Origin of the sequence: Sulfitobacter litoralis, from assembly GCF_900103185.1 — a bacterium.
Classification (GTDB): Bacteria; Pseudomonadota; Alphaproteobacteria; order Rhodobacterales; family Rhodobacteraceae; genus Sulfitobacter; species Sulfitobacter litoralis.
In genome coordinates this window covers 1-112,520 of record NZ_FNJD01000009.1, presented here as the reverse complement: position 1 = coordinate 112,520, position 112,520 = coordinate 1, and the positions used below count along the sequence as shown (strand labels likewise).

The window sequence follows — 112,520 nt, the reverse complement described above, 5'->3', positions numbered from 1 at the left end:
AGCAACCCTTGCGAGATTTTATAGGCACCTTGGTACTCGGCGACTTCTTCACCCATGAGGAACACGTCGTCGTCGCGGCGCATTTCTTCGGCCATGGCGTCGCGCAGGGCCTCGCGTACGGTCTGCTGCTTGAGCTTGGTGCCTTCGGGCCAATCGGGTGTGTTGTCCGTTTCCGGGGCCTTGGGCGCAGCGGCGTCGGACTTGGCAGCCGCAAGGGCTTTGTCGGATTTGGCGTCGTCGCTTTCGTCGGCTTTCGCTTCTTTGCCGGGGGCAGCGCTGGATGCACTGTCGATGTCAGAAGCGTCTTCGCCTTCTTCGAGCAGGACGGCGATGGCGGTATTGACCTTGACGCCTTCGGTGCCGGCTTCGATCAGGATCTTGCCGATGGTGCCTTCGTCAACGGCTTCGAATTCCATCGTCGCTTTGTCTGTTTCGATTTCGGCCATGATGTCACCGGAGGACACGGTATCGCCCTCTTTGACCAGCCATTTGGCCAGTGTGCCTTCTTCCATCGTGGGGCTCAGTGCGGGCATGAGAATTTCGATTGCCATGGTTCAAGCCTCCTGTGGGACTTCGGTTGCGTAGATATCTGTCCAAAGCTCTTCGGCCGCCGGTTCGGGGCTTTCTTTGGCAAACTCGGCGCTTGCGTTAACGATTTCCTTGATCTCTTTGTCGATCGCTTTCAGATCGTCCTCGCTGGCGTGTTTGTGTTCCAGCAGAATGTTGCGGACCTGTTCGATGGGATCGCGTTCGTCGCGCATTTTCTGCACTTCTTCGCGGGTGCGGTATTTCGCAGGGTCCGACATCGAGTGTCCCCGATAGCGATATGTCTTGATTTCCAGAATATAGGGGCCGTCGCCCGAACGGCAGTGTTTCACCGCGCGTTCGCCTGCTTCCTTGACTGCAAGTACGTCCATGCCGTCCACCGCTTCGCCGGGAATGCCGAACGCTTTGCCGCGTTCCCAGATTTCAGCGCTGGAGGTGGAGCGTTGCTGCGAGGTGCCCATGGCGTATTGGTTGTTTTCGATGATGAAGATCACCGGAAGTTTCCAAAGCGCCGCCATATTGAATGTCTCGTAGACCTGACCTTGGTTCGCGGCACCATCGCCGAAATAGGTAAAGGTAACGTTGTCATTGCCCTTGTACTTGTCGGCAAAGGCGATACCGGCCCCGAGGGGGACGTTCGCGCCCACAATGCCGTGGCCACCGTAGAATTTTTTCTCTTTCGAGAACATATGCATGGAGCCACCCTTGCCACGGGAATACCCGCCTTCGCGGCCCGTCAGCTCGGCCATCACGCCGTCCGGATTCATTCCGCAGGCCAGCATATGCCCGTGGTCGCGATAGGTGGTGATGCGGCTGTCGCCGTCCTTGGCCGAGGCCTCAAGCCCGACAACCACGGCTTCTTGCCCGATATAAAGGTGACAGAAGCCCCCGATCAGGCCCATGCCGTAGAGCTGGCCGGCTTTTTCCTCGAAGCGCCGGATCAACAGCATATCGCGATAATAGGCCTTAAGCTCTTCGGCGCTGGCATTTGTCTTCTTGGTCGGTTTCTGGGCAGCCATGGGGCAATTCCTCCGTACAGTTGTCCCGCGCACGCGCAAAGTAGTTTAGTGTTAAACTATCTCTTATCGGATTCGACGATTGTTGGCGAGAGACATTTGCCGCGTATGGTAAAGCCCTGCCGAAAAGGCGGCAAATCTAACGTATCGCGTAGGGGGCTGTTGAAGGTCGCGTCGCTATTAACGGATGACAATCTCGTCCGCGCGGATCATCCCCAGCACCTTGCGGGTTTGTTCATCCAGCAAATCTAGATCAAGATAATCGTCAGACAAGCGATGGGTCAGGTTTTCCATCCGCGCTACGTCAATCTGGACCTGAGCCAGCTGCACGCGCAGGTCCTGCGTCTCGGCTACGATTTCAGCACGACGGAACAGGCCAAAGTTGCCCTGAATCGCAGCGAAGGCGAAATAGAGGCTTAGCGCGAAGGCGATCGCGAAAAACAAAAGTGTGCCGAATGCGGGCTTGCTGCTGCGGTTCATATCTCTGCCTTTAATCGTCTCTTAATGGACGTTCCCCCAGTATGACACAGGTGATTCGCAAAGGGAATCCCTTGTCTTCTGATTGGTCGAAAACGGCTTAAATTTTTATGGGGGGCTTGTGCGTTACATATGAACCCCGGCAGCGGGCAGTATCACTGTCACTGCCGGGGAAAGAACATCAGGCGTCCAGCGCCGCGACGCCGGGCAGGACCTTGCCCTCCATCCATTCTAGGAAAGCCCCGCCGGCGGTAGAGATATAGGTGAAGTCATCAGCAGCACCCGCCTGGTTTAAGGCCGCGACAGTATCGCCCCCCCCCGCGACGGAGATCAACGCGCCGTCCTGCGTCAGCGTTGCTGCGGCTTTAGCTGCGGCGACCGTTGCGGTGTCAAAGGGCGAAATTTCGAAAGCACCCATCGGGCCATTCCAGATGAGCGTCTTCAACCCGCTAAAGGCGTCCTTGATCAGGGCGACCGTCTTTGGGCCTGCATCCAGAACCATCTGGTCAGGTTCCAGTACAGTTTCCGCCCCAAGGGCAATCGTATCATGCGCGGCACCGGCGGCGAATTCACGCGCGACAAGCCCATCGACGGGCAGTAGCACGCGGCAACCGGCCTTTTCGGCCTGGGCCATAATGTCCTTGGCAGTGGCGTAAAAATCGGGCTCTGACAGGGACTTGCCCAAATCTGCCCCCTGCGCGCCCAAAAACGTATTGGCCATGCCGCCGCCGATCACCAAAAGATCCAGCCGGTTGACGAGGTTTTCCAGCAGCTCGATCTTGGTTGATACTTTCGCACCGCCAACCACCGCGCCTACGGGGCGTTTGGGCGTCGCCAAAGCGGCCTCGAGCGCGGAAAGCTCGGCTTGCATCAAGCGGCCTGCGCAGGATGGCAACAGCCGTGCCACGCCTTCGGTGGACGCATGGGCACGGTGCGCGGCGGAAAACGCGTCGTTGCAATAGATGTCACCCAAAGCGGCGAGCCGTTTGGCGAATTCAGGATCGTTCTCTGTCTCGCCAGGGTAAAAGCGAATGTTTTCAAGCAACAAAACATCGGCAGCGTTGATTTCTTCGGTGCCGGTTTCGGCTGCTTCCAGTGTTTCGGCCAGCACAACCTTGCGTCCCAAAGCGGCCTCGAGCGCGGGGAGCACGACACGTAGGCTTAGGTCTTGCACACGCTTGCCTTTGGGGCGACCAAAATGGGCGAGCAAAACGGGCGTGCCGCCTTGGGTCAGAATATCGCGCAGGGTGGGCACGATCCGCTGGATGCGGGTGTCGTCCGTGACCTTGCCGTCTTCAACCGGCACGTTGATATCCACGCGCACCAGAACCCGCTTGCCGCGCAGGTCCATGTCGTCCAATGCTTTCCAGCCCATCTTGTCCCTCGTGTAGATCCACAATCCCGTCGTGTTTTGCCGTTATTGCCGTCAGGGTCAATGGACCCGCTTGGCAATTGCGCTTGCACGCCCTAGGTAATTGCCAACGAAATTCTAAAAGGAGACCGGCATGGCCGAGATCAAAGACCCCGAAAACACGATCCTCATGGAGCTTAAGGGCGGGACTGTCACCATTCAGCTTTTACCCGACATCGCCCCCAAACATGTCGAGCGTATGAAAGAACTGGCCCGGGCCGGTAAATACGACAACGTGGCCTTTCACCGTGTGATCGAAGGGTTCATGGCGCAGACCGGCGACGTGGCAAACGGCAACATGGAAGAAAACTTTAACCTGCGCGCAGCAGGGACAGGCGGGTCCGACTTGCCGAACCTGCCGGCAGAGTTTTCGAAAGTGCCGCACGCCCGTGGCAGCATTGGGGCCGCGCGTTCCGCAAATCCGGACAGCGCCAACAGCCAGTTTTTCATCAACTTCAAGGACAACGACTTCCTGAACGGTCAATACACCGTTTACGGTCAGGTCATTTCCGGGATGGAACATGTCGATGCGATCACCCGTGGTGAACCGGCCGCGAACCCTGACCGCATGATCAGCGTCAAGGTTGCTGCAGATGCGTAATTTGTTTGCAGCAGGCATTGCCTCGGCCCTGATGGCAGGGGCGGCTTTCGCGGATGGTCTTGCGATCACCGTGGATGGCGAAGCCCAAGGCACGATTAAAATCGATCTGGCCGAAGACGTGGCCCCCGCGCATGTCGCCCGCTTGAAAGAGCTGGCGACATCCGGTGCCTATGATGGTGTGGTGTTCCACCGCGTGATCGACGGGTTCATGGCGCAGACCGGTGATGTCGAGTTCGGCAAGGCCGGCGGCGACACAGGCCGTGCGGGTATGGGCGGATCAGATCTGCCAGACCTGCCCGCTGAATTCTCGGACATCGCTTTTGACCGTGGCGTTGTTGGCATGGCACGCAGCCAAAGCCCTGACTCTGCGAACTCGCAGTTCTTCATCATGTTTGACCAAGGGCACTTCCTGAACGGGCAATATACCGTTGTGGGCAAGGTGACCGAAGGGTTGGACGTGCTGGACGCGATCAAGCGTGGAACCGGCGGCAACGGGGCCGTCAGCGGAACGCCTGATCGTATGGTCGAGGTCAAAGTCACCGAATAATCATAGCGTCGGGCAGGGGCGTTCGCGCCTTTGCCCCGCTTTGACCGCTTTGCGCTTAGGCCGCCAAAGGTGTTGAGTTGAAAACGAAAAAGGGCGTCGCACCAATGCGACGCCCTTTTTAATTCATCACCCTTTGTCCGATCAGGACGCGGGGTTTGGCTTTTGGGCCGGTGCGGATTTCGCGCCGGGGTTCAGCGGATCGTCTTGACGCTGAACGGAGCCTTCGAAATGCGCACCGGATTCGATGGCGATGGTTTTATGGATGATGTCACCTTCGACGCGGGCGGTGGATGTCAGACGCACTTTCAGGCCACGCACGCGGCCCACGATACGGCCGTTGATGACAACGTCATCGGCAATCACTTCGCCTTTGATGGTCGCTGTTTCGCCGATGGTCAGCAGGTGGGCGCGAATATCGCCTTCCACGGTGCCTTCGACTTGGATGTCGCCGGTCGTTTTCAGGTTGCCGGTGATGTGCAGATCAGAGGAAAGCACGGAGGCAGGTGGTTTTGCCTTGGGCGCGCTGGCCTTGAATTCGCTTTGCTTTGGGGCAGCCGGTGCAGAGTGTGACGGTGCAGCAGTGCTGGACGTGTCTGCGTCGGACTTATGAGCGGGATCATTGATTTTGCTTTTAGAAAACATCGTTTGCAGCCTTGATAAAGATCATTGGATTTACAGCCTTACCACCGACACGGACTTCGTAATGCAGGTGGACGCCAGTAGACCGTCCTGATGTTCCCATATCACCTATCCGCTGTCCGCGCGATACCCTTTGGCCGACTTTTACGCGCAATTTGGATTGGTGCGCGTAACGTGTCTCGACCCCGAATTCATGTTGAATTTTAACCAACCGCCCATATCCCGAGCTCCAGCCGGCGTGGGTGACGACGCCCTCGGCTGTCGCGTAAATAGGCGTGCCCATACCCGCAGCAAAGTCGGTTCCGCTGTGCATTCTGCGCCCGCCCGTCTTTGGATCCCGGCGATAGCCATACGGGCTGCTGAACCGGAAAGACGACTTGAGCGGGCCCGCAAAGGGCGCCTTTTGCGCGGCAATGCGGTACATATTCAGCTTGTCCATCTGGCTTAGCAGCCGGTTGGCACGCAGCGTATCCGGAGAAGGAACCTCCCCCCGTGTGGAGAAGCTGAGGGGCATGAGCGGGCCGCCTTGACCGGAATAACCGCGCCGCACCGTCGCCAGCATGCGGTCGGTGGGCATGCCGGCGCTGCGGAACATCTTGTCCAGCGGGGCAACAGACACGGTCATGGCTTCTTCGAGTTGGCGGAAAATCGCGTCGTTCTGATCGCGCATCAAAGCCAGTTTCTGGGTCAGCTCGTCTGCCTGGATCAAGGCGTCCTGCGCGTCGATCACCACTTGATCCCGCTCTGCGGCCGTACGCTCGAGCGCCTCGGCAAGCAGTGAAATCGGAGCAGAAGATACATTCGCCTTTGTTGTCGTCTTGCCGTCGCCCGCAGCGGCCCCTTCGAGTTCGGCCACCTGAGTGCGCGCGGCCTCACGGTCTTTCATGGTATCCCGCAGGGTGCTCTGGATCACTTCGATGCCGGTTTCCAGCTCGCGGCGGCGGGTCTCGGATTGCAGCAGTTCTGATTGCATGACCGAAATCTGTTTGAGCGCGGCATTGAACCGTTCTTGCGCTGCCACGGCCTCTTCGGCGCGGCCGTTGCGCTGCGCCGAAAGATCACTGAGCCGCGCCTGATAGGTACGCTGATCACGCTTTGCTTGCTCGCGGAAGTTGCCCGACCCGATGCTGTCCATCAGAATCACCGCGGTTGCCACGATGGACCAGGCCACAAAGAGCGAGGCTGCGGAAAACACGAAAAGCTGGGTAACGGGGCGCAACCGGATAAAACGTGTGTCGGAGTCGGATTTCAGAAAGACGCGGCGTTCCGGAAAGAAACGTTCGAGCGCCGCATTAAATTTGATCGCCAACCTTGTTCGCACGCGTGGTATCCTTGTTTCGTCCCAGTCACAGCACACCGGGCCCCCGCCGCGCGCTGATAGTCACCGGTAGTGCTTAGCCATCGGGTGCCCCTCGGGCAACCCTTCAGGCTTTTTGACCGGCGGTTAATGAAGCTTTAACGTTAAATTTGGCGATAAATTGCCGGTTCAAAGGTTTAGTGCGCGACGTTCATCAAAGATTTTCGGTCAGCGGCCAATAGAAATCTGGCGGAATTCCCGCCTCGGCACGCTTTTCTTCGTTGAAGGGCGACTTGAGCGCGCCATGAAAATATTTGCGAACCAACCCGTGAAACGCTTCCTTTGGGTCCAATTCATGACGACCACAAAGGAAATGGAACCACTTTGATCCATAAGCCACATGTGCAACCTCTTCAGCATAGATCGTCTCAAGCGCTTCAACGGCCTGCTTGGCCTTCGCACTTTTGAACACCTGAATCATATTGGGGGTCACATCCAGCCCGCGCGCCTCTAAAACCATGGGTACAACAGCAAGGCGACCCATGAAGTCGTCCACCGTATCCTCTGCTGCGCGCCACATTCCTGCATGGGCGGGCAAGGCCCCATAGTGGCTATCCAATGCTTCAAGACAATCGCACATCAGGTTGAAATGTTTGGATTCATCGTCCGCGGCGTTGACCCAATCATCGTAAAACCCCATCGGCATTCTGATAGCGGTAAATCGCGCAATGATGTCCCAATGCAAATCAACCGCGTTCAGCTCGATGTGGGCGACAGCATGAAGCAAAGCGATCCGGCCCTCGGGTGAGCCGGGCTTGCGATGGGGCACATCGCGGGGCGATAGAAGTTCGGGCCTGTCGGGGCGGGCGGGACGCAGAGGCGGGTTTGATGTGCCAATCACCGGCGTTTCACCGGCAGCGCGCGCGGCACGCCATTCGGCGGCATATTGATGCGATAGCGCGGTTTTTTCGCGGCCATCGGCGGTGCGCAGCACATTCTCTGCCATTTGAGCCAGCGCAATCATAGCGCGCGTACCGCGTCCAGAACCTCTTCTACGTGGCCGGCGACTTTTACCTTGCGCCAGATGCGAGCAATATTTCCATTTGCATCAATCAGATAGGTCGCGCGTTCGATCCCCATGGATTTTTTGCCATACATGTTTTTCTCGACCCAGACGCCATAGGCTTCGGTCACGGCACCGTCGATATCCGCCAGCAACGGAACGGTCAGCGCATGTTTAGCTGCAAAGCGGTCGTGCTTTGCCATCGTATCGCGGGAAACGCCAAAAACAATGGCACCCGCATTCTCAAACGCTGGCAACTGCTCCGAAAAACCGATGGCTTCCTTTGTGCAGCCCGGTGTATTGTCGCGCGGATAAAAGTATAAAACCACAGCCTTGCCCCGCAGATCGGAGAGCGAAATTTCGCCACCGCCCGTAACAGGAAGCTTAAAGTCTGGTGCAGGTTGGGAAATCTCTGGCATGGGTTACTTTCTTATGTATTGGAAGCTTTTGTCTGCGCTGTCATACTAGTCGGGCTTGGCGAAACTTAAAACCCAAGACGCCCCAATAGCCGGACGCTCATGCCAAACGCCAACCCAGCCTCCCGTACCCCCAAGCGGAAACGACTTTGGCAGGCGACCAAATGGTCGTTGCTGGTTATTACGCTGATCGTCGCGGCCATCTCTGGCACTGCTATCTATCTGATCCGTAGCCCGATCGTGGTGCCAGAGTGGCTGGAGACCCGTATCGAGGAGCGCTTTGCCCAAGATATGCCCCGGGCGCGGATCGGATTCGGTGAGATGGTATTGATTGTCGACAAAGGCTGGCGTCCGCGCATCAGGCTTAGGGATGTGAATATCGCCAATCCGGACGGCGTCAGCTTTGCTGCGTTTCGTGAAGTGCAGGCCAGTTTTTCCGTGCAGGGGCTTTTGGCCGGCGAGGTGCAGCCCCAGAATATTTCAATGTCCGGCGTGGTCGCAAACCTACGACGTGATCTTGACGGCCGGGTCGCGCTAAGCGCGAGCACGGGGGATGCGCCAGCGGAGCGGCGCGCAGCGACCATGCCTCAACTGATTGGACAGCTCGATGCGGTGTTCGAGGCCAAGGCCATGCGCAGGTTGCGGTCGATCGAGCTACGCGCCCTGACGCTGCGCTACACCGATCTGCAGTCTGATAGGATGTGGACAGTGGATGGCGGACGCATGTTGCTGGATCGGGACGGGACGCGTCTGGACATCACGGCGGAGCTTGCCGTTTTGGGCGGGGGTGCCGATGTGGCGACGCTTTCGGCAAGCTATACCAGCAAGCTTGGCGATACTGCGTCGCAGTTTGGTGTGAATTTCGACGGGGTGAGTGCGGCCGACATCGCGATCCAAAGTCCCGCTTTCGCTTGGCTGAACATATTGCGCGCACCCATCTCGGGTTCTGTGCGCAGCAGCCTTGATGACGACGGCACCTTTGAGCCGCTGAACGCCACGTTGCAAATTGGCGCGGGGGTCGTGCAGCCGAGCGAAAGCGCGACGCCCATTCCCTTTGATGGTGCACGTAGCTATTTCAGCTATGATCCTGACCAACGCTTGCTGCGGTTTGATGAATTATCTGTCGAAAGCAAGTGGGTGTCGGGGCGGATCGAAGGCGACGCGACGTTGGGCATCGACGCAAGCGGCAAGCTGGGGCAGTTGGTGGCGCAAGTCCGCTTGCGGGACCTGGTCGCTGATCCTGCGGATCTCTACGTTACGCCTGTGTCGATCGAGGGTGCCGACGTCGATGCGAAAATAACTTTCAATCCGTTCCACATGTCTGTCGGACGCATGGATATACTCGACGGGGATACGACCCTGAACCTGTCGGGCGATCTGCGCGCCGGCACGCAGGGGTGGCAGGTGGCGTTGGATGCGGGATTGAACGCGTTGAAGCCCGAACGCCTGCTGAAGCTTTGGCCGGAGAACGTCAAACCAAAGACGCGCAAATGGGTGGCCGACAACGTCTATGCTGGCGCGCTGAGCGACGTCGATCTTGCTTTTCGGCTGAAGCCGGGTGAGGCACCCCAAACCTATCTCGATTTTGATTTTCAGGGGGCGGAGGTACGTTTTTTGCGTACGATGCCAAATGTTACGTCGGGCAGCGGTCATGCGAGCCTGTCGGCAAACCGCTTTGTGGTGAGTGTGGACAGCGGCACCATCACGCCGCCTGACGCGACGCCGGTATCGGTGAACGGAACGTCCTTTATAATGCCCGATGTCACGGTCAAGGATGGCCCCCCCGGCATTGTCAGGCTTCAGGCCGAGGCTGAAATCACCTCTATCCTGTCGCTGTTGAACCGGCCACCGCTTCACGCAATGGATAAGGCTAATCTGCCCGTCGATATCGTTGATGCCGTGGCTGACGTGTCCGGGACCTTGTCGTTTCCGATGAAGAAAGGGTCCGACCCGAAACTTACGATTTTTGACGTCAACGGAACGCTGGCCGACTTTAAAAGCGATCGCTTGGTCAAAGGTCGGTCGCTGCGCGCCGATGTGCTGACCCTGAATGCGTCCAACACCGGCCTTAAAATCAAGGGGCAAGGGCAGCTTGATGGGGTGCGTTTTAACGGTGAATGGGCCCAACCCTTTGGCAAACCGGGGGCTGCCAGCAGTGTAAGGGCGGATATCGCGCTGAACGCACAGACGCTGGAACGCTTCAATATTGCACTGCCCCCCGATACCGTGAGTGGCGAGGGTCGGGCTTGGTTCGCGATGGACTTGGTCAAAGGCAAAACGCCCAAGTTTTCTGTCTCCTCCGACCTGAGCGGGCTGCGCCTTTCGGTGCCGCAGATCGGCTGGACGAAGTCCCAATCGCAAACTGGCAAGCTTGAAATAGCGGGACTGTTCGGGCCAGTTCCCGACATTGATACGTTGAAAATTAACGCGCCGGGTCTGACAGCGCATGGTGACGTGACGCTCAAACCAAGCGGCGGATTGGATCGGTTGCGCCTTCACCGATTGTCTGTCGGGAATTGGTTGGACGTGCCCGTCGATCTCATAGGGCAGGGAGCCGGGCGACCCGTTCAGGTTATGATAAAAGGTGGGAGCCTGGATCTGCGGAAAGCGCGCTTTGGCAAGACCGAACCCAGCCGTGTCGCCAGCCCGCCCATGCGGGTGGCGTTGGACCGTTTGCAGGTGACGGACACGATTGCGTTGACCGACATGACAGGTGAATTTGACGTCGCTCGTGGCTTGGATGGGCAATTTAGTGCAGCGTTGAATGATGGCACTGGGGTCTCGGGGCGCGTTGTGCCCAGGAATGGTCGTAGTGCAGTTCAGTTGACTGCAACCGATGCGGGCGGGGTTTTGCGTTCCGCCAATATCGCGAAACAGGTGCATGGTGGCGCATTGTCGCTGACCTTGGTGCCGGTCGGTTCGGATGGTGCCTTTGATGGGCATGCAGAGATAAAAGACGTGCGGATTAAAGATGCACCAACCATTGCCGCCCTTGTAAACGCTGTATCTGTCGTGGGATTGATCAACGAATTGAACGGCGACGGTATATATTTTGATACGGTCGAAGCTGATTTTCGCCTCTCCTCCAATCGGGTCAATCTGACACAAGCCAGCGCAACGGGCGCGTCGCTTGGCATTTCGATGGACGGGGTTTTTGCCACTGACACAGGGCAAATGGCCTTGCAGGGGGTGATCTCTCCCGTCTATTTGCTGAATGGCATTGCAAGCTTTTTGACCCGCAAGGGGGAGGGGTTGTTGGGCTTTAACTATACAATCGGGGGGACGGTACAATCGCCGTCTGTATCGGTTAATCCCTTGTCGGGTTTGCTGCCGGGCGCGCTTCGCGATATTTTTAGGTCGGCGCCGAGGACGACGCCAAGTCAGCCAGGGACCTTGCAACCCGCACCTGTCGCACCCGCACCGCAAAAACCTGTTGCTGAACGCTTTGAGGGGCGCTAACCGGCGAGGATGAAACTCAGTGACTTTGACTTCGACCTGCCTGAACGCCTGATCGCCACGCGGCCCGCGGTGCCGCGGACAGCAGCCAAAATGTTGGTTGCGCACAACGATGCCATCATCGACAGCACCGTATCCCGGATCACGGACTGGTTGCGCCCCGGTGATAGGCTCGTGCTGAACGACACCCGTGTGATCCCCGCGCGGTTGACCGGGTATCGTAGCCGCGACAGCGCCCAAGGGCACGTGCAGGCGCGTATTGAAGTGACCTTGTTGGAGCCGCGCGGCGATTCCGATTGGACTGCATTGATTAAGCCCCTGAAAAAGCTGAAGCTTTTTGAAGCGGTTGTCTTCAGCAGTGACCTTTCTGCGCGACTGGAAGGGATAGAGAACGGACAAGGCGTGTTGCGCTTTAACTGTACCGGACCAGATTTCGATTCTGCGCTCAATAGCGCGGGCGCGATGCCATTGCCGCCTTATATCGCGGGCAAAAGACCTGCCGACGCGCAGGATTTGACGGATTATCAAACCGTGTTTGCCAGAAAAGCCGGGGCCGTCGCGGCACCGACGGCCTCGCTTCACTTTGATCAAATGCTGCTTGATCAATTGGCTGCTATGGGAGTCGATTTCAGCCATGTCACACTGCACGTTGGCGCGGGTACCTTTCTTCCGGTTAAAGTCGACGATATTGCCGACCATAAGATGCACAGCGAATGGGGGCAGGTGAGCGCGCAAGCGGCCGCCGAGATTATCGAGACCAAAGCCGCTGGAGGGCGGGTCATACCCGTCGGCACAACCGCGTTGCGGCTGGTCGAGACAGCGGCGCGATCGGGCATTATCCAGCCGTGGGAAGGAGATACAGATATTTTCATCACCCCGGGGTTTGAATTTAACGTCGCAGACGCTTTGATGACGAATTTCCATCTTCCCAAATCAACTCTCATGATGCTCGTCTCGGCATTGATGGGGCAAAAAACTGTACAAAACATTTACAAGCATGCGATTGAATCGAATTATAGGTTTTTCTCCTATGGTGATGCGTCCTTGCTTTTCCCTAAGACGTAAATAAGCGCCTGAACGTCGTTGAGGGGGGTGACACCTACCGTGATCGTCGTCAGGGAGGGATCACGTGGTGTTAAAGGATTCGTAAGATGCTTCAGGTACTGACCAGCGCATGGGCGCTTTTGTTGGGCATGTGTTTGCTGATGGTGGGCAACGGCATGCAGGGTACGCTTTTGGGTATCAGAGGCGGGATCGAAGCATTTTCGACGTTTGAAATGTCGATTGTCATGTCGGCATATTTCGTGGGCTTTCTGGGCGGGTCGAGGATGGCACCTGGTATGATCCGTCGGGTTGGACACGTCCGCGTCTTTGCCGCGCTGGCGTCGATGATTTCTGCCGTCATGATCTTGTATCCGACGTTCCCCAATGTCTTGGTTTGGTCCGCCGGACGCGTACTGATTGGTTTTTGTTTTTCTGCCGTCTACGTCACGGCGGAAAGTTGGCTAAATAACGCTGCGACAAACGAAAATCGCGGTCAGGCGTTGTCTTTGTATATGATCGTGCAGACGTTTGGCATCGTGATTGCCCAGGCATTGCTGCTCACAGCGGATCCGTCGGGCTTTGTGCTTTTTGTAATTCCGTCTGTTCTGGTAAGCGTCGCTGTTACCCCGATTTTGCTGTCGATCAGTCCCACGCCTGCGTTCGATACGACTAAACCGATGAGCCTGCGTGAATTGGCCGGGTTTTCCCCGCTTGGCTGCGTTGGGATGTTCCTATTGGGCGGTGTTTTCTCGGCGCAGTTCGGCATGGCATCGGTTTACGGCGCTGAGGCGGGGCTGACGGTCGCGCAAATTTCGATATTTGTCGCGACGTTTTTTGTTGGGTCGGTCATCCTGCAATATCCAATCGGATGGATGTCAGACCGCATGGATCGTCGCCTTCTGATTGTAATTACATCGGTGATTGGTGGTATCGGATCCATCGTCGGGATGCTGCTGGGGCATAACTTTACGATCCTTTTACTGACAGCCTTTGTTGTCGGTGGCATGTCTAACCCGCTGTATTCCCTTCTTATTGCGCACACGAATGATTTTCTTGAACCAGAGGATATGGCCGCCGCGTCTGGTGGAATGATCTTTATTAATGGACTGGGGGCGATCTTGGGGCCTGTCATTACCGGTTGGATGATGGGTACGGCGCTTGGGCCGGGGGGGTTCTACCTTTTTACGGCGGTCTTGTTTTTCGCCTTGTCCATGTATGCATCCTATCGCGCGACCGTGCGACCGGCCGTCCCTACCGATGAAACGGGCAATTACATTCCCATCTACCCAGCTGCGACAACCGTCGCGGTGGAGCTTGCGCAAGAATATGCCATTGAAAGCGAACAGGCTGCTGACGCCGACGCGCCCTAGACGTTCTGCGCGGTCGCTATAGTTTGTACATAGAGCAGACCAGAATGATAATCGCAGACAAGAACGAAAGGGCGCGGAATATGAAAACGGCAGAAGAGGTCCGAGAGTTTTGGATTGATCAAGTCGGACCGGAAGGCTGGTATGCCGTCCGGGAAGAATTGGACGACGCAATTCGCACGCAGTTCTTAGAGACATGGGAACTCATCGGGACTGGCCGCTTGGATAGCTGGTTGACCCGTGCAGAAGGGGCGCTGGCCTATCTCATTTTGGCCGACCAATTTCCCCGCAACATGTTTAGGGAGAGCGGACGCGCGTTTTCGACCGATGTGCGCGCCCTTAAAGCAGCGCAAACAGTTGTTCGCAAGGAATGGGACCAGTTGATTGACGCGCCCGCGCGGCAGTTCTTTTACCTTCCATTCATGCATTCGGAAAGTTTGACCGATCAAGATCACTGTGTTCGTTTGATTTGTGAGCGGATGCCGGGTGCCGGCGACACATTGATGCATGCTCAAGCCCATCGACATGTGATCCGAAAGTACGGCAGGTTTCCCTATCGCAATGATGTCCTAGGGCGGCGATCGACCCCGGCCGAGTCCGCTTACCTGAACGCAGGCGGGTATGCGCACACTTTGCGCTCAATGGCATGAGCCCTGCGTCTGCAGCGTCCACTGAATTCTCCGAGTTGCCGCCAATCGTAAGATAGTTTACCACTAAACTAAATTTCAATACGTGCTGCGAGGTTGCATAATGGCTGCTAAATCCTTTGATTTGATTGTGATCGGTGCGGGCCCTGGGGGCTATGTTGCTGCCATCCGTGGTGCCCAACTGGGACTATCTGTTGCGATCGTCGAACGAGAGCATCTAGGTGGCATTTGTCTTAATTGGGGCTGTATTCCGACCAAAGCGCTTTTACGATCATCCGAGGTGTTCCATCTGATGCAACGTGCCAGCGAGTTTGGACTTAAGGCGGATAATATCGGCTATGATCTGGATGCGGTGGTCAAGCGGTCGCGCAAGGTCGCGGGGCAGCTGTCGGGCGGTATCGGCCACTTGATGAAAAAGAACAAAGTCGCGGTGTTTATGGGCAGTGCGAGTCTGGCTGGCAAAGGCAAAGTCACTGTTAAGGCGAAAGAGGGCGAGGAGACGCTGACCGCCAAGAACATAGTTCTTGCGACGGGGGCACGAGCGCGGAACCTCCCCGGTCTGGAGGCAGACGGTAAACGTGTATGGATGTATAAAGACGCACTTCAGCCACCCCACATGCCGAAAAAGCTGCTTGTGATCGGCTCTGGCGCGATTGGTATCGAATTTGCGAGTTTCTACAACACTTTGGGCGCAGACACGACCGTGGTCGAAGTGATGGACCGCATTCTGCCGGTAGAGGACGAAGAGATCAGCAAATTCGCGAAAAAGCAGTTTGAAAAACAGGGCATGAAAATCATGCAGAAATCTGTCGTCAAACAGCTGGACCGTGCTGACGACAAGGTGACGGCGCATATTGAAACAGGCGGAAAAGTAACCAAGCACGAATTCGATACAGTGATTTCCGCTGTAGGTATTGTTGGAAACGTTGAAAATCTGGGGCTCGAAGATCTGGGTGTAAAGATCGACCGCACACATGTTGTGACGGATGAATATTGCCGCACCGGTGTCGACGGGCTGTACGCCATTGGAGATATAGCAGGCGCCCCTTGGCTGGCGCATAAAGCGTCTCATGAGGGTGTGATGGTCGCAGAGCTCATCGCCGGTCAGCATCCGCATCCGGTCAAGCCGGAATCCATCGCCGGATGTACCTACTGTCATCCGCAAGTTGCGTCGGTCGGCTATACAGAAGCGAAAGCCAAGGAGCTTGGCTTTGATGTTAAGGTCGGACGTTTCCCCTTTATTGGCAACGGCAAGGCGATTGCCCTAGGCGAACCGGAAGGCATGATCAAAACCGTCTTTGATGCCAAAACCGGAGAATTGCTAGGGGCGCATATGGTGGGTGCGGAGGTGACCGAACTGATCCAAGGTTATGTGGTGGGGCGTCAGCTGGAAACCACCGAAGAAGACTTGATGAACACGGTCTTCCCCCATCCGACTCTTTCAGAGATGATGCATGAATCCGTGCTCGACGCGTATGGGCGTGTCATTCACATGTAGGTTGCGCTAGCGCATATGTGGTAGTCTTATTTTGCAACGCCCGGTGACATCTCCAATGTTATCGGGCGTTTGGCGTTTTTGGGGCGCATGAAATTGGACTGCGATACAGGTGTTCCTCTTGTGTTCTTAATTTTCCATTGGAGAATCCGTATCACGCACCTATGTACTAAGCGTTAACGGGGGTCCGATATGGCTGAGCTAAAGAACATCGAAGTGCGCGGCGCGCGCGAGCACAATCTTAAAAACATCGATGTGGATATTCCGCGCGATAAGTTGGTCGTGATCACTGGCCTTTCAGGGTCAGGTAAATCGAGCTTGGCCTTCGATACGATTTATGCGGAAGGCCAGCGGCGCTATGTCGAGTCGCTGAGCGCCTATGCCCGCCAGTTCCTTGATATGATGCAGAAACCTGATGTGGATCATATCAGCGGCCTGTCTCCCGCGATTTCGATCGAACAAAAGACGACGTCAAAGAACCCGCGGTCGACCGTGGGGACGGTGACTGAAATCTACGACTATATGCGTTTGCTTTTCGCGCGCGTTGGCACGCCTTATTCTCCCACGACTGGCAAGCCGATCGAGGCGCAGCAGGTGCAGGACATGGTCGACCGGATCATGACCATGCCAGAGGGGACGCGGGCCTTCCTGCTGGCACCGATTATTCGTGACCGTAAAGGCGAATACCGCAAGGAGTTCCTTGAACTGCGCAAACAGGGTTTCCAGCGCGTTAAGGTGAACGGAGAATTTTACGAGTTAGACGAGCCGCCCACGCTGGATAAAAAATTCCGTCATGACATCGACGTTGTTGTCGACCGTATTGTCGTGCGCGAGGGGCTAGAGACGCGGTTGGCAGACTCCCTGCGTACCGCGCTTGATCTGGCGGATGGTATTGCTGTGCTAGAAACCGCCCCCGCCGAGGGCGAGCCCGAGCGCCATACTTTCAGCGAAAAATTCGCCTGTCCCGTGAGCGGCTTTACGATCCCCGAGATCGAGCCGCGGCTGTTTTCATTCAACGCTCCTTTCGGTGCCTGTCCGTCTTGTGATGGTCTGGGCAAAGAGTTGTTTTTTGATGAACGCCTTGTCGTTCCAGATCAAAACCTCAAGGTGTATGACGGCGCACTGGCCCCGTGGCGCAAGGGTAAGTCCCCGTATTTCCTGCAAACTATCGAAGCTATCGCGAAACACTATAAATTTAGTGAAAATACGCGGTGGAAAGACCTGCCGGAAAACGTCCAGCAGGTTTTCTTGCGCGGTTCCGGCAAGGAAGAGATCAAGTTCCGCTATGACGAAGGCGGCCGCGTCTACGAGGTCAGCCGCGTTTTCGAAGGGGTGATCCCCAATATGGAGCGCCGCTACCGCGAAACGGACAGCAACTGGATCCGTGAAGAATTCGAACGCTACCAGAACAACCGTCCCTGTGGCACCTGCAACGGCTACCGCCTGCGTCCCGAAGCCTTGGCGGTCAAGATCGGTCCGTCCGACGGAAAGCCCGAGACGCTGCTCCATGCGGGCCAGGTCGTGCAAATGTCGATCCGCGAGGCTTTCGATTGGTGCACCAACGTGCCCGATTATCTGACCGTGCAAAAGAACGAAATTGCGCGTGCGATCCTCAAGGAAATCCGCGAGCGGCTGGGGTTCCTAAACAATGTCGGGCTGGAGTATCTGACGCTGGCGCGCTCTAGCGGGACTCTGAGCGGCGGGGAAAGCCAACGTATCCGTCTTGCCTCGCAGATCGGGTCGGGGCTCACGGGGGTGCTATATGTGCTCGACGAACCTTCCATCGGCCTGCATCAGCGTGACAATGATCGTCTGTTGCAAACGCTCAAGAACTTGCGCGATCAAGGCAACACAGTGATTGTTGTCGAACATGACGAAGAAGCGATCCGCGAGGCGGATTATGTCTTTGATATCGGTCCGGGTGCCGGGGTTCATGGCGGGCGCGTCGTCAGCCATGGGACAGCCGAAGAGGTTGCGAATGACCCGAATTCATTGACGGGCCAGTATCTAACCGGCAAGCGTGAAATTGCGGTGCCTGCCAAACGGCGCAAAGGCAACAAAAAGAAAATCCGCGTGGTCAAGGCCACGGGGAATAACCTGCAAAACGTGACGGTGGATTATCCACTGGGGAAGTTCGTCTGTGTGACGGGCGTGTCGGGCGGCGGTAAATCGACGCTGACCATCGAGACGCTGTTCAAGACCGCGTCCATGAACCTGAACGGTGCCCGCCAGACGCCCGCGCCCTGCGAAACCATCAAAGGCCTCGAGCATCTGGATAAGGTGATCGACATCGACCAGCGGGCAATCGGACGCACACCGCGGTCGAACCCCGCAACTTACACCGGTGCGTTCACCCCGATCCGCGACTGGTTTGCCGGTCTGCCCGAAGCCAAGGCGCGCGGGTACAAGCCCGGACGCTTCAGCTTTAACGTCAAGGGCGGGCGCTGCGAGGCGTGTCAGGGCGACGGTGTCATCAAGATCGAGATGCACTTCTTGCCGGATGTCTATGTCGAATGCGAAACCTGTAAAGGCCAGCGCTATAACCGCGAAACGCTTGAGGTGAAGTTTAAGGGCAAATCCATTGCTGACGTGCTGGATATGACCGTCGAAGATGCGCAGGGTTTCTTTCAGGCGGTGCCAAGCATCCGCGAGAAGATGGATGCCCTGATGCGCGTGGGCCTTGGCTACATCAAGGTGGGCCAGCAGGCGACCACGCTGTCAGGCGGCGAAGCGCAGCGCGTCAAGCTATCGAAAGAGCTCAGCAAACGGTCGACGGGGCGAACGTTGTATATTCTGGATGAACCCACCACAGGGCTGCATTTCGAAGACGTACGTAAGCTGCTGGAGGTGCTGCACGAGCTGGTGGATCAGGGGAATTCGGTGGTCGTCATTGAACACAACCTCGATGTGATCAAGACCGCCGATTACATCATCGACATTGGTCCCGAAGGCGGGGACGGTGGCGGACAGGTGGTGGCAACCGGCACGCCTGAACAGGTCGCCGAGGTAGAGGGAAGCTATACCGGGTATTACCTCAAGCAGATGCTCGCCCCGCGTAAGGTTGCCGCTGAATAGTCGGCTTGTCGCACCAAACATAGGTACGAGAAAAAATGCCCCGTCCTTCACAGGCGGGGCATTTTTTATGAGTTATTATAGTTTTAGGTTTAATTCAAAAGCCGAGAGGCAAGGCCGATCAACGCGAGGACGTCGTTGGTCCGTGGGTCGACGGCGTAGATATAACCATTGTTCTGGACATAGCGATCATACCGGGTGAGGCCGTGGGTGTGGGGGCGTTCAACCAGAACATAGTGGGTCAGCCTGTCGCCTTTGGCGTGCTTGTGCTTGCTATGGCCTTTCGCCAGATGACGTCCGTTGTCACTGTGGCTCTTTTCGTGCTTTTTGACGGCTTTCTTATATTCTTTGACAGCCTTCTTATGCTGCTTGTCGTGCTTGTCATGACTGATCAGCGTCGCCTGTGGGGTAGCACCGATAAAATGCCCCTGCGCGCCATAGGTGGCAGCGCCGGCCTGTACAGCAGGGCTAAATGCCAGCACGGCAAAGGCGCTTGCAGCTAGGGTAAGGGTTTTCATACTCGTTCTCCGTTCACTGTGTCGATACAGTAACGAACGAACTGGCATCGGGTTTCCGTCGCTTAATCTTGCGGCGGAAACCCGTTTGTCATGACGCGTGGTCAGCCGTTGCGGCCGCGTGTTTCAAAGCGGGGCAGCATGGCCGAGAAATCTTTGCCACTGCCGTCTTCATTCTCGACAAACTGAGCGTAGAGCGCACGCGCCAGCTCGCCCATTGGGGTATCCGCGTTTGCCATCTCTGCGGCCTGCTGGGACAGACCAAGGTCTTTGAGCATCAGTTCGGCGGCAAATCCGGGCGTATAGCCGTTATCGGCAGGCGAGGTGGGGCCAACACCGGGCGCAGGGCAATAGGCGTTCATTGACCAGCTATACCCCGACGACGTGCTGACGACGTCGAACATTTTTTGTCGATCCAGCCCCAGTTTGTCGGCCAGCGCAAAGGCCTCGCAGGTGGCGATCATCGTAACACCAAGGATCATGTTATTGCAGATTTTCGCGGCCTGACCTGCACCGGCATCGCCGCAATGCACGGCCTTTTGTCCCATGATGTCGAACAGGGGCTTGGCGTTGGCGAACGCCTCTTCTGAGCCGCCGGCCATGAAGGTCAACGTGCCGCCAGAGGCCCCGCCAATACCGCCGGAGACAGGTGCGTCAACGGCCATAATGCCCTTGTCTTCAGCGGCTTGCGCGGTGTTCTTCGCGCTTTCAACATCCACGGTGGAACAGTCGATAAATAGGGTGCCTTGCGCCATATGCGGAATTGCCTGTGCTGCCACCTGCCGCAAGATCGACCCGTTGGGAAGCATGGTGATGACCGCGTTCATGCCAGCGACAGCGGCTTCTAGGCTGTCTGCAACGCGCACGCCTTCCGCAGTGGTGCCCGCGACATCAAAGCCCGCCACATCATGCCCCGCTTTGGCGAGATTGGTCGCCATCGGTGCGCCCATATTGCCCAGCCCGATAAATCCGATCTTCATGCTCATGTCGTTTTCTCCAGTGTCAGGGCGTCTTCGGCCAGCGGGCGCAGCATCTTGGCTGTCGCGGCAAGCGGGACGTTCATATCGGCGAATTGCCAGCTTGGGTTACGGTCCTTGTCGATGATCGCGGCGCGGATGCCTTCCAGAAAATCGCCATGCTCCATCGCGCGGAAGGTAAAGCGATATTCCATATCCAGCGCCTTTTCGATGCTTAGCGACGGGCCGCGCAGACGGTGAATGATCTCTATAGTGCAGGCCATCGCTAGGGGGCTGCTGCGTTGCATTTTCTTGAGCGTGTCGGCGGCAAAGGCGCTGTCTGATGCGCGCAGGGCATTAAGGATATCGGCCAGTGTCTCGCCCGCGAAGAAGCTGTCAATCTCTTCGGCCTGCGCCGCCAGAGCGGAGGCGGGGGGCGTCGTGCTCGCGGTTGCCAGTATAGCGACATCGCCAGAGTTCTCTAGCGCGGCGATCACATCAGGCCAATTTAGCTCTGCAATGTAAGTATCTGAAAAGCCTGCATAAATCGCATCTTCACCCTTCATTCGTGACGCCGTCGTACCCAGATATTCACCCACCCGTCCAGGGGCCAGCGCCAGCATCAGGCTGCCACCTACATCGGGCACCAGACCAATGCCGCATTCCGGCATCGCGATCTGGCTGCTTTCTCCCACGATCCGGTGCGACCCATGGCATCCGATACCGACACCGCCGCCCATCGTGAACCCCTGCAGAAAGGATACAACCGGCTTAGGGTAGGCGAAAATCTTGGCGTTCAGACGATATTCATCGGCCCAGAACGTGCGCCCGTAGGCATAGTCGCCCTTGGTACCCGTGGCATAGAGTTCGGCAATATCACCGCCCGAGCAAAAGGCACGATCCCCTTCGGCATCTAGGATAATCAGATCAACATTCGGGTCATGTTGCCATGCGTCGAAAGCGTCTTCGATGGCGAGACACATGTCATAGGTCATGGCGTTCAGCGCCTTAGGGCGGGTCAGGGTAATCCGACCCGCGCGGCCTGAAATACGGATTGAGATATTGGTCATCGGTTTTTCAACATGTCGCGCGCGACAATGACCCGCATGATTTCGTTGGTGCCCTCAAGGATCTGGTGCACCCGTAGATCGCGCACCAGCTTTTCGATGCCGTAATCTGCCAGATAGCCATAGCCGCCATGCAGTTGCAGGCATTGATCCACGACTTTGCTGCCGGCTTCGGTCACGAACTTCTTGGCCATGGCGCAGAACTTCGTGGCATCAGGTGCGCCAGTGTCCAGCTTCCACGCAGCTTGCCGCAAGAACACACGGGCCGCCTGAAGTTCGATCTCCATCTCGGCAAGGCGAAACTGCAGTCCCTGAAACTGGTCGATGGGTTTGCCAAAGGCCTTGCGGTCGCCCATATAGTTCAGCGTTGCGGTCAGCGCGGTCTGCGCAGCTCCCAAGGAACAGGCGGCGATGTTCAAACGGCCCCCATCCAGCCCCATCATCGCATATTTGAAACCTTTGCCTTCTTCACCCACCAGATTTCCGGCAGGAATATTGCAATTGTCAAACTGCACCTGAGACGTCGGTTGGCTGCGCCAGCCCATTTTATCCTCTAGCCCGCCGAAGGAAAGCCCTTCGGTGCCGTCTTCGACATAGACAGTGGACACACCCGCCGCACCGTCATCCGACGTGCGCACCATCGCGACGTAAGCGTCGGAATATCCACCGCCCGAGATGAACGCTTTGGTCCCGTTCAGGCTGTAGCCTTCGTTCGTGCGTTCGCATTTCGTCTTGAGCGCCGCCGCATCAGAGCCGGATCCGGGCTCCGTCAGGCAATAGCTTAGCACCGTGTTCATGCTCAGGATGTCGGGCATGATCCGCGACTTGAGTGCGTCACTGGCAAAGCTGTCCAGCATTTTGGCGCACATGTTGTGGATTGACAAGAACGCCGCGACCGAAGGGCAGGCCATGCTGAGCGCCTCGAACACCAGCGTCGCGTCAAGCCGTGTCAAGCCAGATCCGCCCGCGTCCTCGGACACGTACAGCCCGCCAAATCCAAGCTCTGCAATTTTGGGCCAAAGGTCTTTGGGAATCGTTTCGTCTTTCTCCCACTGGCGGGCGAAAGGGGCGATGTGGTCCTGGCCAAAACCATAGGCCATATCGAAAATCGCGGTTTGCTCTTCTGAAAGTGCGAAATCCATAAACGGTGATCCCTCCCAAGACCGGTCGAATTGAACGTATGTTAAATTGTAAGCACGACCAAGGCGATCACGCAAGCACCCTCCGGCGGGGAAACCGCCGAAGGGTAGGGATAGGGCTTATTCCATCGGTTTGAAGTTGAACTCGCCACCTTCTTTGATGCCCGAGGGCCAGCGCGAGGTCACGGTTTTGGTGCGTGTGTAGAATTTGAACGCATCCGGACCGTGCTGGTTAAGATCGCCAAAGACCGATTTTTTCCAGCCACCGAAGGTGTGGTAGGCCAGCGGCACGGGGATTGGCACGTTGATGCCGATCATGCCGACGTTCACGCGGGCGGCAAAATCACGGGCCGCGTCGCCGTCACGGGTAAAGATCGCGGTGCCGTTGCCCATTTCGTGATCCATCGCGAGGCCAAGCGCCTCTTCGTAGGTCTTTGCACGTACGGTGGATAGAACCGGCCCGAAGATTTCGTGCTTGTAGATGTCCATGTCGGGGGTGACGTTGTCAAAGAGGTGCGGGCCGACAAAGAAGCCTTCCTCGTAGCCTTGCAGCTTAAAGTCGCGCCCGTCGACAACCAGCGTGGCACCCTGATCAACACCGGTCTGCACCAGGCGTTCGATGTTGGCCTTTGCGGCTGCGGTGACCACAGGGCCGTAATCGACATCATTGCCCGAGGTATAGGGCCCGACTTTCAGCTTTTCGATGCGCGGCACCAGCTTTTCGATCAGACGATCAGCGGTTTCGTCGCCCACAGGCACCGCGACCGAGATCGCCATGCAGCGTTCGCCCGCAGCACCATAGCCCGCGCCGATCAGCGCGTCGGCGGCTTGGTCCAGATCGGCGTCCGGCATGATGATCATATGGTTCTTGGCACCGCCAAAGCATTGAACCCGCTTACCATTCGCGCAGCCCGTGCCGTAGATATATTCGGCGATGGGGGTGGAGCCGACAAAGCCGACAGATTGAATGACAGGGTGATGCAGGATGGCGTCAACCGCTTCCTTGTCGCCGTTGACGACCTGAATGATGCCTTTGGGTAGGCCCGCTTCTTCCAGCAGTTCGGCCAGCATCAGGGGCACGGATGGATCACGCTCGGACGGTTTGAGGATGAAGGCGTTGCCGCAGACGATGGCGGGGGCAAACATCCACATCGGGATCATGGCCGGGAAGTTGAACGGGGTGATGCCCGCCGACACGCCCAAAGGCTGGCGCATGGAGTACATGTCGATGCCGGGGCCGGCGCTGTCGGTATAATCGCCCTTCAGCAGCTCTGGCGCGCCGATGCAGTATTCGACAACTTCCAGACCGCGCTGCACGTCACCGGCAGCATCCGGTAGCGTTTTGCCGTGTTCGCGGCTCAGTGCTTCGGCCAGCTTGTCCATATCGCGGTTCAGCAGGTCCACGAATTTCATCATGACCCGCGCGCGACGCTGGGGGTTCACCGCGGCCCATGCAGGCTGTGCTGCCATAGCGTATTGTACGGCCTGATCCAATTCAGATTCGTTGGCCAGCGGGCATTGGGCCTGCACTTCACCCGTGGCGGGGTTGTACACGTCTGCAAAGCGGCCTGAGGTGCCTTTGACGTGGGCGCCGTTCATGTAGTGGGTCAATTCTTGCATGGAATGCTCCTTTACTGCGTTTGGCGGCAGGTTAGGCTTGCAAAAAACAAAGTAAAAGGGGCATCGGTTCAAAATCGTTTTGCATTATTGCAAAGCCTTACGCGGGCTGAGAGGGTAGGGTGGGGCGCTGCCCCCGTCCTTCGGACGTCCCCGGAGTTTAAGGGCAAAATGAAGAGCGTGAGGGAGCGTGACAAATGATGGGAAACTGGGACGATCTGCGGCTGTTTCTGGCCGTCGCCCGCGAACAGAGCCTGTCAGGGGCAGGCAAACTGTTGCGGTTGGACCCAGCGACATTGGGGCGGCGTATGGCGCGGTTTGAAAAAGCCATGCAGGCGGTGCTCTTTGTGAAATCTCCGTCGGGCTATGCCTTGACCGAGGCGGGGACGCAGTTACTGGCCCGGGCCGAGGCCGCAGAGCAGGCGATGCGACAGGCCACGGCAGATGTTGCCGTGCCGTCAGATCAGTTGGCAGGGCAGATCAGGATCGGGGCCCCAGACGGGTGCGCCAACTATCTGTTGCCGCAGGTCTGTGCCCGTCTGGTGGCCGAGAATCCGGGGCTCGATATCCAGATCGTCGCCCTGCCGCGTGTGTTCAACCTGTCGCGGCGCGAGGCAGATATGGCGATCGGAGTCAGCGCGCCGACGGCGGGCAGGCTCGTGGTTCAGAAAATTGCCGACTACCAACTGCATCTTGCCGCTGCTGATAGCTATCTTGCGGAGCGCCCCGTGATACAAACGGTCGCCGATCTGCAGGGGCACCGGTTGGTGGGCTATATCCCTGATATGATTTTTGACCGCGAGCTTGATTATCTGGCGGCACTTGGCATGACGCGGGTGCCCTTGGCATCAAATTCAGTGTCAGTGCAGGTCAATATGATCCGTCAGGGTGGCGGGGTCGGGATCGTGCATGATTTCTCGCTTGCGGCGACGCCGGGGGTGACGCGCATTTTGACCAAGGATGTCAGCCTAAGGCGCGCATTTTATTTAATCCGCCACGAGGACGACCGCCGCAATCTGCGTCTGAGCCGTTTCGCAGAAGCATTGGCGCAGGGCGTCCGCGCCGAAGTCGCAAAACTGGAGGCAATTGCTTGACACGCAACAGTATTAAAGGGAACCTGACTTAAAGGTAATATTCTTGCGAAGGGGCCGATCATGCTAGTTTCCCAAATCCTCAAAACCAAGGCAGACGATAGTGTTACGACGGTCAAACCGGGGACACGGATCGCCCAAGCAGCGGCCATGTTGTCGGAAAAGCGGATCGGGACCTTGGTCGTGTCGGCGGATGGCAAAACCCCTGACGGTATCTTGTCAGAGCGTGACATCGTACGCACCCTTGGCCGCGAGGGCAGCGGCTGTCTGGACGACACCGTAGAGGCGCTGATGACGCGCGACCTGGTGACCTGTGCTATGAATGAAACCGCTGATGATATCCTTGCCAAGATGACCCAAGGCCGGTTCCGCCACATGCCCGTGGTGAAAGACGGCGAACTGATCGGGCTGATATCGCTTGGCGATGTGGTCAAGGCGCGTCTGATGGAGCTTTCGATGGAGAAAGACGCGCTTGAAGGAATGATCCGGGGGCACTAGCCCGGGCGAATTTAGCGTTGCATCTTTGTGGTGTAAATGCTTGCTTACACTCAGAATAACGACTTGAAATGACTGGACTCTCCCATGCGCGTTGGCCTTTACCCCGGCACCTTTGACCCGATTACTTTGGGCCATATCGATATCATCCGGCGGGCGGCGACGCTTGTTGACAAACTGGTGATTGGGGTCGCGATCAACCGTGACAAAGGACCGTTGTTCGAGCTGGAAGAACGCGTCGCCCAGATCGAAGAGGAATGTCGCAAGCTGAATGCGGAAACGGGTACAGAGATCGTTGTCCACCCGTTTGAAAACTTGTTGATCAATTGCGCCCATGATGTGGGGGCGCAAATTATTATTCGCGGGCTGCGTGCTGTGGCTGATTTTGAATATGAATATCAAATGGTCGGAATGAACCGGAAGCTCGATGATAGCGTCGAGACGGTATTCCTCATGGCCGAGGCCGAACATCAGGCGATTGCCAGCCGGTTGGTCAAGGAAATTGCCCGGCTTGGCGGGGACGTCAGCAAATTTGTGACGCCCGCCGTCAATGCCGAGCTGTTAAAGCGTTTTAAGCAGTAACGATCAGAGGGTTTTCGCAACCTCGCGCGAGGTGTCGAGCATGCGGTTCGAGAACCCCCATTCATTGTCGTACCAAGCCAGAACCCGCAGCTGCGTCCCACTTTGGACCGACGTCTGATCAAGGGCCACAACACATGAATGTGTATCGTGGTTCAGGTCGATCGACACCAGCGGACGGTCAACCAGACCCAGAATTCCCTTCAGTGGGCCTTCTTGAGCGGCGGTGCGCAGGGTGTCATTGACCTGATCCACAGTGACCTCTTTGGACAGTTCGACCACCAGATCGACGCAGGATACGTTGGGCGTGGGCACACGAATGGCAGTGCCGCCGATCAGCCCGTCTAGTTCCTGTAGAACCTTACCCAGCGTTTTCGCCGCACCGGTGGTGGTGGGGATCATCGACAGGGCCGCAGCGCGCGCGCGGTACAGGTCGCTGTGGGCCGTGTCATGCACCGGTTGGTCGCCCGTGTAGCTGTGGATCGTCGTCATATGCCCGTGCTTGATGCCAAATGCGTCATGCAGGGTTTTGGCCAGTGGGGCCATGCAGTTGGTGGTGCAGGACGCGTTGCTTAGAACAGTGTCTTCAGCGGTGATAAGGTCGTGGTTCACACCGTAGACGATTGTTTTCATGGCGTCTTTACCCGGTGCAGAGATCACAACCCGCTTTGACCCATTCGCCAGATGCTTGGCGGCGGCGTCGCGGGTGGTGAAGATGCCAGTACATTCCAACACGATGTCGACGTCGCCCCAAGGCAGGGCAGTAGGGTCGCGTTCGGCGGTCACGCGGATCGGGCCTTGGCCCACATCCATTGTGTTTTCACCAAGGGTTACGGGGCGGCCAAAGCGACCGTGCACAGAGTCGAATTCGAACAGATGCGCATTGGTTTCCAGCGGGGCAAGATCGTTGATTGCCACCACCTGCAAGTCATCGTCGCCACGCTCGATCAAAGCGCGCAAGACGTTACGACCGATGCGGCCAAAGCCGTTGATTGCCAATTTCGTTGCCATGGGGCGTCCTCCTGAATGTGATAGCGCTAACATCGGCATTTATGACAAAGTGTCAAGCTGTGCGGGGTAATATTGCGTCAGGGGGGACGTTCAGAAGGGCCGGGCACGCGGGCGGATCAGCGCCAGAATGCCAGCCAATCAATCAGGTCGACGAATTTTTTGGTGAGAAAAATCAGGTGTTCGCTGCCATAGACCAGCGCATCAATTCCCAGTGCGGTTAGCAGTACAACAGCGAGGGAGATGGCGATGGGGGTGTCCATGGGGCGGTGGTCCTTGCCTGCGGGTGGCCCAGATATGACAGGGCAACCCGCGCGTCGCAAGTCTTAGCCAAGTTTGCCCATGGCGACGGCCACATCGGCCATACGGACAGAAAAGGCCCATTCATTATCGTACCACGCCAGAACGCGCACCAGACGCTTGCCGACAACCTTGGTCTGGTCTGGCGCGAAGATCGACGAATGTTCAGTGTGGTTGAAATCAACCGATACCTTTTGTTCGGCGTCATAGGCCAAGACACCCGACATGGGGCCGTTTGCCGCGGCGCGCATCGCCTCATTGACCTCTTCGACCGTTACATCGCGACCCGCGGTAAAGGTCAGATCGACGGCACTGACGTTGGGCGTCGGGACGCGCATCGCAGTCCCGTCAAGCTTGCCCTTCAGCGCAGGCAGTACTTCACCCAACGCCTTGGCCGCACCTGTAGAGGTCGGGATGATCGCCATAGCAGCGGCGCGGGCGCGGTACAGATCGTCATGTCGGCGGTCGAGCGTGGGCTGGTCACCGGTATAGCTGTGCACTGTGGTCATGATGCCGCTTTCGATGCCGAATGCGTCATGCAGTGCCTTGGCCAGCGGGGCAAGACAGTTGGTCGTGCAGGACCCGTTGGATATCATCGTGTCAGAGGCTTGCATCTCGTGGTCATTCACACCGTAAACGACCGTGCGGTCGACGTTCTTGCCCGGTGCCGACAGCAACACGCGCTTGGCCCCCTGATCCAGATGCACCTTTGCCAGCAGCCCGTCGTTGAACTTTCCGGTACATTCCAGCACGACGTCGCAACCTTCCCAGTTCAGGTCGTTCATCTGATAGGTCGACATGACCTCCATCTCGCCGCGGCCCAGATCGAGCGTGCCGTTGCCGACCTTAACCTCATTGGGAAAGCGCCCGTGCACGGAATCGTATTTGATCAGATGTGCCGCAGTCTCCAGAGGACCGGTCGCGTTGATCCGGACCACCTCGATGTCATCCCGGCCCGATGCCGCAATATGAGACAGGGTGCAGCGGCCGATGCGGCCAAATCCGTTGATACCGACTTTGATGGTCATGGGGGCGTCCTTTGGCAAAGATCTGGAACTTTCCGGTTCTATATCTGGTGGCCGTGAAGGGGGGAAAGGGCTAAAACCCTCTCATTTCCGTATGTTAGCGATAAATATTAGTGTTAGCGATAACCCTTCGACTGGCTTTGCCTTCCGCCTGCGCTGCGCTACCCTTAGCGGAACAAAGATGGAGAGACGAAATGAGCGGCCTATTAGCCCTGTTGGATGATGTTGCAGCGATTGCAAAAGTGGCCGCGGCCAGTGTGGATGATGTGTTCGGCCAAGCCGCCAAGGCCAGTGCCAAGGCCGCGGGTGCCGTGATCGACGATGCTGCCGTGACCCCCAAATACGTGAGCGGTTTCGAGGCAGACCGCGAGCTGCCCATCATCTGGGGCATCACCAAAGGGTCACTGAAAAACAAGCTGGTGTTCTTGTTGCCCGCCGGTCTGCTGCTGTCAAATTTCGCGCCGTGGCTCATCGCGCCTTTGTTGATGTTGGGCGGGGCTTACCTGTGTTTTGAGGGGGCTGAAAAGATCGCCCATGCGCTTGGGGTGGGGGGCAAGGGCCACGAAGACCATCCCCCTGGTGCCGATGAAAAGGTGATCAAAGACCCCGCCAAGCTCGAAGAGCAAAAGGCAAAAGGCGCGATCAAGACCGACTTTATCCTATCTGCCGAAATTATGACAATCGTTCTGTCCAACCTAGAGGTGACGAACTTCTGGATGGAGGCCGGTGCCCTAGCCGCCGCGGCTGTGATCATCACGGTCGCCGTCTATGGCTCAGTCGCGCTGATCGTAAAAATGGACGACGTTGGCCTCTATATGGCCAAGAACGGCAATCTGGGTCTGACCCGGGGTCTCGGGCGCGGGATCGTGCGTGGTATGCCGTGGTTCCTCAAGGCGCTGACCATTATCGGCACAGCCGCCATGCTCTGGGTCGGCGGATCGATCATTGTACACGGTATGGAAGAGCTCGGCTTTGCTGGCCTCGGACATCTGATCCACGACTACGCTGTCGCCTTTGGCCATCTGGTCCCCGCTGCTTATGTTGGGGCCGCTGAATGGATCGCCAAGGCTGCAATGGACGGTGTGTTTGGTCTGGCCCTTGGGCTGGTGCTTATCCCTGTGGGTGAAAAGATCATCACCCCGCTGTGGCGCGCGGTCTTCAACCGCAAGGATGCCAAAGCCCACGCCTGAGTGAAGCAGCTGAGATAAAGGGAAGGGGGCGCAGTTTGCGTCCCCTTTTTTTATGGCTGGCCAGGGTTGGTCGTTGGGCGCACCTATGAAGATAATCGCTAGGTTCGAATCCGGACAGCGGATGGAATAGCCCTTGAGGCTATCATGCGGTGGAACCTTTGCCGCGCCTTGTCGGTTAAGCGGTAAGGCATGGGACGCCAAAACGTTCACCCCGACATGTCCATTTTTTGAAACTCAGGGCAGGATGCTTGATCCGCCACTTTGATATGGAGGTCTTTTCGTGAAATTCACCCCCCTTGCATGTGCAACCATTCTGGCTTGCGCCGTAGCGCCCGTTCTTAACGCAGGGGTCGCGTTGTCCAGTGCGACAATGTCTTCGCTGACCGTTCCTATGGGGCAGGACGCCCAGATCGTGAAGATCAAAAACGACAAGGAAAAAGGCCCCAAGAAGGCGAAGAAGGAAAAGCATAAGAAGGATAAGCACGCGAAGAAAGAGAAAAAACACGAGAAAAAACACGAGAAGAAACAGGAGAAGAAACAAGAGAAGCAGGCCAAGAAGCTAGAGAAGAAGCTTGAAAAGCACGATAAGGTAAAAGTGAAAGTCAAACGGTCGAAGGAGGATCGTTCGCGTATTTCAAACGAGATTCTGGAAGTGCGCGCACCTGAAGGTCGTGACATGAGCGTGCTACTTGGTGCCGTGCCGCTCGCGCTCTTGGGCTCTCAGATCGCCTTTGCTGATGTCACCGAAGAAAAACGGCTGACCTATCGCAACTGCCCACCGGGCCTTGCAAAAATGGACCCACCTTGCGTACCCCCTGGACTTGCCAAAAAAGGCGTGACCTATGAGGAATGGGTGGCATACGACGACAAGCAGCTTGACGCCATCTACCTTGATCAGCGTACGGAATTTTTGGATCGTGACATTGTCATTGGTGACGAAAGAGCGCCGGATCGGAACGTCATTGTTGAAGAAGATGCAAATCAAGACGTCGTCCTTGACGACGATACTCTGTTGCTCAGCTCGGAACAGATTGCATCGCTTTACGATCTTCGCCCCGCACCGGCAGGCAAGCGCTATGCGTTGATCGATGGCCAGCCTGTATTGCTCACCCAAGAAGATTACACATCGCTACTGCGGATCAATGAACTGGCGCGGGTTGAAAACCTACCAGAGGGCGTGCGCATAGCCCCTACAGCAGCGTTGACGCAGAACGAATTGCGCCAAACCTACAAGTTGCCACAGCTTGAGACCGGCAATAACTATGCTGTTGTGAATGGTGAGCTGGTGACGTTGCAGGACAGTGCATTCGAAACTTTGCAACTTATCCGGATCGCGCGCGCCATTTTTTGAGGCCACGCTGAAGCGAGACCGAGGGGCATGTGCCACGCCTCTCGCAGCTTTTGCCAGCGTCAGACGGCCCGCAACACTGTGGAACAAAAATAGAAAGGGGGAGCAAAATGCTCCCCCTTTTTCGTTGTGATTGTTTCCGTTCAGATCAAAGCAGCGCTTTGGCTTTGTCGGCGACATTTTGGGGCGTGATACCGAACTTTTCGAAAAGCTCTTCGGCAGGGGCGGAGGCACCGAAGCGATCCATGCCGACAAAATCGGCTTTGTTCCACTTGCCACGCTCGCCGGTGAGCCAGCGATCCCAGCCTTGGCTCACAGCTGCTTCCACGCCGACACGCACGGGGCCAGCGGGGAGGACACGGCGACGGTAGGCTTCGTCTTGGGCGGCGAACAGCTCCATGCAGGGCATGGACACGACGCGCGTGCCGATCCCTTCGGCCTGCAGCAGGTCACGGGCTTTCAGCGCGATCTCGACCTCGGAGCCCGTGGCGATCAGGATAACCTGACGTTTGCCTTCGGCATCCGCCAGAACATAGGCACCCTGTTCGGTGAGGTTCTTGTTCTTATGCTCGAGGCGTACGGTTGGTAGGCCCTGACGGGTCAGGGAAAGCACGGACGGAGTCTTTTTGCTGCTCAGCGCGATTTCCCACGCCTCGGCTGTTTCGACCGTATCGGCGGGGCGGAACACATAGGTGTTGGGCGTCGCGCGGCTGATTGCCAAGTGTTCGACCGGCTGGTGCGTCGGGCCGTCTTCGCCCAAGCCGATGCTGTCGTGGGTCATCACGAAAACGGTCGGCACCTGCATCAAAGCAGCAAGGCGCATCGCAGGGCGGGCGTAGTCGGTAAAGCACATGAACGTACCGCCGTAGGGGCGGACGCCGCCGTGCAGCGCCATGCCGTTCATCGCAGCAGCCATACCGTGTTCGCGGATGCCCCAATAGACATAGCGCCCGCCACGGTTGTCCACATCGAACACGCCCAGATCAGCGGTCTTGGTGTTGTTCGAACCGGTCAAGTCAGCAGAGCCACCAACGGTTTCTGTATACAGCGGGTTCAACACCTCGAGCGTTTTTTCGCTGCTGGCGCGGGTGGCCAGTTCCGGTGCATTTTCCGAAGTCTGCTTTTTGAACGCTTTGATGGTCGCGCTCAGTTTCTTGGGGGCGTCACCGGCCAATGCGCGGTTGAACTCTTCGCGTTTGCTGCGCGACATGGCGTCGAAACGCTCTTCCCAGTTGCGGCGGTCGTCTGCGCCGTGTTTGCCGATCTCTTCCCATGCAGATTTCACATCCGCGGGGACTTCGAACGGGCCGGTTGTCCAGCCATAGGCGGCTTTGGCGGCGGCCATTTGGTCGGCGTCGGTCAGCGCGCCGTGGCCTTTGGACGTATCCTGTGCGGCGTGGCCTAGGGCGATATGCGTCTTGCAGGCGATCATCGTGGGCAGATCGGATTTGCGCGCCTCGGTCAGCGCGGCGTCGATCTCGTCGGGGTTATGGCCGTCGATTTCGATGACGTGCCAGTCAGCCGCCTTGAAACGCGCAACCTGATCCACTTTGTCGGACAGCGAGACGGGGCCGTCGATAGTGATGTCGTTGTTGTCCCACATTACGATCAGCTTGCTCAGCTTGTGACGGCCTGCAAGGGCAATCGCTTCGTGGCTGATGCCTTCCATCAGGCAGCCGTCGCCCGCGATCACATAGGTAAAGTGGTCGACGATTTTCTTGCCGTATTGCGCGCGCTGGAGTTCTTCGGCCATGGCGAAACCGACAGAGTTCGCGATCCCCTGACCCAGCGGGCCAGTGGTAGTTTCAATCGCATCGGCCAGGAAGTTTTCAGGGTGGCCCGCCGTGCGTGCGCCCATCTGGCGGAAGTTCTTGATCTCTTCGAGCGGAAATTGTTCGTAACCGGTGAGGTGCAGCAGCGAATAGATCAGCATGGACCCGTGGCCCGCCGACAGAATGAAACGGTCGCGGTCAGGCCACAGCGGGTTGGACGCGTCGAACTTCAGGTGCTTTTCGAAAAGAACCGTGGCGACATCCGCCATGCCCATCGGCATGCCCGAGTGGCCGGAATTGGCGGCGGCGACGGCGTCCAGTGTTAGGGCGCGAATGGCGGTCGCTTTGGACCAATGGGCGGGATGGGCTTTGGCGAGGGCGTTCAGATCCACGGTGCAAGCTTCCTTATAAGGGGGAAAGGGTTTGCGCGGATCAATACCAGCCACCCCACAAAGATCAAGGGCCACAGGACTCCGTCAGTGGTATCGCTTTTCCGCCCCGCCAAGGCATTGTTCTTAAAGGGGCAGTATTCCGCCTTTGGTTTGGGTAGGATTGGCTGAAACCACATTGACCAGCGATTCGATGGTTGGCAAACTGTGATATACGACTGACATACGACGTTTTACGAGGAACCCTGCGATGAGCGACATAGAACACTTGCAAGGCCGTATTCTGGCGGCGCTTGAAAGGGCGTCGCGCGGAGCGGACAAACTGGCGGTCGCCAAAGACGAGATCCCCGATCTATCTCAAGATCTGGCGCAAGAGCGCGCTGTCAACGTCGAACTGGCGGAACAGGTCGAGGCTTTGAAAAAGCGCCTTGCGGATGAAACGTCTCATCTGCGTGCGGAACTGGCGACAGCGCAGGCGCAAAACAACAACGCTGATGCGGCACGGACCCAGACTGAAAAGCTTGATATGGAGTTGCAACGGGTGCGCCGCGCCAATGCGCAACTGGCCGAAGCCTGTGCCGCGCTGCGCGAGGCCAATGCCGAAGGGGTCGGTGACGCCGGCCTAATCAATGCCGCCCTGCAAGCCGAGCTTGATGCCGTGCATGCCGCCCGCCGCGCTGATGTAGCAGAGGCTGACGCGATCCTGTCTGTTCTAACGCCGCTTGTCCCCACTGCCGAGGAGTCTGCCTGATGCCCGAAGTTTCCATTTCTATCGGCGGTCGCCAGTTCGAAGTATCCTGCCAAGAGGGCGAGGAGGATTACCTGCACTCTGCCGCCAAGATGCTGGATGACGAGGCACAGGTGCTGTCGGATCAGGTTGGCCGGATGCCCGAAGCGCGGATGCTGTTGATGGCGGGCCTGTTGCTTGCCGATAAGACCGCCTCCGTCGAGGATAAGATAAAAGAAGCCCGCGCCCAATTAGCGGAGCGGGACGCCGAACTTGCCAGTCTGCGCAACGTTGTGGTCGAGCCAGAGCGGATCGAAGTCGCCGTTATTCCTCAAGGCGTGACCGATAGTCTTGCCGAAATGGCTGCCCGCGCAGAAGCCTTGGCAGACGAAATAGAAGACAAGGCCCGGTGACTTTGCGGCGCGTCATAGCGTTTGGGGCAACGTCGGCAATGTGTCTCGGGGCAGGGGGCAGCGCTTTGGCCCAGGCCATGCCAGTTACCGCCACTTATATTTGCGAACGCGGGGTCGAGGTGCCGGTGTCCTATACGACCCCCGAACAGGGCGATGCGACTGCGGTGCTTTATGTCGAAAACCGCATGATCACACTGGTACAATCGCGTGCAGCTTCGGGCGCGCGGTATGAATGGCCCTCGGACGGTTCTGGCTATGTTTGGTGGAACAAGGGGAACGCTGCAACGCTGATCTGGCATGACTCAGTGGCGGATCAAGACACGACAATCTATGCGGAGTGTCGCACGCGATGACATGGGCGTCCGGCGATAGGGCAGCAGTTTCAAAGCAAATGTCGGGTGCACCTTGTTAAAAGGCGCACCCGTTTTTCGTTAGGCCGGTGACCTGGCGCGATTGCTTAGCCGTTGGCTTCGCGGATCTTGTCGGCAGCATCCTTGTCGAAGCCAACGCCGTTTTCTTCCAGCAGTGTGTCCAGCTCGCCCGACAGCATCATTTCGGTGATGATGTCACAGCCGCCGACGAATTCGCCTTTGACATAGAGCTGCGGAATGGTGGGCCAGTCAGAGAATTCCTTGATCCCTTGGCGCAGGCCTTCGTCTGCCAGCACGTTCACGTCGGTATAATCGACGTTCATGTAGTTCAGAACGCCTGCCACACGGGAAGAGAAACCGCATTGTGGCATCGTCTTGTTGCCCTTCATGAACAGCACAACGTTATGGGCTGTGATGGTTTCCTGAATTTGGGTCTTTGCATCGGTCATTTCGATTTGTCCTTTGGTATAAAGCGTTTCGCGTATTCTTGGGGGTCGCGGGGGATGCGGTAGTTGGTCTGGTGCCCGCCGCCGCCGCCGCCCGAATGATAGGTCGCGTCGATTTCGTGATAACCCTTGCCCGGCTTTGATCCGCGTTCGGTGTCGCGTGTGTGTTTCAGCGACTGAAGGCCGCGCAAAACGGCCACGATCAACACCAGAACGCTGAGGATCACGACCAGGATCGGGTCCACCGGATCAGTCCGGCGCTTTGGTGGTCAGTGCCAGTGCGTGCAGTTCACCATTCGACCCGTCCATCCGGCCCTTAAGCGCGGCATAGACGGCACGTTGTTGTTGCACGCGGTTCTGGCCGCGAAAACTTTCGTCGATGATCATCGCGGCCATGTGAACGCCGTCATTGCCTTCGACGGTGATCTTGGCATTGGGAAAGGTTTCACGCAGCAGGTCTTCGATTTCGCGGGCTTGCATGGGCATGTGTGGGGTGCTCCGTCTGGCATGTCATTGGCCAAGATGTAGTAGTGTGAAGGGCGGCGTGCAAGTTATCTCCCCGTTATCTGATTGAGCGGGGGGCTGGGAGGCCCTACATAAGAACAGTCGCCGCCGCGACAAGGTTAAGGAGGCCACCCGCCATGGAGATTTTCGAGAACGCACCAGAACGCGCCTATGCATGGGCGCAAGCGGGCCGTGGGGCCGCGCTGGCGACGGTCGTAGAGACATGGGGGTCAGCCCCGCGGCGTGTCGGGGCCCAGCTGGCAATCGCGGCTGATGGCGAGATGCAGGGATCTGTCTCGGGCGGTTGCGTCGAGGGGGCCGTGGTGGTCGAAGCGCTTGAGGCAATCGAGGATGGCACCCCGCGTTTATTGGAATATGGCGTTAGCGATGGCGACGCCTTTGCGGTCGGGTTGGCCTGTGGCGGGCGCATCCGCGTGTTGGTCGAACCAATTGGCGCAGGCGCTATGCCGTTTGACGTCTTGTCTGATCTGGTGCGCGCCCGCGCCGCACGTCAGCCCGTGGCCTATCAGGTGCCGCTGTCTGGCGGGGCCGGCCGGCTGGTAGACGACGGCTATGCGGATCGCTTCCGGATGGACCGGTCCGGTGTAGAGGAAGACGGCGATACATTTGTGACGATCCATAATCCGCCGCTGCGGCTGGTCATCGTCGGGGCCGTGCATATCGCCCAAGCGCTGGTGCCCATGGCGCAGGTCGCGGGGTTCGACGCCGTGGTGATTGACCCGCGCGAGGCGTTTGGCTCGCAAGCGCGTTTCCCCGATGCACAGGTGTTCAACGATTGGCCGGACGCGGCGATGAATACCGTCGGCGTCGATACCCGCAGCGCCGTCGTGCTGTTGACCCATGACCCCAAACTGGACGACCCCGCGCTGCACATCGCCTTGCGCTCGGACGCGTTCTATATCGGCGCGCTCGGGTCAAAGCGGACCCATGCCGCCCGCGTGTCGCGTCTGGAAGAAGCAGGCTTTACCGCCGCCGAGATCGCGCGGATCAACGGGCCCATCGGGCTGGATATCGGCGCCGCCGGTCCGCCCGAGATCGCGGTGTCGATCCTGTCGCAGATGATCCAAACCTTGAGAAAACCGTGAGGTTCGGACCCGTCGAGACTGCGCAGGCCGAGGGCGCAGTGCTGGCCCACTCCATCGCGTTGCCGTCAGGCCGATTGCGCAAAGGCTTGCGGCTGGCGCCCTCGCATCTGGACGCGCTTCGGGCAGAGGGGATCGAGACGGTCGTCGTTGCGCAGCTTTCGGCGGGCGATGTGGATGAAAACACTGCCGCGGCACAGGTCGCGCAAGCCGTGCTTGCAGATCATCCGCATCTGACGATGACACGCGCCTTTACCGGCCGCGTGAACCTGCTGGCCGATGGACCGGGCATCGTGCATCTGGATGTGGCCGCGCTTGAGGCGTTGAATGCAGTGCATCCGATGATCACACTGGCCACCGTGCCGCCGTTCCAACAGATGGCAGCGGGGGGGATGGTCGCCACGATCAAGATTATCTCATACGCTGTGGCAGACCATGACCTGGACGCCGCCTGCGAGGCAGGTCGCGGCGCGATCCGGATGCTGCCGCCACAGATCAAAGACGCCACGTTGATCATCACCGAAATCGACGGCGGCGCAGGGGATAAGGGCAAAAAGGCGATAGCGGATCGGCTTTCAGCACTGGATGTCACCCTCAAAGACATCGTGATTGTGCCGCATGAAATTTCCGCTTTGCGCGATGCCATTGCCGCGGCGGATACGGCGCTGACGTTGATCCTGACAGGCTCTGCTACCTCCGATATTGATGATGTGGCCCCACAAGCCTTGCGTGCCGCAGGGGGTGAGGTCTCGCGCTTTGGCATGCCTGTTGATCCGGGCAATCTGCTGTTTCTGGGGCACAGGGGCGATACCCCGGTGATAGGCCTGCCGGGCTGTGCGCGGTCCCCTGCGTTGAATGGGGCAGATTGGGTGCTGTCGCGCGTGATCTGTGGTGTGGATGTGACCCCTCGCGACATCGCGGGCATGGGCGTCGGCGGTCTGCTGAAAGAGATCGTAACACGCCCGCAACCAAGACGCGGTTGACCCCCGACGCACGGGTGATGAGCGCCGCGATATGCCGGCGAAGTTCAACCACGCCGAAAATTTCTGTTCTCAACGCCTCTTTGGCGTGCTTAACTCTGCTTAACACATGACATAAAACGGGAGGAACATCATGACCGAGGTCAAAATGACCGTGAACGGCAAACCTGCATCGGGTGCCGTCGAAGGACGCACGTTGCTGGCGTCATTCCTGCGCGACAACCTGAGCCTCACCGGCACACACATCGGCTGCGATACCAGCCAGTGCGGGGCCTGCGTGGTCCATGTGAATGGCGAAGCGGTCAAGGCCTGCACCATGCTCGCGGTCGAGGCCGAGGGCGCAGACGTCAAGACCATCGAATCCATGGCCAATCCCGACGGGTCGCTGACCGTGATCCAGCAGGCGTTTCAGGATCACCATGGGCTGCAATGCGGCTTTTGCACGCCGGGCATGATCATGTCTGCGTCGTCGCTGCTGAAAGACAACCCCAAGCCGACCGAGGCCGAGGTTCGCCACTATCTTGACGGCAATATCTGCCGCTGCACCGGCTATCACAACATCGTCAAAGCGATCATGGCCGCATCTGGTCAAGACGTTAGCGCGCTGGCTGCCGAATAACCAACGGTGTGCCGTGTGGCCCTGTTTGCGCAGGGTCGGGAGGACACGGCGCACCCCTTTCGAAAACCGCGCTTCCCCACGTGGACGGGGGATCCGCATCACCTAAAGATTGAAGACATAAGAATACAGCTAATCGCATAAGCCACATACGACGGTGCGGACCTGATCCGTACCCCATAGGGAGGAATTTACCATGCCAAAGGACGGCGGAATTGGTGCCAGCAGCAAGCGGCGCGAGGATATCCGGTTTTTGACCGGTGAGGGGAATTATACCGACGATATCAACCTGCATGGACAGGCGCATGTGTTCTTTCTGCGCTCGGATATCGCCCATGGGGTGTTGAATTCGGTCGATACTTCGGCAGCCGATGGGATGCCGGGGGTCGTGAAGATCTTTACCGGTGCCGATTTCACCGAAGTGGGCTCTATCCCCTGTGGCTGGCAAATCACCGACAAGCATGGCGAGCCGATGCAGGAACCGCGCCACCCCGTGCTGGCCGACGGTAAGGTGCGCCATGTGGGCGAACCGATTGCCGCCGTCGTTGCTGAAACCCTGTCCCAAGCCCGCGATGCGGCAGAGGCGATTGTTGTCGATATCACCGATCTGCCCGCTGTGGTGGACATGAAGCAAGCGGTACAGGACGGCGCACCCAAGGTGCATGACGATCTGACCTCTAACCTGTGTTACGACTGGGGTTTTGTTGAGGAAAACAAAGGTGCCGTGGATAAGGCGTTTGAAGACGCCGCACATGTCACCACGCTTGAACTCGTGAACAACCGCTTGGTCGCCAACCCGATGGAACCGCGTGTGGCTGTCGGCGATTATGCCCGCGGCACAGGGGATCACACACTTTATACCACGTCGCAGAATCCTCACGTCATCCGTCTGTTGATGGGGGCCTTTGTTCTGGGCATCCCTGAACACAAGCTGCGGGTTGTGGCCCCCGATGTGGGCGGCGGCTTTGGCACCAAGATTTTTCACTATCAGGAAGAGGCATTTTGCACCTTTGCCGCCAAAGCCTGTAACCGTCCGGTGAAATGGACGTCCAGCCGGTCAGAGGCCTTCATGTCCGACGCCCACGGGCGTGACCATGTGACCAAGATCCAGATGGCGCTGGACGCAGACAATAACTTTACCGCGCTGCGCACGGATACCTACGCGAATATGGGGGCTTATCTGTCGACCTTCGCGCCGTCGGTGCCCACATGGCTGCACGGCACGTTGATGGCGGGCAACTATAAGACGCCGCTGATTTATGTGAACGTAAAGGCGGTGTTTACCAATACCGTGCCCGTCGATGCATACCGTGGCGCGGGCCGGCCAGAGGCCACATACCAGCTGGAACGGCTGGTTGATAAATGTGCCCATGAACTGGGGGTCGATCCAATTGCTCTGCGGCGGCAGAACTTTATCACCGAATTCCCCTACGCCACGCCGGTCGCGGTCGAATACGACACGGGCGACTATGTCGCAACGATGGACAAGCTGGAAGAGATCGCAGATTTCGCCGGTTTTGACGCGCGCCGCAGGGACAGCGAGGCCAAGGGCAAGCTGCGTGGGTTCGGCGTGAATTGCTATATCGAGGCTTGCGGCATCGCGCCCTCGAACCTTGTGGGCCAATTGGGCGCGCGGGCGGGTCTATACGAATCTGCCACCGTGCGGGTCAATGCGACGGGCGGTCTGGTGGTGATGACCGGCAGCCACAGTCACGGCCAGGGCCACGAGACGGCGTTCCCTCAGGTCATCGCCGAAATGATCGGTATCCCTGAGGAAATGATCGAGATTGTGCATGGTGACACTGCGAATACCCCAATGGGGATGGGGACGTACGGGTCACGGTCGCTTGCGGTTGGCGGTTCGGCGATGGTGCGCGCCACAGAAAAGATTATCGCCAAGGCCAAAAAGATCGCCTCGCATTTGCTGGAAGCCTCGGAAGGGGATATCGAGCTGAAGGATGGGGCGTTCAGTGTGGCTGGCACAGATAAGTCTGTCGCTTGGGGTGATGTGACTTTGGCGGCATATGTCCCGCATAACTACCCGTTGGAGGATATCGAACCCGGCCTGGAGGAAACCGCGTTCTATGATCCGTCGAACTTTACCTACCCCTCGGGGGCCTATGCCTGCGAGGTCGAATTGGACCCCGAGACCGGTCACGTCACCATCGACCGTTTCGCGGCGGCGGATGATTTTGGCAACATTGTGAACCCGATGATCGTCAGCGGTCAGGTCCATGGCGGGATTGCACAAGGCATCGGGCAGGCGCTGATGGAGAACTGTGCCTACGACAGTGACGGCCAGCTGCTGAGCGCATCCTACATGGATTACGCAATGCCACGGGCCAGTGATCTGCCGTTCTATACGGTGGACCATTCGTGCCAGACGCCCTGCACACATAACCCCTTGGGCGTGAAAGGCTGCGGCGAGGCGGGGGCCATCGGGTCGCCTCCGGCTGTGGTGAATGCGGTCTTGGACGCCATGCGCTCGGGCGGTAAGGATGTCGGACATATCGACATGCCCGTCACACCGGCGCGGGTTTGGGCGGCGATGAACGGATAAGACGGTTGGGGCAGGTGCAGGGTTCAGCCCTCTATGTGCCTCTGGCGCAGAAAATAAGGGAAAGCGGGGGCCAACCCCCGCGCCCCCGGAGTTTATTGGCAAAATGAAGAGCGGCGCAGAGGCCAAGGCCCGCTCTGAGATTGGAAGGACGCAAGATGTATGATTTCGACGTAGTGAAGCCCGCGACGGTCGCAGAGGCGATCACGGCATTGGGGCAGGACGAAGCACAACCTCTGAGCGGCGGGCAAACGCTGATCCCCACGCTCAAGGCACGGTTGGCGATGCCGTCAGTTCTGGTGTCGTTGAGCGGGATCGAAGAAATGCGCGGTGTGCGTATGGGCGACGATGGCCAATTGTGCGTTGGTGGCGGGACTGTGCATGCGGTTGTCGCCAAGGAAGCACAGGCGCATTACCCTGGGCTGGCGGGTCTTGCCGCGCGGATCGGTGATCCGGCTGTGCGTAATCGCGGCACGATTGGCGGGTCCGTTGCCAACAATGACCCCTCTGCCTGTTATCCGGCCGCCGTTCTAGGGAGCGGCGCGACGGTGGTCACAAATGCGCGCGAGATTGCGGCCGACGATTTCTTTGAGGGGATGTTCGCGACGGCGCTGGATGAGGGCGAGATTGTTACAGAAGTGCGCTTTCCAATCCCTGAAAAGGCGCATTACGAAAAGTTTATCCAGCCTGCTTCGCGCTTCCCGCTGGTTGCCGTTTTTGTGGCCAAGTTTGCGGACGGGGTGCGTGTCGCCGTGACCGGTGCCTCGGAAGAAGGAGTGTTCCGTTGGTCAGAGGCAGAAAACGCGCTCAGCGGCACTTTCAACGTCGAGGCATTGTCAGGGTTGAGCCTGCCCGGTGACAGCATGATCAGCGACCTGCACGGCAGCGGCGATTTCCGCGCGCATCTGGTAGCCGTCATGACCAAGCGCGCAGTCGGCGCATTGGTCTAACCATAGTATACATTGCGATGGAAACCGTCCCTTGGGAAACCTCGGGGCGGTTTTTTGCTGACTGTATCATTGTTGCTTGCGCGAAGCGTGGAACGAATTCGCAGCATCGGCGTTATGCCGTAACGCTGCCCGAACGGCGTCCATAATACCGTGAGGAATAGAATGTATAAACTTTTGAAATCCACGACATCACTGACCATGTGTCTGGCGCTTGCTTTGCCCGCAGGTGGTTTTGCCCAAACAACTGAAAGCTGCGTGAGCGAGGGGGAACAGACTGTTTTTCCATGCGTCTTGCCTGACGGCAGCGTTGTCGCTGATCAAGATCAGATGATGACTTTACGTGCCGATGGTGGTCTGGCCGAGGCGCTCGGTCTGGAAGCAGAAGCCCAGTCTGAGGCTGAGGCCCAGCCCACTGCAGAAGCCGCTGCTGAAACTGTAGACGCCGCAGAGGACCAAGCCGCCGCAGCAGCCGAAGCTGAAGCTGACGCGACTGCTGAAGCTCAACAGGCTGCTGAAGAGCAAGCCGCCGCCGACGCAGAGGCCGCTGCCGCGCAAGCCGAAGCAGAAGCCGCTGAAGCCCAGGCCGCTGCTGACGCCGAAGCCGCAGCTGCTGCACAAGCCGCTGAACAAGAGGCCGCTGAAGCTCAGGCTGCTGCTGACGCCCAAGCTGCGCAAGCAGAAGAAGCCGCCGCAGCCGAAGCCCAAGCTGAGGCCGAGCGTGAAGACGCGGTAGCCGCACAAATTGCGGCGGATGCCGAGGCAAATGCTGCTGCCGAAGCAGAGGCCGAGCAAGCTGCAGCAGATGCGGTTGAGCCCACATCGACTGCTGATACGGACACTGCCCAGCAAAACGATGCAAGCGCAGAAACCCAAGCTGAAACCGAGGTTCCAGCCGGCACATCTTCGGCAACCGAGACACAAGCCGACACGGCTACTGAACAGCGGACAGAAGAACAGATCGCCGCTGATCTAGCAGCTGAGCAAGCTGCCGAAGACGCACGCGAAGAACAGCGCGCTGCCGATGCAGCCGCCGCTGCCGAAGCTGCAGCTGCTGCTGATTCCGGTGAGACCGAGGCAGAGGTTGTCGTAGAGGAAATCACCGAGGAAGACACACGTGCGTCGGACGAAGAGTTCTCGACCAATGTGTCCGGCGATACTGCAGCGCAAGAGAACGCCGAAGTTAAGAAAGATGATGACGACGGCATGAGCAAGTTCGAGAAGGCGTTGCTTCTTGGCCTTGGTGCAGTTGCGGTCGGGGCCGTCTTGAAGAACGGCTCTAAAGTGGTCAGTAACTCTGGCGATCGTCTGGTTGTTCAGGACCCGAGCGGTGACCTGCGCGTGTTGAAAGATGACGATGCGCTGGTGCGTCAAGCTGGCGACGAAGTGCGCCGCGAGACCTTTAACGATGGCTCTTCGCGTACCACGGTGATCAAGCCGAACGGCAGCCAGATCGTGACCATTCTGGGCCGCGACGGTACGGTTCTGCGTCGGATCAACGTCGACCCACAGGGCAATGAATATGTGCTGTTCGACGATACACGTGCAGAAGAACGCATCATCGTGAACGAGCTGCCTCAGATCGAGACACAGACCAACACCTTTGCCAGCCAGCAAGACGAAGAAGCCTTGCGTGCTGCCCTGCAAACCCAGCTTCGTGGCGAGCAGGCTCAGCGGTATTCGCTGCGTCAGGTCCGTGATGTGCGTCAGGTGCGTGCCCTAGCACCTGAAATCGAACTGGACGCCGTGCGCTTTGCAACAGGTTCCGCCGCGATCCAGCCCGAACAAGCGCGTGCGCTGTCCAAAATCGGGACCGTCATCAGTAATGCGATCAAGGAAGACCCACGTACTGTAATCTTGATCGAAGGGCATACGGATGCTGTTGGCGATGCGGGCTACAACCTTGCTCTGTCCGACCGCCGCGCCGAAACTGTGGCCTTGGCCTTGACGGAATACTTTGACGTTCCGCCAGCCAACCTGATTACGCAAGGGTATGGCGAAAGTGCGCTGAAGGTGTCGACGCCGACAGCCGAGCCAGCCAACCGTCGTGCGGTTGTGCGTAACATCACCGGTTTGCTGCGCCAGTAACCCCATCGGTATAAACAAAGAAAAGCCCCCGCAGGAAACTGCGGGGGCTTTTTAAGTTTCAGACGATTGATCGTCTGGAATTATTTAGGCAGCGGTCCGATCAGCATAACCATCTGACGGCCTTCCATTTTCGGAAAGTTTTCGACGCGGCCCATCTCTTTGGTGTCTTCGGCGACACGTTCCAGCAGCTCGCGGCCCAGATTCTGGTGCGCCATCTCACGGCCACGGAAGCGCAATGTGATCTTTACCTTGTCGCCGTTCTCGAGGAACTTGAACACGTTACGCATTTTGACGTCATAGTCATTGGTATCAGTGTTGGGCCGGAACTTGACCTCTTTGATCTCAATGATCTTTTGCTTCTTACGCGCTTCGGCTTCACGCTTTTGCGTCTCATACTTGAATTTGCCAAAGTCCATGATCTTGCACACGGGCGGGTTGGCATTGGGCGAAATCTCGACCAGATCAAGTCCGGCATCAACAGCCATTTCCATGGCGCGATCCGGTGTCACGACGCCAACGTTTTCGCCATCCGCGCCGATCAGCCGGATTTCGTTGGAGCGGATATTTTCGTTGATGCGCGGGCCGGTGTCTCTTTGCGGCGGCGCGTTATGCGGTCTGCGAGCGATGATGATCGTCCTTTGATTGTTGTAGTGATGTCGAGAACGGAAGGTAAACCTGCTCATGGTCTTCTTCAAGTCGCAAAATGGCGCATATACAGGGTAAAATGGCTGTTTTGGTGGTGATTTCCCCGAGGTGAAGCGACGTATCGCGCATTTGACGCTGCGCACGAGCATATTGTATGTGCTGCAGGGGATTAACAAAGTTCAAAGGAACAACAGCATCATGAAAAACCTCATCTGGATTGTCATCGCAGGGGTGATCGCGCTAGGCGCGTACATGTTGTATTCGGGGCGGTCCGTCCAAGAGATCGCGACCGATGCGTCTGATGCGGTCAATGCGCCCGAAGCGTTGGAAAGCGCGACCGCAGCAGTGGGCGACGCTGTCGAGGCAACAGAGGGTGCCGTGACCGACGCGGTCAAGGCGACAACGCAAGCTGCAAACACGGCAGCCGACGCGTTGGCCGAAGCTGCCGAAGACGTGGCGGATGCTGCTGCCGAGGCAAGCGAAAGCGCTGTGGACGCGACCAATAAGCTGGCCGATGATGCAACGCAGGCCGCCAATGAGACTGCTGATACGAGCGGTGAAGCGGACAGTAGCCCCGAGGCTGATGCAATGGCAACCAGCGACGCGGGCGACAACGACGCTGCCAGCACCACCCAGTCCGACACCGCACCCGAAGGGGCCGAAGCTGATACGCAAACAGAAGCAAGTGCAGAGGTTCAGGCCGATGTCACCGCCGACGCCGATACGCCAGAGCAGCTGACCACGGTTGACGGGTTCGACCTGGAGAAGGTGCAGACCATGATCGAGACGTCTGACCTGCCGGCAACGCAGAAAACGCTGTTGAAAAACGGTCTGGCGACGGCGGCTGAAAACCCGGACACCTTGCGTGTGATGCTTGCGCAAATCCGCGAGGCGCTTGCGCTATAAGCACAGGCCGCCACCGGTGCCTGACGACAGGCCAAGAAAAAGCCGCGTCCCTAACAGGGGCGCGGCTTTGACATTTTTGGTGATGCGCCCCACGGGGGCGCACCGCTACATCGGATCAGCCGACAAAAGCCTTTTCAACGACATAGTGTTTGGGATCGGAATTTGCACCTTCCTCAAGCCCGAACCCTTCCAGCACGTCCTTAATATCCTTGTTGAATTCCAGGCTGCCGCAGACCATACCGCGATCGGTCTCGGCGGTGATGCCATCGATGCCAAGGTCTTTGAACACAGTGCCGTCTTGCAGCAGGTTGGTGATGCGGCCCATCTTGGGGCTCTGCTCGCGGGTGGTGGTGGGGTAGTACACCAGTTTGTCGCCGATCATCTCGCCGATCAGCGGATCGTCGGCAAGACCTTCAACCAGCGTGCGCCCATACTCAAGCTCGGCCACGTCGCGGGTGGTGTGGGTCATGATGATCTGATCAAATTTCTCGTAGGTTTCGGGTTCGCGCAGCAGCGATGCGAAAGGCGCGAAACCTGTGCCGGTCGCAAAAAGCCACAGCCGTTTGCCGGGCAGCAGTGCATCATGGACCAGCGTGCCCACGGGCTTGGGGCGCAGGATGATTTCGTCGCCGGGCTGGATGTGCTGCAGTTTCGAGGTCAGCGGACCGTCCTGCACTTTGATCGAATAGAACTCCAGCTCTTCGTCCCATGACGGCGAGGCGATGGAATAAGCGCGCAGCAGGGGCTTTTGCTTGCCGGTCTCGGGGTGCGGGTCGCCCATCAGGCCAATCATCACGAATTCGCCTGACCGAAAGCGCAAGGACGCCGGACGGGTCACGCGGAAGGAAAACAGCCGGTCCGTCCAATGTTTAACGGAGGTCACGGTCTGCGCGTCAGGGAGGGTCGGCACGGGTTTGGCGTCGGTTTGGGTCACTACTTTTTGCTCGGTCATAATTTCATCTGCGCGCAGGTCGCGGTGCGCAGCCTTTCTCTAGGGGAAGGAAGAGGACAGGGAAAGCATCGAAGGCCAGAAAGCCCGATCAGCCGCGCAGTCGCGCCTGATAATTATGCTCTTGCCAGTTTGCGCGGGCCAACCATTGGTCCTGCGTTTGACGGGCGGCCAGTTCATCTGGGATCTCTACCTCGTCAAAGCCGGACCGGCGGGCAATCGCGTATTGGTCCGCAATCACGTGGCCATGGGCCCGCAGCCGCCCGGTATAGCCGCGCAGACGCAGCTGGCGTGCAATGGTGAAACCGCGCCCGTCAGCCGAGCTGGGGAAGGCCACGCGGATCATCGACACCGACCCGTCAACCGGGATCGTTTCCGGTTGCACGTCAGAGGGGACGTCAAGGGCGGTCGCACCCGCTTCTACGCCTTCAGCAGCATCGAAGGGGGCGTAGGGCGTGGCGAAATCATCCGCCACAAACCCCTGATCGTTGATCAACTGTGTCATGTCTTTGCTCCTACACGGACCATCTTGCCATCGACAAAATGAATACCGCATTCTTCTTTTTCAATGTTTCTCCAGCGTCCGGCGCGGGGGTCTTCGCCCGGCTTCACCTTGGAGGTGCAGGGCGCGCAGCCGATGCTGGGATAGCCTTGGGCCACCAGCGGGTGCCGGGGCAGGCGGTTCTCGTCGATGTAATCAGATACATCAGAGGCCTGCCAATGTGCCAGCGGGTTCACCTTGATCCGCGCGGGCGCATCAGCTGGGGCTTCGACCTCAAAGAACGGCAGACTGGCGCGGGTGCCCGACTGGAACCGCTTGCGCCCCGTGATCCAACCGTCGAACCCCTCTAGCGCGTGCTGCAGAGGCACGGTCTTGCGAAAGGCACAGCAGGCGTCCGGGTCGCGCAGATGCAGCGTTCCGTCGGGGTCTTTCTCTGCCACGTCCTGCGCGCGGATCGTCTGCACATTGCGCAGTCCCAACCGTTCGCTCAGCTCTTGCTGATAGACCAGCGTTTCGGCAAAGAGCATCTCTGTGTCGATGAACAGCACCGGCAGATCGCGTTTGACCATAGACGCAAGGTGCAACAGGGCGACGGATTCCGCCCCGAAGCTTGAGACAAGCGCCAGATTGGGCACGTTGTCGATCGCGGCACGCAGCACGTCGGTGGCGCTGTGATGGCGCAGGCCATCGTTCAGCTTTTCCACCTGACGGGTCAGCGTTGCGACGCGGTCCGGCCCTTCGGGGAGGATTTTTTCCCCATTTGGAAGTGTCAGTTGATCACGCGGCATTGGCTTGTGCTTCCGGGTAGAGGGCGGCCTTGAACGGGGCAAGACCAAGACGACGGTAGGCTTGCAAGAAGGACTCGCTCGCGTCCGTGCGCAGATCAAGGTAGCCTATGACCAGCCGCTCAATCGCCGGGATGATCTCGTCGGCGGAAAAGCCCGGGCCAGCCCGTTCGCCGATGGCAGCGTTTTCAGTGCCGTCACCGCCCAGGGTAACCTGATAGTTTTCCACACCCGCACGGTCGAGACCGAGGATACCGATGTGGCCTACATGGTGGTGACCACAAGCGTTGATGCAGCCCGAGATCTTGATCTTGAGCGGGCCCACATCGTGTTCCAGCTTCAGCTCGTCAAAGCGGGTCGCGATTTCTTGTGCGATCGGGATAGACCGCGCTGTCGCCAGCGCGCAGTAGTCCATGCCGGGGCAGGCGATGATGTCGCTGATCAGTCCGATATTAGCGGTGGCGAGGCCGACCTGCTTGAGCGACGCGTGCAAGGCGGGTAGGTCGCTGCGGTGCACATGGGGCAGGATCACGTTCTGCTCGTGGCTGATGCGCAGTTCGTCGTGGCCGTATTCGGCGGCCAGTTCCGCCATGCGGTGCATCTGTTCTGCGGTCGCGTCGCCGGGTGTTTCGCCATGCGCCTTGAGGCTGATCGACACGATGGCATAGCCGTCTTCACGGTGATCGGTCAAGTTGGTGTCGGCCCAGCTTTTGAACACCGGATCGCTGTTATAGGCGGCGGTAAACGTGTCGATTGGGGCCGTTTTAAACGTCGGGCTGGCGAAATCCGCCTCGATGCGCGACAGCATCTGCTGGTCAACGCCGGTGAACTGCGGGCGGATCAGCGCATAGCGGGCGTCCACCCGTGCGCGGATGTCATCGATGCCGTTCTCATGCACGGTGATCTTGATCCGCGCCTTGTACTTATTATCGCGCCGGCCCAGGAGGTTATAGACCGATACGATGGCTTCGAGCGTGGGCAACAGGTCTTCCGAGCTGACGAATTCATACAGCACCTTGCCAATCATCGGGGTCCGGCCAAGGCCGCCGCCGACGATGACTTGATAGCCGATTTCGCCGTCTTTCTCGACGATTTGGAGGCCGATATCATGGGCCTTGATCACCGCACGGTCATGGGGGGCGCCAGAGACAGCGACCTTGAACTTGCGCGGCAGGAACTGGAATTCGGGGTGGTCGGTGGACCACTGCCGGATCAGTTCGGCCACGGGGCGCGGATCGGCGATTTCATCCGCGGCGGCACCGGCGAAATGGTCGGCGGTCACGTTGCGGATGGTGTTGCCGCTGGTCTGGATGGCGTGCATGTTCACCTCGGCCAGCGCGTCCAGCATATCGGGGACATCGCGCAGCTGGGGCCAGTTGTACTGGATGTTCTGGCGCGTGGTGAAATGGCCGTAGCCCTTATCCCATTTGGCAGCGATATCGGCCAGCTTGTGCATCTGGCGGCTGCTGAGCGTGCCATAGGGAATGGCCACCCGCAGCATATAGGCGTGCAGTTGCAGGTAGAGCCCGTTCATCAGGCGCAGCGGTTTGAATTCATCCTCGGTCAGGGAGCCGTCAATGCGGCGTTCAACCTGCCCGCGGAATTGCGCGTTGCGTTCGGCGATAAAGGCGTCATCGAATTCGGTGTAGCTGTACATTATTGAACCTCCTCCTGCTTGCCATGGGTGTAGTTGCTTGGGCCCTTGGCGCGGAATGCTTCGCGGAAATGCGTTGGTTTAGGTGCGACAGAGCTGGTGTCGACATCGGCCAGATAGGCCCCGACAGTCAGGTCGGCCTGCTGGATCGCATCGATCAGGCGCAGGTCGGCGTCGGCCTCGTCGGTCAGCACTTCGGCTTCTTCAAGCTTGCGGGTCCAGCCGGTTGCGGTCTGGTAGATCACGTCGCCTTCAAGCAAGGCATTGGCTGTGACGACTTTGGGGGTAAAGGGCTTGGCCATTATGCCATCTCCTCCTGGAAAAATTCGGTTGTGGCACGGGCTGCAGCACGCGGGGCAAGGCCGTAAAAGGTAAGGGCGGGGCCAGCGAGGTCAGCCGCGGCAAGGTCAGTGGGCAAGCGGTCCAGCGTGGTTTCGACGATACGTTGGTTGGCGCGGGAGGCGTTTTCAACCAAGGTGACAGGCGTGCTGCGGTCCGCGCCATGCATCAGCAGGCGGCCTTGGATGTAGCGTGCGGATTTCTTGCCCATATAGATCGCGGCGACCTCGCCCGGGCGCGCGAGCGCGGCCCAGTCATGGTCAGCAAACCCCTTCATATCGTGACCCGTCAGGAACCGGACCGAAGCGTTGCGCCCGCGTTTCGTGAGACTTTGCCCGATGGTGGCCACGGCGGCAGAAGCCGACGTGATCCCCGGCACGATGTGCCAGCCGATGCCATGGGCGTCTACGGCGTCGATTTCTTCATCCAAGCGGCCAAAGACGGTGGCGTCGCCGGATTTCAGACGCACCACTTGGGCGCCGGATTGGCCGTGTTCAACCAGCAGATCGTTGATCGTCTCTTGCGCGGTGGAGGGGCCGAAACCCTCTTTGCCCACATCGATCATCAGCGCCTCGCGGCGGGCCAGTTCAAGGATTTCGGGGGAAATCAGCCGGTCATAGATCACCACATCGGCCTCATCCAACGCGCGGCGGGCCTTGAGGGTCAGCAATTCGGGGTCACCCGGGCCACCGCCCACAAAGGCAATGTGACCGGCGCGTGCGGCGCGGGACTGGTGGTCGACGAGCAGCGTGCTCAGCGCGTTTTCAACCGCCGTCTTCCCATCCGCCACGGCGCGGGGGCCTGCAGCAAAGTAATAGTCCCGCCAGAAGTCGCGGCGCGCACGGCCAAAGGGCAGGGCATCGGCCATCTTGCGGAAGCTTTTGCCAATGCGCGCCAGTGTGCCAAGGGTCGCGGGCAGGCGTTCTTCCAGATCCGCCTTGATCGCGCGGGCGAGCACCGGGGCCGCGCCTTCGGTGCCGATGGCGATAGTCACAGGATCACGATCCACGATGGCAGGCGTGATAAAGGCGCTGTCGTGAAGATTGTCGACGATATTGACCAAAGCACCCTCGGCGCGCGCAATTGCGGCGGTGCGGGCGTCTTCGGCGTCGTCCTCATCGGCGGCATAGAACAGTTTCGCGCACAGGACATCGCCATGGCGCAGGGCACGGGTGTGCAGCGTCAGACGGTCCGCGTCGGCCCAGGCGGTGATCTCGGGCGCGGGGGTCGGGGCAAAGACGCTAATCTTGGCTTGGGTCTTGAGCAGCAGGCGCAGTTTGGCCAATGCCGCTTCGCCACCGCCTGACAAGACGATGCGCTGGCCCTTGGTGGAGAGAAAGATTGGGAAGTGATCCATGTGGTTCGGTCCTTGCGCTTAGCTTGACCTCTATATAGGAAATAATTCCGATATGGCGCTAGGTGCTTGCGGATATAAGGACGTACGTTCTATTCTGCGCAGCAGACAGAACAGCAGACCACAGACTGAAGGGAAAACAGAATGGATGTTCGGATCGACGACGTAGACCGGAAAATTCTAGCGCAGTTACAGCGTGATGCGAGCCAGTCCCTGGACGATATTGCCCGCGAGGTAGGCAGTTCCAAGACCCCTGTGTGGAACCGGATTCGCAAACTACGCGAGGCAGGGGTGATCGGGCAGCATACGGTTGTGCTGGATGCAGAGGCGCTTGGCTTCGAGGCCTGCTTCTTCGTGTTGATCCGCACCTCGTCCCACGAGGCCGATTGGCAGGCCGCGTTCCTCAAGGCGTTGAAAAACCGCCCCGAAGTGCAAGAGGCGCACCGGTTGGCCGGGGACATCGACTATATTCTCAAGGTCCGCGTCAAAAACGCCCGCGCCTATGATGCCTTTTATCAGGCGCTGATTTCAGAGGTCCGCGTGCACAACGTCACAGCGCTGCTGTCGATGGAAGAGATCAAATCTACCACTATGCTGCCGCTGTAACGCAGGGCCGCTTACAGCGTGACCATCAACCGTTCCAGCTTGTGGAAATGGTAGGTATTGGCAAAGCGCGGTGCTTCGGCAAGTTGCAGGTTCGGCGCATGGTCAAAAAGCGCACGCAGCGCGATCTGCATTTCCAGCCGTGCCAGCGGCGCGCCGACGCAGAAATGCAAGCCGCCGCCAAAGGCCACATGTGCCTTGGCCGGACGGGCGGGGTCGAACAGATCGGGCTGGTCGTATAGCGCGGGATCGCGGCCAGCGGCCCCCAGCACCAGCGCGATTTTGCGGCCTTTTTCCAGCGTGACATCGCCCAGTTCGATATCCTCGTAGGCGAAGCGTTCAAAAACATGCAGCGGCGGGTCGTAGCGGAGAATCTCTTCGACCGTGGCGTTGATCGCATCGGGGGCGAGGGCGCTGGCAGGGGTGTTATTTTCCAGCAAGCAGGCGATCCCGTTGCCAAGCGCGTGTACCGTCGTCTCGTGTCCTGCGTTCAGCAGCAGGATACAGGTTCCGATCAGCGCATCCGTGCTTAGTTTTTCGCCGCCTTCTTCGGCGGCGATCAGCTGGGTGATCAGATCGTCACGCGGGTCTTGGCGACGCTCATTGACATAGCGGCGCAGGAAGGCGGTGAAATCGGCGGCGGCGGTATTGGCGGCCTCTTCGGTCGCGCGGGTACGGCCGATCTGGTAGACGGCGACCATATCGTTGGACCAGCGCAGGAGGTCGGGCCACATATCTTCGGGTACGCCAAGCAGCCGCGCGATGATGCGCACGGGCAGCTGGGTGCAGAATGCGGGGATCAGATCAAACGGTTCACCCTTGGGCAGATCGTCCAGCAAGCCTTGCGCGATTTCTTCGATCTCGGGGGCAAGGTCGGCGATCCGGCGCGAGGTAAAGGCGCGCAGCACTAGCCCGCGCAGACGGGTGTGGGTTGGCGGCTCAAGCTCGAGCATCGACTGGTCTTCCACCGCATAGAAGTCGCGCATGTGATCGGGTGTGGGCTTGCGCTGGTCGGCGGGGACCTCGCGGCCCAAACGGCGGTCGCGCAGCAGCGCTTGCACCGTGGCTGCGTCAAAGGCGGCCAACATGCCATAGTCCTGCCAGAACAGCACAGGGCCATCCGTACGGGCCTGCGCATAGGCACCATAGGGGTTTTGGACAAATTCGGGATCAAGCGGGGAAAGGTTCAGCGTTTTCATGGGGCCTAGCAATAGCTGCGGCTCTGGTGTTTGCAAGCGGGTCTGTGCCAAATAACGCTATGACCTCCGGAATGCGCCGCCGCGTCGCCAGTTTTGTGCTGTTTCTGATCACCGTGCTGGCGCTGTCCGGCGGGGTCTGGCGCTATGCCTATTTGCAAGGGCTGGATCAGCTGCATGCACGCGGGCAGGCGGATTTGTCGCTGGTGAGTGACCGGCTCGTCGGGCAGCTGCAACGCTATCGCGATCTGGCTGTGTTTCTGGCGGATCACCCGCAGGTGGCGCAAGTGTTGGACCGTCGGCCCGTGGTCGAGGCCCAAGCGTTCCTGCAAAAGGTTGCTGACAAGACCACGGCGCTGGATTTGCAGGTGTTGGACCGCTCAGGCGATGTGATTGTATCCGCGCTTGGGACAGACGCGGCGCAGGTGCCGCGGGCGGAACAGGGCTTTGTCCGGCGCGCATTGCGTGGCGCGCTTGGCTGGGGGCACGGCCCTGCAGCGCCGTTGACCGACCGGGCCTATTTCCACGCGGCCCCCGTTTTTGCACCGGACGGTCAGGTGCGCGGCGCGGTGGTGGTGTCGACCGATCTGAATGGCATCGATTATGACTGGCGCGGCAGCAATCCGGCGGCGTTTTTTACCGATACCAATGGCGTTGTCCAAATCGCCAACCGGTCAGAGCTGCTGTTCTGGGCGCGGCCCGAGGGCGCACAAAGGTTGGTGCCGCCTGATGGGGCGCAGCTTGAGTTCGCCGTTTCAGAGGTCGGGACTCATGAAATCTGGCGCATGGGCTGGGGGCCGTATCTGCCTGATGCCGCGCTGCACCTGACGCGTGCATTGCCGGTGGTAGGCATGACGGGCGAAGTCTTGCTGGACATCGAGGGCGCGCAGCGGCTGGCGCTGTCACAGGCGGCGGCGGTGGCAGCGCTCTGCCTTGCCTTTGGCGCGCTGCTGTTTCTGGCCACCGAACGGCGTCGCGCACTGTCGGATGCAAATGCCGCCCTTGAACGTCAGGTCGCCAAACGGACCGCCGCGCTGAACGCCAGCAACACCGAATTGCGCCGCGAGGCCACAGAGCGCGAAGAGGCACAAGCCGCCCTGCGCCGTGCGCAGGCGGATCTGGTGCAGGCGGGCAAGCTGTCTGCGCTTGGGCAGATGTCGGCGGGCATCAGTCACGAACTGAACCAGCCGCTGATGGCGATCCGGTCTTTTGCGGAAAACGCGGTGCAATTCCTTGAGCGTGACCGTCCGGACCGGACGGCGGAAAACCTGACCCGTATCTCGCAGATGGCCGACCGTATGGCGCGGATCATTCAGAACCTGCGGGCCTTTGCGCGGCAGGAGAGTGTGCCGCAGACCCGGGTGGATGTGACCCGCGTGGTGGCCAGCGCACTCGAGCTGACCCAAACCTATGTACGCGATGCGGGGGTCGCGCTTGAATACGGGCCCGCCAATGCGCCCGTTTGGGTGCGGGGCGGCGAGGTGCGGCTGGGGCAGGTGTTTGTGAACCTCATCACCAATGCCGTCGACGCAATGGGCGGCAGCGAGTGCAAACGGCTGACCATCACCGTCGATCCCGCGGATCCCGTGCGCGTAACGTTTTGCGACACCGGTCCGGGAATTGAAATGCCGGATAAGGTGTTCGACCCGTTCTATACGACCAAGTCGGTGGGCAACGCTACCGAAGGCACCATGAGCGGCATGGGACTGGGGTTGTCGATCAGCTATGGCATCGTGCAAAGCTTTGGCGGGGACATTCGCGGCTCAAATCTTGATGCGGGCGGTGCGATGTTTTCTGTGACGTTGGAAAGCGCCGATACGGGTGAGGAGGGGCAGGCATGAGCAGAACCGTTCTTTTGATCGATGACGATGCCTCTGTCCGCGAGGCGCTGGCGCAGACGCTTGAGCTTGCGGATATCGAAGTGGTCGCAGCAGGGTCATTTGTCGCCGCCAAGGACCGTATAACAGAACGGTTTAACGGGATCATCCTGTCAGACATGCGCATGCCCGGGCGCGACGGGTTTCACCTGCTGTCCTACGCCCATGAACAGGACCCCGATCTGCCGGTGATCTTGCTGACGGGCGAGGGAGATATCCCCATGGCGGTGCGCGCGATGGAGGCGGGGGCTTTTGATTTTCTGGAAAAGCCCTGTGCGCCTGCCGCGCTGCTGACGGTGATTGAGCGCGCGCTGAAGACGCGGGCACTGGTGCTGGAAAATCGCCGTTTGCTGCATATCGTGGAAACTGGCGACCCGGCCGCACGGATGATCTTTGGGTCGTCTGATCTTTCAGAACGGCTGCGCGATAAGGTGCGCCGCGTGGCGCAGGCGCATGCCGAGGTGCTGGTCACCGGTCCGTCGGGGTCTGGTATTTCAAAAGTGGCCGAAGTGATCCACCTGTCCTCGCAGCGATCAAAGGGTCCTTTCGTGAAACGCGCCGCCGCGGGGCTGAGCCCGGATGACGTGAGCGATGCGCTGCATGCGGCGTCAGGGGGCAGTCTGTTTCTCGACGAGGTAGCCCAACTGCCCGCGCAGACCCAGCTGAGCCTGATCGAAGCGCTGGATCAGGTCCACGATGTGCGCCTGATCGCAGGCAGTGCGCGCGCGCTGCAGGCCCTTGTGACCGAGGGGCAGTTCCACGCGGATCTCTATTACCGGCTTGAAGTCATGACTGTGCGCATCCCGTCTTTGTCAGAGCGGCCCGAGGATATCGCCACGATGTTTCGCCGCTATGTCGATCAGGCGGCCGAGCAATCCGGCGTCCAGCCACCCGAGGTGACACCGCAGATGATCGCGGGTCTGATGGCGCGAGACTGGCCGGGCAATGCGCGCGCGCTGATGTCAGAGGCGATGCGCTTTGTCATGGGCGTATCGGACGAGGTCACGCCGGATGCGACCCTTGGCCTGTCGGATCAAATGGCACAAGTCGAACAATCGCTGCTCCGTGCAGCGTTGCGCCGCGCGCAGGGCCAGGCGAGTTCGGCGGCAGCGGCGCTCAAGCTGCCGCGCAAGACTTTCTATGACAAGTTGGCCCGCTACGGGATTCGGCCAGAGGACTTTCGCGGCTAGACTGTGCGGATTTTCGCACAAGGGCGGTGCACGGTGTGCGGTTATCCGCACAAATCGGATGGGTTTGGTCGATTTTTACCTTAATGACGGCACTTAAGCTTTTGATATTAAATATATTTAACGTCCCCTCCATCTTTCAAGTCCTCCGTCTTGTGAGGTCGGCAAAATAACGCTCTAGTATCGCCACCGCATTTGGAACGACCAGGTGCCGAGACTTGAAAAACAGTTCTCTGGGAGGAGACATCACATGAAATTCCTGACAACCACTCTGGTGGCGATGACGCTGTCCGTAAGCGCTGGTGCTGTCGCTGCGGCCTGTGATGATGGCGAAGTCGTCATCAAGCTGAGCCACGTGACCAACAGCGACCGCCACCCAAAAGGTATCGCCGCATCCCTGCTGGAACAGCGCGTCAATGACGAGATGAACGGTAAGGCCTGCATGGAAGTTTTCCCGAACTCCACGCTGTACAACGATGACCAGGTTCTAGAAGCGCTGCTGCAAGGCGACGTACAGATGGCGGCACCATCGCTGTCGAAATTCGAACAGTTCACCAAACAGTTCCGCATTTTCGATCTGCCCTTCATGTTCAAAGACATCAACGCTGTAGACGAGTTCCAAAACTCCGACACCGGTGTGGCGATGAAAGAATCCATGACGCGCCGTGGCCTACTGGGTCTGGCGTTCTGGCACAATGGCATGAAGCAGATGTCGGCGAACAAGGCACTGAACGTGCCGTCGGATGCCAATGGCCTGAAATTCCGCGTTCAAAACTCCGACGTATTGAAAGCACAGATGGCAGCGATGGGTGCGTCGCCGCAGCCAATGGCATTCTCGGAAGTTTACGGCGCGCTGCAAACTGGCGTTGTTGACGGTCAGGAAAACACGTGGTCCAACATCTATGGTCAGAAGTTCTTTGAGGTGCAGGACGGGACAACCGAAACCAACCACGGTGTTCTGGACTATATGCTCGTGACGTCCACCGACTGGTGGGACAGCCTGGACGCCGATGTGCGCGACCAGCTGGCGACAATCGTTCAAGAAGTGACCGAGACCCGCAACGCGGAATCGTCCAAAGTGAACGCCGAAGCCAAGCAGGCGATCATCGACGCCGGTGGTGTTGTGCGTGAACTGGACGCAGCACAGCGCGAAGAGTGGGTTTCTGCGATGAAGCCCGTTTGGGAAGAGTTCACAGCGGACGTCGGTCAGGAAAACATCGACGAAGCCCAAGCGATCAACGCCAAGCACTAAAACCTGTTCTGCCCCGTCTGACTGCAGACGGGGCATTTCAATTGCGTCAGGCCCCGACATGCCCCACGGCGTGCGGGCCTGATCCACTCTCCTCTCACAGCGGAGCATTTCCATGTCACATGGTGTTCAATCTCATTCTGCGCTCGGGCGCATCGTCAACGAGCTTGAGGAAACGGCGATTGCCCTCATCCTTGGCCTGATGACCCTCATCACCTTTATCAACGTCGTCCTGCGCTATGGTTTTAACACCGGCATCATCTGGGGATTGGAGGCAGTGACGTTTCTGTTCGCCTGGCTGGTCCTGTTCGGCATGAGCTATGCGGTCAAGGTCACGGCGCATTTGGGGGTCGACGCTGTCGTAAACCTGTTTTCGCTGCCCAAACGTCGGGTTCTGGCGCTGGTCGTAGCGGTGATCTGTGTGGTCTATGCCGCGTTGCTGATGAAGGGCGCGTGGGATTACTGGGCACCGTTCGCGGGGCTGGACGCCACTACCGGCCGCTGGTTCCCCACAGGGTTTGCCGATAGCCGCGATCAGGCGTGGTATGAAACCGTCGATATCCCAATGCCGGACTGGCTGCGCTTTATCGAGCCAATCATGAACGAGGGCGAAACCTACGGCAAACTGCCCCGTTTCATCCCCTATTTCATGCTGCCCTTCGGCATGGCGCTGTTGCTGTTCCGTTTCATTCAGGCCGGTTTGCGCGTCCTTAACGGGCACGCCACAGCGATGATCGTTAGTCACGAGGCCGAAGATGATATCGAAGCCGTCAAACACATGAACGCGGAGTCCTAAGCGCATGGAAGTCCTTATCCTCTTTACCATGATCGTCGGGCTGATGTTGCTGGGCGTTCCGATTGCCGTCAGCCTAGGCTTCTCGTCGATCGTCTTTCTGCTGGTGCTGTCCGACAGCTCTCTTGCATCTATCGCGCAGACCTTCTTTCAGGCGATGGCGGGGCACTACACGCTGCTGGCGATCCCGTTCTTCGTGTTGGCGTCTTCCTTCATGTCGACCGGCGGTGTGGCCAAGCGGATCATCCGTTTCTCTATCGCGCTGGTCGGGCATTTTCCCGGTGGTCTGGCGATTGCGGGTGTCTTTGCCTGTATGCTTTTCGCGGCCCTGTCCGGGTCTTCGCCTGCAACGGTCGTTGCCATCGGCTCCATCGTGATCGCGGGGATGCGTGAAACTGGCTATACCAAGGAATTCGCCGCAGGTGTCATCGCCAACGCGGGCACCTTGGGCATCCTGATCCCGCCGTCGATCGTGATGGTTGTCTATGCCTCTGCCACGGATGTGTCCGTTGGCCGGATGTTCCTTGCGGGCGTTATTCCGGGTCTGATGGCGGGCACCATGCTGATGCTGACCATCTACATCATGGCGCGGGTTAAAAAGCTGCCACAGGGCGAATGGCGCGGCTGGGGCGAGGTCTTTGCCTCGGGGCGTGAAGCAGGCTGGGGCCTGATGCTGATCGTCATCATCCTTGGTGGTATCTATGGCGGTATCTTTACCCCCACCGAAGCCGCTGCGGTGGCTGCCGTCTACGCCTTCTTTATCGCGGCCTTCGTCTATCGCGACATGGGCCCGCTGCACGTCGAAGGCGAGGGGCGTAACCTGTCGCTGATGCGCAAGCCGATGGCGCTGGTCACCGTGTTCTTCCACCGCGACACCCGCGACACCTTGTTCGACGCCGGTAAGCTGACCGTGACACTGATGTTCATCATCGCCAATGCGCTGATCCTCAAGCACGTGCTGACCGATGAACAGATCCCACAGCAAATCTCGGCGGCGATGCTGAATGCCGGCTTTGGTCCGATCATGTTCCTTGTGATCGTCAACGTGATCCTGCTGATCGGTGGCCAGTTCATGGAGCCGTCGGGCCTGCTGATCATCGTCGCGCCGTTGGTCTTCCCGATTGCGATTGAACTGGGCATCGACCCGATCCATCTGGGGATCATCATGGTGGTCAACATGGAAATCGGGATGATTACCCCGCCGGTGGGTCTGAACCTCTTCGTGACCTCGGGTGTGGCGAATATGCCGATGATGAATGTGGTCAAAGCCGCGCTGCCGTTCACCGCAGTTCTGTTCGTCTTCCTGCTGATGGTGACCTATATTCCGGTCATCTCCACTTGGCTGCCGACATTGATGATGGGGCCGGAGATTATCACCCGCTAGCGGGACTGGGTCCAACACATAGAAGTAGAAAAGGCGGCGTATCCCAGTGGATGCGCCGCCTTTTGTTTGTGTCCTGCCATGAGTTTATTTGGCAAAATGAAGGTCAGGCGGCAGAGAGCGCCTTGAGGATGGGGACGAAATCAGCGGCCTTAAGGCTCGCGCCCCCGATCAGGGCACCGTCCACGTTTTCGACCTTGAATATATCCGCCGCGTTGTCCGGTTTTACCGAGCCGCCATACAGCAGCCGCAGCGCGTCGGTGACATCACTGCCAAAGCGTTTGGCAAGTTCGGCGCGGATGAAATCATGCACTTCGATGATCTGATCGAGCGTCGGGATTTTGCCAGTGCCAATCGCCCAGATGGGTTCGTAAGCGACCACGGTATTATCGCCCGTGCAGCCATCGGGCAGGGAGCCCGCGAGCTGCTTGGCGATGACATCCAATGTTGTACCTGCACTGCGGTCTGCTTCGCTTTCGCCGATGCAAATGATGGCGGTCAGGTCTGCGGCCCAAGCGGCTTGGGCTTTGCGGGCGACGTCAGCGTCGCTTTCGGCATGAGCCTCGCGGCGTTCTGAATGCCCGACGATCACGTAAGTCGCGCCGATGTCCTTGATCATCGGGGCAGAGATATCGCCAGTGAACGCGCCTTTTGACTCGGTATGGCAATCCTGTGCGCCGATGCCGACGGAGGTACCTTGCGCAGCAGTGACAGCCGGCATCAGATAGGCGGAAGGCGGGCAGATCACGGCCTCTGCACTGTCGCTGCCCATCGCAGTGGCGACATCGGCCAGCATGTCCAAACCGGCCAGCGAGCCGTTCATCTTCCAGTTTCCAGTGGCAAGCTTGCGGCGCATGTGCATATCCTTCATGTTGTTTTACAAAGGGATACCAGCGCCACCCCGACAGGGCAACGTCAAGCTCACGTCACACGCAGCGCGAGCGGCCGGCTGCCGTTAGCCGAATTTGATGGATTCGCCACACCCGCAGGCTTCGGTCACATTGGGATTGCGGAACTTGAAGCCGGATTCCAGGAGCGAGGTTTCATAGTCGATTTCGGTGCCGAAAAGAAACATCTGTGCCATCGGCGCGATCATCACCCGCGCGCCGTCCTGTTCGACAACTTCGTCGTTGGTGTCGGCCTCGTTCACATACTCCATGGTATATTCCATGCCGGCGCAGCCCCCTTTTTTGATGCCGATGCGCAGACCGGCATGGCCTGCGGACGTCATCAGCTTGGTGATCTGATTGGCGGCTTTGGGGGTGATGGTGACGGCTTGCTTGCCTGGGATCGCGAACATGCTGAATACTCCTGTTACTGACAAGATAAGGCCTTTGGCGCGGTTTCTCAAGCGGGGGTCTGCACAATAGCAAAAGGCCGCCCCCGAAGGGACGGCCCTGTCGCCAAACGCTGCTGCGCAAGGTCATATGCTGTTGTTCACAGCCCCATGCAGTTTGCGTAATAGGTTACGGTCGCGGGCCAGTCAGAGAAGACACCCTTTACGCCCGCTTCTTGCGCCAGAACATCAAGCGCAACGAGATAGTCGCTGTCGTCGGTGATGATGTCGCCGACCGATTGGAAGTACCAGCCACCGCCTGTGGACAGCGGACCAGAGCGTTCCAGCGTCCAGGCAATCAGGTTCAGACCGGCTTCGCTGGCTTTCATCGCATAGTCAGAGGCGGCCAGTGTGCCGTCCTTGTTGGTCAGCAGCATGTTCAGCGACGGGGCCAGATACTGCACGCCTTGCTCTTTCAGCTGGGCGAAATCCTGTGTCCAGGTGCTGGGGTCCTGTTCGTCGAAACCGTCGCTCCATTCCACGAGATAGACGGCCTGTTTGCCGAATTCGGGCTCTGCCTTGATCCAGTAAAGCACGTCATCCAGGTTGAACGACTGCGCCCAAACGTCCGAGGCAGGAATGCCCGCGGCTTTGTATTCGTCGATCATCTTCTGCGCATAGTCTTCCTGGCTGAAGCCGTCATGGGGCATTTCGACCGAAGGCGACTTGAGCTCGGGGGTGAATTTCGCGCCGAGGGATTTGAACAGCTCGATCGATTCCGTGTGGGTCATCAGATCGGCACCGTCGCTATAAAGCTGCGTGCGGAAGCTGGCGACGCCGCCCTGATAGTCTTCGGCAGTCGTGGCGGTGGTGTCGGCGCTGTCCATCTTGGGGGTCAGCGTTTCGAACTCGGCCAAGGTGATGTCAGAGGTGCGGCATTCGGCGCTGGCACCTTCTTCGCCCGCAGCAGCGGTAAAGCCCGCGGTGCATTTCTCGGCCAGATCGGAGACGAGGATATTGGTGGTGGTGTGCAGATCGTTCTGCGCGTGGCGGCAGACCAGTTCGTGATCTGCTGTAAAAGTCACGTCACATTCCAGAATGCCTGCACCCTGACGGGCCGCAGCAACGTTGGATTGCACGGTATGTTCGGGGAACATCAGCGGCGCGCCGCGGTGCCCGATCGAGAAATCGGTTTTCGACGGCGTCTGGCCCATGCAGGACGCCAGCTTGTCTTTAAGATCGCCATCGGGGAGCTTGTCCACTAGATAGGCGGGACGGGGACCGTATTCGACGGGCGTGGGGGTGCTATGGGCATCGGCCAGCAGCGCGGTCGGGGCCAAGGCCAAAGCTGTAAGGGCAGTTGTTAGTCGCATGATCGCTCCAATATAAATCATCTGGCTGCGGTGTGGCTACCGGATGTTACAATGATGCGACCATTGCGTGAAAGTGATGTAAAATCAACAGGGACGTGAAATGCGCCCCGATGTTTGCCAGTGGGCTTACATGAACCCCAGTTCAAGACGCGCTTCGTCAGACATCATGTCCATGCCCCATGGTGGTTCCCAAACCAATTCCACATCGACGGTTTTCACGCCGGGCAGGGGTTCAACTGCATCGGCGACCCAGCCGGGCATCTCGCCTGCGACAGGGCAGCCGGGCGCGGTCAGGGACATCTTGATGTTGACCTCGTTTTCCGCATTGATGTCGATCGTGTAGATCAACCCCAGCTCATAGATATTCACTGGAATCTCAGGGTCATATACCGTGCGGCAGGCTTCGGTGATCTGCTCGTACAGCGGATGATCCGTTGACGAGGGCGCGATTAAAGGGGTGCCTTCAAGAGATTGGGTGCTGTCAGTCATCAGGGCCTCGCTGCGTTATCTTATCGTTTATATAGGGATTGCATCCAGCACCGTCCAGAGGACAGCCCCGTGATCTATGGTTTGATCTATCCTTTGCGCTTGCGCACAGGCTGCGGCTTCACCCGCGCTTCGATCATGTCATAGATCATGCCGACGATATCCTTACCGGTGGCTTTCTCGATTCCTTCGAATCCGGGCGAGCTGTTGACCTCAAGGACTTTGGGCCCGCTGTCAGAGCGTAGCAAATCCACACCCGCTTTGCCCAGACCAAAGGCCCGCGCCGCGCGCAGGGCGGTCTCGCGTTCAAGCTTGGTGATGCGCACAACCTGCGCCGTCCCGCCTCGGTGTAGGTTGGACCGGAAGTCGCCATCCGCACCGGTGCGCTTCATCGCAGCAACGACTTTGCCGTCGACCACAAGGCAGCGCAAATCCTCGCCCGCCGCTTCCTTGACGAAATCCTGCACCAGAAAGTTCGCCTTGAGCCCGCGGAATGCATCGATCACGGATTCAGCGGCCTTTTTTGTTTCAGCCAGCACGACGCCCTTACCTTGGGTCGATTCCAGTAACTTCACAATCAGGGGCGCGGTGCCCACAAGCGCCATCAAGTTCGACGTATCCTTGGGCGAGGCGGCAAAAGCGGTCGTGGGCATACCGATTTTTTTCGAGGCCAGAACCTGATGCGCATGCAGCTTGTCGCGGCTCGACAAGATACCGGCAGACCCGTTGACGCAATAGGTGCCGATGGTTTCGAACTGCCGGATCACCGCGCAGCCATAGGGCGTGACCGACGCCCCGATCCGGGGGATCACCGCGTCATAGCGCGGCAGACGCTTGCCGTCGTAATGCACTTCGGGCGCCATGGCGTTGATCGCCATGTAGCAGCGGGTGGTGTCGATCACTTCGACTGTGTGGCCGCGGGCTTCGCCGACTTCGACCAGACGCGATGTGGAATAGTTGCTGGCTTCACGGCTTAGCACGGCGACGCGCAAGGCCCGCTGCGGCGCTTTGTGACGTACGGCAGCGGTGTGATAGACGTCATAGCTCAGGTCCGGCTGTAGCCGTTTTTCGGTGGGTGAGATGGTGATGTGATCTGTCAGCGCCTGACGGCCCAGCAACATGCGGCTGGTCATGCCCGCACGGTTGGTCAGGGTCACGTCAATGGGCCAGCTTTGCCCCGCGACATCCATCTTGGTCGAGATGACATAGCGCAGCTCTGCCTCGCCATTGGACGAGGTGACCTCGCGCCGATCAATGATCGGGGCAGAGCAGGTGATGGTGATGTCTTCGTTGCCAGCCACAGGGTGCACATTGAAGCGCACTTTTGGCTTGGATGCAGGCCCAAAGACTTCGATGTCATGGGCATGCAGCGCCGAGGTGCGCGCGCCGGTGTCGATCTTTGCCTTGATCGCAGGCAGGCCCAGATCAGGAAGGGCAATCCATTCTTCCCAGCCAAACGTCAATTCTTGCATGTCACACACTCCGGCACAGCTAAATGATCCCGCCGCCTAGCAGGTCGCTCGCGTCTACTCAAGCCACGACACCGGCTTCCAAATGGCATAAATCCCGGGGTCCGGGGCAGCGCCCCGTTGGTTCTCGCTGGATATAGCGCGGTTTTGCGGACCTTCCATGACAGCCGCCGTGATCGGGCATATGAACTGCACGATTGCGCCTGTCTTGGTGACATCTTATAGCCGCAGTCATGAAAAAATTCTCGTTTGATCTTCAGGCCCGCGATGGCGCGGCGCGTACCGGTGTCATTTCTACCCCACGGGGCGATATTCGCACACCTGCCTTTATGCCCGTGGGCACCGCGGCCACGGTCAAGGCAATGATGCCCGAAAGCGTCGCGGCCACGGGGGCTGATATCCTACTGGGCAACACCTACCATCTGATGTTGCGTCCCACTGCTGAACGGATCGACCGTTTGGGCGGTCTGCATAAATTTATGAACTGGGATAAACCCATCCTCACGGATTCTGGTGGGTTTCAGGTCATGAGCCTATCGGATCTGCGCAAGCTGACCGAAAAGGGCGTGACCTTTAAAAGCCACATCGACGGATCAAAGCACGAGCTTACGCCTGAACGCTCGATGGAAATCCAAAAGCTGCTCGGCTCGGACATTGTGATGTGTTTCGACGAATGTCCTGCCTTGCCAGCGGATCGGGCGCGTATTGCTGAATCGATGCGCCTGTCTATGCGGTGGGCCAAACGCAGCCGCGACGCTTTTGGCGACCGTCCGGGCTATGCGCTGTTCGGTATCCAGCAAGGTGGTCTTGAACAGGATTTCCGCGAGGAAAGCGCCAAAGCGCTGATGGAAGTGGGCTTTGACGGGTATGCCGTCGGCGGTCTGGCCGTGGGCGAGGGGCAGGAGGCGATGTTCGGCTGTCTGGATTTTGCTACAGATATGCTGCCTGTGGACCGGCCGCGCTATTTGATGGGGGTGGGCAAACCCGACGATATTGTGGGTGCCGTTGCGCGTGGCATTGATATGATGGATTGCGTCTTGCCGTCGCGGTCCGGGCGTACGGGGCAGGTTTTCACCCGTCACGGTGTTGTGAATATCAAGAATGCACGCCACGCTGACGACCCGCGCCCGTTGGACGAAGCCTGCACGTGCCCGGCGTGTTCGAACTACAGCCGCGCCTATCTGCACCACGTGTTCCGCAGTCAGGAAATGATCTCGGGGATGCTGCTGACATGGCACAACCTGCACTATTTCCAAGAAATCATGGCCGGTATGCGTGGTGCCATTGCGGCGGGCACTTTTGATGCGTGGCAGGCTGATTTTCATAGCCAGCGGGCACAGGGCGACATCGACCCGCTTTAGGAAAACCTTCCATTGATTGGAATAAACCTGCGCCCCGGTCCTTGTGATGACGGGGCGGAGGTTTAGGTGCTGTAGTCAAGAGACAACACCCCATAGGAGCTTTCCATGACTGAGGCATTATTCACCCCGTTGAAAACCGGCGCAATCGAGGCCGCGAACCGCATTGTTATGGCCCCGCTGACCCGCAGCCGCGCCAATGATGACACCGGCGAAGTCGGCGATATGCACGTCGAATACTACGCACAGCGCGCCGGGGCCGGGATCATCATCACCGAAGCGTCCCAGATCAGCGCCGAAGGCAAAGGGTACATCAAAACGCCGGGCATCTATACCGAAGGTCAGGTTGCCGCATGGAAAAAAGTAACGGATGCGGTGCATGCCAAAGGCGGCAAGATCGTGATCCAGCTGTGGCATGTGGGTCGGATCAGCCATGTTGATATCCAGCCGGATGGTCAGAAACCCGTCGCCCCGTCGGCCATCGCGGCGGATGTTAAAACCTTTACCAAGAACGGGATGTCCCCCACATCCGAACCCCGTGCGCTGGAGCTCGACGAGATGCCGCGCATTGTCGCCGATTATGTCCACGCGACCAAAATGGCACGTAAGGCGGGCTTTGACGGGGTCGAGGTCCACGGGGCCAACGGCTATCTGCTGGATCAATTCCTGAAAACCTCCAGCAACAAACGTGATGACGCCTATGGCGGGTCGGTCGAAAACCGTGCGCGCTTGCTGTTCGAAGTGCTGGACGGTGTTGTGCATGCGTGGGACAGCGATCACGTCGGTCTGCGCTTGTCGCCGTTTTCCCCTGCGAACGCGATCGCCGACGACAACCCGCAAGAAACCTTTGATTGCGTTGTCGACGCGCTGAATAAATATAACCTGGCGTATCTTCACATGGTTGAAGGGTCGACAGGCCAGTCGCGCGATCTGGACAGCAACGAAGACCTTGGCAAGCTGCGGTCGCTGTTCAACGGCGTCTACATGGCGAACAACCTGTATGACCGCGACATGGCGATTGACGCAGTTGCCAACGGCAAGGCTGATCTGGTGGCCTTTGGTCGTCCTTATATCGCGAACCCCGATCTGGCCAAACGGCTCGAGCTTAACGCACCGCTGAACGACGGTGACACAAGCACCTTCTACGCAGGTGGGGAAGAGGGCTATACCGATTATCCCTTCCTCGAGCAGGTCGCTGCGGAATAAGCTCGCTAAGCGCGAAAAAGCACATTTCCGGCCCGTTTTTTGTCATTCGGGCCGGTTAACCATGGTTATTGGCGCTTTTCGGCGCTAATCATGCGATCCGCGCTTGTCTGTCCGCCGGTGGCGGTTCATTCTAGGGAGAACCTCTCGCCAGATGACCCGCATACGAACGGATCACAGCATCATGGGGATTGAAACAGGCGAGTAGGGTCCCCAAGTATCCTACTCAGAACAGGAGATGAACGAACGGTCGCCTAAGATAGGGGCCAGTGTCATCTTGCAGTATAAGGAAAAGAGCATGTTAGAGCCTCTGAACGCATCCTACCCGGTGTTGCCCCTGCGCGATATTGTGGTGTTCCCCCACATGATCGTACCGCTTTTTGTAGGCCGCGATAAATCCGTGCGCGCCCTCGAAGAAGTCATGGCCGATGACAAGCAGATTTTGCTGTCCAGCCAGATCGACCCCGGTGTGGATGACCCCGATTCCGACGGTATTTTCAACACCGGCGTGTTGGCGAACGTGTTGCAACTGCTGAAGCTTCCCGACGGCACCGTGAAGGTGTTGGTCGAAGGTCAGGCGCGCGTGCGCATCACTGAATACCTTGAGAACGATAGCTTCTTTGAAGCGACAGCCGAATACCTGACGGAAGAGCCCGGTGACGAGACCACCACGCAGGCGCTGTTGAAATCCGTCGCCGAAGAGTTCGAGCGGTATTCCAAGGTCAAGAAAAACGTCCCCGAAGAAGCGCTGTCCGCAGTGACCGAAGCGTCCGAGCCTGCACGTCTGGCTGATCTGGTGGCCGGGCATCTCGGGATCGAGGTCGAGCAGAAACAAGACCTGCTCGAGACCCTGTCGGTGTCCGAGCGGCTCGAGAAAGTATATGGTCTGATGCAGGGCGAAATGTCCGTTCTGCAGGTCGAGAAAAAGATCAAGACCCGCGTCAAATCCCAGATGGAGAAGACGCAGCGCGAGTATTATCTGAACGAGCAGATGAAAGCCATTCAGAACGAGCTTGGCGATGGCGAAGACGGCAAGAACGAAGTCGCCGAACTGGAAGCCCGCATCGCGGACACCAAGCTGAGCAAAGAGGCCAAGGAGAAGGTCGACGCCGAGCTGAAGAAGCTCAAGAACATGTCGCCCATGTCTGCGGAAGCCACCGTTGTGCGCAACTACCTCGACTGGATCCTGTCGATCCCGTGGGGCGTAAAATCGCGCACCAAGAAGGATCTTGGGAAAGCACAGCAGGTGCTGGACGACGATCACTATGGCCTTGAAAAGGTTAAAGAACGCATTGTCGAATACCTTGCCGTGCAACAACGGTCCAGCAAGCTGAAGGGCCCGATCATGTGCCTCGTCGGCCCTCCTGGTGTGGGTAAAACATCGTTGGGTAAATCCGTTGCCAAGGCCACGGGGCGCGAATTCATTCGCATCTCGCTTGGTGGTGTGCGGGACGAATCCGAGATTCGCGGTCACCGTCGGACCTACATCGGCTCCATGCCCGGTAAGATCATTCAGGCGCTGAAAAAGGCGAAAACCACGAACCCGCTTGTCCTGCTCGACGAGATCGACAAGATGGGGCAGGATTTCCGTGGCGACCCCGCATCGGCCATGCTCGAGGTGCTTGATCCGGAACAAAACGGTACATTCGTCGACCACTACCTTGAGGTGGAATACGACTTGTCGAACGTCATGTTCCTGACCACATCGAACAGCTACAACATGCCCGGACCTTTGCTCGACCGGATGGAGATTATCCCCCTGTCTGGCTATACCGAGGATGAAAAACGCGAGATCGCGAAGCAGCACCTTGTGGCCAAGCAGATCAAGAACCACGGTCTGAAGGCAAAGGAATTTGCCATCGAAGACAGTGCCTTGACCAGCATGATCCGCTACTACACCCGCGAGGCCGGCGTGCGGAATCTTGAGCGCGAGATCGCCAAGGTTGCGCGGAAATCGTTGACCAAGATTGTCAAGAAAGAGGCCGACGCGATTACTGTCACGGGCGACAACATCGAGGATTTCCTCGGCGTGAAAAAGCACCGCTACGGCTTGGCCGAGCTTGAGGATCAGATCGGTGTCGTAACCGGATTGGCCTACACCTCGGTCGGTGGCGAATTGTTGCAGATCGAAGCATTGCGCCTGCCGGGTAAGGGCCGGATGAAAACCACCGGTAAGCTCGGCGATGTGATGAAGGAATCCATCGACGCGGCGAGCAGCTATGTGCGGTCGATCAGCCCCAAGATCGGGGTAAAGCCGCCCAAGTTCGATACGCTGGATATCCACGTTCACGTGCCGGATGGTGCAACGCCCAAAGATGGTCCCTCTGCCGGTCTGGCGATGGTGACATCGATCGTGTCGGTGCTGACCCAGATTCCCGTGCGTCGCGATATTGCGATGACGGGGGAGGTGTCCTTGCGCGGGAATGCGATGCCAATCGGCGGCCTGAAAGAAAAGCTGTTGGCGGCGCTGCGTGGTGGGATCACAACGGTTCTCATCCCGACCGAGAACGAAAAAGATCTGCCGGATATCCCGGATAACGTGAAAGAAGGGCTGACCATTATTCCCGTCAAACACGTCTCCGAGGTGTTGAAGCACGCGCTGGTCCGTGAGCCGCAAGCGATTGAATGGGATCAAGATGCGGAGGACGCCGCCGCCGCCGCTGCTTTGGCCCGTCGGAACGCCGCAGGTGACAGTGCCACAGCGCACTAAGCTGCAACGCCAATGACGATAAGTCCGCCCCTCGGGGCGGGCTTTCTAACATAAGCCATATGAATTTTCGCCCGATACGGGTTTGGCACCAGGCCTTTCTGGATGACCTGCCGCCGCCTCGCTAGGGTTTTGCTAACCTCCTGAAAGGACGAGCAGCATTATGACTACTCCTAAAGAATTCAATACGCCCAAAGCCGACATCGCAGACGATACTGCAGCTCCCGCCGTTGTTGATGCCCCACATCCGGTGATCTTGGGGCCGGTGATGCGCAAGAAAGAGCTGATCGATACGGTGGTCGAACGTTCTGGCGTGAAGAAACGCGATGCGAAACCCGTGGTAGAGGCGATGCTTTCTGTTCTCGGGGAAGCCTTGTCAGACAGTCGCGAACTGAACCTTCTGCCGTTTGGTAAGCTGAAGGTGATCAACGAAAAAGAGTTGAAGAACGGCAAGATGATCCGCGTTAAGGTACGTCAGTTGACACCGGGTCAGGGCGACGGTCCAGCGCAAGACGCTGATGGCGATTTGACCGACCTGTGATCCCTTAGTCTGCCGCTTTTCCGGCGCAGATTATTTTCTTATATATATGACAGTGACAACAGCCCTCCACCTCGGTGGGGGGCTTTGCTGTCTGCAAAGCTCGGGCAACCGATCCAAGCGGGGGCAGGCTAATAAGACTCTGGAAACAAACGCAGAAAACCCTGTCACCGTTAGCGCAGGTTGCGTTGGTAGAACTGTGTATATGTAGAAAAATGGTGGGTCGTGAGAGGCTCGAACTCCCGACATCTTCGGTGTAAACGAAGCGCTCTACCAACTGAGCTAACGACCCGGTAACGCTTCAGTACCCCAAGGATCGGGCGGGGTTCAACCCCATTTTTGCCGCCCCGACGATTATTTTCGATTTTTTTCCTATCCTGTGCCGGAACGCGGTAAATTCACACGCTAGCAGTGCGTTTTCAAACGGTTTTGCCGCCGAAAGGTGATCCCCGATGCACGAATCTTAACGGGGGCTTTGCCTTTGGGGAAGTCGACGTGCTGAAATCAGCGGAACACCGATAGACGGGGTGTCACGGGCAGGTTACTCAATGGGCATTCACGCAAAAGGTGGGAGTGCCTTTTGCTTATATTCAGCAAGACCTTGCAGCAGCGAGGCATCGGGGCCGACCGAAAAGCCGGCTCTAAAAGAGGAGGAATTCACATGGCCGTTCAGATTGATCCGACCAGCTACCGCAACTTGGATATCAAGGCGCATGACGATGGCGTTTGGGTGGTGACCCTGAATCGGCCCACCAAGCGGAATGCGCTGGATATCGACACGATCGAGGAGCTGGTGACCTTTTTTTCCGCGGCACCCCGTGCCGGTGTCCGTGCCGTGGTTCTCGCAGGCGCGGGGGATCACTTTTGCGCCGGGCTAGACCTGATTGAACACCATGATGAAGACCGCAGCCCTGCCGATTTCATGCACGTCTGTCTGCGTTGGCACGAAGCGTTCAACAAGATGGAATATGGCGGCGTGCCGGTGATCGCCGCGTTGCAGGGGGCTGTCGTCGGTGGGGGGCTTGAACTTGCCAGCTCTGCCCATGTGCGGGTGATGGATCAAAGCGCGTATTTCGCGCTTCCCGAAGGCCAGCGTGGTCTGTTCACGGGCGGGGGTGCAACGATCCGTGTCACCGATCTGGTGGGGAAGGCCCGGATGATCGATATGATGCTGACGGGCCGTGTCTATCAGGGGCAAGAGGCGGTCGATCTAGGGTTGGCGCAGTATATCGTCGAAGGCTCCAGCATGGACAAGGCGATGGAGCTTGCCCGCCAGACAGCCCAGAACCTGCCGCTGTCTAACTTTGCGATTTGTAGCGCGGTGAGCCACATGCAAAACATGTCCGCAATGGATGCCGCCTATGCCGAGGCCGTGGTGGCCGGTGTGGTCAATACCCAGCCTGACGCCCGTGCCCGCCTCGCGGCCTTTGCCGATAAAAGTGGCGCGCGGGTCCGCCCCAACGCCGAGTAACGAGTGCTTTGGATCACGCCCCGTTAGCGGGCGTGATCCAGACCTATTTACATGCGCCCTTCGGCATAGCGTGTCAGGCGCAGCGCCAACTGCCCGACGGCGAAATGCAGCAGGACGGTCAGGCACGCCAGCACGATCAGGGCGGCAAACATCAGATCGATCTTGGCGCGGCCATTGGCGAGCAGCATCAGATAGCCAAGGCCCTTTGACGCACCGACCCATTCGCCAATCACGGCCCCGATGGGCGCATAGACGGCTGCCAGCCGCAGCCCCGTTGCAAGGCTCGGCAGCGCCTGCGGGATTTGCACATGGCGCATAAAACGCAAGCGGCGTGCCCCCATCGATTGGGCCAGATCACGGTAGCCGGTGGGCACGCGGGTCAACCCGTCGTGAAAGGCCGAAGTTACCGGAAAATAGATGATCAGCACCGCCATCACGATCTTTGACCCCATCCCGTAACCAAACCACAGCGTCAGCAGCGGCGCGAGCGCAAAGACAGGCACGGCTTGGGTAAAGACCAACAGCGGCAGCAAAAGACGCTCGGAGGTTTTGGACTGCGACAACTGGATCGCGGTCGCGGCCCCCAGGCCCGTACCGATGAGCAGACCCAGCAGCACCTCGACCGTGGTCACCCAGGCATTTTCCAAAAGGCTCACGCGGGCATAATACGCCGCTTGCGCCACGCGCCATGGCGAGGGCAGGATGTAATGCGGTGCATCGGTCAGCAGTACGATGCCTTGCCACAGCGCCAGCCCCAGCAGGATCGCAAGCGGTATGTCACTGCGCCTCATGCGGGAACACCGCGTAGATGGGATAACAGCGCGCTTTGACAGGCCCATGTTTCGGGCGCGGTGATGGCGCGTGGTACGGGTGTCGCGGGCACGGGCCAGCTTTGTGCGCCCTCGGCGGACAGGATCAGGATGTGATCTGCCAGCCGCGCGGCCTCTGCCGGATCATGGGTCACCAACAACACTGTGCGTCCGCTCAACAATTCCGCAGCGAGCTCTTGCATAGCGGCGCGGGTGCCGGCGTCCAGCGCCGAAAAGGGTTCGTCCAGAAAGACGACGGGACGGTCTTCGAGCAAGGTCCGCGCAAGTGCTGCGCGTTGTCGCATGCCGCCCGACAGCGCCAACGGCTTCTTTTGCGCATGGTCCGCCAGCCCGACGCGCGCAAGCATGTCAGTTGCGCGGTCCCTGTCGGGGGGGACGCCGCGCAACCTGTCGCCGATCATGATGTTGTCGATCACGCTCAGCCACGGCAACAGCAGATCGGACTGCGCCATATAGCTGATCCGCCCGTCCAGCGGCTGCCCGTCGGACGGGGAGATCGTGCCCGCAAACACCCCGCCGGTTTCCAGCCCGAGCATGAGCCGAAGCACAGTGGATTTGCCGACGCCCGATGGCCCCAACAAACAGGTCCATGAGCCTGCGGGCAACGTAATGTCGGCATCGAACAACGGGCGGCTGTCGATCTGGTGTTGCCCGACAAGGTGCAATGCGGGCGGGGGGGTCATGGCAGGTCCAGCCCCATCTGCCAGAACCCGATCTCTAGCCGCGTGGCGGTCGCAAAGCGTTTTTGCAGCGTATCGCGACGGGGTGCGTGTTCAAGATCGCCGATCCGCCGCGCAACTGATTGATCGACCATCGCGCCGACTGTCTGGCACATTTTCTGATACCCGAGGTCGGCATAGGTATCGATCCACTCGGCATAGGGGGTGTCAGCGCTGCGCGTCTGTGCCAACCGTTGCCCGATCTCGGCATAACCCATGACGCAAGGTAGCAGTGCCGCCATGAGGTCGAGGAAATCGCCCTGCATCCCCGCATCGAGCACATAGCGCGTATAGGCGAGGTTCGCGGGGGCTTCGGTTGCGTTGAACAGCGCGGCTTCGCTGATGCCAGCCTCGCCACAGGTGCGAATGTGCAATGCCATCTCGTGATTGACCAGCGCATCGACCGTGGTGGCGCAGGTCTTCATCTCTTCCAGCGTCTCGGACTTGACCACGGCCATGGACCAGGCGCGGGCGAAATGCACAAGGAAAACATAGTCCTGGATCAAATAGTTCAAAAAACAGCGGCGTGGCAGACTCCCGTCGCGCAGCCCTTCAACGAAAGGATGATGGGTGTAGCCCTGCCAGTCCTCTGCTGCCGCTCCGCGCCAAAGCGCGAAGCTGTGGCCATAGTCCGGCGCGGTCATGGGACGGTCACATCGATGGCGATGGTCGACACGGGCGAGATCGTGGGGGTCAGCCCCGCATCGTGCAAGAACGTCTCGAATGTGGCGTAGCGACCGGCATCCATTGCTGTCGGCCGCAGGGCAAAACGCGGCAGCGTGTCCTTCCATGCGCGGGCGTTTAGCTCGTCTTGTAGGTCGACCGAGGTCGCGGCGAAGATTTCCCAGCTCTCTTCAGGGTGGTTCACGATATATTGCGTCGCTTTCTCTGTGGCTGCCAGAAACCGTGCGATCATGTCTTTGTCCATCGTGTCGCGGTTGGCGACGTAGATCAGCTCGTCATAAGGTGGCAGGCCCTCTTCCTCGACATAAAAGCAGGTACCGTCGACACCTTCGATATCCATCTGGTTCAGCTCGAAATTACGGAACGCACCGATGACGGCGTCGACCTGACCGGACATCAGAGACGGCGACAGCGACCAGTTCACGTTGACGAGTTCCACATCATCCAGCGACAGCCCGTGATGGGTCAGGATCGCGCCGAGCACTGCTTCTTCAACACCGCCAACAGAGAATCCGACTTTTTTGCCCGCCAAATCCGCTGGGGACGCAATGGGTCCGTCCGTCAACGCCAGCAGGCAGTTCAGCGGTGTGGCGACCAGCGTGCCGACCCGTTGTAGCGGCAAGCCTTCGTGGATTTGCAGGTGCAGTTGCGGCTGATAGGAAATCGCGAGGTCCGCCTTGCCCGCAGCGACCAGTTTGGGCGGGTCGGACGGATCGGCGGGGGCGATGACCTCTACCTTCAGGTCTTTTTCGGCGAAATACCCTTTTTCCTGTGCGACGATGATCGGCCCGTGGTCCGGGTTCACGAACCAGTCCAGCAGCAGCGTCATCTCGTCCTGCGCCAGCGCCGGACCAGAGGTCAGTGCGAGTGCCGCAACAATATTACATATTTTCATCGGTTTGTCCTTTCAACGGGGATGGTTCGCCCATGGCGAGCAGGGAAACGGGGCCGTTCCAATAGGTGGCCAGATGGGTCGCCGCCTGCCACGCGCGCAGGCCAGAGCGGCAAGCGATCACCGCGCGGGTCTGGTGCGAGGGGCGGGGGGTATCTCGGGTAAAATCGGGCAGGGTGATGCGCAGCGCAGTCGGGGTTGCGGCTGTTGGGGCTTCGCCTTGGCCGCGCAGGTCCACGACCCAATCGTTCGCGCGGATTTGCGACGGTGCCAGAAAGCCAAAGCCGTGATCGGGTTCTGGCGCGGTGTCGAAGCGAAAGCCGCCAAAGCGGTAGGAGGCGAGGTCAAAGCTAACCAACTGTCCCAGCGGCGACGGCGACAATCCCAGAATACACGCTAGGGCCATTTGCGCCTGCGCCGCACCGACCATGGCAACGACCGGCCCCATGACCCCTGCCGTGTCGCAGCTGGCGGCGCGGTCGGGCAGGTCGGGGAATACCGCCCGCAGCGACGGCGCACCGCCACAGAACCCGCCGACATAGCCCCCGAACCCCAACGCCGAGGCGCTGATCAGGGGCAGACCCGCCTCAAGGCAGTGATCCGAGAGCACATAGCTGGTCGCGAAACTGTCGGCGCAATCCAACACCAACGTGGCATCTTGGGTGAGGGTCGCGACATTGTCCGGCGCAAGGGGAACAGCATGGCACACAACCGTACAGTTGCTGTTGCGTGCGGTCATGGCGCGGGCGGCGACGGTAACTTTGGCGGTGCCGATATCGGCCTCGGTGAACAGTGTCTGTCGGTGCAGGTTCGACAGCGACACATGATCCCCATCGATCAAGGTGATATGCCCCACACCGGCACCCGCAAGTAGCGGCAGCACCGGCGCGGCCAGACCGCCCGCGCCAACCACGACCACACGCGCAGCCGCCAGCGCCTGTTGGCCTGTCGTGCCCACTTCGGGCAGGATCGTCTGCCGGTCGTAACGGGTCATCGTGTGGCCCCCAACCAATCAGCGATGCGGTCCTCGGGGCTGGGGTGCAGGGTGATGTCGGTCACCGCCGCGACGCAATCGGCACCGGCGTCAAAGGCTCCGGCGGCGCGGGCAACGGACATGCCGCCGATTGCCACCAGCGGGGTCTGCCCGACCAGTTCACGCCAGTCGCGCAGACGGTCAAGCCCCTGTTCGTGCCACTTCATCTTTTTCAGGATCGTCGGATAGATCGGACCCAAAGCGATATACGCGGGGCGCAGGTCGAGGGCACGGGCCAGCTCTGCCTTGTCGTGGGTGCTGACCCCAAGCCGCGCACCCGCGTCGCGGATGGCAGACAGGTCTGCGGTATCCAGATCCTCCTGACCCAGATGGATGAAATCGCAGCCTTCCTCTAGCGCGATATGCCAGTGATCGTTGATGACCAAGGTGCAGCCATGTGCCGCGCAGATCGCTTTGGCCTGCCGGATTTCGCGGCGCAGGGCGGGGACTGGTGTGTCCTTTATCCGAAGCTGCACCAGCTTGATCCCCAGCGGCACCAGTCGGTCCAGCCATGCCGCACTGTCGAAAATCGGGTAGAAACGGTCGAGGGTCATTCCAGAAACGCCTTTCCAATCAACGGAGTCGAGGGCGCGGCCATATCGCGGGGCGGCATCGGGTCGGCGTCGGCGGCAAGCTGTCCGGCGCGGATCGCGGTGGCAAAAGCTTCGGCCATGGCGGCGGGATCACCTGCCTTGGCAACAGCGGTGTTCAGCAGCACCGCGTCAAACCCCAGTTCCATCGCCTGTGCTGCGTGCGAAGGCAGGCCGATGCCCGCGTCGATCACCAGCGGCACGTCGGGGAAATGCGCGCGCATGGCACGCAGCCCAAAGACGTTGTTCAGCCCCATGCCCGACCCGATGGGCGCGCCCCAGGGCATCAGCACTTCGCAACCCGCCCGCAAAAGTTTGTCCGCGACCACAAGGTCTTCGGTGGTATAGGGAAAGACCTGAAAACCGTCCTCGGTCAAAATGCGCGCGGCCTCGACCAAACCAAAAACATCCGGTTGCAGCGTGTCTTCTTCGCCGATGACTTCAAGCTTGATCCATCGGGTACCAAAGACCTCGCGTGCCATATGGGCGGTGGTGACGGCTTCCTTGACGCTGTGGCAGCCGGCGGTGTTGGGCAGCACGTGCACGTTAAGCGCGCGGATCAGTTCCCAGAAATCCTGACCGGCGCGATCTCGCCCGCTTTCGCGGCGCAGGGATACCGTTGCCACCGCCGCACCGCTGCGGGCAAAGGCGTCGGACAGCACTTTGGGCGACGGGTATCGCGCGGTGCCCAGCATCAGACCATTGGCAAGCGTTTCGCCGTAGAAACTGCGCATCTCAACCTCCCTGCATGGGGGCGAGCACTTCGATGCTGTCGCCTGAGTTAAGGGGATGCGTCGCGCGCAGCGTGGCTGGGACAAAGCTGCCGTTCACGGCTGTGGCGACCTTGGCCCCGCCAAATCCTTCGGCCTCAAGCAAGGCGGCAAGAGTGGTCGCGTCGCTGTGGAGCGGGGCACCGTTAAGCTGTAGTTTCATGGAACATCTCCGGTGTTTTAGCGTCAAGGATCAAGTCGGCCACCATCGTTGCCAGCGCGGGGGCCAGCAGAAAACCGTGGCGATAAAGGCCATTGGCGCGGATCATATTGCCCTGCCGTTCGATGCGCGGCAGGTTGTCGGGAAAGGCGGGGCGGCTGTCGACGCCGATCTCGAGGATCTCGGCCTCGCCAAAAGCGGGCGACAGCGCGTAGGCCGCGCTCAGCAGTTCCAGCACTGACCGGACGCTGGCGTGGGCACTCGCGCGGCCTTCGACCATCGTGGCCCCAAGCATGTAAACACCGTCCCCCCGCGGCACGAGGTAAATCGGCACACGCGGGTGCAGCACGCGAATAGGGCGGTTGATGGAGACGTCAGGGCAGGACAGCAGCACCATTTCCCCCTTCACCCCGCGCAACGCGGGCATATCGGCGCGGGCATGGTAGCCTCGGCAGTCGATCACCAACCCGTCGTTCGCGCGCGCGTCTGGGTCGGCCTCACGCTGATCAAAGGTGGCCCCGTCGGCGACCAGTCCGCGCCACAGCTCTGCCAGCGCGGTGCGGGGGGACAGATGGGCTTCGTTCTCGAAAAACAGGCCCGTGGCAAAGCGATCGCCCAGATCGGGCTCAAGCGCTTCGATCTCTGCGGCGGTCAAAGTTTTATGGCTCTGCGTGCGTCGCGCAAAGCGCGTCAGATCACTTGTGTCCCGCGCTGGCGAGACGACAAGCGAGCCGCAGCGTTGGAGGGACGTCGTATGCTGCGCCCACCAATCCGCCGCTTTTTGACCCAGCCGTACCACGGGTTCTTCGGCGCTTTCACCTTCGCAATAGGGGGCGAGCATACCCCCCGCCCACCACGAACACCCCTGCGGACCGGGCTGGCGGGCACGGTCGATCAGATGCACGCGGGCCCCGCGATCGAGCAAGACACGGGCGGTGCATAGCCCTGCCACGCCCGCGCCGATGATGGTGATGCGGGTCACGGCCAGACCGAGTGAAAATGGTGCACGGGACCGTGGCCGGTACCGATAGAAAGACGGTCAGCGGCGCGGATCGCCTGGTGAAGATAACTATGGGCCGTTTGCACCGCGCTGGCCAAGGGTGCGCCATGCGCGAGCTCGGCGGCGATGGCAGCGGCGTAGCTGCATCCTGTCCCATGGGTGTTGCGCGTGTTGATGCGCGGTGCCGTCAACCAGGTAACACCTTTCGCGGTGACAAGCGCGTCGCTACAGATGTCACCCGCGCCATGACCGCCTTTCACCAGCACCGCTTTGGGGCCCATATCAAGCAGACATCGCGCTTGCGCTACCAACTGGTCGGCGGTGGTGGCTTCGGACTGGTTCAGCAGGCGGGCGGCTTCGGGCAGGTTGGGGGTCAGCAGATCGGCGCGTGGCAGAATATGCGTAATCAGCGCTGCGACGGCTTGGTCCTGCAACAGCGCATCACCGGATTTGGCGATCATTACCGGATCAACCACGACGGCCCCTTTGAAACCGACCAGCGCCTGTGCCACCGCTTGAATGATCTGCGGCGAAAAAAGCATCCCCAGTTTGATCGACTGCACATCCAGATCCGACAGCACGGCGTCGATCTGGGCCGACACAATCTGGGCAGGGATTTCATGAACGGCGCTGACGGTGCGCGTGTTTTGCGCGGTGACGGCGGTGATCACGCTGGCGGCATAGACGCCATTGGCCGACATCGCCTTGATATCCGCCTGAATGCCGGCGCCGCCGCCGCTGTCTGAACCGGCGATGGTTAGGGAAATGGGGGTCTTCTTGGTCACGTCTTCGCCTCTCGATGGCGGACAAACAGACGCAAGAATGAGCTTTGTAAAACCGACCTGAAGCCGTCGCACAAAGATACCCGTTCCCTACGCCGGTATTGCCCGGATCAGGTTCGACGGGTCGGTGCTTGCACCTCTCAGCCCAAATGGGCACCCCGACGGATAGATGTTAATGCTGCCGCCCAAATGAGGGGCGAACAGCGTCGTTACCTTAGGCGTAGCCAAGTTCACCAAACGGTGCAAGATATAAAATATTCAATCGATAGTGGCGTTTATTTTAGCAAAATTTGGCCTGTTGCGGCAGTTCGCCTGACGCTTGTCAGTCGAATTTACACCCCGTAACCCAAAGCAACGCAACGTAACGAAGGGCATATTCGACGCCGTAAACCCTTTGGCATCAGCAAGCTAAGGTCGATTGCCAAAAACCCCTGCCTCGTTGCGGTATCAAGTTCTGTTCTGCGGTATTGGCATCGAAATATCTTACCCCTAGGCTGGTTAATAGATTGAGTCGGACAACCTCGGGAGGAGGGGGGTCGGCACTCGGGAGGACGCGTTTATTAGCCCGTTCAGCGGGTCATACCGAACGCGTTACGTTGAGCATTGGGAGGTGCCGCTTGACAACTGCATATTCTGCGGCAGCCGTGATGCGGCAATCCCGAACAATCCAAAGATGAAAAACAGGGAGAGAAACCACATGAAAAATATGACACGTTTTGCCAAGGCCGCCGTCGGGTCTATCGCCGTAACTATGGCGCTGTCCGGTGCCGCGATGGCACAAGACTATGAATGGCCGCGCCTGCTGGTGATCGCCACGCCGGGCACGTCGACGGGCAGCTTTGCCTCAACCAACGGCTGGGGCCCCACACTGCAAAAAGAAACCGGAACGACCGTTCGGATTGTGCCCGAAGACAGTGAACCGATGCGCTACAAGCGTCTGACCGATCGCGAGGATGTCGCAATTGCCTCTGTCTCGGCGTCGGAAATGGCGTTGCAGGCGGAAGGGGTCGGCGGCTATGCCTCGGCCAAACCAATGCCGCAGCGCATCATGTGGCACCATAACGACACGCCATGGGGCTTTGTCGTGGCCGGGGATTCCGAGCTGCAAACCCTCGAAGACATTGGCAAAGGCGGCGTGCGCGTTACATCCGGCGTTTTCTCGCCCGCGATTGTGGCCGCGATCACCCAAGCCTTGCCCGCGTTTATCGGGATGACGCCAGAGGAAGCGCAAGAAAAGATCGAGTTCGTTCCTGCCTCTAGCTACGGCGAGAACTGCCGCTCGGTCGTCGAAGGTAAATCTGACGTTGCCTATTGTTCGCCGATCTCCTCGGTCTTGTCCGAAATGGAAGGCGCACCGGGCAGCATTCGTTGGTTGCCGATGGACCCTGCCAACAAAGAGGGCTGGGACGCCTACCTGAGCCACCGCCCCATGACCATCCCGTCGAAGATATCCATGGGCGTGAGCACCGCCAAAGGCGTTGATTCCATGACATCGAACTTTGTCTACGCCGTGCCGGTCACGGCAGACGAGGACTTCGTTTACAACATGGCGAAATGGATCGATGAATCCCACGACAACTACAAAGGATCGCATGCGTTGGCGACCCGTATGTCGATCGAGCATTTCCGCAACTTCCTGGATGCCAACCCGATCCCTGTGCACGAGGGCACGCTGAAATATCTGCGTGAAATCGGCCAGTGGACCGAAGAAGACGATGCTTGGAACAATGCCGCCATCGAAAAGATGGACGCTTGGATCGCCGCGCGTAACGCCGGCATGAAAGAAGCGATGGAGCAGGGCATCGAGATGAACTTCGAGAACCAGGAATACCTCGACATTCTGGCCAAGCACACCGACGGGCTCGAGCCCTTCCGCTCGCGTCTGTAACGCCACCGGACCGACCAAAGGACGGAGCGGTTCCACTGCTCCGTCCTCTTAAAGATATCGCATAAGCGGCTTTAATTGCAGGATTTTCCATGTCAGCTCATCATCAACAACCAGCGGCTGAAGCGGCTGTCGATCCCGCGTCAGAGACGACGCGCCTAGGGGGATTGTTTTCATTCACCAGCATTGCTTTTGTGGTGCTGTGTACCTTTGGCCTCGGGTTGGGGCTGGCCTATGTGTTTGGCGTGCCCATTGGCGGGCGGCGCCTGATTGAAGGGCAGTATTACTGGGTCTTTATCGGCACTTTCCTTGCCGCCGCCTATATTGCGCTGCCTGCAAAGCAATCGCACACAAGCGTCCCGATCTATGACATCGTGGCCGCCGCCGTGGGCTTTGGCATCTGCATGTGGTTCTCCATGTACGCATGGGAGATCGTGCAGGCGGGCTGGACCAACTTTTACGCCGGTGTGGTGTTGTGGCTGCTGATGCTCGAGATCGCGCGGCGGTCGGGAGGCGTGCCGTTCCTGTTGGTCGTCCTGGTGCTGGGGCTGTATCCTCTGGTGGCCGATTACTTCCCCGGTTTGTTGATGGGCATCCCCTATACGTTTGAACGGATGATCGAGGCGCATGTCTTCCGCACCGAAGGGTTGATGGGCATCACGACCAAGATCGTGGCCGAGATCGTGCTGGGCTTTCTGGTCTTTGCCGGCGTGTTGATTGCGACAGGAGCGGGACAGTTCTTTATTGATCTCGCCAATGCGGGCTTTGGCAAATACCGCGGTGGTCCTGCAAAAGTGTCCATCGTCGCCAGCGCCTTTTTCGGGTCGCTGTCGGGGTCGATCTTTTCCAACATCGCGGGCACGGGGTCGATCACTATTCCGACCATGAAAAAGGTCGGCTATCCGCCCCATTACGCCGGCGCGATCGAGGCCTGCGCCTCTACCGGCGGTGTGGTGATGCCGCCGGTGATGGGGGCGATTGCCTTTGTCATGGCGATCACCATCGGAGTGGATTACGCGACCGTGATGGTGGCCGCGATCCTGCCGTCGGCGCTGTTTTACTTTGGTCTGATCCTGCAAGTCGACGCCTATGCCGCGCGCAAAGGGCTGGTGGGGATGAAACCCGAACACCTGCCTTCTGCCCGCGAGGTGATGAAGCGCGGCTGGCCGTTCCTGCTGGTCATGATCTTTCTGGTCTGGGGTCTGCTGTATATGCGGTGGGAATACTATGCCCCGTGGTACGCTAGTGCGCTGATGATCGCGCTCAGCTTCCTGCAACGCGAGACCATGATGACGCCTGCGCGCATCTTTGAAACCCTGCGGCAAGTCGGCACGCTGGTCACGCAAACGGCGGCGATCATTCTGCCGATTGCCTTTGTTGTCAGCGCGTTGACGATCACGGGCGTCACGGGGTCGATGACATCGGGTCTGGTCGCCTTAGGCGGAGATAACGTCTATCTTGTGATCGCGCTTGGGGTTTTGGCCTGCTTTATCATGGGGATGGCGGGGCTTGCGATTGTGGCCTACATCTTCCTTGCGGTGACGCTGGCGCCCGCGATCATCGAAATTGGCGGGTTGAACACGGTCGCGGTGCACTTCTTCATCGTCTACTACGCGATGCTGTCGGTGATCACGCCTCCGGTGGGCGCTGCGGCGTTTCTGGCGGCAACGATTGCGGGGGCCAAGCCGATGCTGACCTCCTTCACCGCGATGCGGTTGGGGGTGGTGATCTACTTTGTGCCCCTGTTCTTCCTGTTCCAGCCTGCGCTGGTGCTGCAGGGCGATCTGACGCCGCTGATCTACGTGCTGCCGTCGATCATCATCGGTATCACGCTGCTGTCCGGCGGGCTTGAGGGCTATCTGCTAGGCGTCGGTATGGTGCGGCCCTGGCTGCGTCTGCCCCTGGGGATCGCGGGCTTTGCCTTCAGCTTCCCCGGGCTGATGACGACCCTGATTGCCGGTGTCGCATCAGCGCTGATCGTCGCGGTGATCTGGCGTGACAACCGCAACGGCGTGGTTGCAGTACCTTGAAACAGGGCGCGCGGGGGTGACCTCGCGCGCCGTCCCTTATGAGGTTTGGGTCGGGCGCAGCTGTGCCGTCCCAAAGGCGCTCAGCGCCAACATAACCGCTGCAGTTGCCAGACAAAGCGCCAGCCCGCCAATCTGGTAGGTGAACCCCGACAGCAGCGTGCCCACCAAACGTCCGGCCGCATTGGCCATATAGTAGAACCCCACATCCATCGTGACCCGCTTTGCATCCGTAAAGCTGAGGATCAGATAGGAGTGCAGGGCTGAATTCACCGCAAAGATCGCCCCGAAGATCAGTAAGCCGGTGACAATCGTGAGCGTCAGCGTGGCGGAAGGTGCAGGCGTGATCCAGACCAGCGCGGCAAGCAGGGCAGGCACGACCACAAGCGCGAGGTTCCAGTGACGGGCTTGGGTGAGTGTCTCACCCTCGGTTCGGCTTGCGGCCTGCAGAATCCTCGGGGCCCAGCCTTGCACGGCACCATAAAGAATCGTCCACACCGCCATAAAGCTGCCGATCATAAAGAAGGCGTCGCGCTTGCTTTCGACGCTGCCATCAGACAGCACCGCGTAGAAATAGATCGGGATGCCCACGACAAACCACACGTCGCGCGCCCCGAACAGAAACAGCCGCGCGGCGCTGAGCCAGTTGATATTGCGGTTCTTCGACAGCACTTCGGTGAACTTGGCGTCCTTGCGCCCCACGGGCAGGCCCGCGGGCATACCGATGATCACGCCGATCAGGATCACGAACAGGATCGCGGCCATCACCAGCGTCGACGGCACAAACCCGAGCAAGGCCAGCATCCCCGCACCCAGCAGAAAGCCCGCGCCCTTGACCGCGTTCTTCGATCCGGTCAGCAGAGCGACCCAGCGAAACAACCCGCCCCCCGTGGTGGGGGCCAACAGCTTGACCGCGGATTTAGAGCTCATCTTGGCCAGATCCTTGGCCACACCCGACAGCCCCTGCACCAGCATCACAAACACGACGGAGGCAGTCACGCTCCATGCCGGATCAAGCTGCGTCAGCGCCAGCAGGGCGATAACCTGCAACGACAGCCCCGCATAAAGTGTCGAGGTCAGTCCAAAGCGCGCCGCGATCCAGCCCGCCGACAGGTTGGTCACGACACCTGCGATCTCGTACAACACAAACAGATAGGCCAGCTGCACCGGAGAGAACCCCAGCGTGTGAAAATGCAGCAGCACCAGCATCCGCAGTGCCCCGTCGGTCAGCATAAACGCCCAATAAGCGGCTGTGACGGCAATATAGGCGGTAAATCCAGCAGGTCGTGTCACAGCTTGCCGCCCACCATCAGCGCCACATCCACCAGACGGTGAGCATAGCCCATTTCGTTGTCGTACCACGCATAGACTTTGACCTGCGTGCCATTCACCACCATCGTCGATGGCGCATCAATAATCCCGCTGCGGGTGTCATTGGTGTAATCCGACGACACGAGCGGGCGTTCCTCATAGCCCAGAATGCCCTTCAACGGCCCCTCGGCGGCGGTTTTGAACAGGGCGTTGACCTCTTCCACGGTGGTCTCACGCTCCAGCTCGAATACGCAATCGGTGATCGACGCGTTCAGCAGCGGCACCCGCACGGCGTGGCCGTTCAGCTTGCCGGTCAGTTCAGGGTAGATCAGCGTGATCGCCGTGGCTGATCCCGTGGTGGTGGGGATCAGGTTGGTCAGCGCTGATCGCGCCCGGCGCATGTCCTTGGCGGGACGGTCCACGATGGTTTGTGTGTTGGTCACATCATGGATCGTGGTGATTGACCCGTGTTTGATCCCGATGCCTTCCAGCAGGACTTTGACAACGGGGGCAAGGCAGTTGGTGGTGCAGCTCGCCGCAGTGACGATGGTGTGGTCTGTGGGGTCATAGGTATCGTCGTTGACGCCATAAACGATATTCGCCGTTGGGCCGTCTTTAACCGGCGCTGAGACAACGACCTTTTTTACGCCCGCTTTGAAATAGGGGGCGAGCTTGGCCTCGGTCTTGAACGCGCCGGTGCAATCGATCACCACGTCCACGCCGTCCAGCGGCAGGTCCTTGATCGACTTGGTGCTGGTCACTGGAATACGCGTGCCATCAATGGTGATGGCGTTATCCTCTGCGCTGAAGGTCGCGGGCCAGCGCCCGTGGACGGAATCAAACTCCAACAGATGGGCGTGCATCTCGGGGTCGCCAACCGCGTCGTTGATAAAGGCGATCTTGGCCCCCTGTTCCAGCAAGGGCCGCAGGGCGAGTTTTCCGATGCGGCCAAGGCCGTTCAAAGCATAGGTTGTCATGGTGGTTTATCCTGTGGTCACTGGGTCGGCCCCGATGGCATCGACCCGTTTTTGCAAGGCAGCGCGGTCCAGCGCTTCGAAAGGCAGGGCGGTAAAGGCCAGCAGCCGGTTGTGCAGCGCGCCATATGTCTGTTGGAAGGCCAGCCGGCGTTCGGCCTCTGTCCCTTCGGCTTTGACTGGATCGGGCATACCCCAATGGCCTGACACAGGCTGGCCGGGCCAGGTGGGGCATTCCTCGTTCGCGGCATGGTCACAGACGGTAAAGACGAAATCCATCTGCGGCGCATCGTCGGTCTGGAATTCGGAAATATGTTTGGACCGCAGCGCGCCGATACAGTGGCCCTTGGCGTGCAGCATCTCGACGGCAAGGGGGTTAAGCTCGGACCGGGGCAGGGTGCCCGCGGAATAGGCGGTAAACCGGTCGCCGGCCATGCCACGCAGGATCGTCTCTGCAAAGATGGAGCGGGCGGAATTTCCGGTACATACGAAAAGCACGTTGAATTTTGTCTGGGTCATCATCTGCGTCCTGTTAATGAGGTCAGAGAACGGGGGCGGGCAGAGATCAGCGCGCCCCCGACAACAATCCACGAACAACCCCGATACGACCTCGCCCGCCGCATCAAGGTTGACAGTGTACAGCAGCCGCGTCCCGTCGCGCCGCTGCGTAATCAGACCGACCTGCGTCAGCGCCGACAGATATACCGACGCCGTGCTGGATTTCAGCGCCAGCACCTGCGCGATTTCCCCCGCAGGCAAGGCATCGGGATAGCGCCGCATCAGTAAGCGAAACACGGCCAGCCGTTGCGGATGACTGAGGGTGGCGAGTCGATCTGTAAGTAGTGATTCCATATTTCATGAATATGTGAAATATAGTTCTGGCGTCAACACCGCTATTCCATTGGGCCAAAGGTTTTTTGCTACGGGGCCGCATTTCGGGTGACGTGGCGTTTCAGGGGCAGGGTGTCTTGCGCGCCCTTGGCTTTGAGGGCATCGATTGGGAAACAGCGCGCCCGCGCGCGGTGACAGACGTATAAAGGACCCGACATGACAGATGTGACCTTGGCCGAGGTATTGGCCACAGCAGAGCAGGACGGCACCGCGCCGCGCTATCAGGTGCCAGAGAACTGGGCGCAGGGGCGTACGGCCTTTGGCGGGTTTACCGGTGCTTTGCTGGTCAATGCTGCCCGTCGGGACCGTCCTGAATTGCCCGCGCTCCGGTCTGCCCTGATCAACTTTACCGCGCCCGTGTCACAGGCCCCCACGATCCACTCAGAGGTGCTGCGCGAAGGGCGTAACATCACCACCATCGCCACCCGCGCCGAGATCGACGGCAAGGTCGCCGCGACAGGCACGTTTTCTTTCGGGCATGCGCAGAAAAGTCAGTTGAACGTGGGCCATACCGCCCCCGCAGCCCCCCAAGGGCCCGACGACACGCCATCCTATTTCCCGCCTGCGCTAAAGCGCCCGCCGGTGCGGTTCTTTGTCAATTTCGAGGTCAAGCTGATCGAGGGCAGTCTGCCGTTTTCAGGGTCCGATCGCGGCTATGTCCGGATCTGGGCACGGCACCGCGATCCGGCGATGTGGAGCACGCTTGAGGGGCTGATCGCCATCGGCGACGTGCTGCCCCCTGCGGCCTTCCCGATGATGACGCGACCGGGGCCGAACTCGTCAATGAACTGGATCATCAACCTGCTATCCGATCACGCCAATACCCGCGACGGCTGGTATATGATGGAGACACAGCTAACCGCCGGTAACGGCGGTTACAGCTCTCAGGTGATGCGCGTCTGGAACACGGATGGAAATATGGTCGCAGACGGCATGCAGTCGGTGATCATCTTCGCCTAAGCTTGAGCCGAGGCGCGACATGCAAAAGCCCGGCCCGAGGATTTCAGGCCGGGCTTTTGCACGTGTAAGGGGCGGATCTACTGCGCCGCCATCTCCACTGATCTGGACGCGGGCTTGGCCGGTGCCACATGCATGCCGAGGCGTTGCAGTAGGTCGTTGTCCTTCCACGTGGCGGGGTTTTCGGTGGTCAGCAACTGGTTGCCCACAAAGATCGAATTAGCCCCCGCAAGAAAGCACAGCGATTGCAGCTCGTCGCTCATTCCGGTGCGGCCGGCGGACAGGCGCACGACCGATGCGGGCATGAGGATACGCGCCAAAGCGATCAACCGGACCAGCGCAAAAGGATCGACCTTTTCGGATTTCCCCTGCACCGGCACGCCTTTGACCGCGTTCCACAAGTTTACCGGCACACTGTCTGGGTGGCTGGGCAGTGTCGCGAGGGTGACGAGCATGCTGATCCGGTCCGCCTCTGCCTCGCCCATGCCAAGGATACCGCCGCAGCAGACCTTGATCCCGCCCTTGCGCACATGCTCGACGGTTTCAAGGCGGTCTTCCATCGTGCGGGTCGATGCGATCTCGGCGTAATATTCGGGCGAGGTATCGATGTTGTGGTTGTAGAAATCCAGTCCCGCGTCTTTGAGCTTGCTCACCTGTTCGGGGGACAGCATCCCCAACGTCATGCAGGTTTCAAGCCCCAGATCAGCCACGCCGCGCACCATATCGGTCAGCTTGTCCATATCGCGGTCCTTGGGGCTGCGCCATGCAGCGCCCATGCAGAACCGCTGCGCGCCTGCGTCTTTAGCGCGTTTGGCGGCGGCGATGACTTCGTCCGCGCCCATCAGCTTGGTCGCTTTGACGCCGGTGTCATAATGCGCTGACTGCGAGCAATAGCCGCAATCTTCGGGACAGCCGCCGGTCTTGATGCTGAGCAGGCTGGCGGTTTCGATCGCGGTGGGGTCAAAATGTGCACGGTGCAAGGTTTGCGCACGGTGCATGAGCTCGGGGAAGGGCAGCGCGTGGATGGTTGCCGCTTCGGTTACTGTCCAGTCTGTGCGGATCATTGATCGCGCCCTTTCAGACGGGACAGTCCCGACATCAGTGTCGCTGCCAGCAGGACCTTGATCAGGTCACCCAACAAAAAGGGCGTCAGACCTGCGGCGAGCAGCTTGGGGGCGGGCACGAACAGCGACAGCCACGCCAGACCACCCGCATAGACAACCGCAAGACCCGCCAGCATCGCCAGCACCCGCCCGATCCAGCCGCGCCCCATCGCCAGCCAGCCGGTCAACCCCGCCGCCACAAGGTAGCCCAGCAGGTAGCCGCCCGTCGGCCCGACCATATAGCTGAGCCCGATACCGCGTTCAGGGGTGCCAGAGAACACCGGAAGCCCCGCTGCACCGGCTCCAAGATAGGCCGCCATCGCCGCCAGCCCCAGACGTGGGCCCAGAGTGAGGGCGACAAGGAATACGGACAGCGTGTGCAACGTCATGGGTACAGGCCAGAACGGAATCTGAATTTTGGCCCCCAACGTGATGAGCGCAGCCCCTGCAAGTGCGAGGCCAAGCCCCTGCGCGAGAGACGGGTTACGGGGTAGGGATGTGATCGCAAGTGCCATCTGGTTTCCTCCGACGATAGCTTTTTACATTTCAATCACAGTAGGAAGAATGCAGCGTCGCAGGGCAATTCAAATTATAGATAATTATCTGAAAAATTCAGAACTGTCTGTTCCAGCTTGATTTTTTAGAGTGCGGGAACGCTTTCCGATCCAACCGACGTGCCGAGAAAGCGTCGAACAGGCCAGATCGACCTGGCCTTTGCGCAGGGCTTCTAGGATTTTTCGGTGGTCGTGATCGGTGCGGGATTCCCAGTTTGTGCGCCATGCACGCAGAATGAACCGTGCGCTTGCGGCTTGCAGATCGTCGATCGACCGCATCAGGCGCGGCATTTGACAAGGTTCAAGAATTGTTCTGTGAAAACAGCGATTTGCCGCCTCCCATTCATGTACATCCTGGGCTGTGTCGCCCTGTAAGTTGGCTTTGTGAGCCTTGACGAGGATATCTGGCGTCATATTGGGGGCGGCGTGCCGCAGCGCAAGCGCTTCGAGGCTGGCGCGCATCTCGGCGACCTCGCGCAGCTCTGCCATATCGAAAAAAGTGACGCGAAATCCGCGTCTTGGAAGGCTTTCTGCAAGTGTTTGGGTTTCTAGTAGACGAAAGGCTTCACGTACGGGGACGTGGCTTGCGCCGAACTCCTGCGCAATGTGGTCTTGGCGCAAATGCGCTCCTGGGGGCAGCTGCCCCGAGATGATACGGTCCGCCAGAATACGTGCGATCCGGGCGGAGTGTGTTTCTGGTTTTGGCTGGTTCATAAATTATAGATAGTTTTAACCGCCCTGCTTGTCGAGCAGCTAAAATCAGAGTGACCGAAGCAGTAGCCCGCCCGCCAGCAGCGCCACGCACAGCCCCGCTGCAAGTTCAATCACAGCCGCAATCTGGGCCGCCCGCGGGACGCTTGCCCAGCCTGCCAACACGCCACCGCGCAGTGCGCCGGCGCCTAGTCCCACGGCGATGGTGATGGTCGCTGTGCCGAATGCCATCGCGAATGCGCCCGCAATGCCGACACCCGCAATCCCCATCTGAAGCGTGATAATCAGTACAAACAACGCGCCGGTGCAGGGGCGGATCGCGATAGAGGCGATCAGCACAAGCGTTTCCCGCAAGCTGGTCGCATTTTGCACCTGTTCTGCCGTCGGCCCATGCGCGTGGCCGCAGGTGGCGCAGATGCCATCGTGATCGTGAGAGTGGTCATGGTCCCCCTGCGACGCGGGCATTGTCGCGCGGAAATGGCGCAGCCCACGCCAGAACAGCCACAGCCCAACACAGGCAATCGCGCCATAGCTCACCGGAGCCATAATCGCCTCTGTCAGCGAAATCATACGCTCGCGGCCCAACTGCAAAAGGGTCACGCCGGTATAGACCAGCGCCACCGCCGTAACGGCCTGACCCAGCGACGACAGCAGCGCGATCACCGACAGGCGCAACATCGGCACCGCTTTGGCCGCGCCATAACCGCCGATCAGCACCTTGCCGTGACCAGGGCCAGCGGCATGCACGACGCCATAGGCAAAACAGGCCGATAGCAGCGCAGTCACTGCCTCTGGCTGGCCTGCGCGCACGGCCCGCAGCGATAGTGCGATGCTGTTTTGAAACTCCCGTTGATGGGTCGCGGCCCACTGCGCCAGCTGGTCGAACCCGCCAGTCCACCACAGCGCGGCGAGGGCGATCACCGCGGCGGACGCGATAACCGTCAGGGCGCGGCGCATGAGACGTTCACGGTGGGGGCCATCTGCGCGCCAATGTCCGGTAGGCCTGCGTCGGCCGGATCGCTTTGGGCATCAAGCTGGGCAAGCTGCTGTTGCAGCGCCTCCATTGTGGCGCTTACGTTCGGCATTTCGACACGGGCGCGGCAGCTCGGGGCCTGCGCGATGTCTATTTTAGTCGTGATGTCGTAGGCGGTGTAGTAGGTCGCATCATAGGGTTTGATCGTGATCGCTGTGCCGGCTGAAACAGGCGTGTGAAGCGCGCGCAGATGCGAGGTGGTGATCTGTCCGGCGTCGAATTGCGTCGCAATCCCGGTTGGACCGGAAAGCGGAATGTTTGCCGCCGCGGTGCTGACCACCAGATCGCCGTTGAACCCGTCAACCCAACGCATGTCAAAGCCGTTCAACGCGGCAAGCTCCGCCTTGGTTAGGGTGCCATCACCGTCAGCATCAAGGGCCATATCCTCGGTCACCAGCAGCGAATAGAGCGCGTCATATTGCCATGTCACGCGCACATGGGTCAGCTGTCCTTGGTCATCGGCGACAAGGGCAAGCTGCGTGTCAATAAAGACATGGGGGTGCGCCGTAAGGGGCGCGGCCCAGAGGGTGAGGAGAAAGGGGGCAAGCTGTCGGATCATAGGCGATTGATACAAGGCTTGAGCAGGGGCCGCAATTGCGCGGGGGTGTTATCGGCAAGCTTCCACTCGGGTGGGTTCGCGGCGCAGATCAGCCCCCCATGCGCGCGGCGAGATAGCGTTCAAGCTGCGCCATCGCGTCATAGATCAGCACCGCAAAGAGCCCCACGATCAGCCCGCCTTGCAGCACGTAAGCGGTGTTATTGGTCAGCAAGCCAGCGATGATCACCTCGCCCAACGTGCGTGCGGCAACGGTGGACCCGATCGTCGCTGTGCCAAGGGCGATGACGACAGACAGTCGGATGCCGGTCAGGATCACGGGCAGGGCGAGCGGAAGCTCCACGCGCCACAGGCGTTGCCAGCGGTTCAGACCCATGCCGCGTGCGGCCTCCATCGTGGCGGGGGGCAGGGTTGATAGGGCGGTGATCGCGTTTTCAAATATCGGCAGCAGGCCATAGAGGAAAAGCGCCACCAGCGTCGGCCCCGACCCGAAGCCCAAGGCGGGCACGGCCAGCGCCAACACGGCGACGGGGGGGAAGGTCTGCCCGATGTTGGTGATCGTGCGCGACAGCGGCAGGAACGACGCGCCAACGGGACGGGTAACAAAGATCGCCAACGTCACCGCCACCAGCGTCGCCGCGACGGAGGCAAGGGCAACCAGCCCCAAATGGCTGAGCGAGAGCGACAGCAGAGAACTGCGCGCATAGATCACCGGACCGCCCGCAGGGGCCAGCGGCGTAAAGAGTGGCGTGAACCAGTCAGGTCGCAGGACCAGTGCGAGCAGCAGACCTAGCAACCCAAGCCGCAGCAGATTGCCCGCTGTCATGCGTGTACCTCGGCGCGGGCGCGGATCGCGTCCAGCGTCACGCGGCCGATCACCTTGCCATGGTCGCTGATCGGCACCGCGCTGCGTCCGGTCCACAGACACGCCGACAGCGCGTCGCGTAGATTGGCGTCGGGCGGCAGGGGCGTGCCGCTGGCGTGGCCGTCCTCTATCACATCCGCCAGAGGGGTGAGGGAAAGCAGCCGCAGGGGGCGTTCCACATCACCGACCATATCGGCGACAAAATCGGTCGCAGGATGAGTGATAATATCCGCTGGGGTTGCGTATTGCACCAGCTTGCCGCCATCCATCACGGCCACGCGGTCGCCCAGACGAATGGCTTCCTCCATATCATGGGTCACAAGAATGATCGTCGACCCAAGCGCTTGCTGGATGCGGCGCAGGTCCTCTTGCGCACGGGTGCGGATGATCGGGTCAAGCGCGCCGAAAGGTTCGTCCATCAGGATCAGATCAGGGCGCGAGGCCAGCGCGCGTGCGACGCCCACGCGTTGCTGCTGCCCGCCAGACAGCTCTGATGGATACCGGTTGCGGAAATCCTGTGGGGCCATGGAAAAGAGATCAAGCAGTTCGTCCACGCGGGCGTCGATCTTGTCGCGCGACCAGCCCAGCAGTTGCGGCACCGCGCCGATATTGCGCGCGACCGTGTGATGCGGGAACAGCCCGTGCCCTTGAATGGCATAGCCGATCCGCCGCCGCAGAATATGCGGTTTGACGTCGAGCGTTGATTGCCCGTTGATCCGCACCTCGCCCGAGGTGGGTTCTTCCAGCCGGTTGATCAGCCGCAGCAGCGTCGTTTTGCCCGAGCCAGATGTACCGACGATGACCGTGATCGTGCCGGTATCAATCGTCATCGACACGCCATCGACGGCGCGGGCGCTGTCGTAGATTTTGGTGATATTGTCGATCTCTATCATGGGGTCTCCTTGGGGAGGCGTCGGGTCAGGTCGACCAGAATATCCATTACAATGGCCGCCGTCAGGGCCAGCGCGACTGTGGGCAGCGCGCCGAGCAGGATCAGGTCAGTGGCGGTCTGGTTCAGCCCCTGAAACACGAAAGTCCCAAAGCCGCCGCCGCCGATCAGCCCCGCAATCACCGCGAGCCCGATGTTTTGCACCAGCACGATGCGCAGACCAGTCAGGATCACGGGCAGGCCGATGGGCAGTTCAACGCGCCATAACCGCTGCCCCGCCGTCATCCCTATCCCACGTGCGGCGTCCAGCGCCTGTGCGGGCGTTGCGGCCAGACCGGCCACGGTGTTGCCGACCACAGGCAGCAGAGAATAAAGCACCAGCGCCACGAAAACAGGCGCAAATCCGATGCCTGCAATCCCAAGGCTACGTGCACCGGGCACCGTGGCACCGACCCAACTGAGCAGGGGGATCATCAGCCCGAACATAGCGAGCGACGGGATGGTTTGTAGAAAGCTCAGCACCGGCAGTATTGCGCCGCGTAGGGCGGGCTTGCGGTGACCCAGCACGCCGAGGGGAAAGCCGATAATACCAGCCATCCCAAGCGAGCCAAAGGCCAGCCAAAGGTGACGGGTTGCCTCGCTGGCGAAAGCGTCGCGGCGGGCAGAGAATTCCTGCAGGACGGACAGCGGCGACAACACGCCTGATCCCAGCACCGCTGCCAAGGCTGCCACTGCGGCGGCCAACAACAGTGCACGCTGGTAGGGCCCCGGTTTCAGCGCTGTGATCGCATCGGCCATGAGCAGGGCAAAGATTACCAGCAGACACCAGAACCCCGCTGCAGGAGAGACCCGAGCATAATCGCCAGCGCCATCCAGCAAGGCAGGTGCGCCTTGAATGACGAGCCACAGCAGACCGGCCAACCCGATCAGGGGCCCAACCATCCGAAGGCCAGCACGCCCCGCAGGCACACCCAGTGCAAGGCCAAGCAAGACTGCCGCCAGACCAAGCGCTGTCTGTCCTGGCGGCACCACCGACCAGATCGGAACCGCGTCGCCCGCGACAATGCGGTTCGCGGCCAATGTCATAAAGGGGGCCAGCAGTGCTGCGCCCCCCAGAATAGCAAACAGAACCCCCGGCGCAGAAAACCGCACCGGAGGGGCCTGCAAGGTTACTGTGCCGCGGGTCAGTCCAGCACCCCGGCTTGGGTGAGGTAATCACGCGCCACGGCCTCTGCCGGTTCGCCACCGACTTGGATGCGACCGTTCAGCTTTTGCAACGTCGCCATATCCAGCCCTTCAAAGATCGGGTTCAGCACTTCGGGGATGGACGGGTATTCCGCCAGCACCTCGGCGCGGATGATCGGGGCGGGTTCATAGACGGGCTGCACGCCTTTGTCGTCTTCCATCACCACAAGGCCCGTTGCACCGACACCGCCATCGGTGCCATAGACCATCGCTGCATTCACTCCCGACGTACCGCGCGCTGCGGCTTGGATAGTCGCAGCCGTATCGCCACCTGACAGAATAACCGTCTGATCCGACGTCAGTTCAAACCCATAGGTGTCTTGCATGGCCGGCAGCACCGCGGGGGACGACACAAATTCGGTGGATGCGGCCAGTTTGACCGTGCCGCCCTGCGCCACCCACGCGCCAAAATCGGACATGGTTTTGAGGGCATTTTCGTCAGCTACGGGACCGGTGACAGCAATTGCCCATGTGTTATTCGCAGGGGCAGAGGTCAGCCATGTCACGTCGTTTTGGCCGGCGTCCAGTTCAGCGGCGCGGGCATGGCCGGCTTTGGCGTCTTTCCAGACGTCGCTTTCAGCCTCGTTGAAAAAGAACGCCGCGTTGCCCGTGTATTCGGGGTAAATGTCGATCTGACCGGACAGCAGCGCCTCGCGGACAACTTGCGTGCCGCCCAACTGCAAACGACGCTCGACTGGCAGGCCCGCGTCTTCGAGGGCAAGCGCAATGACATTGCCCAACAGCCCGCCTTCGGTGTCGATCTTGGAAGATACGGTGATGTCAGCAGCTGCCGAGGTGGCAAGCGCGGCGGTGAGGGTCGCGGCGGATACGGATGTGCGAAGGAAATTCGTCATGGGATGCAGGCTCCTTGATGTGGCTTTCGATGATCGTGCGGAAGTTGAGGATCAAGGTAGCGGGCAAACCGGGGATGCCAAGTGTTTTTATGTGCAAAGCTGTTGCACGTGCGGAAGCACCCCATAGGGGTGTGAAATCTGTTTAAACTTGAGTACCGATACGAGGCGATGAAACGGGGTGACAGGTGCCGCAGTGGCGCGTCAGGCGGCGTCTTTCCAAAGCGTCGGCGTAAGGTAGACAACGCTATCATCCACGCTGACCATCACATCACCATCCTGAATATGGACCTGCAGCTTCATCGCGCGGCTGGCAAGTTTTGCGAGCGCGGCTGTGTCGCCCTCTGCCAGATTGACCACCACAAGATTGTCAAACCGCGCTGTGCCGTTGCGGGTCTTGTCCCACCAGACCTCTGCGGTTTTTCCGCCATAGGGGTATAGGATCACCCGCTCGGCCTTGTTGCAGGACTGGCGGATAATCTTTTCGCTGGGCAAACCAAGGGCGACCCAAACGTCGATCTCGTCGCTGAGGCTTTTTTGCCAGATATCAGGTTCGCTGTCGGTGGACAGACCTTTGGTCATCTCTAGGTGTTCGTGGGCATTCAACGCATAGGCCAACAGACGCACCATCAATCGTTCGTCGGTTTCAGAGGGGTGTTTGGCCACGGTAAGCTTGTGCGTTTCGTAATAATGGCGATCCATATCAGAGACCGACAGCTCGACTTTGTAGATCAGTGAATTTTGCGCCATGACGTTCCCGAACCCTTGGTGACCGCAGTGCATGATACGCTCCGGTGATTAGGGGGGCAGTACCTGCCGGCCCGCGGACAAACAAGCGCTGATCGGGCTGTCAGAGATTCTGCGAGCATGAGGGTGGGCGAAATTATCTTTCGCGAAGCGCATGTTCCGTGTAAGATCGGCAAATGCGTGTGACGCAATGACGTCTGACAATTTCGTGATCATTTGGGTCGGCACCTGTTATTGGGTGGCATAAAACTTATATTGACCGTCCAGTCAACGCTGCTATATGCGCGCTCCGCCTAGGCATAATTTACCCAAGGGACAAAGACTTAATGATTAAATTCGAATTGAACGGACGGCAGGTTTCTGTCGACGCAGAGCCGGATACGCCCCTGTTGTGGGCGATCCGTGACGAGATCGGCCTGACAGGGACCAAGTTTGGCTGCGGTATCGGTGCGTGTGGCGCATGTACCGTACACATCGACGGCGCTGCCGTCCGGTCCTGCATCACCTATCTTTCCGACGTCGAAGGACTGAAAGTCACAACAATCGAAGGTTTGGACGAAAACGGCAGCCATCCTGTGCAAGAAGCATGGCGGAACCTGCGCGTGCCCCAGTGTGGCTATTGCCAGTCGGGTCAGATCATGCAGGCGGCGTCGTTGTTGCAAGACACGCCCAACCCCAGCGATGACGACATCGACGCGGTGATGACCGGCAATCTGTGCCGCTGCATGACCTATACCCGTATCCGTCAAGCCGTGCGCGATGCCGCCACCGCTATGGGAGGCTCCGACAATGGCTAATTTGATTTCTCGCCTCACAGGCGCAGACACGCAACCACAGATGACCCGCCGTGGGTTCCTTGTGTCCATGACTGCCGTTGGGGTTGCTTTTGGCTTCCCGCAGGCATCGAAGGCCGCGATGAACCCAGCGGTGCCAGATGGCACACCGGTCACGCCCAACGGCGATACGTTCGAGCCGTCGATGTGGTACTGGATCGACGCCGACGGTCAGGTCAACGTTAACATCATCCGCGCCGAGATGGGCCAACACGTCGGCACTGCCATCGCGCGTATTCTAGCGGACGAGCTGGAAGTCGCATGGGAAAATGTACACATCACCCACGTTGATACAGACGAGAAATGGGGCTTGATGGTCACAGGCGGCAGCTGGTCGATCTGGCAAAGCTGGCCCGTCTACCGCCAAGCAGGTGCCGCTGGCCGTACCGCATTGATCGAAGCTGCTGCAGCCAAATGGGGCGTAGACGCTTCCGGCCTGACGGCGCGTGACGGTGCTGTGACTGATGGTACGCAAAGCATCAGCTATGGTGATCTGGTGGCCGATGGGCTCGACCGGAGCTTTACTGACGAAGAGCTGGCAGCCCTGCCGCTTAAGCCACACGCCGATCTGCGCCTTGTTGGTCAGGACGTGCACCCGCTTGATCTGGATACGAAAACCACGGGTCAGGCGATCTATGGTCTGGACGCCAAGGTCGACGGAATGGTTTACGGCGTGCCGATGCTGCCGCCGACGCGCTATGGCTCCAAGGTGAATGCTGTGGACGATACCGCCGCCAAAGACATCAAGGGTTACCTTGAAACTGTGGTGCTCGAAGATCCGTCGGGCACAGTGCCGGGTTGGGTTGTCGTTCTGGGCAAAACGCTGCACGCAGCGCGCAAGGCGACCTATGAGATCAGCGTCGACTGGACCTCGGGCGAGACGGCGAATGTCTCGGAAGAGGATATTCAGGCGCGCTCGCGCGAGCTGATCCAAGGCGAGGAAGGGTCGATCCTGCACACAGAGCAGCCCGACACGACCGCTGCCTTTGATGCCGCCGCCGACACGCTTGAGGCTGAATATACCACGCAATCCGTGCTGCACTTCCAGATGGAACCGGTGAACGCCACCGTTTTCCAGAACGCCGATGGTGTTTGGGAAACTCACGCGGGCAACCAGTGGCAATCGCTGATCCTGCCCACACTGGCCGCCGCTTTGGAAGTGCCTGCCGATAAGATCGTGATGCGCAGCTATATGCTGGGTGGGGGCTTTGGCCGTCGCCTGAATGGCGACTATATTGTGCCCGCAGCACTGGCGTCCAAAGCAGTCGGTAAGCCAGTGAAGCTGGTGTTCTCGCGCGAGGAAGACGCGCAGTTCGACAGCATCAGGTCGCCTTCGGTGCAAAAACTGCGCATGGCGTTCGACGATGGCAAAGCCGTCACGGGCATGGAACACCACGCCGCAGCCGGTTGGCCGACGCAGGTGATGGCACCGGGCTTTATGCCCAAAGGTGTCAACGAAGAACCTTATGACCCCTTTGCCATTGACGGTGCCGACCACTGGTACACGGTGGGTGCGCATCAGGTGCGGGCGATCTCGAACGATCTGGCGAATGCGACCTTCCGTCCCGGTTGGCTGCGGTCTGTCGGACCGGGCTGGACCAACTTTGCCGTGGAAAGCTTCATGGATGAGGCGGCGCATAAAGTCGGTGCCGATCCGCTGCAGTTCCGTCTGGATCACCTGAAGGCCGAAGGCATCAACGCGGGTTCTGCGCCCAATGCGGTTGGTGGAGCATCACGTCAGGCTGCTGTTTTGCAACGCGTGGCCGAGATGTCGGGTTATGGCAGCACAGAACTGCCCGAGGGCACCGCAATAGGTATTGCCACCACCTTTGGCCAGTCGCGCAGCATGCCGACCTGGACAGCGGCGGCGGTCAAGCTGGCGGTTGATCCTGAAACGGGCGAGGTCGATGTTCAGAAGATGTGGCTGGCGTTCGACTGCGGCACAGTTGTGGACCCCGACGGGGCGCGCGCGCAATGCGAAGGTGCGGCCCTTTGGGGACTGTCCTTGGCGCTTCACGAAGGTACACGGATCGAGAACGGCAACGTTATTGACCTGAACCTCGGGGCCTATACGCCGCTGCGTCTGGCCGATGTGCCCGAGCTTGAGATCGCCTTTGTCGAAAGCACCGAAGTACCGGTTGGTCTGGGCGAGCCTGGTACTACCGTGATCGCACCCGCGATTGCCAACGCGATCTTTAACGCGACTGGCGCACGTGTACGTCACCTGCCGATCACCGGCGATGCTGTGCTTGCAGCAAAGAAGACCTAAAATAAGACGGGCGGGCGCATTCCTGCGCCCGCCCGTTTTTCCATGTTCCAGCGTTGGACCGCAAAGCGATCTGATCTAGCGGCCCAATGCGTGCCCGCGGCGAATGAAAAAGATCGCCAAGGTGATCAAGATCCCGCTCGCAAGGACCCCCAGACCTCTTTCATAAAGACCATCAATATCGTTCGGTAGAAAGAAGAATACCGGCGCGCCGACAACCCAAAGCGCGCCAAACCCTTGCAGCGCATAGGAGTACCGGTCGTCCGCACGTCTCAGGCCTTTGGCCATCGCGAAAGCAATCGTCGCAACCGCCGCGCCAAGAGCATAGACGAGATATTTGTGAATAACCCAGCCGTCACTGTCGGCATCACCATATTCATTGCGCGCACCGATCAGAAAAACGGTTAAGCCAAAGACGAGCAACGCAAGGATGCCGATGCTCCACCCGCGGTCGCCCATATGCACATGTGCCGCAAGTAAGGCGGCTGACAGCACCGCCGCCGAATAGGTATAAAGCCCAATGCCGACGATGAATTCAAAGCGCCCCGCACCCAGATCGCTGATCGTGTCGGCGATCCAATCGTGATCAGGCACAACGAAATCCGCGATTAGGATTGAGAGCGCAAGCGCCGCACAGCCGAAGATTACGAACCAGCCTAAAAGGATCATTAACTGCGGTTGGTCCTGGTGGGCGGGGGGGACACCCTCGTTGCTCATTGTCGGCTCCTTCGATGTTTGGATCGCTGCTTGTCTAAGGCTGTCATTTGGGTTGGCGGCGGTATGATTGCGTAATTGTGAATAGGGCAATCCGCAGGAAAGGGCCGATCCGACTTTAGCCCATCAGACCGCCATGATGCCGTCTTAAGTTGGGCCGATCGTGCAGCCTTCAGCAGACCAACTGGATTGGCCTACTGTTCGTTCCAATCGGGAGCATCAGTCCCCAAGTAAGGCGTCCTGAACAGTCTGGTCCCACCCTAGAAAGAACGTGTCCCCGTCACGAATGACTGGACGCGCCATGACCTTGGGCTGTGCCGCGATCTGTGCCTCTGCTTCGGAATTCTTCAGCCAGTTATTGAGCGCGCGGTAGTCGTTCGATTTTTGGTCGACCAGCCGATCTCCGAACTCTGCGATCAGCTCCGACAATTCTGCCTCGCTTAGCGGATCTGCCCGAACATCACGGAAAGTGACAGTAATTCCATTGGCCTCCAATGCTTTGCGGGCCTTTTGGCAGGTAGCGCAGGTCTGTAAGCCGTAGATCATCATCTTGTAGTCTCCTATGCATGCGGTTCCGCAACCTCGTGCATCGACGCGTTCAGCGCAACCATCCGATCGTGTCTGTGCATTGGGTGAGATGTGCTGTCGACCGGATCTGCCACGCGGTAGTGTTTCGCCAGCCCTAAGGAAAGCTTGCAACAAGGCGGTTTCACCGCCATTCAGATCGCCATGACATATTCATCAGATCAGCCATCCGATCAGGACGCAGTTTCATTGGACGCTCTTGGCTGGTCGGCGTTTTACGACGCACAAGTGGGGCCTGACGAAGCCGATCTTGCCCCCATGCGCATCGCGACCGTTCACCGCGATCGGGTCACTGCGATGTCGGAACTTGGTCCTGTGCGGCTAAAGCTCTCGGCGCGGACGAACACGACGGACTTCGCCGTAGGGGACTGGGTTCTTGTGGCCCGCGAAGACCGCATGCTGGTCCGGCGGCTTGAAAGGCGGATGCAGTTACAGCGCCAAGCCGAAGGCCGCCGCCAAGCGCAGCTTATTGCAGCAAACGTTGACACGCTTTTGATCGTCACCTCCTGCAATGACGACTTTAATCCGGCACGACTTGAGCGGTATCTGGCGCTGGCCAACGAGGCAGGGGCGGTTCCAGTGATTGTCCTGACCAAGATTGACCAGACGCCTGATCCCGCACCCTACGTCCAGCAGGCGCAAGCGCTTCAAGCCGGGCTAGATGTCGTCACACTGAATGCTAAAACACCGGATGCGGCATTGATTTTGGCGCGGTGGTGCGGCCCGGGTCAGACCGTCGCCCTTGTCGGATCGTCGGGGGTTGGAAAGTCGACCTTGCTGAATACGCTGTCGAATAAGTCATCCGAGGACGCCCAGCCAACAGGCGACATTCGCGCGGACGACGCGAAGGGGCGTCACACAACCACGTCACGCTCGCTCCATGCGATTGCGGGTGGCGGCTGGGTGATCGATACGCCCGGGATGCGAACGCTGCATGTCAGTGATGTCGCGGACGGGCTAAACACGCTGTTCGCAGAGATTGTCGAGCTCGCCAGCCAGTGTCGCTTTCGCGATTGCACCCATGCGCATGAACCGGGGTGTGCGGTGCAAACTGCGGCCGCCAGCGGGACGATCGACCCAGATCGCCTTGACCGATGGCGTAAGCTGACGGAGGAAAACCTGACCAATACCGTCACCCCGTCGGGTCCTCGTGGGAACAAGATTTTAAGGGCGCCAGGCAGACGTCGCTGACCGATGGGTCCAGCACCGCGCTTAGCCTTTCCGGCCCTTGGCTTATCTTCCCGTTACAGGCGCTGTCAGGGCTTCCCCTATCTCCAGCCACTGTGCCGTATGGCGAGCGTGATGATCAGCCCGTAAGCCAGCATGGCGCAGCCTATTGCCGCGAATATCCCTTCAACTCCCATGCCTGCGTAGGTCGTCAGAAGCAGGGCGCCGACCAATGCAATACCCATGCGGCTTAGGCTGCTGATCACCGGCCAAACCATGCGGCCCGCGCCTTGTGACGCGAAATACAGCGCCAGACCCAATCCGAAGAATGCGTAAAACGGTGCGACGAGGCGGAAGTAGCTGCGCCCGGCTTCAAGTGCCACGGTATTGGAGGGGTCAAGGAACATCCCCAGCCAGAGGTCCGGAAAGACCGCCAGCAGCAGGCCGATACTGCCCACAATACCCGCAGCGGCCAGAGAGCCGGTCCAGGCCACGCGTAGGGCGCGGTCGGTGCGGCCGGCCCCGATGTTGGCTCCGACCATGGCGGTCATCGCGGCACCAATGCCGAAAATAACCGGGATCATCAGAAACTCAAGCCGCGCGCCAAGGCCGTAACCTGCCAGCGCACCCTCGCCATAGCGGCCGACCAGCCCCGTCATCATGATAATGGTGACGGTCGTCAGTACCGTATTAACAGCCGCCAGCGCACCGACGCTCAATATGTCGCCAAAGATGCTGAGATTGATCCGCCTTACTGCGCCGCGAAAGGACAGACCCGTTCGACCCAAGATGATATAGCCGATGGCGACAAACGCGCCTGCCGAGAACGCCACTATCACGCCAAGCGGCAGTCCGGCCATGCCAAGGGCAGGCAGCGGCCCCCATCCCAAGGCAAAGCCACCCGAAAGGGGGATGGAGATGACCGATATCATCAGCAACAGCAGCGCAGGCATTTGCATGTTGCCGGTGCCGCGGATCACGCTGAGCGACGCATTACAAAGCCATATCGCCGCGCAGCCAGGGAAAAAGACCAGCGCATAGGTCGTCGCGGCGGAGACTGTTTCGTCGCCTCCGCCCAGCAGTATGAAGAATTGCGTGCCAAATAATGCGACCAGTACCGCCATAAGAGCGGCGAAACTTATCGCAATGATCCAGGCGGCGAGGGTGAGGGTTGCTGCCCGGTCCACGTCCGACGCTCCGAGAGCGCGCGCGGTGGCAGCGGAGATGGCCCCGCCAATCGCCCCGGCCGAAAGCATCTGTGTGAGCATCACCAGTGGGAACACCAATGCCAGCCCTGCCAACGCAGTGACGCCAAGGAGGCTGGCGAAATAAGCCTCAGCGATGCTCTGCGCGGCCTGCACAAACATCGCGAGCACGTTGGGTGCCGCGAGCTTTCCCAAAGTGGGTGCTATCGGTGCTTCGAGCATGAGGCGCGTGCGCGAAGCGCGTGCGGTAGCCCCTGCATCAGCGAGAGTTGCGGCTGCTGTAGGTGTCGTGCGCGGGATCATAGTCTTCTGTCTTTCTGGCACGTCCGGAGCACCAATGAAGTTCGGAACGTTCCTGGGGCCTATACGGTCATAATCGCCCTTGTCGAACAATCATCCACCTGATCGCTTAGCCACGAACTAAGTTCTTTTATGGAACTAACTATGGGTAAGTTCTCTTTCGGAACCTGTCAATCCCTGCTACGGTGTAGAGATGAAATGGAACGAACTTCACAAAGAAGCCTGCCCCGTCGCCCGCGGTCTGTCTGTCGTCGGCGACCGTTGGACCATGCTGGTGCTGCGCGACTGCTTCCTAGGCGTCCGCAGGTTCGAGCAGATGCAAGAGAGACTTGGGATCACCCGCCATGTTCTCAGTGACCGCTTGCGCAAACTTGAAACGGCTGGCGTGCTGCGCCGGGAGCTCTACCAACAGCGTCCGCAGCGATATGAATATCGACTGACAGAACGGGGCAAAGCGCTTTACCCCATGCTTGTGAGTTTGATCGATTGGGCAAATGCGCACGTCCCGCCCGAGGGCGAGCCTTCGGTCAAGCTCTTGTCACGCGAGACAGGCGATCCCATCGCGCCCGTCCTTGTTGACGCGAACACCGGTAAGAATATCAGTCACCGGGACGTTAAAGCTGTGGTGGCTGAATAAGCATCTAAACGTCCTGCATGGCGTGCCTGCAATCAGGATCGACATTAAAGCCGGAAGCCAAGGTTCGTTTTGCAGACTAAGCTGTCGTTACGCGCTTTTTGATAAGGCGCGCGGGTACTCCCGCATAGATCCCGAAGGGTTCGGTCGACTTGCTAACGACGGAGCCCGCACCAATGATGCATCCCTTTGCGATACGAACACCATCAAGTATCGTGCAGTTGGCACCAATCCAGACATCATCCTCTATCACGATACCCTGATGGGTGGATTTCTGTTTGAAAATCGGCTGGGACAGATCGCCAAAACCGTGGTTTGAGGGGACAATAACGGTATGCGCAGCGATCCGGACGCCGTTGCCTATTTTCAGCCCACCTTGGCCATAGAGAATAGAATAGGGGTTCAGGCTACAGTCGTCGCCCAATTCAATAGAACCACCCGTCGGAGCAAGTATCGTGCCAGTTTGAACTGTGCATCGCGCCCCGAGCGTTATCGTGCCGCCGCCCTTGAAGTGGAAACGTACACCACGCGCAATTCTCGGGTCTGCGCCAATGCTTACTTTTCCGCGACCGATCAATCTGCGCCAAGCGGCGCGAAACTCGCGTGTTCTTATCTTCATTGTCGAAAAAACCCTTTTACAAAGTTAGTTCAATTATTCGTACGGGGTGCATGCAATATTCACCAGACTATCCAGGTCATATATCGCGGTGGTATGATATTGTACGTGTCACAGCGACGGTCAATATGAACCCGCGATATCGGGCGTTTCCAAACACCGGCGGGGTGACTTGATGCATGTGGGAGCGGGGGTGGTGAGATCATGGCTGTTCACGCACTCGCCTAGTATGCATATAGACAGAATCCCCGCAGACTGAAGGTAAGGTCTGCTAAGGCTGTCATGTAGGAGACCACGATGACGCAAAGCTCATGAGCCGCTGCGCTTGGCTCTGAACAGCGACGCCTAGGGCAGGTCATAGGTCCCAGACAGAATTGTTGAGCCTATGGCATGGAAAAACCGAGGAAAACAATTTTCACCACCAAAAAAGCCCTCAAGTCTAGGACTTGAGGGCTTTCTATGGCTCCGACGGTAGGGGCGGAAGCATTCGAAAAACCACGTTGAAATCAAAGGACAAAACCCCCGATTCCAGACCGACTCTGGCAGTGTGTCACTGACGGTGCCACCGTTCGTGACTTTGTGCAAGGACCTCGTTCTTGACCTGCTATTTGAACCGCCACGTGTTTTCCGGAGAGCGTTTGGTTCGAATGTTAGGCTGCTTTTTCATTTGGGTTCAACGTTGCATAGAACATCTCCTCTGCTTCATGCGGCGTGACATATCCGATGGCGCTGTGCAGGCGCTTGGTGTTGTACCAATCGACCCATTTCAGCGTTTCCCATTCAAGCTGGCCCATTGATTTCCATGGGCCGAGCAACTTTGTAACCTCAGTTTTGAACAGGCCAATGATGCTTTCAGCGAGGGCATTATCGTAGGAATCTCCCACGGTTCCGACAGATGGATCGATCCCAGCGTCCGCCAGTCTCTCAGTGTATTTAATGGATAAATATTGAGATCCGCGGTCGGAATGATGTATCAACCCGCCGCCTTTTTCAGGGCTGCGCTGACACATCGCCTGGTTCAAGGCATCCATTGCCCGGTAGGCGATTGCAAAGCAATCTGCCGAAAGGGGAGCACAAAGGCTGTTGTCATCAATGTTGAGACCCGCCAACCGACGATCCTTCGAGAGAAGACGTCGACAACAAATGCGACGTAAACCATGCCTTGCCATGTGGAAACATAAGTGAAATCACTGACCCAGAGCTGGTTTGGGGATTGTGCTTTGAATTCGCGGTTCACTTTATCGTCTGGACACGGCTGAGAGGCATCGGGGTTCGTCGTGATGACTGGCTTGCCGCGAACAACCATTGCCCGGCAGGCGAATTGCACCGCAATTCTGCCGAGAGGGGCCCTGTAATCCCATAACTTTCATCAAGCGTTCGACAGTGCATCGGGCGATGTCCTTGCTCTCACGGCGCAGCTGGTGCCAGACCTTTCTGGCTTCATAACGGCCGCGACTTTCATCGTGAACGCGCCGGATTTCCACGCTGTCCGTTACATCTTGGCGCGCCCTGTTTGAGGCGAGCCGGGGGTCTCGTCTGATCGCCAAATTTGTATAGTAGGACGATGGTGCGATCCGCAAAATCTTGCAGATCGACCCGACACCAAAGTCTGTGCGGTAATCTTCAATGAATGAAATCATTTCCTGAACGGGCGGTCGAGTTCCGCCTGAGCACAATACGCGGAAGCCTTCTTCAGTATCTCATTTGCTTGGCGCAATTCCCGAACCTCACGCTCAAGCTCTTTGATCCGGGCCTTCTCCTCGCCGGTGGGACCGTTATGGGCACCAGCATCGCGATCAGACTGACGGCACCACCCCCGTAGACTATCTGGCGCACAGCCCAGCTTGGGTGCAATTGCCTGATAAGCAGCGTTTTCACTGCGATATTCCGAGCGTTGTTCATTGAAAAGCCGAACGCCGCGCGCGCGGAACTCAGTCGTGTAAGACGGGGTATGTTTGCGTTGTGTCATAAGGGTCATCCTTGGAGAGTTTTACTCTCCGGTAAACCCGGGGCGGTTCACTTTCAGAATAAGGGGCGGCGGGTCCCTCGGCGCAATACCTCACGCCAGCTATCGGCAATCTATAACATTACGGGCGGGCACTTCGACATATTGGCGTGCGTGATTCCAAAGATGACGTCTGCTTGATTAGGGCGGCGCTTATCCTACGCAGTTTACCGATTTTATGATAGGTAAGCGTCTTGCTGGACTTAATGGCTCACGTCCCCCGGTACACTTTTTCCGGCTTTTCATCGACAAAAGCGTTGAGATGCCAGCCGCCCGCGTCCTCAACTACCTCAATATCAAACGACCGGCACTCGTGAGCAGACTTATTGGCAGTCTGCGAACGTAACCCTCCATGAATGTCCGGGGTGAACTTACCACGACTTCGGCCCACCAATTTGCGATCGTCCCTGTGCATCGTGGCAGAGTCCAGGTCGATGTTGACCTGTGCGACGGTACCCGCTTGGTGCTTGCACTATTCAGTGCGACTGGGAGCCTTCGCGGCATAGATCATCACGGTTACAGTGCTGAAATGCAGAACCAACCGCCTCCAGACTACTGTGGTAAGTTGGTATGGTCCGCGAAGTAGGATAGTGGCACCGTATAGTGGAAGAAAGTATCAAAGATAGTTGAAATATCATTTAATATCAATATATTAGAGTTATTCGTCAGTGGCAAGAAGAAACCTCCAGGTGGCAGATTTCCTTGTCATTCTACATCATATCAATTGCGTAAATGTCGAGGAAATATGAATTGGTTGCCTGATACATCGCTGGCTATTTGGGGTCATTCAAGTTTGTGGTTTTCGCAACCGGTTCCCTGAGGTGAGACGAGAAAGCAACCTTTAGTTGATTGTCTCGACAGGAACCAATTCCCGAATTGGCGTACAGCAGGGGTGAACCCATCAACTCCGCCAGAATAAGATGATAGGCAAAGAAAGAATTCAAGTTACGGTCTATTGGGGTGAAGAACACCCCGCTTTCCAACGCCATTCCTACAAGCCATGCGGCGAAAAGAGGTACTCATAGTATTTGATTATATGATGAAAAGCTGATCACGTTGTGGTTTCGCCTTCTTGAACAATGGCTGCCGATCAAGGTGACATGCAGACGTAGGTATTGCCCGAGGGCCCATCTACGAAGTGCTGATGATGTGTTTTTCGAAATGAGAGTTCTCTACCTTCGGGGGCGATTGGGCGTTATTATGAGTGCGACGCGCTCCAATCATATCGATCTGAAAAGATTGTTCGACTTAGGCTAAGGCGTCGATTTTTCCAGGCGTTTGGGGCCAGTAGAGGCGCCACATATCTGCAGAAGGGGCGGGAACCAGACTTTCGCTGCTGTCTGCACGAACGGGAGCTTTGCGCAGATAGCGTACTTTGCAAAGTCGCACGAACGGCTCATTGCCGACATCCAGCGTTCATTCCGGATGCTGCATTAGCAGCCTCCAAAGCGGACCTTCATTTTCGTAGTTTAGTCCGACTGCATTGAGCGCCTGCTTTCTTGAACAGGCTCGCTTCAACGTGTCATGTTACTGAAGCAACAGTTTGGGTGGAGACAGAATGGGATACGTCCTAAATCAATTGAGCAACCTGCCGGTTGACGACAACATCAATTTCTACATCTTTGTGGTGAATGGTCAGTATCACGATCCACTCTACGATGTAATTCAGAGTAACTTCGTGCAAATTGCGCGGGAGATCGGGGACAACGCAGTCGTAGCGATGGGTACGGATAGTAAGGCGTTCACAACCTCTGTTGCACGGAAGTATCTTGGGGATGGCAATAGCGATGGCAGTTTCACTAAGATTTTGCCAGCGCTTCTCATTACAAATGATCATCCTGACGATCTAAAGGTGGACAGCCTTAGGTTGATTGTCCCGTTGAAACACGCCGAGAACCATTTTGGCAATTGGCATCAATTTTTTGATTCACTTGCTCAGTTTGTTCGAGGCGAGAACGATGATTTTGCGAAAAGGTTCGAGGACACAGGCGACTTGCTTGATGCTTCGAACAAAGTCGTGATGCTGCAACCAAATTTCTTTGGTTTGGGGCTGAACATCAACGAACTTCTTGATCGTTGGTGGGCCAGAAAAAGCGATACCGGCTGACACGATGGCAAAGGCCCAGAACCGCCCTTCAAAGGTTAAAGATGCTGCAATGCGGGAATGCTTAATGCGGACGTTCGACAAGGTAGTAGGCATGCGGTTCGTCGACGATTACAGGACTCTATATCTTTCAAAACGCAACATGCCGTGCTTCACGTAGCTTCCATATGATCGCAAGATCGGTTCGATGTCGTTATGGTTTCTGACGCCAACCTTTGACTATTCGGGTTAATTTGTGTTGATTAGAAAAAAGCCTATCGAGGCTGCTATTTCTTCGAAACCGTCCATGAAGGACGGCTTGCATCCCCGTAAATGCCAAAACACGTGAGAATAGTTGAATGCCGCTCCAAACCCGCCCTTTTTTGGTCGTTTACATAGCCTGGCATCCTGCTTTCCAACGTGGAAAAGAAATTGCGAAACATTTGTTTGACCATTATCGACGTGAGCACTTCGGCAACATTGCAGGGGGTGCGGGCCTAAGCGTCATCTATCGCTACGCCTCCGACCCTGCCACCGGCGCACCGCTGAGCATCGACTTTGAAGAGGGTGAAACGTCCGCAGTAGTGGTTCTGTTCGACGATGAGTTCTCAAAATCCGACGAATACATGGAATGGCTGGAGGCTGTCAGCTTATCGAGCGAGAACTGCGGAATGCGGTCGATGGTTTTTCCGGTCGCCATGGACGCATCGCTTACCAAATCTGGAGTTTCTGAACAGGCTGTTCGTTGGGATCGCTGGAGTGACATTCAGGACCCACAGATAAAATTGCAAAAACTGACCACAGATCTGACGTATCAGTTCAGCCGGATGCTCCGCTCCTACTTAGAATGCCTCCGCCGACCGTTGACGGAAGACGAAGAGCTGCTTGGGTACCTGCAAAAGGTGCAGATATTTCTCAGCCACTCTAAGCATGATGGGGACGGTGAGCGCATCGCCAAGGCGGTGCGCGAAGCGCTGTATGACGCCCAAGGACTTGGCAGTTTCTTCGACGTGAAAGACATTCCCACCGGCACGCGGTTTGACCGTGTCCTGCTGGCGCAGGTCCGCGTCAGCGCAGTCGTAGCAATCCACACAGACAGCTTTTCCTCAAGGGAGTGGTGCCGCCGAGAGATAATCGAGGCGAAGCGATACAACGTTCCCCTTGTTGTTGCCAACTGTATCCAGGACGCGGACGAGCGCGGCTTTCCGTATATGGGCAATGTGCCGTTGGTCCGCATGGAACCCAACCTAATGGATCGTATCGACAATATCGTTGGCAGACTGTTGGACGAAGTACTGAAGGACTTCCTATGGCGCTGCCGTTTAGAGACAGTACGGCGGGATGGCATTGAAGAAGCAGTATTCCTGCCGAGGCCTCCGGAACTGATATCTCTTGCCGGCCTTAATTGTGACGCTCAGTCGGAAGTTACACTTGTTTACCCCGATCCGCCGATCGGGTCAGAAGAGCAGCGCCTATTCGAGATCATCGCGCCCTTGGTCAAGCTGCGCAGCATCACTGAATGGATTGCCCAGTCGGGAGTCCAAACATGAGTTACCGCGAACCGCTCAGCCAAATGGCTATCGCGATCTCGATCTCGGAAAGCGATGACTTGGCGGTCCTCGGCCTTGCCGAGGAGCATCTTCGTGACGCGATGACGGAAATTTCCCGTCACATGCTCGCGATGGGAGCACGTCTCATTTACGGGGGAGATCTTCGCGACAACGGCTACACGAAACTTCTGTTTGAATTGGTGACGCGACATCGCCGAGATGCAGATGTTGGCGATGTGAGGCCAGCGATCGCGAATTACCTTCCGTGGCCGGTCCATTCGATGAAATCCAGCACTTATCTTTCAGACCTACGTGAGGGCCTCGAGGGGATCGGCGAATTGTATTGTTTGGACAGAGAAGGAAGAATTATTGCTCAGGACGCGGATATCGGCCTAAGCCCTACTGCCTTCTCGGATGAGGATTGGTCATCAAGCCTGACCGCCATGCGACACGCGCAGACCGAAGCGACCTTCGCAAGGATCGCCCTTGGGGGTCGAGTGACGCAGTTCAAGGGCCGCATGCCCGGCATCGCCGAAGAGGCCGAGTTTGCCCTAAAAGCTCAGCAGCCACTTTACTTGCTCGGTGGGTTCGGCGGCTGTGCTCGCGACATCGCGTCGGATATGGGCCTGATGCCTGATGTCAAAAATTCAATCAATTGGCTCGGCCGCAATCAGTTTTCATCATGGGGCGTAAACGACCTGGCCAACGGCTTGGAGTTCGACGAAATTCGAACCTTGGCGCGGACAGTTCATGTTGATCAAGCCGTTGCGCTGATACTTCGAGGGATGCTGAGGCTAAGTCAACGAGCTCGCTATGATTGAGTAGGCTACGCGCAGCGATCTCCTTGGATTTGCCGCCAACCTGAACGAAAGCGAGCAGGCTTCTGTCAGGAAGACCGCGGAGGATCGAAGCCCAGAAGAGGCTACCTTTCTTTCTCACTCGAGCAAGGACCAAGAGCTTGTAATCGGCGCGGTTCGTTTACTGACCGGCCATGGGGCCCACGTCTATATAGACAAAAAAGATCCGGCATTGCCGCCTTACACCAGCAAGAACACCGCCATCGGGCTGAAGAAGCGAATTCAGCAGTCTCGGAAGTTCATCCTCCTCGCCTCGAAGAACAGCAAGGACAGCCGATGGGTGCCGTGGGAGCTGGGAATCGCGGATCAAGGCAAGGGTCTCGGCAAAGTGGCGGTTTTGCCAACGGTCGAATCACAGACCGACGTTACATGGAGCAGTTGGGAATACTTGGGACTTTACGATCGCATCGTCTGGGGGGACCTCGAAGGCAAAGAAAAACCTGTATGGATGGTGCTCGACGAGAGGGAAAATACAGCCACTGAGTTATCCAAGTGGCTGAGATCATGACCCTCGGGAGGGCCTGTTTGTTGGGCTTATCCGAAAAGAGGTAATGTCTCGTGCTTAGGCTCGCGCTTTGGCAAGCCGTAGTGCGCTGACACACCATCGATAAATTCCGGCTGGCCACCGTAGCTGGGGTGACGCACTTGCTTTGCCACGATGTCGAGATCTGCCATCGCGGCTTCGGCGTCTCGGCCAATGGCCAAAACCGCTTTGGGAGCCAGCAAATCTAACAGCGTGACCATGATGTGTCGGCACGCCTGCCGTTCTGCGCGGGTATGGGATCTATTGGTCATCGGGTGCCCGGGCTCGTGAGGGTGCAGCGGGAACACGTTCCATAGGAAAACCGGCTTTCCGATTTGCATCAGCATCCGCCAGATTACTGTAGCGGTGCGCTCCGCAACGGCTGGCCCCCGAGTTGAACGTCTGAGGTCCTCTGCCCCCAATAGGGCTGCGTGAGCGTTCAGATGCGCTTCGTCGGTGAGCGCCAAGCCCGTCCTCCGACCTCCGCGATATCCGAGGTCACGCGCAACCCAAACACTTTCGACTCCTGTTGTGAGCGCTGCATCCAAGGCCTTAGTCAGATTGCTTCGCCTAATTGCGGCTGCGTCTGGCATATCGAAGTCAACGCATGTGTCGATATAGGGGTTAAAGGCGTTGTCGAATCTAAGGTCAGCGACCAAGGCCACGAAGTCATCAACAAGTTCGGATCGCTCTGTCATGTGGTCCTCTCAAAGGTTATCTCGCGCTGGTTCAAGTCTATCGTCACGATGCCGTTCCTATGCTCGCGCAATTCGCGAAATATTCGGAAGCCTTCGAGAATAGCATGCTCCCACTGCCAAAGTGGGCGCTGCGCGACCTCATATCCTGTTACGAGCTCGCGAACAGCCTTCAACAGCGCGTAGTCCAGAGATTTAACGTTCTGGAACGCGCCATGGCGTAAGCCGTGGTTGAAGATCCATGTCGAAATACCCTCTTCAATAATGTTTGCTCGGGCGCCATCCTCGTTCTCGTCGATCGCGGGATCGCTTTTGCGCTTTATGCGGAGCAGCGCACGAAGGGTGGGTGACCACCCGAGTATTCCAGCGAAGGCGAGATGAAATACATCATGGTACCTGTAGTCGTCAGCCTCTTGACGATTGTCGGTCAGCGGGGAGTGTGCGTAATTTTGTGCCCTGGCGCCTTTAGTTAAGCCATGGGAAAGCGTTCTTCGAACATAATGGCGAGTTGGCTTTTAACGCGGTGCCATTCACGCACAGATCGCTTCCACTCGACGGAAGTAGCATTGAGGGCCAAGTAGATCAACTTCGCCGCCGCTTCATCGCTCGGGAAGTGGCCGCGGGTTCGCACCGCACGCCGGATTTTCGAGTTCAAAGCTTCTATGGCATTCGTCGTGTAAATAAGTCGGCGCACTTCGGGCGGGTAGTCGAGAAACGGGATCACCTCGTTCCAGGCTCTGCGCCAGCTCGGTGCGATGGCCGGATAGCGCTTGGCCAGATCACTTTCCTC

Annotated in this window: 108 protein-coding genes, 1 tRNA gene, 1 pseudogene, 1 riboswitch and 1 other annotated feature (1 of these 112 running past the window's edge); of the genes and pseudogenes, 45 read left to right on the top strand and 65 right to left on the bottom strand. The window is 58.8% G+C overall.

Annotation, left to right across the window (positions count from 1 at the left end):
• From BLQ98_RS09300 to BLQ98_RS09285, 4 genes are all read right to left on the bottom strand, one after another.
• Positions 1-551, bottom strand: partial view of a pyruvate dehydrogenase complex E1 component subunit beta gene (locus BLQ98_RS09300; protein ID WP_093733073.1) — the 5' portion only. The gene continues 847 nt to the left of window position 1, outside the view; only the first 551 of its 1,398 coding nucleotides appear in the window; its start codon is at positions 549-551; its stop codon lies off the left edge, out of view.
• Positions 552-554: 3 nt separating this feature from the next.
• Positions 555-1,565 (bottom strand): pyruvate dehydrogenase (acetyl-transferring) E1 component subunit alpha, encoded by a 1,011-nt coding sequence (gene pdhA / locus BLQ98_RS09295; protein ID WP_093733072.1) that lies wholly within the window; start codon positions 1,563-1,565, stop codon positions 555-557.
• A 177-nt stretch (positions 1,566-1,742) separates the two neighbouring features.
• Positions 1,743-2,042, bottom strand: a complete 300-nt coding sequence (locus BLQ98_RS09290; RefSeq protein ID WP_093733071.1) for an FtsB family cell division protein — start codon at positions 2,040-2,042, stop codon at positions 1,743-1,745.
• A 178-nt stretch (positions 2,043-2,220) separates the two neighbouring features.
• The gene (locus BLQ98_RS09285) at positions 2,221-3,414 is read right to left on the bottom strand and encodes a phosphoglycerate kinase (RefSeq protein WP_093733070.1); all 1,194 of its coding nucleotides are present in this window, start codon (positions 3,412-3,414) and stop codon (positions 2,221-2,223) included.
• A gap of 130 nt (positions 3,415-3,544) precedes the next feature.
• Between BLQ98_RS09285 and BLQ98_RS09280 the strand changes: the two genes are divergently transcribed.
• Both BLQ98_RS09280 and BLQ98_RS09275 read left to right on the top strand, forming a co-directional pair.
• Positions 3,545-4,051 carry a peptidylprolyl isomerase gene (locus tag BLQ98_RS09280; protein ID WP_093733069.1) on the top strand — a complete coding sequence of 169 codons (507 nt, stop codon included), beginning with the start codon at positions 3,545-3,547 and terminating at the stop codon, positions 4,049-4,051.
• Positions 4,044-4,598, top strand: a complete 555-nt coding sequence (locus BLQ98_RS09275) for a peptidylprolyl isomerase (RefSeq protein ID WP_093733068.1) — start codon at positions 4,044-4,046, stop codon at positions 4,596-4,598. Before BLQ98_RS09280 ends, BLQ98_RS09275 begins: the two co-directional genes overlap by 8 nt.
• 141 nt (positions 4,599-4,739) lie before the next feature.
• On the opposite strand, the gene BLQ98_RS09270 is transcribed toward BLQ98_RS09275, so the two are convergent.
• The 4 genes from BLQ98_RS09270 to BLQ98_RS09255 form a co-directional block, all read right to left on the bottom strand.
• On the bottom strand, positions 4,740-5,240 hold the full coding sequence (locus BLQ98_RS09270) for a bactofilin family protein (protein ID WP_093733067.1): 501 nt from the start codon (positions 5,238-5,240) through the stop codon (positions 4,740-4,742).
• Positions 5,230-6,558, bottom strand: coding sequence for a M23 family metallopeptidase (locus BLQ98_RS09265; protein ID WP_093733066.1), 1,329 nt, complete (start codon positions 6,556-6,558; stop codon positions 5,230-5,232). Before BLQ98_RS09265 ends, BLQ98_RS09270 begins: the two co-directional genes overlap by 11 nt.
• Positions 6,559-6,748: 190 nt before the next feature.
• Positions 6,749-7,558 (bottom strand): ferritin-like domain-containing protein, encoded by an 810-nt coding sequence (locus BLQ98_RS09260; RefSeq protein ID WP_093733065.1) that lies wholly within the window; start codon positions 7,556-7,558, stop codon positions 6,749-6,751.
• A complete protein-coding gene (locus tag BLQ98_RS09255; protein WP_093733064.1) occupies positions 7,555-8,016 on the bottom strand; it encodes a peroxiredoxin in 462 nt (153 codons plus the stop codon). Before BLQ98_RS09255 ends, BLQ98_RS09260 begins: the two co-directional genes overlap by 4 nt.
• 99 nt (positions 8,017-8,115) lie before the next feature.
• On the opposite strand from BLQ98_RS09255, the gene BLQ98_RS09250 reads away from it, so the two are divergent.
• From BLQ98_RS09250 to uvrA, 6 genes are all read left to right on the top strand, one after another.
• Complete coding sequence (locus tag BLQ98_RS09250; RefSeq protein WP_093733063.1) at positions 8,116-11,472, top strand: YhdP family protein; 3,357 nt, start codon at positions 8,116-8,118, stop codon at positions 11,470-11,472.
• Between the two features lie 9 nt (positions 11,473-11,481).
• Positions 11,482-12,534 (top strand): tRNA preQ1(34) S-adenosylmethionine ribosyltransferase-isomerase QueA, encoded by a 1,053-nt coding sequence (gene queA, locus BLQ98_RS09245; RefSeq protein ID WP_093733062.1) that lies wholly within the window; start codon positions 11,482-11,484, stop codon positions 12,532-12,534.
• An 86-nt stretch (positions 12,535-12,620) separates the two neighbouring features.
• Positions 12,621-13,883, top strand: coding sequence for an MFS transporter (locus BLQ98_RS09240; RefSeq protein WP_093733061.1), 1,263 nt, complete (start codon positions 12,621-12,623; stop codon positions 13,881-13,883).
• Positions 13,884-13,963: 80 nt separating this feature from the next.
• Positions 13,964-14,530: a DUF924 family protein gene (locus BLQ98_RS09235; protein ID WP_093733060.1), complete on the top strand. Its 567-nt coding sequence runs from the start codon at positions 13,964-13,966 to the stop codon at positions 14,528-14,530.
• A 100-nt stretch (positions 14,531-14,630) separates the two neighbouring features.
• Positions 14,631-16,025 carry a dihydrolipoyl dehydrogenase gene (gene lpdA / locus BLQ98_RS09230; RefSeq protein WP_093733059.1) on the top strand — a complete coding sequence of 465 codons (1,395 nt, stop codon included), beginning with the start codon at positions 14,631-14,633 and terminating at the stop codon, positions 16,023-16,025.
• Between the two features lie 189 nt (positions 16,026-16,214).
• The gene (gene uvrA, locus BLQ98_RS09225) at positions 16,215-19,097 is read left to right on the top strand and encodes an excinuclease ABC subunit UvrA (protein ID WP_093733058.1); all 2,883 of its coding nucleotides are present in this window, start codon (positions 16,215-16,217) and stop codon (positions 19,095-19,097) included.
• An 89-nt stretch (positions 19,098-19,186) separates the two neighbouring features.
• Here the strand turns inward: uvrA and BLQ98_RS09220 are convergent, their stop codons facing one another.
• The 5 genes from BLQ98_RS09220 to BLQ98_RS09200 all read right to left on the bottom strand — a co-directional run bounded on the left by BLQ98_RS09220 (position 19,187) and on the right by BLQ98_RS09200 (position 24,391).
• A complete protein-coding gene (locus tag BLQ98_RS09220; protein WP_093733057.1) occupies positions 19,187-19,612 on the bottom strand; it encodes a hypothetical protein in 426 nt (141 codons plus the stop codon).
• A gap of 101 nt (positions 19,613-19,713) precedes the next feature.
• Positions 19,714-20,589, bottom strand: coding sequence for a 3-hydroxyisobutyrate dehydrogenase (gene mmsB / locus BLQ98_RS09215; RefSeq protein WP_093733056.1), 876 nt, complete (start codon positions 20,587-20,589; stop codon positions 19,714-19,716).
• A gap of 2 nt (positions 20,590-20,591) precedes the next feature.
• Entirely contained in the window at positions 20,592-21,635 is a 1,044-nt protein-coding gene (locus tag BLQ98_RS09210; protein ID WP_093733055.1) for an enoyl-CoA hydratase/isomerase family protein, read from the bottom strand.
• Positions 21,632-22,774, bottom strand: a complete 1,143-nt coding sequence (locus BLQ98_RS09205; protein ID WP_093733054.1) for an acyl-CoA dehydrogenase family protein — start codon at positions 22,772-22,774, stop codon at positions 21,632-21,634. Before BLQ98_RS09205 ends, BLQ98_RS09210 begins: the two co-directional genes overlap by 4 nt.
• Before the next feature lie 117 nt (positions 22,775-22,891).
• Positions 22,892-24,391, bottom strand: coding sequence for a CoA-acylating methylmalonate-semialdehyde dehydrogenase (locus BLQ98_RS09200; protein WP_093733053.1), 1,500 nt, complete (start codon positions 24,389-24,391; stop codon positions 22,892-22,894).
• Between the two features lie 194 nt (positions 24,392-24,585).
• Between BLQ98_RS09200 and BLQ98_RS09195 the strand changes: the two genes are divergently transcribed.
• From BLQ98_RS09195 to coaD, 3 genes are all read left to right on the top strand, one after another.
• A complete protein-coding gene (locus BLQ98_RS09195; protein WP_093733052.1) occupies positions 24,586-25,482 on the top strand; it encodes a LysR family transcriptional regulator in 897 nt (298 codons plus the stop codon).
• A 60-nt stretch (positions 25,483-25,542) separates the two neighbouring features.
• The gene (locus BLQ98_RS09190) at positions 25,543-25,977 is read left to right on the top strand and encodes a CBS domain-containing protein (protein WP_093733051.1); all 435 of its coding nucleotides are present in this window, start codon (positions 25,543-25,545) and stop codon (positions 25,975-25,977) included.
• 84 nt (positions 25,978-26,061) lie between these two features.
• Entirely contained in the window at positions 26,062-26,556 is a 495-nt protein-coding gene (gene coaD / locus BLQ98_RS09185) for a pantetheine-phosphate adenylyltransferase (protein ID WP_093733050.1), read from the top strand.
• Positions 26,557-26,559: 3 nt separating this feature from the next.
• On the opposite strand, the gene gap (BLQ98_RS09180) is transcribed toward coaD, so the two are convergent.
• The 3 genes from gap (BLQ98_RS09180) to gap (BLQ98_RS09175) form a co-directional block, all read right to left on the bottom strand.
• Entirely contained in the window at positions 26,560-27,564 is a 1,005-nt protein-coding gene (gap, locus tag BLQ98_RS09180; protein WP_093733049.1) for a type I glyceraldehyde-3-phosphate dehydrogenase, read from the bottom strand.
• A 116-nt stretch (positions 27,565-27,680) separates the two neighbouring features.
• Positions 27,681-27,824, bottom strand: a complete 144-nt coding sequence (locus tag BLQ98_RS18250; protein WP_167354526.1) for a hypothetical protein — start codon at positions 27,822-27,824, stop codon at positions 27,681-27,683.
• Positions 27,825-27,887: 63 nt separating this feature from the next.
• Positions 27,888-28,889, bottom strand: coding sequence for a type I glyceraldehyde-3-phosphate dehydrogenase (gene gap / locus BLQ98_RS09175; RefSeq protein ID WP_093733048.1), 1,002 nt, complete (start codon positions 28,887-28,889; stop codon positions 27,888-27,890).
• A gap of 191 nt (positions 28,890-29,080) precedes the next feature.
• On the opposite strand from gap (BLQ98_RS09175), the gene BLQ98_RS09170 reads away from it, so the two are divergent.
• Together BLQ98_RS09170 and BLQ98_RS09165 are read left to right on the top strand one after the other, a co-directional pair.
• Positions 29,081-30,076, top strand: coding sequence for a DUF808 domain-containing protein (locus BLQ98_RS09170; protein WP_093733047.1), 996 nt, complete (start codon positions 29,081-29,083; stop codon positions 30,074-30,076).
• A gap of 280 nt (positions 30,077-30,356) precedes the next feature.
• A complete protein-coding gene (locus tag BLQ98_RS09165; RefSeq protein ID WP_244148404.1) occupies positions 30,357-31,427 on the top strand; it encodes a transketolase in 1,071 nt (356 codons plus the stop codon).
• A gap of 145 nt (positions 31,428-31,572) precedes the next feature.
• On the opposite strand, the gene tkt is transcribed toward BLQ98_RS09165, so the two are convergent.
• On the bottom strand, positions 31,573-33,588 hold the full coding sequence (gene tkt / locus BLQ98_RS09160; protein WP_093733046.1) for a transketolase: 2,016 nt from the start codon (positions 33,586-33,588) through the stop codon (positions 31,573-31,575).
• A 247-nt stretch (positions 33,589-33,835) separates the two neighbouring features.
• On the opposite strand from tkt, the gene BLQ98_RS09155 reads away from it, so the two are divergent.
• The 3 genes from BLQ98_RS09155 to BLQ98_RS09145 all read left to right on the top strand — a co-directional run bounded on the left by BLQ98_RS09155 (position 33,836) and on the right by BLQ98_RS09145 (position 35,078).
• The gene (locus tag BLQ98_RS09155) at positions 33,836-34,336 is read left to right on the top strand and encodes a hypothetical protein (RefSeq protein ID WP_093733045.1); all 501 of its coding nucleotides are present in this window, start codon (positions 33,836-33,838) and stop codon (positions 34,334-34,336) included.
• Positions 34,336-34,725 carry a cell division protein ZapA gene (locus BLQ98_RS09150; protein ID WP_093733044.1) on the top strand — a complete coding sequence of 130 codons (390 nt, stop codon included), beginning with the start codon at positions 34,336-34,338 and terminating at the stop codon, positions 34,723-34,725. Before BLQ98_RS09155 ends, BLQ98_RS09150 begins: the two co-directional genes overlap by 1 nt.
• Positions 34,726-34,802: 77 nt before the next feature.
• Positions 34,803-35,078, top strand: coding sequence for an MliC family protein (locus tag BLQ98_RS09145; RefSeq protein ID WP_244148403.1), 276 nt, complete (start codon positions 34,803-34,805; stop codon positions 35,076-35,078).
• 104 nt (positions 35,079-35,182) lie between these two features.
• On the opposite strand, the gene grxD is transcribed toward BLQ98_RS09145, so the two are convergent.
• The 3 genes from grxD to BLQ98_RS09130 are packed head-to-tail and all read right to left on the bottom strand — an operon-like array spanning position 35,183 to position 36,028.
• A complete protein-coding gene (grxD, locus tag BLQ98_RS09140; RefSeq protein ID WP_093733042.1) occupies positions 35,183-35,545 on the bottom strand; it encodes a Grx4 family monothiol glutaredoxin in 363 nt (120 codons plus the stop codon).
• Positions 35,542-35,787, bottom strand: coding sequence for a hypothetical protein (locus BLQ98_RS09135; RefSeq protein ID WP_093733041.1), 246 nt, complete (start codon positions 35,785-35,787; stop codon positions 35,542-35,544). Before BLQ98_RS09135 ends, grxD begins: the two co-directional genes overlap by 4 nt.
• A gap of 4 nt (positions 35,788-35,791) precedes the next feature.
• Positions 35,792-36,028 (bottom strand): BolA/IbaG family iron-sulfur metabolism protein, encoded by a 237-nt coding sequence (locus tag BLQ98_RS09130; protein WP_074635070.1) that lies wholly within the window; start codon positions 36,026-36,028, stop codon positions 35,792-35,794.
• 155 nt (positions 36,029-36,183) lie between these two features.
• Between BLQ98_RS09130 and BLQ98_RS09125 the strand changes: the two genes are divergently transcribed.
• The 6 genes from BLQ98_RS09125 to BLQ98_RS09100 all read left to right on the top strand — a co-directional run bounded on the left by BLQ98_RS09125 (position 36,184) and on the right by BLQ98_RS09100 (position 44,337).
• Positions 36,184-37,152, top strand: a complete 969-nt coding sequence (locus tag BLQ98_RS09125; RefSeq protein WP_093733040.1) for an XdhC family protein — start codon at positions 36,184-36,186, stop codon at positions 37,150-37,152.
• Positions 37,149-38,132 (top strand): molybdopterin-binding protein, encoded by a 984-nt coding sequence (locus tag BLQ98_RS09120; RefSeq protein WP_093733039.1) that lies wholly within the window; start codon positions 37,149-37,151, stop codon positions 38,130-38,132. Before BLQ98_RS09125 ends, BLQ98_RS09120 begins: the two co-directional genes overlap by 4 nt.
• Positions 38,133-38,262: 130 nt before the next feature.
• Entirely contained in the window at positions 38,263-38,748 is a 486-nt protein-coding gene (locus BLQ98_RS09115; RefSeq protein WP_093733038.1) for a (2Fe-2S)-binding protein, read from the top strand.
• 193 nt (positions 38,749-38,941) lie between these two features.
• Complete coding sequence (locus BLQ98_RS09110; RefSeq protein WP_093733037.1) at positions 38,942-41,305, top strand: xanthine dehydrogenase family protein molybdopterin-binding subunit; 2,364 nt, start codon at positions 38,942-38,944, stop codon at positions 41,303-41,305.
• 155 nt (positions 41,306-41,460) lie between these two features.
• Entirely contained in the window at positions 41,461-42,252 is a 792-nt protein-coding gene (locus tag BLQ98_RS09105) for an FAD binding domain-containing protein (protein ID WP_093733036.1), read from the top strand.
• Between the two features lie 162 nt (positions 42,253-42,414).
• Positions 42,415-44,337 (top strand): OmpA family protein, encoded by a 1,923-nt coding sequence (locus BLQ98_RS09100; protein WP_093733035.1) that lies wholly within the window; start codon positions 42,415-42,417, stop codon positions 44,335-44,337.
• Positions 44,338-44,417: 80 nt separating this feature from the next.
• On the opposite strand, the gene infC is transcribed toward BLQ98_RS09100, so the two are convergent.
• Positions 44,418-45,020, bottom strand: coding sequence for a translation initiation factor IF-3 (infC, locus tag BLQ98_RS09095; protein WP_093733034.1), 603 nt, complete (start codon positions 45,018-45,020; stop codon positions 44,418-44,420).
• 160 nt (positions 45,021-45,180) lie between these two features.
• On the opposite strand from infC, the gene BLQ98_RS09090 reads away from it, so the two are divergent.
• Positions 45,181-45,888 carry a hypothetical protein gene (locus BLQ98_RS09090; protein WP_093733033.1) on the top strand — a complete coding sequence of 236 codons (708 nt, stop codon included), beginning with the start codon at positions 45,181-45,183 and terminating at the stop codon, positions 45,886-45,888.
• A gap of 115 nt (positions 45,889-46,003) precedes the next feature.
• Here the strand turns inward: BLQ98_RS09090 and BLQ98_RS09085 are convergent, their stop codons facing one another.
• The 6 genes from BLQ98_RS09085 to cysG form a co-directional block, all read right to left on the bottom strand.
• A complete protein-coding gene (locus tag BLQ98_RS09085; RefSeq protein WP_093733032.1) occupies positions 46,004-46,840 on the bottom strand; it encodes a ferredoxin--NADP reductase in 837 nt (278 codons plus the stop codon).
• A gap of 88 nt (positions 46,841-46,928) precedes the next feature.
• Positions 46,929-47,342: a DUF934 domain-containing protein gene (locus BLQ98_RS09080; RefSeq protein WP_093733031.1), complete on the bottom strand. Its 414-nt coding sequence runs from the start codon at positions 47,340-47,342 to the stop codon at positions 46,929-46,931.
• On the bottom strand, positions 47,339-48,127 hold the full coding sequence (locus BLQ98_RS09075; RefSeq protein WP_093733030.1) for a phosphoadenylyl-sulfate reductase: 789 nt from the start codon (positions 48,125-48,127) through the stop codon (positions 47,339-47,341). Before BLQ98_RS09075 ends, BLQ98_RS09080 begins: the two co-directional genes overlap by 4 nt.
• Positions 48,117-49,781, bottom strand: a complete 1,665-nt coding sequence (locus BLQ98_RS09070) for a nitrite/sulfite reductase (protein ID WP_093733029.1) — start codon at positions 49,779-49,781, stop codon at positions 48,117-48,119. Before BLQ98_RS09070 ends, BLQ98_RS09075 begins: the two co-directional genes overlap by 11 nt.
• Positions 49,781-50,080 carry a DUF2849 domain-containing protein gene (locus BLQ98_RS09065; RefSeq protein ID WP_093733028.1) on the bottom strand — a complete coding sequence of 100 codons (300 nt, stop codon included), beginning with the start codon at positions 50,078-50,080 and terminating at the stop codon, positions 49,781-49,783. Before BLQ98_RS09065 ends, BLQ98_RS09070 begins: the two co-directional genes overlap by 1 nt.
• Positions 50,080-51,474: a siroheme synthase CysG gene (gene cysG / locus BLQ98_RS09060; protein WP_093733027.1), complete on the bottom strand. Its 1,395-nt coding sequence runs from the start codon at positions 51,472-51,474 to the stop codon at positions 50,080-50,082. The genes BLQ98_RS09065 and cysG overlap by 1 nt, the downstream gene beginning before the upstream one ends.
• A 141-nt stretch (positions 51,475-51,615) precedes the next feature.
• Between cysG and BLQ98_RS09055 the strand changes: the two genes are divergently transcribed.
• Positions 51,616-52,077 (top strand): Lrp/AsnC family transcriptional regulator, encoded by a 462-nt coding sequence (locus tag BLQ98_RS09055; protein ID WP_005853026.1) that lies wholly within the window; start codon positions 51,616-51,618, stop codon positions 52,075-52,077.
• An 11-nt stretch (positions 52,078-52,088) separates the two neighbouring features.
• On the opposite strand, the gene BLQ98_RS09050 is transcribed toward BLQ98_RS09055, so the two are convergent.
• Positions 52,089-53,273 (bottom strand): cytochrome P450, encoded by a 1,185-nt coding sequence (locus tag BLQ98_RS09050; protein ID WP_093733026.1) that lies wholly within the window; start codon positions 53,271-53,273, stop codon positions 52,089-52,091.
• 71 nt (positions 53,274-53,344) lie between these two features.
• Between BLQ98_RS09050 and BLQ98_RS09045 the strand changes: the two genes are divergently transcribed.
• The 5 genes from BLQ98_RS09045 to BLQ98_RS09025 all read left to right on the top strand — a co-directional run bounded on the left by BLQ98_RS09045 (position 53,345) and on the right by BLQ98_RS09025 (position 59,760).
• Positions 53,345-55,111 (top strand): ATP-binding protein, encoded by a 1,767-nt coding sequence (locus tag BLQ98_RS09045; RefSeq protein WP_093733025.1) that lies wholly within the window; start codon positions 53,345-53,347, stop codon positions 55,109-55,111.
• Entirely contained in the window at positions 55,108-56,337 is a 1,230-nt protein-coding gene (locus BLQ98_RS09040) for a sigma-54-dependent transcriptional regulator (protein ID WP_093733024.1), read from the top strand. Before BLQ98_RS09045 ends, BLQ98_RS09040 begins: the two co-directional genes overlap by 4 nt.
• 247 nt (positions 56,338-56,584) lie before the next feature.
• Complete coding sequence (locus BLQ98_RS09035) at positions 56,585-57,586, top strand: DctP family TRAP transporter solute-binding subunit (RefSeq protein WP_093733023.1); 1,002 nt, start codon at positions 56,585-56,587, stop codon at positions 57,584-57,586.
• Positions 57,587-57,698: 112 nt separating this feature from the next.
• Positions 57,699-58,379 carry a TRAP transporter small permease gene (locus BLQ98_RS09030; protein ID WP_093733022.1) on the top strand — a complete coding sequence of 227 codons (681 nt, stop codon included), beginning with the start codon at positions 57,699-57,701 and terminating at the stop codon, positions 58,377-58,379.
• Positions 58,380-58,383: 4 nt separating this feature from the next.
• A complete protein-coding gene (locus BLQ98_RS09025) occupies positions 58,384-59,760 on the top strand; it encodes a TRAP transporter large permease (RefSeq protein WP_093733021.1) in 1,377 nt (458 codons plus the stop codon).
• A gap of 103 nt (positions 59,761-59,863) precedes the next feature.
• Here BLQ98_RS09025 and tpiA read toward each other — a convergent pair whose 3' ends face one another.
• From tpiA to rimK, 5 genes are all read right to left on the bottom strand, one after another.
• Positions 59,864-60,613, bottom strand: coding sequence for a triose-phosphate isomerase (gene tpiA / locus BLQ98_RS09020; RefSeq protein WP_093733020.1), 750 nt, complete (start codon positions 60,611-60,613; stop codon positions 59,864-59,866).
• Positions 60,614-60,712: 99 nt separating this feature from the next.
• Positions 60,713-61,057, bottom strand: a complete 345-nt coding sequence (locus BLQ98_RS09015; protein WP_093733019.1) for a HesB/IscA family protein — start codon at positions 61,055-61,057, stop codon at positions 60,713-60,715.
• 137 nt (positions 61,058-61,194) lie between these two features.
• Positions 61,195-62,406 (bottom strand): glycerophosphodiester phosphodiesterase family protein, encoded by a 1,212-nt coding sequence (locus tag BLQ98_RS09010; RefSeq protein WP_244148401.1) that lies wholly within the window; start codon positions 62,404-62,406, stop codon positions 61,195-61,197.
• A 126-nt stretch (positions 62,407-62,532) separates the two neighbouring features.
• Positions 62,533-62,895 carry an SUF system Fe-S cluster assembly protein gene (locus BLQ98_RS09005; protein ID WP_093733017.1) on the bottom strand — a complete coding sequence of 121 codons (363 nt, stop codon included), beginning with the start codon at positions 62,893-62,895 and terminating at the stop codon, positions 62,533-62,535.
• Between the two features lie 86 nt (positions 62,896-62,981).
• Entirely contained in the window at positions 62,982-64,364 is a 1,383-nt protein-coding gene (gene rimK, locus BLQ98_RS09000) for a 30S ribosomal protein S6--L-glutamate ligase (RefSeq protein ID WP_093733016.1), read from the bottom strand.
• Positions 64,365-64,594: 230 nt separating this feature from the next.
• Between rimK and tgt the strand changes: the two genes are divergently transcribed.
• The 4 genes from tgt to BLQ98_RS08980 all read left to right on the top strand — a co-directional run bounded on the left by tgt (position 64,595) and on the right by BLQ98_RS08980 (position 70,170).
• Positions 64,595-65,722 (top strand): tRNA guanosine(34) transglycosylase Tgt, encoded by a 1,128-nt coding sequence (tgt, locus tag BLQ98_RS08995; RefSeq protein ID WP_093733015.1) that lies wholly within the window; start codon positions 64,595-64,597, stop codon positions 65,720-65,722.
• Positions 65,723-65,827: 105 nt separating this feature from the next.
• On the top strand, positions 65,828-66,925 hold the full coding sequence (locus BLQ98_RS08990; protein WP_093733014.1) for an alkene reductase: 1,098 nt from the start codon (positions 65,828-65,830) through the stop codon (positions 66,923-66,925).
• 295 nt (positions 66,926-67,220) lie between these two features.
• Positions 67,221-69,632 (top strand): endopeptidase La, encoded by a 2,412-nt coding sequence (lon, locus tag BLQ98_RS08985; RefSeq protein ID WP_093733013.1) that lies wholly within the window; start codon positions 67,221-67,223, stop codon positions 69,630-69,632.
• Between the two features lie 160 nt (positions 69,633-69,792).
• Positions 69,793-70,170: an HU family DNA-binding protein gene (locus tag BLQ98_RS08980; RefSeq protein ID WP_093733012.1), complete on the top strand. Its 378-nt coding sequence runs from the start codon at positions 69,793-69,795 to the stop codon at positions 70,168-70,170.
• A 213-nt stretch (positions 70,171-70,383) separates the two neighbouring features.
• Here BLQ98_RS08980 and BLQ98_RS08975 read toward each other — a convergent pair.
• Positions 70,384-70,459: transfer RNA gene (locus tag BLQ98_RS08975), tRNA-Val, on the bottom strand.
• 369 nt (positions 70,460-70,828) lie between these two features.
• Here BLQ98_RS08975 and BLQ98_RS08970 point away from each other — a divergent pair.
• Positions 70,829-71,638 (top strand): crotonase/enoyl-CoA hydratase family protein, encoded by an 810-nt coding sequence (locus BLQ98_RS08970; protein WP_093733011.1) that lies wholly within the window; start codon positions 70,829-70,831, stop codon positions 71,636-71,638.
• Between the two features lie 47 nt (positions 71,639-71,685).
• Here BLQ98_RS08970 and BLQ98_RS08965 read toward each other — a convergent pair whose 3' ends face one another.
• The 10 genes from BLQ98_RS08965 to thiD are packed head-to-tail and all read right to left on the bottom strand — an operon-like array spanning position 71,686 to position 79,101.
• Positions 71,686-72,429 (bottom strand): ABC transporter permease, encoded by a 744-nt coding sequence (locus BLQ98_RS08965; protein WP_093733010.1) that lies wholly within the window; start codon positions 72,427-72,429, stop codon positions 71,686-71,688.
• A complete protein-coding gene (locus BLQ98_RS08960) occupies positions 72,426-73,151 on the bottom strand; it encodes an ABC transporter ATP-binding protein (protein ID WP_093733009.1) in 726 nt (241 codons plus the stop codon). The genes BLQ98_RS08965 and BLQ98_RS08960 overlap by 4 nt, the downstream gene beginning before the upstream one ends.
• On the bottom strand, positions 73,148-73,831 hold the full coding sequence (gene tenA / locus BLQ98_RS08955; protein ID WP_093733008.1) for a thiaminase II: 684 nt from the start codon (positions 73,829-73,831) through the stop codon (positions 73,148-73,150). Before tenA ends, BLQ98_RS08960 begins: the two co-directional genes overlap by 4 nt.
• Positions 73,828-74,766, bottom strand: coding sequence for an ABC transporter substrate-binding protein (locus tag BLQ98_RS08950; RefSeq protein ID WP_093733007.1), 939 nt, complete (start codon positions 74,764-74,766; stop codon positions 73,828-73,830). The genes tenA and BLQ98_RS08950 overlap by 4 nt, the downstream gene beginning before the upstream one ends.
• A complete protein-coding gene (locus BLQ98_RS08945; RefSeq protein ID WP_208596036.1) occupies positions 74,753-75,757 on the bottom strand; it encodes a ThiF family adenylyltransferase in 1,005 nt (334 codons plus the stop codon). Before BLQ98_RS08945 ends, BLQ98_RS08950 begins: the two co-directional genes overlap by 14 nt.
• Positions 75,754-76,350 (bottom strand): thiamine phosphate synthase, encoded by a 597-nt coding sequence (locus tag BLQ98_RS08940; RefSeq protein WP_093733005.1) that lies wholly within the window; start codon positions 76,348-76,350, stop codon positions 75,754-75,756. The genes BLQ98_RS08945 and BLQ98_RS08940 overlap by 4 nt, the downstream gene beginning before the upstream one ends.
• Positions 76,347-77,120 (bottom strand): thiazole synthase, encoded by a 774-nt coding sequence (locus BLQ98_RS08935; protein WP_093733004.1) that lies wholly within the window; start codon positions 77,118-77,120, stop codon positions 76,347-76,349. Before BLQ98_RS08935 ends, BLQ98_RS08940 begins: the two co-directional genes overlap by 4 nt.
• Position 77,121: 1 nt before the next feature.
• On the bottom strand, positions 77,122-77,319 hold the full coding sequence (thiS, locus tag BLQ98_RS08930) for a sulfur carrier protein ThiS (protein WP_093733003.1): 198 nt from the start codon (positions 77,317-77,319) through the stop codon (positions 77,122-77,124).
• Positions 77,303-78,298 carry an FAD-dependent oxidoreductase gene (locus BLQ98_RS08925; RefSeq protein ID WP_093733002.1) on the bottom strand — a complete coding sequence of 332 codons (996 nt, stop codon included), beginning with the start codon at positions 78,296-78,298 and terminating at the stop codon, positions 77,303-77,305. The genes thiS and BLQ98_RS08925 overlap by 17 nt, the downstream gene beginning before the upstream one ends.
• Positions 78,295-79,101 carry a bifunctional hydroxymethylpyrimidine kinase/phosphomethylpyrimidine kinase gene (thiD, locus tag BLQ98_RS08920; RefSeq protein ID WP_093733001.1) on the bottom strand — a complete coding sequence of 269 codons (807 nt, stop codon included), beginning with the start codon at positions 79,099-79,101 and terminating at the stop codon, positions 78,295-78,297. The genes BLQ98_RS08925 and thiD overlap by 4 nt, the downstream gene beginning before the upstream one ends.
• A gap of 67 nt (positions 79,102-79,168) precedes the next feature.
• A riboswitch (TPP riboswitch) is annotated at positions 79,169-79,269 on the bottom strand.
• 526 nt (positions 79,270-79,795) lie between these two features.
• On the opposite strand from thiD, the gene BLQ98_RS08915 reads away from it, so the two are divergent.
• Positions 79,796-80,986 carry a TAXI family TRAP transporter solute-binding subunit gene (locus tag BLQ98_RS08915; protein ID WP_093733000.1) on the top strand — a complete coding sequence of 397 codons (1,191 nt, stop codon included), beginning with the start codon at positions 79,796-79,798 and terminating at the stop codon, positions 80,984-80,986.
• Between the two features lie 89 nt (positions 80,987-81,075).
• Complete coding sequence (locus BLQ98_RS08910) at positions 81,076-83,013, top strand: TRAP transporter permease (protein ID WP_093732999.1); 1,938 nt, start codon at positions 81,076-81,078, stop codon at positions 83,011-83,013.
• Positions 83,014-83,049: 36 nt separating this feature from the next.
• On the opposite strand, the gene arsJ is transcribed toward BLQ98_RS08910, so the two are convergent.
• The 3 genes from arsJ to BLQ98_RS08895 are packed head-to-tail and all read right to left on the bottom strand — an operon-like array spanning position 83,050 to position 86,147.
• A complete protein-coding gene (gene arsJ, locus BLQ98_RS08905; RefSeq protein ID WP_093732998.1) occupies positions 83,050-84,303 on the bottom strand; it encodes an organoarsenical effux MFS transporter ArsJ in 1,254 nt (417 codons plus the stop codon).
• Positions 84,300-85,298 (bottom strand): ArsJ-associated glyceraldehyde-3-phosphate dehydrogenase, encoded by a 999-nt coding sequence (locus BLQ98_RS08900; RefSeq protein ID WP_093732997.1) that lies wholly within the window; start codon positions 85,296-85,298, stop codon positions 84,300-84,302. Before BLQ98_RS08900 ends, arsJ begins: the two co-directional genes overlap by 4 nt.
• A 6-nt stretch (positions 85,299-85,304) precedes the next feature.
• Entirely contained in the window at positions 85,305-86,147 is an 843-nt protein-coding gene (locus BLQ98_RS08895) for an arsenate reductase/protein-tyrosine-phosphatase family protein (protein ID WP_093732996.1), read from the bottom strand.
• A gap of 195 nt (positions 86,148-86,342) precedes the next feature.
• Between BLQ98_RS08895 and BLQ98_RS08890 the strand changes: the two genes are divergently transcribed.
• A complete protein-coding gene (locus BLQ98_RS08890) occupies positions 86,343-87,146 on the top strand; it encodes a thioesterase family protein (protein ID WP_093732995.1) in 804 nt (267 codons plus the stop codon).
• Positions 87,147-87,223: 77 nt separating this feature from the next.
• On the opposite strand, the gene bioB is transcribed toward BLQ98_RS08890, so the two are convergent.
• The 10 genes from bioB to BLQ98_RS08840 form a co-directional block, all read right to left on the bottom strand.
• Positions 87,224-88,207, bottom strand: a complete 984-nt coding sequence (bioB, locus tag BLQ98_RS08885) for a biotin synthase BioB (RefSeq protein WP_093732994.1) — start codon at positions 88,205-88,207, stop codon at positions 87,224-87,226.
• On the bottom strand, positions 88,204-88,761 hold the full coding sequence (locus BLQ98_RS08880) for a biotin transporter BioY (protein WP_093732993.1): 558 nt from the start codon (positions 88,759-88,761) through the stop codon (positions 88,204-88,206). The genes bioB and BLQ98_RS08880 overlap by 4 nt, the downstream gene beginning before the upstream one ends.
• Before the next feature lie 84 nt (positions 88,762-88,845).
• The gene (locus BLQ98_RS08875; protein ID WP_093732992.1) at positions 88,846-89,514 is read right to left on the bottom strand and encodes a GntR family transcriptional regulator; all 669 of its coding nucleotides are present in this window, start codon (positions 89,512-89,514) and stop codon (positions 88,846-88,848) included.
• A gap of 45 nt (positions 89,515-89,559) precedes the next feature.
• Positions 89,560-90,468, bottom strand: a complete 909-nt coding sequence (locus tag BLQ98_RS08870; RefSeq protein ID WP_093732991.1) for a nickel/cobalt transporter — start codon at positions 90,466-90,468, stop codon at positions 89,560-89,562.
• Positions 90,453-91,103, bottom strand: coding sequence for a DUF1007 family protein (locus tag BLQ98_RS08865; protein ID WP_093732990.1), 651 nt, complete (start codon positions 91,101-91,103; stop codon positions 90,453-90,455). Before BLQ98_RS08865 ends, BLQ98_RS08870 begins: the two co-directional genes overlap by 16 nt.
• An 88-nt stretch (positions 91,104-91,191) precedes the next feature.
• Positions 91,192-91,926, bottom strand: coding sequence for an ABC transporter permease (locus BLQ98_RS08860; RefSeq protein ID WP_093732989.1), 735 nt, complete (start codon positions 91,924-91,926; stop codon positions 91,192-91,194).
• On the bottom strand, positions 91,923-92,858 hold the full coding sequence (locus tag BLQ98_RS08855) for an ABC transporter ATP-binding protein (protein ID WP_093732988.1): 936 nt from the start codon (positions 92,856-92,858) through the stop codon (positions 91,923-91,925). The genes BLQ98_RS08860 and BLQ98_RS08855 overlap by 4 nt, the downstream gene beginning before the upstream one ends.
• Positions 92,855-94,006: an ABC transporter permease gene (locus BLQ98_RS08850; protein WP_244148400.1), complete on the bottom strand. Its 1,152-nt coding sequence runs from the start codon at positions 94,004-94,006 to the stop codon at positions 92,855-92,857. Before BLQ98_RS08850 ends, BLQ98_RS08855 begins: the two co-directional genes overlap by 4 nt.
• 32 nt (positions 94,007-94,038) lie before the next feature.
• A complete protein-coding gene (gene osmF / locus BLQ98_RS08845) occupies positions 94,039-94,953 on the bottom strand; it encodes a glycine betaine ABC transporter substrate-binding protein OsmF (protein ID WP_093732986.1) in 915 nt (304 codons plus the stop codon).
• A gap of 201 nt (positions 94,954-95,154) precedes the next feature.
• Positions 95,155-95,700: a YaeQ family protein gene (locus BLQ98_RS08840; RefSeq protein WP_093733104.1), complete on the bottom strand. Its 546-nt coding sequence runs from the start codon at positions 95,698-95,700 to the stop codon at positions 95,155-95,157.
• A gap of 323 nt (positions 95,701-96,023) precedes the next feature.
• On the opposite strand from BLQ98_RS08840, the gene BLQ98_RS08835 reads away from it, so the two are divergent.
• Positions 96,024-96,494, top strand: coding sequence for a (2Fe-2S)-binding protein (locus tag BLQ98_RS08835; RefSeq protein ID WP_093732985.1), 471 nt, complete (start codon positions 96,024-96,026; stop codon positions 96,492-96,494).
• Positions 96,487-98,799, top strand: coding sequence for a xanthine dehydrogenase family protein molybdopterin-binding subunit (locus BLQ98_RS08830; protein ID WP_093732984.1), 2,313 nt, complete (start codon positions 96,487-96,489; stop codon positions 98,797-98,799). Before BLQ98_RS08835 ends, BLQ98_RS08830 begins: the two co-directional genes overlap by 8 nt.
• Positions 98,800-98,874: 75 nt before the next feature.
• Here BLQ98_RS08830 and BLQ98_RS08825 read toward each other — a convergent pair whose 3' ends face one another.
• Positions 98,875-99,513 carry a DUF998 domain-containing protein gene (locus BLQ98_RS08825; protein ID WP_093732983.1) on the bottom strand — a complete coding sequence of 213 codons (639 nt, stop codon included), beginning with the start codon at positions 99,511-99,513 and terminating at the stop codon, positions 98,875-98,877.
• A 216-nt stretch (positions 99,514-99,729) separates the two neighbouring features.
• Complete coding sequence (locus tag BLQ98_RS08820; protein WP_093732982.1) at positions 99,730-100,059, bottom strand: arsenate reductase family protein; 330 nt, start codon at positions 100,057-100,059, stop codon at positions 99,730-99,732.
• A gap of 180 nt (positions 100,060-100,239) precedes the next feature.
• Between BLQ98_RS08820 and rsgA the strand changes: the two genes are divergently transcribed.
• Positions 100,240-101,286 (top strand): ribosome small subunit-dependent GTPase A, encoded by a 1,047-nt coding sequence (gene rsgA, locus BLQ98_RS08815; RefSeq protein WP_093733103.1) that lies wholly within the window; start codon positions 100,240-100,242, stop codon positions 101,284-101,286.
• Between the two features lie 77 nt (positions 101,287-101,363).
• Here the strand turns inward: rsgA and BLQ98_RS08810 are convergent, their stop codons facing one another.
• Positions 101,364-102,770 carry an MATE family efflux transporter gene (locus tag BLQ98_RS08810; protein WP_093732981.1) on the bottom strand — a complete coding sequence of 469 codons (1,407 nt, stop codon included), beginning with the start codon at positions 102,768-102,770 and terminating at the stop codon, positions 101,364-101,366.
• 190 nt (positions 102,771-102,960) lie between these two features.
• Here BLQ98_RS08810 and BLQ98_RS08805 point away from each other — a divergent pair, with 190 nt between their 5' ends.
• Positions 102,961-103,404 carry a winged helix-turn-helix transcriptional regulator gene (locus tag BLQ98_RS08805; protein WP_093732980.1) on the top strand — a complete coding sequence of 148 codons (444 nt, stop codon included), beginning with the start codon at positions 102,961-102,963 and terminating at the stop codon, positions 103,402-103,404.
• 76 nt (positions 103,405-103,480) lie between these two features.
• Here BLQ98_RS08805 and BLQ98_RS08800 read toward each other — a convergent pair whose 3' ends face one another.
• Positions 103,481-104,020 carry an acyltransferase gene (locus BLQ98_RS08800; RefSeq protein WP_208596035.1) on the bottom strand — a complete coding sequence of 180 codons (540 nt, stop codon included), beginning with the start codon at positions 104,018-104,020 and terminating at the stop codon, positions 103,481-103,483.
• A 647-nt stretch (positions 104,021-104,667) separates the two neighbouring features.
• Positions 104,668-105,986: pseudogene (locus BLQ98_RS08795) on the bottom strand (IS3 family transposase).
• Positions 105,583-105,699 (bottom strand) — a sequence feature (AL1L pseudoknot). It overlaps the preceding pseudogene by 117 nt.
• A gap of 1,594 nt (positions 105,987-107,580) precedes the next feature.
• On the opposite strand from BLQ98_RS08795, the gene BLQ98_RS08790 reads away from it, so the two are divergent.
• From BLQ98_RS08790 to BLQ98_RS08775, 4 genes are all read left to right on the top strand, one after another.
• Positions 107,581-108,129, top strand: a complete 549-nt coding sequence (locus BLQ98_RS08790) for a hypothetical protein (RefSeq protein WP_093732979.1) — start codon at positions 107,581-107,583, stop codon at positions 108,127-108,129.
• Between the two features lie 335 nt (positions 108,130-108,464).
• Positions 108,465-109,655: a toll/interleukin-1 receptor domain-containing protein gene (locus BLQ98_RS08785; protein WP_093732978.1), complete on the top strand. Its 1,191-nt coding sequence runs from the start codon at positions 108,465-108,467 to the stop codon at positions 109,653-109,655.
• Positions 109,652-110,476, top strand: a complete 825-nt coding sequence (locus BLQ98_RS08780; RefSeq protein ID WP_093732977.1) for a hypothetical protein — start codon at positions 109,652-109,654, stop codon at positions 110,474-110,476. Before BLQ98_RS08785 ends, BLQ98_RS08780 begins: the two co-directional genes overlap by 4 nt.
• Before the next feature lie 40 nt (positions 110,477-110,516).
• A complete protein-coding gene (locus BLQ98_RS08775; RefSeq protein ID WP_093732976.1) occupies positions 110,517-111,020 on the top strand; it encodes a toll/interleukin-1 receptor domain-containing protein in 504 nt (167 codons plus the stop codon).
• Between the two features lie 26 nt (positions 111,021-111,046).
• Here the strand turns inward: BLQ98_RS08775 and BLQ98_RS08770 are convergent, their stop codons facing one another.
• From BLQ98_RS08770 to BLQ98_RS08765, 3 genes are all read right to left on the bottom strand, one after another.
• A complete protein-coding gene (locus BLQ98_RS08770; RefSeq protein WP_093732975.1) occupies positions 111,047-111,733 on the bottom strand; it encodes a uracil-DNA glycosylase in 687 nt (228 codons plus the stop codon).
• Complete coding sequence (locus tag BLQ98_RS18620) at positions 111,730-112,161, bottom strand: hypothetical protein (RefSeq protein ID WP_167354527.1); 432 nt, start codon at positions 112,159-112,161, stop codon at positions 111,730-111,732. The genes BLQ98_RS08770 and BLQ98_RS18620 overlap by 4 nt, the downstream gene beginning before the upstream one ends.
• A gap of 38 nt (positions 112,162-112,199) precedes the next feature.
• Positions 112,200-112,520: transposase (locus BLQ98_RS08765; protein ID WP_201723316.1), on the bottom strand; the 321-nt coding region annotated here is incomplete at its 5' end.

Coding starts and splice junctions, on each gene's coding strand:
- queA (WP_093733062.1), top strand. CDS start 11,482: ATGAAACTCAGTGACTTTGACTTCGACCTGCCTGAACGCCTGATCGCC.
- BLQ98_RS08855 (WP_093732988.1), bottom strand. CDS start 92,858: ATGATAGAGATCGACAATATCACCAAAATCTACGACAGCGCCCGCGCC.
- BLQ98_RS09100 (WP_093733035.1), top strand. CDS start 42,415: ATGTATAAACTTTTGAAATCCACGACATCACTGACCATGTGTCTGGCG.
- BLQ98_RS08900 (WP_093732997.1), bottom strand. CDS start 85,298: ATGACAACCTATGCTTTGAACGGCCTTGGCCGCATCGGAAAACTCGCC.
- BLQ98_RS09010 (WP_244148401.1), bottom strand. CDS start 62,406: ATGCGACTAACAACTGCCCTTACAGCTTTGGCCTTGGCCCCGACCGCG.
- BLQ98_RS08980 (WP_093733012.1), top strand. CDS start 69,793: ATGACTACTCCTAAAGAATTCAATACGCCCAAAGCCGACATCGCAGAC.
- BLQ98_RS09170 (WP_093733047.1), top strand. CDS start 29,081: ATGAGCGGCCTATTAGCCCTGTTGGATGATGTTGCAGCGATTGCAAAA.
- BLQ98_RS08770 (WP_093732975.1), bottom strand. CDS start 111,733: ATGACAGAGCGATCCGAACTTGTTGATGACTTCGTGGCCTTGGTCGCT.
- BLQ98_RS08890 (WP_093732995.1), top strand. CDS start 86,343: ATGACAGATGTGACCTTGGCCGAGGTATTGGCCACAGCAGAGCAGGAC.
- BLQ98_RS09210 (WP_093733055.1), bottom strand. CDS start 21,635: ATGACCAATATCTCAATCCGTATTTCAGGCCGCGCGGGTCGGATTACC.
- BLQ98_RS09035 (WP_093733023.1), top strand. CDS start 56,585: ATGAAATTCCTGACAACCACTCTGGTGGCGATGACGCTGTCCGTAAGC.
- BLQ98_RS09030 (WP_093733022.1), top strand. CDS start 57,699: ATGTCACATGGTGTTCAATCTCATTCTGCGCTCGGGCGCATCGTCAAC.
- gap (WP_093733048.1), bottom strand. CDS start 28,889: ATGACCATCAAAGTCGGTATCAACGGATTTGGCCGCATCGGCCGCTGC.
- BLQ98_RS09260 (WP_093733065.1), bottom strand. CDS start 7,558: ATGATTGCGCTGGCTCAAATGGCAGAGAATGTGCTGCGCACCGCCGAT.
- tenA (WP_093733008.1), bottom strand. CDS start 73,831: ATGACCGCGCCGGACTATGGCCACAGCTTCGCGCTTTGGCGCGGAGCG.
- BLQ98_RS18250 (WP_167354526.1), bottom strand. CDS start 27,824: ATGGACACCCCCATCGCCATCTCCCTCGCTGTTGTACTGCTAACCGCA.
- BLQ98_RS08880 (WP_093732993.1), bottom strand. CDS start 88,761: ATGGCACTTGCGATCACATCCCTACCCCGTAACCCGTCTCTCGCGCAG.
- BLQ98_RS09130 (WP_074635070.1), bottom strand. CDS start 36,028: ATGCCCATGCAAGCCCGCGAAATCGAAGACCTGCTGCGTGAAACCTTT.
- grxD (WP_093733042.1), bottom strand. CDS start 35,545: ATGACCGATGCAAAGACCCAAATTCAGGAAACCATCACAGCCCATAAC.
- BLQ98_RS08820 (WP_093732982.1), bottom strand. CDS start 100,059: ATGATGATCTACGGCTTACAGACCTGCGCTACCTGCCAAAAGGCCCGC.
- BLQ98_RS08960 (WP_093733009.1), bottom strand. CDS start 73,151: ATGACCCCCCCGCCCGCATTGCACCTTGTCGGGCAACACCAGATCGAC.
- osmF (WP_093732986.1), bottom strand. CDS start 94,953: ATGACGAATTTCCTTCGCACATCCGTATCCGCCGCGACCCTCACCGCC.
- BLQ98_RS08840 (WP_093733104.1), bottom strand. CDS start 95,700: ATGGCGCAAAATTCACTGATCTACAAAGTCGAGCTGTCGGTCTCTGAT.
- BLQ98_RS09125 (WP_093733040.1), top strand. CDS start 36,184: ATGGAGATTTTCGAGAACGCACCAGAACGCGCCTATGCATGGGCGCAA.
- BLQ98_RS08870 (WP_093732991.1), bottom strand. CDS start 90,468: ATGCGCCGCGCCCTGACGGTTATCGCGTCCGCCGCGGTGATCGCCCTC.
- BLQ98_RS08875 (WP_093732992.1), bottom strand. CDS start 89,514: ATGAACCAGCCAAAACCAGAAACACACTCCGCCCGGATCGCACGTATT.
- BLQ98_RS09025 (WP_093733021.1), top strand. CDS start 58,384: ATGGAAGTCCTTATCCTCTTTACCATGATCGTCGGGCTGATGTTGCTG.
- BLQ98_RS09090 (WP_093733033.1), top strand. CDS start 45,181: ATGAAAAACCTCATCTGGATTGTCATCGCAGGGGTGATCGCGCTAGGC.
- BLQ98_RS08825 (WP_093732983.1), bottom strand. CDS start 99,513: ATGAGCAACGAGGGTGTCCCCCCCGCCCACCAGGACCAACCGCAGTTA.
- BLQ98_RS08780 (WP_093732977.1), top strand. CDS start 109,652: ATGAGTTACCGCGAACCGCTCAGCCAAATGGCTATCGCGATCTCGATC.
- BLQ98_RS08935 (WP_093733004.1), bottom strand. CDS start 77,120: ATGCGCAGTTTCTACGGCGAAACGCTTGCCAATGGTCTGATGCTGGGC.
- BLQ98_RS09235 (WP_093733060.1), top strand. CDS start 13,964: ATGAAAACGGCAGAAGAGGTCCGAGAGTTTTGGATTGATCAAGTCGGA.
- BLQ98_RS09075 (WP_093733030.1), bottom strand. CDS start 48,127: ATGCCGCGTGATCAACTGACACTTCCAAATGGGGAAAAAATCCTCCCC.
- BLQ98_RS09155 (WP_093733045.1), top strand. CDS start 33,836: ATGAGCGACATAGAACACTTGCAAGGCCGTATTCTGGCGGCGCTTGAA.
- BLQ98_RS08810 (WP_093732981.1), bottom strand. CDS start 102,770: ATGATCCCGCGCACGACACCTACAGCAGCCGCAACTCTCGCTGATGCA.
- BLQ98_RS09110 (WP_093733037.1), top strand. CDS start 38,942: ATGCCAAAGGACGGCGGAATTGGTGCCAGCAGCAAGCGGCGCGAGGAT.
- BLQ98_RS09050 (WP_093733026.1), bottom strand. CDS start 53,273: ATGAAAACGCTGAACCTTTCCCCGCTTGATCCCGAATTTGTCCAAAAC.
- BLQ98_RS08865 (WP_093732990.1), bottom strand. CDS start 91,103: ATGATCCGACAGCTTGCCCCCTTTCTCCTCACCCTCTGGGCCGCGCCC.
- BLQ98_RS09145 (WP_244148403.1), top strand. CDS start 34,803: ATGCCAGTTACCGCCACTTATATTTGCGAACGCGGGGTCGAGGTGCCG.
- BLQ98_RS09045 (WP_093733025.1), top strand. CDS start 53,345: ATGCGCCGCCGCGTCGCCAGTTTTGTGCTGTTTCTGATCACCGTGCTG.
- BLQ98_RS09250 (WP_093733063.1), top strand. CDS start 8,116: ATGCCAAACGCCAACCCAGCCTCCCGTACCCCCAAGCGGAAACGACTT.
- uvrA (WP_093733058.1), top strand. CDS start 16,215: ATGGCTGAGCTAAAGAACATCGAAGTGCGCGGCGCGCGCGAGCACAAT.
- BLQ98_RS09115 (WP_093733038.1), top strand. CDS start 38,263: ATGACCGAGGTCAAAATGACCGTGAACGGCAAACCTGCATCGGGTGCC.
- BLQ98_RS09015 (WP_093733019.1), bottom strand. CDS start 61,057: ATGTTCGCGATCCCAGGCAAGCAAGCCGTCACCATCACCCCCAAAGCC.
- BLQ98_RS09005 (WP_093733017.1), bottom strand. CDS start 62,895: ATGACTGACAGCACCCAATCTCTTGAAGGCACCCCTTTAATCGCGCCC.
- tpiA (WP_093733020.1), bottom strand. CDS start 60,613: ATGCGCCGCAAGCTTGCCACTGGAAACTGGAAGATGAACGGCTCGCTG.
- infC (WP_093733034.1), bottom strand. CDS start 45,020: ATGAGCAGGTTTACCTTCCGTTCTCGACATCACTACAACAATCAAAGG.
- BLQ98_RS08860 (WP_093732989.1), bottom strand. CDS start 91,926: ATGACAGCGGGCAATCTGCTGCGGCTTGGGTTGCTAGGTCTGCTGCTC.
- bioB (WP_093732994.1), bottom strand. CDS start 88,207: ATGATCCGCACAGACTGGACAGTAACCGAAGCGGCAACCATCCACGCG.
- BLQ98_RS09290 (WP_093733071.1), bottom strand. CDS start 2,042: ATGAACCGCAGCAGCAAGCCCGCATTCGGCACACTTTTGTTTTTCGCG.
- BLQ98_RS08785 (WP_093732978.1), top strand. CDS start 108,465: ATGCCGCTCCAAACCCGCCCTTTTTTGGTCGTTTACATAGCCTGGCAT.
- BLQ98_RS09150 (WP_093733044.1), top strand. CDS start 34,336: ATGCCCGAAGTTTCCATTTCTATCGGCGGTCGCCAGTTCGAAGTATCC.
- rimK (WP_093733016.1), bottom strand. CDS start 64,364: ATGCAAGAATTGACGTTTGGCTGGGAAGAATGGATTGCCCTTCCTGAT.
- BLQ98_RS09240 (WP_093733061.1), top strand. CDS start 12,621: ATGCTTCAGGTACTGACCAGCGCATGGGCGCTTTTGTTGGGCATGTGT.
- BLQ98_RS09065 (WP_093733028.1), bottom strand. CDS start 50,080: ATGGCCAAGCCCTTTACCCCCAAAGTCGTCACAGCCAATGCCTTGCTT.
- BLQ98_RS09080 (WP_093733031.1), bottom strand. CDS start 47,342: ATGACACAGTTGATCAACGATCAGGGGTTTGTGGCGGATGATTTCGCC.
- rsgA (WP_093733103.1), top strand. CDS start 100,240: ATGACATATTCATCAGATCAGCCATCCGATCAGGACGCAGTTTCATTG.
- BLQ98_RS09220 (WP_093733057.1), bottom strand. CDS start 19,612: ATGAAAACCCTTACCCTAGCTGCAAGCGCCTTTGCCGTGCTGGCATTT.
- pdhA (WP_093733072.1), bottom strand. CDS start 1,565: ATGGCTGCCCAGAAACCGACCAAGAAGACAAATGCCAGCGCCGAAGAG.
- BLQ98_RS09105 (WP_093733036.1), top strand. CDS start 41,461: ATGTATGATTTCGACGTAGTGAAGCCCGCGACGGTCGCAGAGGCGATC.
- BLQ98_RS09055 (WP_005853026.1), top strand. CDS start 51,616: ATGGATGTTCGGATCGACGACGTAGACCGGAAAATTCTAGCGCAGTTA.
- BLQ98_RS09040 (WP_093733024.1), top strand. CDS start 55,108: ATGAGCAGAACCGTTCTTTTGATCGATGACGATGCCTCTGTCCGCGAG.
- BLQ98_RS08800 (WP_208596035.1), bottom strand. CDS start 104,020: ATGAAGATAAGAACACGCGAGTTTCGCGCCGCTTGGCGCAGATTGATC.
- cysG (WP_093733027.1), bottom strand. CDS start 51,474: ATGGATCACTTCCCAATCTTTCTCTCCACCAAGGGCCAGCGCATCGTC.
- BLQ98_RS08965 (WP_093733010.1), bottom strand. CDS start 72,429: ATGAGGCGCAGTGACATACCGCTTGCGATCCTGCTGGGGCTGGCGCTG.
- BLQ98_RS09275 (WP_093733068.1), top strand. CDS start 4,044: ATGCGTAATTTGTTTGCAGCAGGCATTGCCTCGGCCCTGATGGCAGGG.
- BLQ98_RS09255 (WP_093733064.1), bottom strand. CDS start 8,016: ATGCCAGAGATTTCCCAACCTGCACCAGACTTTAAGCTTCCTGTTACG.
- BLQ98_RS09195 (WP_093733052.1), top strand. CDS start 24,586: ATGATGGGAAACTGGGACGATCTGCGGCTGTTTCTGGCCGTCGCCCGC.
- mmsB (WP_093733056.1), bottom strand. CDS start 20,589: ATGAAGATCGGATTTATCGGGCTGGGCAATATGGGCGCACCGATGGCG.
- BLQ98_RS09280 (WP_093733069.1), top strand. CDS start 3,545: ATGGCCGAGATCAAAGACCCCGAAAACACGATCCTCATGGAGCTTAAG.
- BLQ98_RS08895 (WP_093732996.1), bottom strand. CDS start 86,147: ATGGAATCACTACTTACAGATCGACTCGCCACCCTCAGTCATCCGCAA.
- gap (WP_093733049.1), bottom strand. CDS start 27,564: ATGGCAACGAAATTGGCAATCAACGGCTTTGGCCGCATCGGTCGTAAC.
- BLQ98_RS08970 (WP_093733011.1), top strand. CDS start 70,829: ATGGCCGTTCAGATTGATCCGACCAGCTACCGCAACTTGGATATCAAG.
- coaD (WP_093733050.1), top strand. CDS start 26,062: ATGCGCGTTGGCCTTTACCCCGGCACCTTTGACCCGATTACTTTGGGC.
- BLQ98_RS09085 (WP_093733032.1), bottom strand. CDS start 46,840: ATGACCGAGCAAAAAGTAGTGACCCAAACCGACGCCAAACCCGTGCCG.
- BLQ98_RS08910 (WP_093732999.1), top strand. CDS start 81,076: ATGTCAGCTCATCATCAACAACCAGCGGCTGAAGCGGCTGTCGATCCC.
- BLQ98_RS09270 (WP_093733067.1), bottom strand. CDS start 5,240: ATGTTTTCTAAAAGCAAAATCAATGATCCCGCTCATAAGTCCGACGCA.
- BLQ98_RS08945 (WP_208596036.1), bottom strand. CDS start 75,757: ATGACCCGTTACGACCGGCAGACGATCCTGCCCGAAGTGGGCACGACA.
- BLQ98_RS09205 (WP_093733054.1), bottom strand. CDS start 22,774: ATGGATTTCGCACTTTCAGAAGAGCAAACCGCGATTTTCGATATGGCC.
- lon (WP_093733013.1), top strand. CDS start 67,221: ATGTTAGAGCCTCTGAACGCATCCTACCCGGTGTTGCCCCTGCGCGAT.
- BLQ98_RS08790 (WP_093732979.1), top strand. CDS start 107,581: ATGGGATACGTCCTAAATCAATTGAGCAACCTGCCGGTTGACGACAAC.
- lpdA (WP_093733059.1), top strand. CDS start 14,631: ATGGCTGCTAAATCCTTTGATTTGATTGTGATCGGTGCGGGCCCTGGG.
- BLQ98_RS09070 (WP_093733029.1), bottom strand. CDS start 49,781: ATGTACAGCTACACCGAATTCGATGACGCCTTTATCGCCGAACGCAAC.
- BLQ98_RS09200 (WP_093733053.1), bottom strand. CDS start 24,391: ATGCAAGAATTGACCCACTACATGAACGGCGCCCACGTCAAAGGCACC.
- BLQ98_RS08940 (WP_093733005.1), bottom strand. CDS start 76,350: ATGACCCTCGACCGTTTCTACCCGATTTTCGACAGTGCGGCATGGCTG.
- BLQ98_RS09285 (WP_093733070.1), bottom strand. CDS start 3,414: ATGGGCTGGAAAGCATTGGACGACATGGACCTGCGCGGCAAGCGGGTT.
- BLQ98_RS08835 (WP_093732985.1), top strand. CDS start 96,024: ATGATTAAATTCGAATTGAACGGACGGCAGGTTTCTGTCGACGCAGAG.
- BLQ98_RS08805 (WP_093732980.1), top strand. CDS start 102,961: ATGAAATGGAACGAACTTCACAAAGAAGCCTGCCCCGTCGCCCGCGGT.
- BLQ98_RS09190 (WP_093733051.1), top strand. CDS start 25,543: ATGCTAGTTTCCCAAATCCTCAAAACCAAGGCAGACGATAGTGTTACG.
- thiS (WP_093733003.1), bottom strand. CDS start 77,319: ATGAAACTACAGCTTAACGGTGCCCCGCTCCACAGCGACGCGACCACT.
- tgt (WP_093733015.1), top strand. CDS start 64,595: ATGAAAAAATTCTCGTTTGATCTTCAGGCCCGCGATGGCGCGGCGCGT.
- BLQ98_RS08915 (WP_093733000.1), top strand. CDS start 79,796: ATGAAAAATATGACACGTTTTGCCAAGGCCGCCGTCGGGTCTATCGCC.
- BLQ98_RS08950 (WP_093733007.1), bottom strand. CDS start 74,766: ATGAAAATATGTAATATTGTTGCGGCACTCGCACTGACCTCTGGTCCG.
- BLQ98_RS08990 (WP_093733014.1), top strand. CDS start 65,828: ATGACTGAGGCATTATTCACCCCGTTGAAAACCGGCGCAATCGAGGCC.
- BLQ98_RS08830 (WP_093732984.1), top strand. CDS start 96,487: ATGGCTAATTTGATTTCTCGCCTCACAGGCGCAGACACGCAACCACAG.